This window comes from Pedobacter hartonius, from assembly GCF_900107535.1.
Classification (GTDB): domain Bacteria; phylum Bacteroidota; class Bacteroidia; order Sphingobacteriales; family Sphingobacteriaceae; genus Pedobacter; species Pedobacter hartonius.
This window is the reverse complement of the sequence record NZ_FNRA01000014.1, coordinates 1-115,343: the sequence shown is the minus strand read 5'-3', so window position 1 is coordinate 115,343 and position 115,343 is coordinate 1. Positions and strand designations below refer to the sequence as shown.

Here is a 115,343-nt window from a genome sequence, read left to right as displayed (position 1 = left end):
CAGTGGATATATATAAACTTGAAATCCACTGTTGTTCATCCGATTTGAGATGTGCCGCGGCGGCGAGCCTGTGATGGCCATCGGCCAGGTACACATTCTTAAGGGAGGCAAAAGACCGCTGAAAAGCTGCTATCGATGAGGCTTCATTGACTTTCCACAGCAAGTGGGCAGTTTCCGCCTGAACTATCCTTTCCGGCTGCTGCGAACTGACTACGCTTTCCATCAGGTTGTTGATTTCCTGCTGCGGGTAATAGGTGAGCAGTACAGGCTCGCCCTCCAGGCCGATATATTCCCGGTAGGCTTTGATTTTATCTTCATGTTCCGGCAGGGTCTGTTCATGGAGGACGATCATTCCGTCTGTGCTGTCCTGAACATTGGTCAGCGCCCAGACGCCCCTTTGTATTCCGCTGCTGCTGTGATTTTCATACACATAGATTGCGGGTCCTTCTTCTTTCAGGTAAAAGCCGTCTTTCAGTAAACGCTTAAATGTCAGTAAATAGGGTTTAAGATCTCCTCCGTAGTTCAGGCCCGGTTCCAGCCAGGCCTGAAGGTCTCTTTCAACAGAACTGTCATCTGTACGCTGTCTGATTGCTCTGAACGCTTTAATGTTGGCCATACTACGAGCCAGCAATTTGTGTGCCCATAGAATAAACCATTGTCTTCTCTTTTTCAAAATGCTGCATCACCTGCACTAAAAATTCTACGCTTGACAGGGGCAGTGCGTTGTAAAGGGAAGCCCTGAAACCACCTACAGTACGGTAACCTTTAATTCCTACCACTCCATGTCCCGCGGCGAACCTTAAAAATTCGGCTTCCATGGACGGGTCATGCATTTTGAAGGTGATATTCATTTTTGAGCGGTGTGCCGGCATTGCTGTACCATAAAAAAGTGGATTACGGTCTATTTCTTCATATAGTAATTCAGATTTTTTATGGTTTTTCAGCTGAATGCCTGTTACACCTCCCTGTTCCCTGAGCCATAACAGGTTTAACATAGACACATAGATGGAGAACACAGGCGGCGTATTGAACATACTTTGGTTATCGCGGTACACCCTGTAGTCTGACATGGAGGGCAAGGCGTGTTTTACACTGTTCAGGAATTCGTTTTTGGCGATCACGAGGGTCATACCTGCCGGACCCATGTTCTTTTGTGCACCTGCATAGATCAGGTCGAAATCCCTGACATTGATGGTTCTGGAAAATATATCGGACGACATATCACAGATCAGCGGGGCGCTGGTTTCCGGGAAGCTGAACATTTCTGTCCCTTCAATCGTATTGTTTGATGTGCAATGTAAAAATGCTGCATCGGAAGGCGTTTCAAAATGGTCGGGAATATAACTGTAGTCCTTGTCTTCCGATGAGGCAACAATGGCTACTTTTCCAAACAGTTTCGCTTCCTTAATCGCTTTCTGCGCAAAATAGCCGGTGTCAAGATATGCTCCGCAGGCTCTGCCCTGCAGGAAATTCATGGCTACCATAGAGAACTGCGTACTTGCACCTCCCTGTAAGAAAAGCACTTCATAGCTCTGTGGAACATTCAGTAATTCCCTGATCAGTAATTGTGTTTTGAGTACTACGCTCTCAAATTCCGGAGAGCGGTGCGAGACCTCGAGGATGGAGAGGCCGCTGTCATTCCAGTTCACTACGGCATTTGCGGCCTGTTGCAGCACAGAGCCGGGCAGGATACAAGGGCCTGCACCAAAGTTGTGTTTTTTGAGTACTTGCATTTCTATTTGGTTTTGCTGCAAAATTCAGCGCTTTAATCAGGATTGTCTCATGATTGCCGAAGATTGGGAAAAAAACCTGTTTTGACGGGAAAAGTATTGGAATGATTCTGTTTCGGATTTTCAATCCTGAGCTGTTCGGAATTTAATTTTTCCGGCGGTGCAGATTGACTGCCATTAATGTAGTTTTTACACTATGACTGTTGATGATGAATCGGCATTTATTTTCGATTATCGTTTTAATGAGATTAATTCGGTAAAATTTGATTTGCGTGGCCCCGTATTCCTAAAAGATATGAAAGTATAAAAAGTACACTAAGGTAAAGGCGTTTATCAGAACTCCGTATAATCAGTGATGTATTCATTTGCGCTCTCAATGGCATGCATGACAGCGTCTTTGTAGAGAATGAAGTTTCGCTGCTGGGTTTCATCAGCAAAGTCTTCTTTAACGGCCCTCTTGTGGCTCCTGATTTCAGCCAGGTCATAGTTATAGAGGTTTGCAAACACATTTGGTTTCATTTTGAACAGGACGCGGATGATCTTCGCATATTCTACGAAACCATCATTAAGGACCAGCAGGCTTACCTGGTTAAATAGTTGAATAGCTGCAAGTGAAGCCGATATTTTTTGAAGTTTTACTTTTTCTTTACTGAAAATCATAGCGGCACCTAATATAGCTATTTGGAGTGATAAATATACTGGCCATATCAACAAACGGGATGAAAAATAGAATTTCCGGCTGACGTGCAGCTTTCAGACGTAAAACGCTGAATTCAGATCTGAAGGGTCAATATTTTTATTCTTATATTTTTTAGCCCTCATTGCCTTCAATTCTTCGAGGTCTTTTGTAAGGCCAGTGATGAGGTCGCTCAGCAGCTGTACATTGTGATCATCGTGGTTCAGCAGCCGGAGTGACGCGGCTCCCGGCTGTTTAAATTGTCTTTTCAGTACAAGCGGAATCTTATTGCTGGATGCGGTGAAAACACAGGCATAAGCATAAAAAGCTTCTATACACTCTGAAAGTGCCCTTTCATAATATGCGGTTAACTTCTTGTAACTTTTGGACCTTTTGAAAATCAGTATTCTGGGCAGAAACCTGTAGGATTCAGATATGACTACTCTGGTGAGCAGGTCCTCCTGTTCATAAATTCCATATCTTACCACCAATTCCTGCTTGGCTGTGATGATTTTGAGTGCCGCACTAAAGCAATTCAGCACGAAGGTATCGTTGGTATCCCTGAAAAACTCCATATCTTCAATGTGCTGGTCCCACGCGTTTTTGAAATCTTTTACATGGGATTTCATTGCACGTTTAAAAGTGAGATAATACATATACTCATACAGATCTGAATGTACATACGTCATCATGACACCCAATCCCCTGACAGAGAGATTCAAATCAAAGGGATCATTTCTGGAAACCTTCATACGGCATTTATTTGGCTTTGAGTTGTTATTGTTAAATAAATATAGCGTTAAAAAATAAATAGTATCCAATATTCTAATGGAAATTATCAACTGGCATCACGCAGTAAAAAAAGAGCAGAATTTTTATTGTAACTTAGAACATCACATAGTTGTTAATATGAAAAATTCATTTTATGTAGTAGGCATCGGATTGTCTGCGGGTGGGTTTCAACCTTTGTGTGAAATATTTGATGGACTGCCCAATAAAATGAATGCTGCTTTTATCGTTGCACAGCATCTTTCGGCTAATTTTGTCAGCGCCGGACCGGAACTGCTGGCCAGGCATACGGGATTAATAGTAAAGCCTGCCGTTGACGGGGAGAGGATAAAAGTGAATACCGTTTACATGTTACCTGAGAAGGCGATGGTTACAGTAAAAGATGGCAAGATCATCATTCGGCAAAGAGGATCATCTGAGCTCATTAACAAGGCAATTGATATCTTATTTGAGTCTTTGTCCGAAAGTTTTGGAACAAGGGTGATCAGCATTGTGCTTTCAGGTGCAGATGGCGATGGGGCTAAGGGCAGCCGGCAGATTTTCAGCAATGGAGGAATCACTTTCGCGCAGAGCCCCCATTCGGCTGCATTCCCTTCTATGCCGGAAACTGCAATCGATATGGGAACCATTAATTTTATCCTTTCGCCATTTGAAATTGCTAAATTGCTGAGTGAGATGATAAAGGGGGAGGTATCACAAGCCGATATTCCATAGTATAAAACCAAAAGCAATATTCTTTGTTAATGTTCAAACCTTAAAACATAAGGCTTACATATCCCATCGTCAATTGGAAAATAAAAAACGTATTGCCATTCTTGGAGGAGGTCCAAGTGGTCTGTTCATGTATAAGAGACTCGTAGATGCCGATCGCGGTGATCTCATTGTTGATATATTTGAAAGGAAAAAAAGTCTTGGTTCGGGAATGCCCTATAGCGCCGAAGGAGCAAATGAAGAGCATATCACCAATGTTTCTGGTAATGAAATTCCTGAGCTGGTTACGCCCATCGCTGAATGGATACAAACTGTACCCCAAAAAACACTTGAACGGTTTCATCTTGATAAAGGTAAGTTTAATGATTATAAGGTATTGCCGAGGTTATTATTCGGACAGTATTTGTCGGCACAGTTTGAGCTGCTGCAGCAAAAGGCCGAAAAAACGGGTATGGCCACCAACATACATTTTAACAGCTGTGTAACCGATATTACCGATCATCCTGAACGGGGGACAGTAATGATTGAAGCAGGAGGGATAGATGTTTTTGAATATGACCATGTGATTATCTGTACGGGGCATAACTGGCCTGTTAAATATGAGGGGAAAGTGCCCGGTTATTATGATTCTCCATATCCACCGGCAAAACTGAAAATCAGGGTTAACCACCCTGTAGCCATCAAGGGATCGTCATTAACGGCTATTGATGCCATCAGGACCCTGGCCAGGCATAACGGTACTTTCAGTACAGATACTCAGGGTAAACTTTCCTATCAGCTGGCCGATGACAGCCCGGATTTCAAGCTGCTTATGCATTCGCGGAACGGCATGTTACCTGCCATCAGGTTTCACCTGGAAGACTCACACCTGATGAAAGATGCAGTACTGAGTGAAGAGGAAGTGAACAGCAACAGGGCAGAGAACAGCGGTTTCCTTTCACTGGATTATGTTTTTGAGAAGAACTTCAAAGAGATGTTCCAGGAGAAAGACCCTGAGTTTTACAGCCTGATCGAAGATATGGATATAGAGACCTTTGTGGCATCGATGATGGACTTGAGGGAACGCGTACCGGCTTTTGTGTTATTTAAAGCTGAATACATTGAAGCTGCCAGGTCTATCAGGCGGAAGGAGTCGGTTTATTGGAAGGAAATGTTGGGCGTGCTCAGCTTTGCCATGAATTATCCTGCCAAATACCTGTCTGCTGAAGATATGCAGCGTTTGCAAAAAGTATTGATGCCATTGATTTCCATTGTGATTGCATTTGTTCCGCAAAGTTCTGTTGAGGAGATGCTTGCCCTCTATGATGCCGGTGTGCTTGATATTCTATCCGTTGGAGATGACAGCCGTATTGAAGTAGACAATAAGAAGGGGGTCATCTATCATTATACTGACGAAGACGGCCACGCTCAGTCTGAGCATTTTAAAACCTTTATAGATTGCGTGGGGCAGCCGCATATGTCGTTCCATGAGCTACCTTATAAAAGTCTGCGCTCCCGGAAAACGGTTACCCCTGCCAGGCTGATGTTTAACGATAGTTGTACCGGGGCCGGAGAAATTGAAAATGAGAATGTTGAAACAGATGGTAAGGGCAATTATTACCTGAAAGTTCCGGGAATCACGATCAATGACAGCTTCCAGGCCATCGATGAAAACAATGCGCCGAATGAACGGGTTTATATTATGGCTGTTCCCTATATTGGAGGGTATAACCCCGATTATTCAGGACTTGATTTCTGTGAGGCTGCATCAGCTGCAATTGTGAAGTCCATTCTGTAATTCTTATATTTGGTGCATGGATACGTCTGATCTGAAATTATATATGCTGTTACTTGGTTCAAAAGCACCTCAAAGAAATGTAGAGCAGCACGATTATTTTTTTGCTGCAGCAAGCTCACTGAAAGAGCTTATACCGGAAATCATAGCCTTCTGGCCGGAGGCAGGTAGCAGTATCCATATAGACGGATGGCGCGAGGTAAATATGGTTGACGGTTACCAGGTCCGCGTGCTTTTAAAAGCGGATCCCGCGGTGCCTTCAGTCAAAAGCCTGTTCTTTATCAATTTGGGCGGTTACCAGGAAAATAAACTGGAAGAACAGCATTATGTTGTTTTAACTGTGCAGGACGACCGTGTACAGGCAGTACAGGCGGCCAAGAAAACGGTGTTTTTCGAAACCAATTCGATTATGGGAGCCAATTCCCATATTGACGAAAAATATGGGATTGATGTAGATGATATCTATAGGATCGATGAAATACTGAGTTCTATACAGAAGGAAAAATACAAGATTATGATTACTCCAGCTGCAGATCTGCCTGCAGACCAGGTTCAGCTTGGATATTTTAAATTAGATAAGTTATAGAATGAAGTTCAGGTTTACACTTCGGCGGTAATAAATTAAGCGCGAAAGTACCTGATCGGTTACTTCATTTGCTGTAATGAGTATAGTAGCTGTATTATCGTATTCATCTTTTAATGGCTGAAATACATAATTAAAGTAGATTTCCCTCTTTGCCTGTCTATGAGAGCATATCGCCAGGGATTCATTGCCATAATAGGCTTCGCCAGTAGTAAATACATGATCAAATGTTTTTAAAACAGACTCATTTCCGGTATTCAGCACTACACTGCCCATAGGTGTGCTAATCACACTATGATCTTTGTTCCAGATCTCAAGCATCATATCATTGATCAAGTTTGCGGCCTGTGATATCGATACAGGAGGCAATGAAACCGGCAAATGACTGGTCGGAACGGAAACGTGGCGGAGCTGTGGCCAGCTGCTCATTTATTTCCTGTTCTTTAAGATATAATTGTTCCTGCACCTGCGTCTTCAGCAGGGCTTCACGGTTAATGATCTGTTCTGTTACATCTATTGCAGTATGTAGTAGACAGATGGTCTTTACCTTCTGCATCTTAATTGCGCGGTATTCAAAGTTAAAATAGAATGTTTTTATCAGTCCGTCCACTTCCAGATCCGCCGCGGTATCAGAACCTGATAAAGTTAAGCCTTCACGCCAAACCCTGGCAAACATTTCAATAAAATATTCATGCCAAAGTTTAAAGAACCTGAATATTTTGGAAAACAAACCTGTGTGTTGTGCAGAAAGCCAAAAACTCATTGCCCGTAATTATTTTCGATAATAAGCGGGGTATTATTTATCTTTTTTATATAATGTATAGTGCTAAGACTGGCGTTTCGTTTCCATCGGGATAACCCAGGTATCACATTCGCAAATTACACATGATTGTTCTCCTGCTGGCACTGAGCAGAGACGGCCGCAATTGTAGCAGGCCACAGTACTGTTATCAGTTAATTGGCTTTCCAGCATATGTGGGAAAATGGTCAGCCCGGGTCTTACCTTCTCTTCTGAAAAATATAGCACACTGAACTCACCCGATGTTTCGATCAGCACAGTTTGCACCTGCCCCAGATGTTCTACGTTCAATAAGCGAAGTTCTGCAAAAAAATCATCTCTCGATAGGGAAGAATTTTTAAAGGCATCAAGGATGATTTCCCCGTCACGGAGAAGATAAGTAGCCTTACCCTCCAGAAGCCGTTCAAGCCAGGTAAACTTATCAGTTAGTTTGGTAATACCGATATAGAGCAGAATAATAACAAGAAACACAGTAATTGCTGACAGTAAACCTACATCCTCATAGAACATGGGATCTCCAGCAGCCGAACCCAGGCCGATGATCAATACCAGTTCAAAGATGGAAAGTTGTTTGATGCCGCGTTTGCCGGATGCACGCAGGGTAATCAGGATGATGATAAACATGATAACCAGGTGATATTTGGATTGCCCGGCGATTCGTCGGCAGTGCTGAACTGTTTCTATGAATACATATTGCCTGCAATCGAAAAACTCAACAATTATAAAGCTGTATTGAAAAATAAAGTGTCCTGAAAAAACTGGTAGCTATTGCCACCAGTTTTTCTTAACCAAGCTGTTTGTTGTTTTCCTGGATGCAATCTTCAATAAATTTTGCGATCAGACTGAGCATGTTCAGTACCTGCTCTACACTTGTCACCTGGTAAAGATTAATGACAACGTCTGAAAAATCTTCCTTGAATTTATTGAACATCCCTTTAATCAGTTTCTCGCTGTCCCTCCCGGAAATGTTTAATCTACGCTGTAAACCCTCATGGTTTGCTATCCAGGCGAGGGTGAGCAGCTGTTGCCTGATGTTGTCAGCATTGAAGGTTTGGTCTGCCGGGTCTTCCAGCCAAACCATGATGGTACTGAAAGCAGACCTGTTCAGTTTCTTCACTTTTACTTTGTAATTATCCATAAAATTTAGCCAATAAAAACTCTCTTTATCCTTGGTTTAGCCAATTAAAATTATGGATTTTTATCCTTAAAAAACAAAGGTTATTTTTACCGTATCGTGTCCGTGCAGCCTGCTGAGCAGATAAATTTCACTTTTTATTGCTCTAAACCTATTTAGCATTATGATAAATTTTTTTATTTTTTTTCATACCAGCAGTAAGGTTTTTGAAAAATGAACAAACTGAATTCAAAATATGGATAACGATCCATATAAGGCATCAAAAAAAATATCTTCTTTAGGATCAATGAAGGAAGGTAGTAAAAAGAGGCGTAACGAAAAGGGTATCACTGCTCTGGGGAACAATATAAGAAAATACAGAAAGCTAAGGGGCTTAACAATCAGCCAGCTGGCGAATCAGATGGATGTGGATTATAGTCAGATCAGCAGGATGGAACTGGGAACAGTAAATACAAATATCTCCATGATATTTGCCGTTGCAGATGTGCTGGAAATTAAAGCCGCTCAGCTTTTGGAAGATGATGATACAAGCTGGCCGTTTTCTCTGTTATAATTTTTGCCAGTTTGCACACCATCAACGCTCGCTTAATTGTCTATAATAGATATTTTATCTGAAGAATCATCTACATAGGCAACTATCGTTTCCAGCATATAGGGCATTACAATTTTACTCATTCCATTTGATGCGTAAACCTTAAATTCTTTTTCAAATTTTTCACCCAGCGGGATGTCCCGGATGAAATAGGTGTGTTCCATGTTGTTCTTGTCCAGGTACTTAAATGCAAAGCAGGTGTAAATGTGTTTTAACCCGGCGCATTTGGATTTTATCTTATAGAAGATACTGTCCTTGTTCGTATAGGAATAACTGACATATATTTTTCCGCCGTTCATTTTGGTAACAGCGATTGGGGTTGTCCATGTTTTTTGCTGCTGCGCCGATGCGTTAATGCTTAATAGCAGCATGCCTGACAGCAGAAGGATTGAAAATGCGATTTTTTTTATCATTATCTATTATTTATATGATCAGAATGAACCCGGATAGGTTGATGATAAAATTAGGATGATCTGTCAGGCTCTGCAATACCCAATAGTGGTGAAAGCGTAAGTAGAAGCCATGAGGGGGAGGAGATGCACTCAGTGCCAACAAAAAGGGAGCATCCAGCGGATACTCCCAAATTGCTTTTCACAGATAGACTCTTTACCTAAACAGGAAGTGTGCCACAATTCCTAAATAAGATATGAATCTTCAATTTTACTTCTATAAATACTGCTTTTGACTATTTTTAGCACAGGTGGGCACCTAAATCCGGGTGCGGGTGTTCAGTCGCTATGTTTATGTTGTAGCTTTTTGAAGACGGGCAGTCAGACGATCAGCTTTGCAACTTTTTCGAGCAGGTCATCCATATCAAATGGTTTGGCCAGGAAATCATCGGCACCGCTTTCCAGTGCGGATTCCCTGATCTCCCTGCTGGCGGAGATCATCAGCACGGGGATGTTCAGGGTTGCCGGATCTGCCTTCAGTCTGCGGCAGATATCGCGGCCATCGAATCCGGACATCCATATATCCAGCAGGAGCAGGTCTGGCCTGTCGAGCAATGCTGTTTGTACGGTGGCGCCGTTAAGCGTATGCCTGACCTGGTAGCCTACCATTTCCAGCATCATTGACGTCGCATCTACGATAGCCTCGTCATCATCGGCGATAAATATTTTTTTACTTTCCATTTTTTGTTGCTTCATGATCATTGGAGGGGTAAGGCAAAACAAAATGTAGAACCTTTGCCTTCCACGGAATTTACCCAAATCCTTCCGTTTAAATGTTTTACGATCTCTGACGAGATGTACAGACCTAAGCCGAGGCCGGGAAAGGTGTGTTCCCTGGAACCGCTCACGCGGTAAAATTGTTCAAATATCCGGTCCTGCTGGTCTCTTCTGATACCTATCCCAAAATCCTGTACACACAGCTGTACTTCATTCTCATTTCGTTCTGTGTAAATGATAATTCTGCTAGCATCAGGCGAATATTTTATGGCATTGGTCAGCAGGTTGGTGATGACCTGGAAAATGCGCTCGCGGTCACCTGTGACTTCTCCTTCAAAGCGGAGTTCCTTTTGGATCTTATGTTTCAGTGAAGTACGCTGCACTTCTTCAATTACGTCTTCAACCATCTGGTTAAAGTTAAAGGGCGAAATGACGAACTGTAAGCGCCCGGTGTTGATCTTGGTTACTTCCAGCAGATCACCGATCAGGTTATTTAACCTGTTGATCTGGTTATCCATTTTCCCCAGCAGCTCCGCATTTTTTGTGTCGCCTGCGCGCCTGAACATCATTTCCATTACCTGTGCGTAGGCTTTTATACTGGTGACAGGTGTCTTTAATTCGTGACTGGCTACACCCAGGAAGTTATCCTTTTGCCGTTCCAGTTCTTTATGATCGGTAATGTCGATATTTGATCCATACCATTTGATGATATTGTCATTATCATCCTTCAACGCAATCGCACGCACCATCCACCAGCGATAATCTCCGTATTTATCAAGCATGCGGAACTCAATCCTGAAGGGATCGCTTGTTTTTAAACATTCGTGCCATGCTGCCCGGGTACGGGCAGCATCGTCAGGGTGCAGGATCTCTGTCCAGCCATCTCCAAGGGCCTTACTGATTGAAATAGGGCTTCGTTCATACCAGCGCTGGTTAATATAGTCGAACTGTCCCCGCGGGTTGCTTGTCCATACCACTACCGGAACGGAATTGGCCAGGAACTCTAATTCTCTGATGGCAATGTGAAGTTGTGTGTTTTTAAAGTCAATCACTTTGCCGGCCTTTAACTCGGGGCGCAGGTCCCGTGCAATACCCGCAATGGCGATAGGCGTATCGGTAATATCCTCGCGGATGATAAATAACTGTTTATGAATAGGGATGATCTCACCTGTCTGCTGATGTACAAGCTCCAAGGGACCAGACCATTTGCCTTTGCTGAGCAACTGCGGCATGATAACATCGCTGATGGCAATTACAGACGCCTCTGAATGATAATCATAGAGATTGCTGGAGCTCATCCTGCTTTTATCCATGCCGATGAGTTTAAGCCCTGCATCATTCAGGTAAATTGTATTTCCGCTGATGTCGCAATAATTGATAAAATCTTCGCTGATATCGACAATCATGCCCAAGCGCTGTAATTCGGCTTTTGCTTTTATCTCCGGGCGCAGGTCGCGTGCGGTAGCTCCTCTGCCGATGACCTTTCCTGTTTCCACATCCTTGATGAGGATATAGTTTACCTGGCATGGGATCTCTTCTTTGGTAATGCGGTTCATTAACCTGATCACGCCCTGCCATCCGGTGCGTTCATGGATTTGCCGAATCAGGTTTTCCTGTACCCTTTTAAGTTCAGAGGGTGTGTAGAAATCATTTGCACTGAGCGTAGTGATATCCATGTCAGGATCAATGCCCAGTATTTTCTTTCCGGCATCATTGATATAGATCAGGTTGCCTTCCATATCAGCTACTGACATATGGTCAACATTATGTTCTACCAGGCAGAGCAGCCGCTGCTCACGCGTGCGGGTTTTCACTTCCTCAGAAATGTCCTGTGCAGTACCTGCAAACCGGTAGGCTATTTTCTTCTCATTAAAATAGGCTTTGCCTTTGCAATGCAGCCAGCGTATTTGCTGATGATCCTGGCTGACCGTCCGGTAGCGGATATCGTAATGTCCTTCGTTTCCCGGCGTGATCGCTTTTTCCACTGCTTTTCTTACAAAAGACTCATCATCAGGGTGTATACAGTTCAGCACCTCCTGGTAAGTCACATTGCCGTCTTTGGCGAAACCAAACAGTTCACGGCAGCGGGCATCCCATTTTATGGTATTGTTGAGCGGGGCCAGGTCCCAGGTGCCGATCCCGGCGGAAGAAAGTGCAAAGGCGAGATGTTCTTCTGTCTCCGCAATCTTTTGCCGCGCCAGCACCAGTTCTGTAATGTCAGTCTGGGTATGTATAATCCCTGTTGGAACCCCAGCCCCGTTTTTTATCGCTTTAATGGTAATACTGAAGTAAAAAGACCGGATTTGATGATCTATGAGTAAATCTGTCTTTTCCTCCCGGGCATGGTAAGTGGTCCCGCTTGTGTATACCTGCCGTACCAGTTCAACCAAATGTTGTGATGAGGGGACGGGCAAGGCTTCAGCTATCGGTTTTCCAATAACTGAAGCATCTTTTCCCCAAAAGTTCAGCATAAGATCGTTAGCCGCACTGATCTCAATGTCTGCTCCGACATAAATTGCGGCAGGCGTAGGAGAGGCCTCAACCAGCGACTTAAAAAGTTCATGCTCTGAATTTGAGATTGTCATAGATATCTTATGAGAGTACTAAGATATAATTTTTGTTAAGGTTTAGAAAATTTCTACTTCGATGTGATTAATTATATGGTTTCTAATGCCTGTTTAAAATCCTGCAGCAGATCTTCCTCGTCTTCTATGCCTACTGATAACCGTACCATAGAGTCCGGAATACCCATTTCAGCGCGTCTTTCTGCACCCAGTTCAAAAAATATGGTATGGGCAACAGGAATGGCTAAGGTCCTGGTATCCCCAAGATTACTGGATTTAATCACAAGTTTCAACCGGTTAAGGAAGGCAAAGCAGTCAACGCCGTCGTTGAGCGCAAAACTCATCAGGCCGCCGAAGCGGTGGAAAATTGTAGCAGCCAACTGATGCTCCGGGTGGCTTTCCAGACCAGGGTAGTATACTTTGCTCACCATAGGGTGCGCCTCCAGCAAACGGGCCAGTGCGAGTGCATTATTACATGCTCTTTCCAAGCGGAGCGCAATTGTTTCTGAGCCTACGGAAATGCTGTGTGCTGCTTCCGGAGAAAGGGTACCGCCGGCATCACGCAGACCTCTTTTCCTGATCTGGGTAATACCCAGCATTTCGGGACGGATCTGTTCGCGAAGTATCGCGGCAATATTTGGGAATTTGTCCCAGTTATATAAACCAGTATCCGTTACACTTCCGCCCAGCGCATTCCCGTGGCCTCCAATATATTTGGTGAGTGAATTGATCACCAGGCTGGCTTTTACAGTAACGGGACGGAAGATATAAGGGGAGGTCATGGTGTTGTCTACCACATATATAATTCCCTTTTCTTCGCAGAAATCGCCAATAGGGCCAAGATCTGCCACCTGTGTTGCAGGATTGGCTATGGTTTCTACAAATACCATTTTCGTATTTTCCTGATAAGCATTCCTGAACTCCTGTACGGAGGTAGCATCTACATAAGTGACATTGAGGCCCATATCTGTATAGGTTTGCAGTACACTGCGGGTATTTCCAAAAAGGTAGGAACTGGCAATAATATGATCACCTGCTTTCAGCAAAGCAAGCAGGGTAGCAGAAATTGCGGCCATACCGGTTGAAAAAGCAACTGTAGCCATTCCATGCTCCATTTGTGTAACCTTATGTTCCAGTGCGGTTACCGTTGGATTTCCCTGACGGGAATAGGCGTAACCTTTGGCCTTATTTTGAAATACGTTAACCAGTCCCTGTACATCGTCATAACCCCAGGTCACAGCGGTATGTATTGGCTGGTGTAAAGCACCAAATTCAGGTTTTAGAAGACGATCAGAGTGTAATATAGTAGTTGTAAATCCTTTTTTGTCGTTCATTTCTTTTCATTTTAACAGCGAAGGCAAACTTGCGGCTTTTATTTGAAAATAAAAAACCGTTTAAACTGATCAATTACAGTATTTACTATATTTTTTGATTTGGTTGGCGGGGGTACTCAGGTCGGATTGCATAGATAAATTGACAACCGAAAACAATTTATGGGAGGTATTGGATTTAATTGTTATCTTATCAACAGTTATATATGTTTTAGTATAAAGTAAAACGTTTAAGTAAAACCCTTTTTCAGGATTTTCAGTATATATAGCTATTATTAAGCTAACCAAATATTCAAAACGCCCGATAATTCCTTGAATTATGTTTGAAAAAGGATTTGAAGATTTAAGTGTGATTGACCGGTTTTTGGATCTTAAGGTCAATCACCAGGAAGAGATGCAGGAAATTGTCCAGCTGGCATCTGAACTTTGCGATGCACCGATTGCGCTGATTACGCTGATGAATAAAAACATTCAGTATATCAAATTTAAGGTGGGTACTACGCTGGAGCAGCTGGCCAGTAATGAAACATTTTGTCAGTATTTCAGGGAGGGAGAGGAAGTAATGATCGTTGAGGATGCACTGCAGGATGACCGGTTTTCAAATAATAAACTTGTTGTTGAATCAATGGTGAGGTTTTATGCAGGTGCTCCGTTGAGGACCCATGACGGGCTTTATGTGGGAAGCCTTTGCGTCGCCGGAACGGAGCCCAGAAATTTATCGCCCGCTCAGAAGCACCTTTTGAAGGTACTTGCCAAGCGTGTGATCCAGATCATGGAACTGGGGCTGAGCCTGGACATCTTAAAGAAACAATTTCTGCAGGCTAAAAACTCGGAGATCAAACTGCGTTCTTTTTTTGAAAGTGCCGGGAGCTGTCATTTACTGATCGGTAAAAATCTGGAGGTGATAGCCTTTAATAAAAATATGGCCTATTTTATTGATAAGCTGTTCCAGGTGAAAGTTTTTGCAGGCCAGTCTGTAAAGCACATTCTGAAGGGGGATATGCTGAAAAATTTCATTTCTGAATATCATAAAGCGTTGAGGGGTGATTCGGTAAATTATGAACGGGAAGTGACCTTTAACGAAGATATTATGTGGTGGTCAGTTACTTTAGACCCAGGTTATAACTCTGAAGGGCAGATCATCGGTATTTCCTATACTGCAACCAATATCACGGAGAAAAAGGTCCACCAGCAGCAGATTCTTGAGCAAAACGAGTGCCTGATGCAGATCGCACATATACAGTCGCACGAACTCCGTAGACCCGTAGCCTCCATCCTTGGACTCGTTGAGTTATTTAAGGCGAATAACTACACTTCTGATCCGCATGAGCTGATCATGCTTGGCAGGGCCGCGAAAGAACTGGATGAGAAGATACGGGCTATCGTCGCTTTAACAGAATAGGGTAAGCTGGCTTCATAATTTATTCTGTTTTTTGTCGTTGAATTAATAGGTAACCCTCATCAAAAATAATTTATTATTAAGCTATGACATGGTCTCCATATTTGTCTGTCTTTTTCGCCGGTACGTTTTTTGCCAATTTGGTTCCTCACTTTGTAAACGGGATCTCCGGAAATAAGTTTCCTACCCCTTTTCCAAACCACGGGGAGTAGGGCTTTCCTCATCAACCACCAATGTGCTGTGGGCCCTGTTTAATGTTTTTATAGGCCTGGTATTGTTAAAATCGTTAAGCCTGCTTGAATCGCTTTATTTACAGGGGTTCTTTTTTGCAGGGGCAGCGTTCATGAGTATATTCCTGAGCGTCCATTTCAGAAGTAAGCACAAAGAGTAGCCTGTTCTGTTTGCACATTTCATAAAATTAGCATTTTGATTTGGGAATTCATTCAGTACTTTTAGCGTTCTGAACTGAAAATATGAAACAACCTATCTTATGTATTGCGCTCTGTGGCTTGTTGCTGTCTTTGAACAGCTCTGCTCAAAACAAGCCCTTAACCGGCATCTATCAGCCTTCCGAAGCTTTTTCACCCAATTTCTACACCCAGCGGGGTGATGAGTTCCGCACTGCCGAAGGAAGGCCAGGTCCTAAATACTGGCAAAATCATGCCGATTACCAGATCAGCGCCACGATAGACACCCTTGCGAATACACTGACTGCAACAGAAAATATAACCTATACCAACAATAGCCCGAATGTGCTGAGCTCCCTGTGGCTGCAGGTTGACCAGCAAATCTATAAAAAAGATGCACGATCAAAATTTACCGCGGGATCATATAGTTTTGACGGTACAACTGACGGAAACCACTTCAAATCCGTACAGATCATGGTCAACGGGAAAAAACAGGCGGCAGACTATGTCATCACTGATACCAGGATGCAGATCCGCTTACCGGAGGCTCTGGCAGCAGCCGGAGGCAAAATCAACGTGTTGATTGTATACGCATATACCGTACCGGGCGCTTTTGGCAACCGTACAGATTTTGCAGGAACAAAAAACGGAAAGATCTTTGAAATTGCCCAGTGGTATCCAAGAATGTGTGTGTACGATGATTCGCGTGGATGGGATACACTGCCCTTTTTAGGAGCTGGCGAATTTTATCTTGAATATGGAGACTTTGACTATAAGATCACTGTGCCCTGGGATATGATCGTTGCCGGATCCGGCGAGCTACAAAATCCTAAGGAAGTACTAACCGCATTGCAGAACAAACGACTGGAAGCTGCACGCAACAGCGATAAAACGATCATGATCAGGACCGCCGCAGAGCTGAACGACCCAACGTCAAGACCTGTTCAAAAAGGTCAGCTCACCTGGCACTTCGTGATGAAGAATACGCGTGATGTGGCCTTTGGTGCGTCCAGAGCTTATATCTGGGATGCCGCGAGGATTAACCTTCCAGAAGGAAAAAAATCCCTGGCGATGTCTGTTTACCCGATAGAAAGCGCTGGGGATGCTGCCTGGGGTAGGTCAACTGAATACCTGAAAGGATCTATAGAACATTTCTCCGCTAAATGGTTCAGTTATCCTTATCCAGTAGCCGTCAATGAAGCCGGTGTTGCTGGAGGGATGGAATACCCGGGAATACTTTTTGACGGGATCAATGACAAAGGAAAGGAACTGTTCTGGGTGACGGCACACGAAATTGGCCATAACTGGTTCCCGATGATCGTTGGATCAGACGAGCGCAGGTATCCCTGGATGGATGAAGGGTTTAATACCTTTATTGATGTATACGCTTCTGATGAGTTTAACAAAGGCGAATATGCGCCAAAAAGGGATAGCGAATATGCAGAAAAACAGGGAAACCCTGCCGATGAGATCATTCCTTTTATCACAGATCCCGAAGCGCCGGTGATCATGACCGCCGCAGACGCTATCTCTGAAAAATACAGGCACGCCTATGCCTATTTTAAACCCGCTTTTGGAATGATCCTGCTGCGGGAACAGATCCTTGGCCCGGAGCGTTTTGACTACGCCTTCCGCCAGTATATTGCAGACTGGTCTTACAAACATCCAACGCCGTACGATTTTTTCCATGCGATGGAAAACGGGGCTGGTGATGATCTTTCCTGGTTCTGGAAAGGCTGGTTCTATCACAACTGGAAGCTTGACCAGGCAGTCCTTGATGTAAGTTATACCGGCAACGGAGACAAAAGAACGGTACAGGTAAAGGTGGCTAATCTGGAGAAAATGGTCATGCCGGTAAAGGTGGAAGTTACTTTTGCTGATGACAGCAAATATACGCAGGTGCTGCCTGTAGAAACCTGGCTGATCAATAAGACCTATACCCTGAAAATCGCATCCGGGAAAAAAGTGAAATCAGTTGTCTTGGACCCTGAGCAAAAACTGCCGGATGTGAACCGTAAGAATAACGTGTTTAAGCCAGTTTAGGTAGTCTGAAAACAGGGGCGGGGATGGTAAAGAAAAAAGTACATCCCTGCCCTTTAATACTGTCAACCCAGATTTTCCCGCCATGATCACTAATGATCTTGGAACAGATAAAAAGGCCCATTCCGAGGCCGTTGAATGCTTTTGTTACGTCCTGTACGCGGTAGAACTTCTCAAATACTTTTAGCAATTCTTCTTCAGACATACCTATTCCTTCATCCCTAACAGAGATCAGCAGGTCTCCATTGCTGAGGAACCTTGTATTTAGCCAGATGTATTGTCCGCCCGGTGAGTATTTCGCTGCATTTCCTACAATATTCATAAAAACCTGCTCCATCCTTAGCTTATCTATGTTCACGGGGCGGCTGTCGTCCAGTGAGATGATCAGCTCATGAGACGGAACCAACTGCCGGATGAGGTCAGCCATGTCATTGAGATACATATTAAAATCTACCAGTTCAATATTGTAGTCTGCTATTCCTTTTTCTATTCTTGAGATATCAAGCAGTTGCAGGATCATCGTTTGAAGCTTTAACGACTGTGCATCTACTTTTTTAAGATGTGCCAGGGTTTCAGGGCTGCATTCAGATCTTAATGCCATTTGGGTATAGGCCCTTAGAATGGTCAGGGGTGTTTTTAATTCATGGCCGGCAACGGAGAGAAATTCATTTTTCTGCTCATTTAAATACTCTGCCTGCCTTAAGGCCATTTCAGATTGCTCATTGATCTGGAACAGCTTGACGTTGTGTTGCCTCACTTCCTCATAGGGCGTATTGGGTTCAACAAGTTCAAAATAGCTTTTAATAGCGATCAATTTTTCTTTACTGATCTTTGAGGAGCGGGGTATATTCAGCTTCAGTTCTATTAAGCCCCTCGAATTTGATATGGAATGGTTAAATACAGGGACAAGCTTTTTTGCGTATTGCAGTCCCTCCCTGAGGGAATCAATGCCTTCGCTTTCCCTGTAGGTGATCACTGCTGCGAGATCATAGCGGTCTGCACTTCCCTGAACTTCTATTTTTACCAGTCCTTCATGGGTTTTGTCAATGATATCCCTGCAGACTTCTGATACGGCAGTTGCAAATGCTGTCTGGGTAGACATGGAAAGGCCAAGCAATTCTGCTGCCTTGATGGACTTTTTATAGGCCAGCGTAAGGTCCATCTCATTTTCAAGTGCTACCTGTACAATCTCCATTATCTTAAATTTATTTTCGCCATGACTACAGACATATCATCTGTCTGCCTGGCAAATTCCTTGTAAATAGCGGCAGCCTGTATACTGAGGTCGCAGCGGTTAATGCCGGCAAATTTGCTCCATTCCCAGCGGGCTTTGATGCCATCAGAACATAGTGTTACCTGGTGATAGCTATCGATGGATACTTCCTGATCGTTGATCGTATTTGGAATATTCAGCCCGATGATCCCATTGTGTGACATCAGGTTCTTGATATCCAGAAAGTTGGACATCCTTGTGGTGATATTCCCTACGCCGGCTACTCTCCATGCTTTCTTTTCAAAGTCGTACACTACTACCGTGCCCACCATCCCGCGTGTTCCGCGGATAGACTGGTGGATATATTTTATCATATCTGACGGGGAGTGGTAGGGGCAGGAGCGAAACGCATGAACGGCTTCATTCACAGCATGGTTAGCTTCCTCGCCGTGTCCCAGGCCGTCAGCCACAAGAAGTTTAAAATATTGTTCTGTGATTTTGTAATAAGAACCGTCACCGCTTTTCTTTTGTCCGGGCATGGCTATCACCAGCGGTCGGACGTCCAGTCTTGCGGCAGCTTCAGATTTGGTGGCGATATTATTTTTATAAATGCGGCTCAGTACAACGGTACCCCATTCTTTCATGGAATAAATATCAAATTTGTCGGACAGCCTTTTTATACTGCCCAAGCCCATTCCAAGGGTATTACTGGTGGATACGCCATCTTCCATCATTTTCTGTGGAGATACCATTCCGGGACCATTGTCTATACTGATCAGCTCGATATAATGGTTATCTCCGTCTCTGAATGAGCCGGCCAGTATCTCGCCGTCCACGGCATACTTATGCAGATTGGAAGTCATTTCTGAAACCACCAGATCCAGATCAGCCAGCCGTTTTTTATCAAAGCCGGCTTCTTCCGCTTTTCGGCGGATTTCTTTTTTTATAATAGAAAAATAGCTTCTGTCGTTCGCTGTAAAACGAGTATGTGTTGCATCAACCATTTGCCCATTTAATTATGGTAATTGTAGTACCTGTACCAGGAATACTTTTAATATCAAATTCATTAACGAGCCTTTTAGTCCCGGGCAAGCCAAGTCCAAGGCTTTTTCCTGTCGAGAATCCGTCCTGCATTGCCTGTGGGATATCCGCGATTCCGGGACCTTCATCCTTAAAAGTGACGCGCACGCCACTCTGTGGTCCTCTGGAAACAATTTCTATGATTGTGAGTCCGCCGTTTGCGTATTTGAGCATGTTTCTGACCATTTCGCTGGCCGCAGTGATCAGTTTGGTTTGATTGACCAATCCCATCTTTATCCTTTCCGCATACTCCTTTACCTCGTTCCTGAAGGGAACCACGTCCTGGTCTTTAAACACCATCATGGTGCCTCTAGTCAAAGGAATGATCTCCATCTTCTTGCTGGGTTCCATTGAAATCCATCATTGATTTTAACAGGTACATGCCTTTTTCCATATTCAGCGCTGTATAAACTCCGTTTAGCGGTAAGCCAAGTTCAACCAGCGTGATGGCCACTGCCGGCTGCATGCCTACCACAACGGTTTGCGCATCCAGTAACCTGGACATGCTTGCGATATTCCCCAGGATCCTGCCCATAAAGGAATCTACAATGCTCAGTGCTGAAATATCAATTAAAACACCCTTTGAAGCAGTTTTTTCAACCATCTTCACCAAGTCTTCCTCCAGGTTTAATGCCAGGCGGTCATACAAGTCTATCTGTATAGTCACCAGAAGGAACGGCCCCATTTTTAAAATAGGAATTCTCTCCATTAAATTATTGATTAGTTACCCCCGCTGCCTCTAAAGCTGTTTTTCTGACTTCGAGGCGTAATGATTTAAATGCATATTGTAAGGCACTCGCTAAAGTTGCCTTTGTGATCACCTGTGACAGGTCTATTCCAAGATGTACAATCGTTTGTGCAATCTCGGGTCTGATACCGCTGATGATACAATCGGCTCCCATTAAGCGGGTTGCGCTCACTGCTTTGAGCAGATTCTGTGCAACCAGCGAATCTACTGTTGGTACGCCGGAAATATCAAGTATGGCAATACCGCTACCTGTTTTTACGATTTCCTGCAGCAGGTTTTCCATCACTACCTGGGTACGTGCGCTGTCGAGCGTACCGATGATCGGAAGAGCCAGGATACCATCCCATACTTTAATTACGGGAGTGGAGATATCAGTGATCTCGTCTGTCTGGCGCATGATCAGCTCTTCGCGGCCTTTGATGAAAGTCTCAAAAGTCAGGATAGTAAAGTTGTCCAGCAGGCGGCTTAGTTTTAAGCTCTCTTCAAAAACTTCATTTACATTTGAATTTTCCTTTTTTAGGATTTCCAGTAAAGCTTCTTTCAGGCTCAAGATGAAAGACCCGGTTTCGCGGGGGCTAAATCCTTGTCGTGCCCTCGAAATAGAGATGCCGCCAAGCAATTCGGTCAACTGGTCAAAATCAGGTGACTGACTATCGTTGATACTGTTTTCGTTGAGGTTATTCACCAATGCATTAACGAGTTCTTCTGATTGTTTTCTTAACTCCTGATTGGTCATCAGATCTTCGGTGATCACTGAAGATGCCAGTTGGTTTTTCATCCATAATTCAAGGATCTCACCTTTATTACTTTTGAGCGTTTTGATAATGTTTTCAAACATCGTAAAATATTTTTATTATAATGTAATGATAGCTATAAAAACGCGTTAAATCCCATATTTGACCGTTTATATTTTGTTTTTAATAAATAATGGCTGCGTTAAATTTAATCGTTATGAATTTTAGATTAAATATACCCGCCCAAACCTACCAGTGCTATGACCAGTTTACGGGTAGGGCGTGCTGAGCAAAAGGCGAGTGAATTCAATGCCGGGCTTAGCGCCAGCGTGCCTAAACCATAGGATAAGGTTTTAAGGAAGGCTCTTCTGTGATACGGATTGTTGGTTTTCATAAGAGTTATATTTGGTGATATCTTGATATAAAGATAAAAATTGATAAATTATAATTATCGGACTTATTAATGTATAAACCTTAATAAGGTCATTATTTAAACTGATTAACCTCCGTTGTAATGTCAGATTATTGTTGTAATTATAAATTTGGATGTTTAGGTTAAATTGTTAAATTTGATTTTACCAAATATTCCCTTATTATGCCTAAACGTCTGCCAGACTTAGCTGACCTGATCAGTCGTATCACCTTATACGATAGTGAAAGCGCATATCAGCAATTGTTTAAATTTCTTTTCCCTTCATTATACAGATTTTGCTATTGTTTATTAAGGTCCAGAGAGCTTGCGGAAGAAACCGCCAATGATGTCATGATCACCCTCTGGAGAAACAGGCAAAGACTGATGGACATTCAGAATATTAGCGTATACGCTTTTGTGATTGCGCGTAATTTGTCGCTGAATACCTTAAACAGGCATTCCAGACGGGAACTGGTATCCCTGGATGATATTCATGTGGATATCGCGCTGGACACACTGGATCCCGAACAGATCCTGATCAATGAAGAACTTAAGAGGAAACTCGAACAAGCCACAGCAACATTACCGAACCGTTGTAAACTGGTTTTTAAGCTGATCAAAGAAGATGGGTTGAGCTACCGGGAAACGGCAGATATCCTGAATATATCTGTTAAAACGGTTGATGCCCACCTCGTAACGGCGGTTAAACGGTTAACTGCCATTCTAAAAGCCGAGTTTAAACTAATGTAAGTTTTTATTTTTCAAAAAGGACTAGGGAGTTTTCCGCTAAATGTTGTCCTACACTTACAAACCAATATAAACTTTAGTACGGCTGTGATGGATAGCAATAAAATCATAGAATTATTAGCCCGTAAGATGGCTGGTGAAGCTACTGCAACTGAACTGGAACAGTTGAACGAGCTGATGGCCGGGTATCCTGATACGGTCTATTATGAAGAAATCCTGAAGGAGATCTGGCAAACATCCGCGCAGAACAACGAGCAATTGCCGCTGGATGAACTTTACCTGCGCCATCAGTTTAGATATTATGTTGATTTTGCTGCTCCTGCTGAAAGACCTGTCAGCAAGACCTATGATCCTTTCGAAAAGCTGCTGGCAGGTGCCGCGGGAATCCTCGTCATTTTACTGATCTGCTTTGCCTGGTGGTATATCACTGACGGGGATGGTGTGAAAACCAGGATCGTTGCGGGAAAAGGCATCCGTAAAAAACTTATGTTGCCGGATGGTACCCTTGTTTGGCTGAATGCCGGGAGCCAGCTTTCCTATTCATCCGATTTAAATAAAAAGAAGATCCGCAGGGTATACCTTACCGGTGAGGCTTTTTTTGATGTGTCGCACCGTTCCAACCGGCCTTTCATTGTACGTACTGACAAAATCTCCGTAAAAGTGCTTGGAACAGCGTTTAATATTCAGGCTTATCCCAGGGAGCACACTGCTGAGGCTACCCTGCTGCGCGGTTCAATAGAGCTTTCTGTCAATGACAGGTCCGGACAAAAAGTGATTCTAAGTCCTTCAGAGAAATTTGCTTTTACAACAGGCCGGCACAGTCGCTCCGGGAAAAAAGACTACGTAAGGAATCCCAGGGACATCAGGATGATGATCGATCATGTGGTTCCTGTAAAGATAGGGCAGAAAGAGTATATTGAAGAAACCTCCTGGAAAGATGACAGGCTGGTTTTTAAAAATGAATCGCTTGAAGAATTAAAACCCAGGCTTGAACGCTGGTTCAACGTGCAGATCCACCTGGAATCTGATTTGCCATCAAAATACAGGTTTACCGGTGTATTTACGAAAGAGAGTATTACAGAAGCTTTGACAGCGATGCAGTTAATTAAACCATTCACCTTTAAACTAAAAGCACATGACGTGATCATCTACTAAAAAAGGGGAGAATGCGACCAACATTCTTCCCCTTTTAACCTTCAAACGGCAGTAAAACTGCCACAATCAGATTTCTAAACTTTGAAAAGAACAAATCTATGAAAAAAACGGGACTGTACAATAATGTTCTATGCGTCCGATTTTCCAAAAAAAAAATACTTTTAATGTTAAACTGGATCTTCGTGTTGTCATTTATCGGTTGTCTTCAGGTTACTGCGGCCAGCTATTCCCAATCCAGGAAAGTTAATCTTGAATTCCGGCAGGTAAGTTTGAAGAACGCCCTGATGATCCTGGAGAGTAAGGGTAAATTTCGTTTGTTATATAGTGAAGAAGATGTTCCGGTATATAAGAGTATTACCTTAATCAACAATGATATACTTGTTTCTGATGCATTAGATCTGCTGCTGATGGATACAGGGCTGAAGTTTCTGTCGCTCGAAGGTGATCTGGTCGTGATCAGGCCGGCAAATATACCCGCAGATGATATGCTGAAAGGACAGGTTACCGACGCCAAAGGGCAGCCGCTTCCTGGAGTAAGTGTTAAACTGAAGAACACGCCCATTGCAACCAGTACTGATGCAGGCGGCCGGTTCAAACTGAAGGTTCCTGAGAACGGCACGCTGGTATTCTCCTTCCTGGGATATGTAACACAGGAGATCACAGTGGGCGGACAGGCAGTGATCAATGTAAGGCTGGTGGAAAACAGCCAGGCGCTCTCAGAGATTGTGGTAGTGGGTTACGGAACCCAGAAGAAGGCTGTGGTTTCAGGAGCAGTGACCTCTGTTAAAGGGACGGATCTGGCTAAAACACCTACCGCTAACCTTTCCAACTCGCTGGCGGGCAGACTGCCCGGCGTTACTGCCGTGCAGACCAGTGGAGAGCCCGGTGCTGACGGCTCTACGATCCGGATCAGGGGAGTGAACTCGCTGGGGAATAACAATGCGCTGATCGTTATTGATGGAGTGCCAAACCGCGCCGGCGGACTGGAAAGGATCAACCCGAATGATGTGGAAAGCGTATCAGTGCTGAAAGATGCTTCTGCTGCAATATATGGGTCACGTGCTGCTAATGGAGTGATCCTCATTACCACCAAGCAGGGCAAATTCGGCAAGCCACAGCTTTCCTATGAATTCAGTTATGGCCTGCAGCAACCTACAAGGACACCAAAGCTGGCCAGCTCCCCGCAATATGCAGAGATCCTGAATGAACTGAATATATTTGGGGCAGACCTGCCTACCAATCAATGGGCAGCAGCATGGCAAGCCTTTAATACTAATGGTTCTTATACGAGGCCCGATAACGGCAATGTCCTTTCGGCTGCTTACCGCCCGGATGAGCTGCAGAAATTCCGGGACGGATCAGACCCCCTGCGTTACCCCAACACGGACTGGTTTGGAACAACACTTAAAACCTGGTCGCCACAGAAAAAGCATAATCTGCAGATCAATGGCGGTGCTGAAAGTATCAAATACCTGATATCGCTGGGCTATCTGGATCAGGATGGTTATTACGAACACTCCGCCACGGGTTATCAGCAGTACGACCTCCGGATCAACCTGGAAACCAACATCAATAAATATGTAACGGCGACGCTGGGCATTACCGGCAGGGAAGAGGTGCGTAACTATCCAACGGTGGCAGCGGCAGATATCTTCAGGATGCTGACGCGGGGGAAACCTACGGAGCCTGAGGTATGGCCCAACGGACTCCCCGGCCCCGATATAGAATATGGGTTTAATCCGTATGTGATCACAACAGACCTGACTGGGTATAACCGTGACAGGAGGGACTATTTCCAGTCAACCGGCAAGATAGAGATCAAAGTACCCGGTGTGGATGGGCTGAAGTTAACCGGTACAGCTGCAGTGGATAAGTTTTCCGGCAGACAGAAGATCTGGCAAACGCCATGGACGCTGTACTACTGGGATAAAAAAAGTTTTGAAGCCGATGGCGTAACGCCGGTGCTTACCGGATCTGTACGTTCACAGCGTACAGATGCCAGTTTATCTGAAACGGCAGGGGAGCAGCTGGCCGTAAACTTAACAGGCTTAATTAATTATGACAGAAAGATCGGGGAGCATAACCTTGCGCTGATGGCCGGTGTGACACGTGAAAAGGTAGATAACGATGCCTTCGCCGCTTCAAGGAGATATTTTCTTTCCACTGCCCTGCAGGAGCTGCTGGCCGGAAGCGATAAGGAACAAACGATCACCAATCCGGCAACGGAACCGTACAGCCTGTTTAGAAGGGCTCGCCTAAGCTACTTTGGCAGAGCGGGATATAACTATAAGGAAAAGTACCTGGCAGAGTTCCTCTGGCGGGTTGACGGATCTTATATTTTTCCGGAGAATAAGCGTTTTGGATTTTTCCCAGGTGTATCAGCCGGCTGGCGAATCTCTGAAGAACCATTCTTTAAAGCGCATGTCAGTTTTGTAGATAATTTAAAACTAAGGGCCTCCTGGGGACAGCTGGGGGCGGAGGCCTACTTCGGCGATGCCCTTGCAGAGTATCAATACCTCAGTACGATAGGTTTTGGGAATTATGTGACCAACAATCAGCAAACCCAGACCTTACATGAGAACAGAGTGCCCAATCTGTCTTTTGGCTGGGAAGTAGCCAATAACTCGAACGTTGGTCTGGACGCCTCTTTCCTCGGCAACCGGCTGAACCTGGAGTTTGATTATTTCTATAATAAACGGACCAAGATCCTGATCAGTCGTGCGAATTCTATTCCGGGAAGTTCAGGTATAACCGATAAGCTCCCGCCGGTGAATCTTGGAAAAGTGAACAACAAGGGTTTTGAGTTTAAAGTAGGATATAGTGATAAGGTGGGTGGACTGAACTATAGCGTAAGCGTGAATGGTGGATATGCGAAAAACAAGATCATCTTCTGGGACGAAACTCCGGGGGCTCCTGAATGGCAGCGCTCTACGGGAATGCCTACGGGCACACAACTGGTGTATGAGTACGCAGGTGTGTTCCGGGACCAGGCAGAGATTGATGCGAATACGATTGACTATAGTGCTTTTGCGGCAAGGCTGCTGCCCGGAGATATGAAATTCAGGGATGTAAACGGCGATGGCAAGATCAACGGAGATGACCAGGTAAGGCTGGACAGAACAAATACACCCACATTTACAGGTGGCTTTAACTTGAGCCTGCAGTATAAGAATTTCGACTTCTCTGCCCTGATACAGGGTGCAACAGGAGGGGTACAGAGTGTAGGGCTGACAGAATCAGGTGATATCGGCAACTTTCTGGAGTGGTCTTACAAAAACAGGTGGACCATTGACAAGCCAAGCTCGGAATTTCCCCGCCTGTCCAATCGCGGACAAACCTATTTTACCGATCTGAACATTGCCGGGAACAATACCTACTGGATAAGGAGTAACAACTACGTGCGCGTGAAGAATGTGGAACTTGGTTATACACTGCCGGGCGATATCTGTAAAAAGATAGGTTTATCGGCCCTGAGGGTATATGTAAATGGGCTGAACCTGTTCACCTTTGATAAGATCAAGATCTGGGACCCTGAGTCTACCAATTCAAGTGCGCAGTATTATCCTCAGTCAAGAGTTCTCAACTCTGGCATTAAAGCTACTTTTTAATCATGTATTCCATCTCACAACTGACATTAATAAACAAACAGATGAAACAGATCATTCACTATAAATTCCTGCTTACCTTTACCTTAACGCTCCTGGTTGTTTCGGGATGCAAGAAAGATTTCCTGGCGGTACAGCCGCCTGATCAGATCAATGGCGAGCTGGTATGGCAGAACCCGGCACTTGCCCAGGCCTTCGTAACAGATATTTACAATGGGCTCAGTCTTGGAGGTTTTCCCGAGCAGATGCTTTCTTCAGTATCGGATGAGTCCCTTTTTACTCACCCTAACAGGGGGATAGACCTGGTGAACGCGAGTACTATTAATCCAACCACGCTGGGATGGGTGGATGACAGCTGGAGCTATAACCTGATGTATAACAGGATCAGGGCTTGTAACATCACCATAGAAATGCTTTCCGGTACGGATAATACGATCAGCAACCAGTCGCTCAAAGATCAGCTGCTCGGCGAAGCACATTTCCTGAGGGCTTATTTTTACCAGCAGCTGCTGAGGTACCACGGAGGTGTTCCCCTGGTTACCAAAAGTTATGCCCTGGATGATGATTTTGCGATCAAACGTTCTACATATGAAGAATGTATTAACCTGATCGTAAAGGATTGCGATGACGCCATTGTCCTGCTTACAGGGAAAACACTGCCCTCGGGGCGGACATCTTCACTGGCTGCCAAAGCACTGAAGTCGCGGGTGCTGTTGTATGCAGCGAGCGACCTGCATGACATCCCGACGGCCAAATCAAAGTCGGCCCTGATCTCCGGGTATGCCAATCCGGAATTGCTGGGTTACCTGACGGGCGACCGTACCGCGCGCTGGAAAGCAGCGCAGGATGCCGCTAAAGCTGTAATTGATGCAGGAACTGGTTATAAGCTGAACCTCAGTGCAAAAGTGAATGCCGATGAAGGGCGTGTAAACTATAAGAGCATCGCTATGGGCGGGGGCAGCAAGGCTCCGGGAATAGATGCCTCAGCTGCTTCGGAGCTCATCCTGGGCAGGTATTTTATTGACCTTAGTGATCTGCGTTACGGCCGGGCGAACGGGCCAAACGGATACCATAATTGGGCAGGCAATACACCCGTCGGCTTATTGGTGGATGATTACGAGATGGCCGATGGAACGGCGTTCAGTTGGACGAACCCTGCACAGAAGTCCGCTCCCTATCAAAACCGTGACCCCCGTTTATACGCCACTGTGTTGTATGATGGAGCAGGCTGGAAACCACGTGATAAAGTATCCGGAAATGTAGACCCTGCCAACCAGATCCAGACCGGAGAGTATGACCTGCTGGAAGGAAGTAACGCAATCACCTTCAAAGGACTGGATACCAGAGGTAGCTCTATCGAAAACTGGAACGGAAGCTGGACAGGTTATTATACGCAGAAATTTATAGATCCGGACCCTAATATTGTAGATGCAAACCAGCCTCAGTTTGTACCCTGGCCATTTTTCAGGTATACCGAGGCCGTACTGAACTATGTAGAAGCAAGTATTGAGCTGAATCAGCTGCCTGATGCCCTGCTTTGGTTAAACCGCGTCCGTTTCCGGGCAGGTATGCCGGCTGTAACATTGAGCTCCCAGACCGCACTGCGCGATTTGTACCGCCATGAACGACGTATAGAAATGGCCTATGAGGAGCAGCGTTACCATGATACCCGCCGTTGGATGATCGCAGCGGAAACATTGGGACGGAAAACTACCTATATCAAGATCACCGGGAAGTTTAAGCCGGGAAAAACAATGTCTGCCCCGTACCATTACGATCCGGCAGTATATGATTACAGCTATACGCCTACCGTTGAAACAGCACAGGAAAACAGGAGATGGGATGATAAGATCTATTTCCGGCCCTTCAGCCGTGACGAAATCAACAGGAATAAAGAACTCCGGCAAAATCCTGGCTACTAAATGTATGATGAGCAGATGCCGATGTTGGTATTGCTGAGCACCAGGGGCCTGTTCCTACGTCTGGCAAAACAAAGGTGATTTAACAGACTATACTTTGTTGGGGCGCTCATGTTGAATTGAAGGCATTTTATCGGTTGACAATTCCATTATTTAATTATATTTAACTTATTATCTGATTAATATAACCAGATACTCTACAAAAAGTTTAATCAAAATTAAGCTATGAACAGAACGGAATTTCTTAAAAACAGCCTGCTTGCTACCGGTACTCTGGTGGCAGGTTCTTCCATCAATGCACTGGCGGTGAAAGCTTCGGAATCTGCCGGTAACGCTATCCTGGCCGGTAAACCTTTTAATCTTGATTATGCGCCCCATGAGGGTACGTTCGCCGGTCATGCCGGTAAGGTTTTTACTGACCAGATCCGGTTTATGCACAACCAGGGTTTCCGTTCCATTGAAGACAATGGATATTTAGCCAGGCCTGTTGCCGAGCAAACCCAGATCGGTAACCTGCTGGAGAAACTTGGGATGAGAATGGGTGTTTTTGTGGTAGACGGCGGCGATAACTGGAAGACCTCCCTTACTACCGGGAAAAAGGAATTTAAAGATCATTTTGTGGATACCTGCAAGCGATCATTAGAAGCGGTCAAACGCTGTGATGCGAAGTGGCTGACGGTAGTTCCCGGATTTAATGAAAGAAAATTGCCATATGGCATTCAAATGGCCAATGTGATGGATGCCATGCGGGCAGGAGCGGAAGTGTTTGAACCACATGGACTGGTGATGGTACTGGAAACGCTGAGTGATACGCCGGAATTGTTCCTTCAGCAAACCCACGAAACCTATAGCCTCTGTAAAGCAGTAAACAGCCCCTCATGTAAAATCCTGTTTGATATCTATCATATGCAGCGTACTGAAGGAAACCTCCTCATCAACATAGACCGTTGCTGGGATGAGATTGCTTATATCCAGATCGGTGATAACCCAGGAAGAAAAGAACCTACTACCGGGGAGATCAATTATAAGAACATATTTAAACACCTGTATGAGAAAGGTTATAAAGGTGTAATGGGGATGGAGCATGGCAATTCTCAAAAAGGTAAGGAAGGAGAGGCCAGGGTGATTCAGGCTTACAGGGAATCAGATAACTTTATCGATTAAAAGTAGATTTAACGTTTATTTTTTGATGGCAGGTTGTTTTCTTTGTGTAAGAAGTAGTCATCTGCCCGGATTAGCGTAATCTTAGAAGTAATTCTTCTAAAAAAGCTTTTTGTTTTTCATTGATCATTATACAGGCATCAGCGTAATTAAACCAATTTCCTTGGTCTATTTCAGGGAAACTTTTCCTTTTGCCTGACCGTGGAGGCCATTCGATTTCAAATGTATTGCTTTGTATGGATGCAGGTTCCAGATCTCCTTCAGCAGCCCAGCAAAGCACCGCTTTACCTCCTTTCTGGCGGATAGGTTCCAGAAGGATGAAATCTCCTGAAGGCCGGTATCCCGTTTCTTCTTCAAATTCCCTCACAGCAGCGGTGAGTGGCTCCTCATCATCCAGAAGTTCTCCTTTTGGGACGGTCCACCACCCTTCATTTTTTTTCGTAAAGAAAGGCCCTCCCGGGTGAACCAGAAAAAATTCAGTTTCATTACCCGGTTTTCTGAATAGAAGAATTCCTGCGCTTTGTTTCATCGTCAAATATAATTTTCTGGCGCTAATTATTTCTGGTAATTATCCAGGGGTAAGAAAGCTTTTTTATTAATTTTTGTTATAGTTTTTTCACTGAAAAATTTATTTAAGCAGATATGAATGAGCGTTATTTTAACTAAAGAGATATAATAAATAGTTTTAATTCAAATAAAAATATATTTGCAATGAAGATCACTTTTAAAATCATTCGTTATTAAAATTGGTAAATATCGAGAAGAAACGTATAGCCGCAATGGGCAAGATACGGGCAGATAAATTTAACCGCAGATTTGTTGACATGCTGAAGGGGAGAATCTTGAGATGTTAAGGTTTCTGCCCGGTAATTACCATGAACTAAACGGGGACAGGAAAAACCAGTAGGCATGTGATTTAGATCAACCATACAGACTGATATTCATTCCTCATAAAAATCTGGTTTTAAAAGATCTTCACGATGGATCTGCCTGTCTGATAGCACAGGGGGGTAGAAGTATTATTTTGATCAGCAGTTAAAGGCCTCGTTTAAAATTTCACTTGCCAAAACAAAAGAACCCTAATCGATTTCGGCATGGCTACGCCAGGGAGACCAAGACGCCACAACTTAAGAAGTAAAACCATACGTTGAAAAAAGTTTTAAAGAAGTAATTCAGGTATTAAAAGAGCTGGTTGTTAAAACCCTGCGGACGTCTTTGAAGAATTACAGCGGATGTGTTTGGCTGCAGGCGTAAAGCTCGTCATCACACAGCGCCTGCCGAAGACTTCAATCAGTGGCTGCACCGCTGGCTGAATTATACCTCTCATTCAGCTGGCTGACGATCTGATCAACCACAATGATTTTTGGTTTACGTTTTTTCATGAGGCAGGGCATATTTTGTTACATGGTAAAAAAGATATATTCCTCGAAAAGACGGTATACGACGACAGCGATGAACAAAATGAAAAGGAAGCGGATGATTTTGCAGCAAAATGTCTTCGTTCATCCAGATTAAACAAGAATCAGTGACGGACTATGCCAGAGGAAATTAACAGGCACTGCAATGGTCTCTTAATATAAAGTTAACGCATTGACAGCAAACATACGGGCTGTTAAATTGTCTTATATCAGTTCATACATTTAAATTATTATGCTAACAAGAGAAGACATCTTCAATTATACTCCAGATTTAAAATATACTACATCCGTTGCTTACTTCTCTATGGAGTTTGCCATTGACCAGGCACTTAAAATATACAGCGGAGGACTTGGGTTCCTCGCCGGGTCTCATTTCAGAAGCGCTTATCAGTTAAAGCAAAACCTGCTTGGGATCGGCATCTTGTGGAAATACGGATACTACGATCAGTCAAGAGACAAAGAAGGGTTGATGACTCCTTCGTTTGTACAAAAAGATTATTTCTTTCTGGAGGATACCTGTATAGTGTTTACCGTTCCCGTACATGATACCCCGGTGTATGTCAAAGCTTACCTGCTGAAGCCGGACACCTTTGGATCAGCACCGCTGTTCCTGCTGAGTACTGATATTCCGGAAAATGATGAGATCTCACGTACCATCACTCACAGGTTATATGACCCGAATGAGGCTACGCGCATTGCGCAGAGTATTATCCTTGGAATTGGCGGTGCCATGCTGCTGGATCTTTTAAAGATGGAACCTGATGTTTATCATATGAACGAGGGACATTCGGTATCACTCAACTTTTATTTGTACGCAAAGTTCAGGAACTTGGAAGAAGTGAAAAAACGTGTGGTCTTTACTACGCACACACCTGAAATGGCCGGGAACGAAGAACACAGTTACCGCCTGCTCAAAGAGATGTCTTTTTTCTATCACCTGCAGGAACATGAGGTCAAATATATCCTGGGCATGGAAGGGGACAATTTCAGCTATACGCTGGCGGCACTTAAGTTCTCAGGCAAGGCCAATGGAGTATCAAAACTGCATGGTGAAGTAGCGAAAGAGATGTGGGGAGGCAATCCAGGGATCTGCGAGATCACATCGATCACCAATGCGCAGAACGGAGCTTACTGGAAAGACCAGGAAATTGCACGGGCTATTCTTGACCGTAACGATCAGGTGATTGTTGATAGAAAGAAAGGATTGAAAAAAATATTGTTTAAAACGGTAGCCGACCAGTGCGGAAAACTGTTTGATGAAAATGTGATCACCATCGTCTGGTCCAGACGTTTTGCCGGTTACAAGCGGGCTGACCTGGTGATGTACGACTGGAACCGGTTTTTAAACCTGATAGGTAATACTCAATTTCCTGTACAATTCATCTGGGCAGGCAAGCCCTACCCTGAAGATCTGGGAGCAAACAGTTTATTTAATGAGATCCTGACGCGTGTGAGGCCGTTTGCTAACTGCGCCGTACTCACGGGTTATGAGCTGGGGCTTTCGGCATTGCTGAAAAAAGGATCGGATGTGTGGCTGAATAACCCTAAAATGTACAGGGAAGCTTCGGGAACCAGTGGAATGACAGCTGCCATGAACGGATGCATCAATCTTTCTCTACCCGACGGCTGGGTACCGGAATTTGCCAAAGATAAAGAGAACTGCTTTCTGATTAGTGCGGCAACCGACAGACAGTCAGATGCCGCAATTGATGCTGCAGAAAATAAAAGTCTGCTGGATACCCTTGAACAGGTGGTGATACCTATGTATTATGAGCACCATGCAGACTGGCTGACAATCCTTAAAAAAGCGGCTGCCAATGTTGAGCCTGCTTTTGAATCGGGTAGAATGGCCGATGAGTACTACCTGAAAATGTACAGGCGTTAACAAACGTTTTATTTATACTTTAGGTAAACTGTATCCATTGTGATAAGGAGCGAGCAAATATTTATCATTGATATGCTGATCTGTAAATTCATGTTTAGCATCATCCCAAGATAATTTTTGTCCGCTTCTGAACGCTAGGTTTCCCATTTGTGCCACAGTAGCCACATGTGCGGCGGCCTGGATGTCACAATTCAGTTCTTTCTTTTTCCTGGATCTTACTACACCGAAGAAATTTTCCATATGCATGTTGATTCCAACATCTGAGACCTTAACAAAAGGCTTGCTGACCTTATTTCCGCTTTGTTTTTCTTCGATCACCTCCCAGCCCTGCCTGTTCAGGATCAGTGTGCCGTTATTACCAATATAGGCAATACCATGATCGCGGTTATAGGAGCCGTTGTCTATTCCCATCGCTGAGTCCCAGACCATGTTAAAGTTTTCAAATTCATAAAGAGTGGTGAGTGTATCGGGCGTTTCTTGATACAGATCCGGGTAGGCAAATCGCCCCCCTAAAGCAGATATTGTTTTAGGTACAGGAGAATTCATCCCTAGAAGGCCATAATCCAATAAGTGTACGCCCCAATCCGTCATTAATCCGCCTGCATAGTCCCAGAACCAACGAAAATTAAAATGATACCTGCTTGCATTGAATGGCCTTTTTTGTGCCGGGCCAAGCCACATGGCATAATCAACCCCGGCAGGAGGTAAGGCGTCAGGTACAATAGGGGCCGGTTTCATCCATCCCTGGTAACACCATACTTTAACGGTTCTGATATTGCCAAGCTGTCCGCTTTTAACAAAATCCACGGCATCCTTGAAGTGCTGCTGGCTGCGCTGCCATTGTCCGGCCTGTACCACTTTATTATATTTCTTCTGGGCGGCTACCATTGTCCTGCACTCAATAATAGAATTCCCGACCGGCTTTTCTACATATACATCTTTACCCGCCTGAAGCGCGTGGATCATCATCAGGGCATGCCAGTGGTCAGGTGTTCCGATGATTACCACATCAATATCTTTATTGTCCAGCAAAGCGCGGTAATCTTTGTATCTTTTGACTTTTGCTGCATCTACATTTAAGGATTTTAATTCGGCCATTCTTGCATCAAGTACATTGGCATCGCTGTCACAAAGTGCTGCCAGATTTACGCCCGCTACCTTTAAGGCAGCTTTCAGATCAGACCAGCCCATGCCTTTGATACCAATTACCCCGATATTGATCTGGTCATTTGCGCCTATAGTTTTGTTAAATAAAGCATAGGCGGGGTTGTCAAGCGCAGCTAAAAGGACGGATGTTCCGAGCGCAGTGGCGGTGCGCCCGATAAAGTTTCTACGGTTCAACATTTGGTTTTCAGGTTCATACTGCAAGTAAAATACAAATTAATCTTTTAACCATTGGCAGTAGTATTGGAATACTATTTAGATTGTTACAAATGTTCGTCGAGATATAACTATACACGGGGAGTTATAGAATTTATAGAAATATAAGACTGAAAGATTACAAGAATAGCATCAATTTTATTTGCATAGCATATAACAATCGGTATATTTGCCTTATGAAATTTGTTCCAAGATCAGAAACCACGAGAAATCTTATTATTGAAGCTACTGCAGAGCTGTTTAATAAAAAGGGTTATGCAGGTACTTCTATTGCAGATATGGAAAAGGCTACCAAGCTGACTAAGGGTAGCATCTATGGCAATTTTGAAAACAAAGAGCAGGTTGCGCTTGCGGCGTTTGATTATAACCTGGAGGCAATCCGTAAAAAGATCAGAACTGTTGTGGATGCTGCCCCCAGCTATAAAGGCAAGATCCTTGCGTATCTTGACGCGTACAACAATGGGCATGTAGTAAATAGCGGCGGCTGTCCCTTACAAAATACGGCAGTAGAGGCAGATGATACGCATGAAGAGCTGAGAAAAAGGGCTGCTGATGGCTTACTGGCATTTAAGGGAAGCATTGTGGAGCTGATTAATAAGGGTATAGGAGCGAGGGAGTTTAGGGAGGATGTGAACGCAGAAATAGCTGCACTTACGTTTGTTGCTTTAGTAGAAGGTGCTATCTTGATCAGCCGCGCAACCAAAGACCGGTCTGCTTTGAAAACTATACTGGAATCCGCAAGGAAAAATATCGAAGAGATCTGTATCAGGTAATATTTTTTTTATCCGTATATATACTAATTGTTATATCATTGAATTGGCAAATGACAATGACAAGGCTTTTAATATGAACTTAAATATACTGATCGTTATTTGGGAGATGTCGCATGCAGTGACTAATTACACACAACTTATAAATAATTCATGAGCCCCTTAAAAAGACAAATATTGATCGTTACCGTAATTGCCGCTGCCGTTATGGAATTGATTGATACCTCGATTGTAAACGTTGCATTAAATTATATGAGCGGTAATCTCGGTGCTACCCTCGAAGACATATCCTGGGTAATTACGATGAACACCTATACCCGGTATTTTCAGCAAAAGGGCATTAGTTTGCTTGATGCAAAAATCAGGGCACTGAAGTTGATTGATGTAATCGTGGTAAAGCAATCTGCACTATTGAGCTACGAAGACGCATTTTTCCTGGTGGGAATCTTTTTTGTGATCACCCTGCCATTGTTATTGTTTGTGGTGGGGCAGGCAAAAAGGAAAGGGGGAAACGTAATCATTTCTGACCATTAAGGTTTATAATGCTGCTACGGTTTGTTCCCATCCGCTGTCTTTCAGGAAAGCCTGGTAATCCTGTATGTTCAGCATCTCTTTAATCGCCTTGTTTTTGTCGGCCGCCCGGTCATAATAAGCCTTGCAGATCTGATAACCTACCCAGTATCCCTGGTCTGCGGGGTTGTCTGGACTGGAGCGCTGTGAGTTTGCCAGCCAATTATTATACCGGTTGTAATACATATCGGCCGTAAATTTAGTCCATATGGCCTTTTGTTTACCGGATGCCCATTGATGCAGCTTAATGTTTGCGTTAACGCCACTTATTTTCTCACCTATGAAATCAGCCATGCCTTCTGTTATGGCATAACTTAGGGTTGTGGTGTCTTGTTTCATGCCCTGCTGCTGAAAATGTATAAGCTCATGAGGAACCAGGCCTGGAAACAATTCTTTACTGACCAGCATTCTTTTTATTTTAGGGTTCAATTCTTCTTTAGGAACACTTTGATCATCACAGAATTGGTTGATGCCTATCAGCAGCCCATGATCTGATACCGTACCCGCACTGGTGAAAGCTCCTATGATAAAATAGATATCAGGAAACTGAGCCCCGGGATATATTGATTTCAGCTGATCAAATGACTTTACCAGATTAGTTTTTGTTCTTGAGGGGGCGTAGGTATTTTCCCTGATAGCCTTATAAAATTCGGGCAGTGCTCTCACATGGTAGATAAAAGCATCGATGTTCCTTACCTTCATGCCCATATAGTCCTCCATGCCGGCACTTGCCTTGTCGAAATAATAAGTTTTGAAGATGGATTTAAAATGGGCGGTGTCTGCGATGGCTTTATCATATGCCGTCCAGAAATTATCAATATCCGAGACAATTATACCGGCTTTTTCAGGATCTGCATTTATCTTTCTCTTGCTTTCTTTTATACTTGCAACAGTTTCAGCCCAGCGCTTGTCGCTGCGGATGGCATGAAGGTCAATGTCTTCCATCACATTCTTTTTATTGTTATAGCCGGCGGCAATAGATTTTATGAGATAAAAAAAGGCAGAATCCTTTTGATCCAATAGGCTGTAACAGCAGGCGGCCTGGTAGTACAACCTGTTTTTCTTAATTTTAAAATCGGCATGTCCGGCTAGGTCAATAAATCCTTTTACGGCCTGTTTATAGTTTTTATTTCGGTATAAGCTATCTGTTTTTCGATCGGTATTTGCCGGTTCAGGGCCTTTTTGTGCCATAACGCAACGAGTTGTACAGGCTAGAGAAAGCAGTAATAAAGTTTTGGATATCATTTTGTTGTCAAGCTTGATTTTATTTAGCAGATGAACAATAATACAATATAAAATTTAGTATTTTTATATGGAATTGATAAATGGGTATTTGGGTATCTATTTTAAGATCAATTACAAATTACTATTTGGTATGACATTTCTAAGACAATCAATGTGATTGAGTTGTTATAACTATTACATTAGCTATACATAATTTAGATTTTATGCCATCCAGAACCCTCATTACACTTTCACTATTAATATTTACAGTTGTATTGATGAGTGCATTTATGCCCCAGGCGCCAAATAAGGCCAATAACTTGAAGATACTTCCCAAAGATATCAGTCATGAAGAATTGGATAAGATCATGGACGGATTTAAGGTAGCTCTTGGAGTAAAGTGCAGTTTCTGCCATTCCGCAGATAAAGACGACCCTAAACATATGGACTTTGCCAGTGATACCAAACTTGAAAAAGAAATGGCCAGGGATATGATGCGCATGACCATTAATATCAATAAGAAATACTTTCATATTAAGGATGCTGGTGATACCAAAGCAGTTCTTGCTGTAAGCTGTTTTACCTGCCATAACGGAAACGCACATCCCGATAACAAATAGGTACGAAGAAAATTACTGATCATCTAGGTGTGACGAAAAGTAAATCGGCACTTTTGCACAGTGAGAACCGCATGTCTTTACATATTGATCGTTGTACATTTATCTACAAATAATACCCTGGCAGAGCTGTTGAAGATGCCCTTTTCAGGTGAGCATTCATAGCACATCAGGAGCGTAACCCGCGTATCAGTAATGCAATTCCTGTCCATGCACTACTGGTGTAAGGATATCAATGATAAGGACGGGAAAGAAGACATGAAACTTCCTTTCAAGAAACTGCAGTTACACTCGCAGCACCTGTTATTCCAAACCCCGGTAAGATCTTTTCAGCATCAGAAGGATATCCGTTATATGAACCCCATGGTAATTCACCGGGAGGGCTTCATCAGGAATCTCTATCTGGTAAAGCTCTATCGTCTTCCTCAATTGATGTTTTCTAAATCTTCTTAGTATACTCAATTGCCCACGGCCCGTTCATTAGGCGGGGCGAGCTTTATCCCTCAACATTCGTTAGTATCTGATCGGGGCAGCAGCCTGGATCACCTGGCTTGCCATTTATTTTATTCAGACACCTCATGCGCTTCCAAATATCTATACGCTGGGCGTTTTAGTGGTGGTGGTTGTAGTCAAAGAATCAGTGTTCCGCTATGTGATGAAGGTTGGGAAGCGGCTAAACAGCAAGGCTGTAAAAGCCGATGCCTATCATCACAGGAGATCATGGACGGTGCTCCGGCTGACGAACTGATCGCAGCGATAACGGCAATAGCTTCGGTCCATACAGAAGTGAAATGGGTGGAGAAGTGTTTTTTACGAAAAATAGAGCTGCAGTATTATGTGGACATACACATTGAAGTTGACGGAACGATTATGTATTTGACGCGCATCAGGTTAAAGCTGAGCTTCTGCAGTCAAATCTGAATATCAAGGACATTCTCATACATGTTGAGCCCTTTTTAAAATAAAATTATGAGGGAAAAGATTGGATCTTGTTCAGGATGATCAGCGGCGACAGGAAAGATTAATGTGGCGGGCAATAGCGTTTATTTAAGTTAATGCCGTTATTTAAAGCTACCTTGATAAAATATTGGCAATCCGCCAGTATTTTACCGGTATCCCAATTGGAAAAGATATTTAATGCGCTCATTGATAGTTTTATTGATAACAAAGTAGGCATAGCTGAAAATTTTTTAAATGAGGCATTAGCTGCGCATTTAAAAGAAAACCTAACCGGTTTATTTCATGAAAAGATGATGCGTTCTGCAGGAACAGGGAATGATACTCTGGTTGTGCATAATAAACTGGTGAGGAGCGATATGATCTACTGGCTGGACCGCAGCAATAACAACCCCTATGAAAATGATTTTTTTGACCTGATGGATAGCTTTGTCAGCTATTTAAACAGCAGCTGTTATACAGGAATTACCGGATATGAGTTTCATTATTCGCTTTACGAGAAAGGTAGTTTTTACAAAAAACATCTTGACCAGTTCGGGAATAATCTGAGCAGGCAGTATTCCATGATCATGTATTTAAATTCCGACTGGCAGGAAGATGACGGAGGTGAGTTACGGATTCATCATCCGGACCACCTGCAAAATATTGCCCCGGTTAACGGAAAGAGCGTCTTTTTCAAAAGCAGCGAACTGGAACACGAAGTGATGCTCACCAACAGACCGAGGATGAGCATCACAGGGTGGCTGAAGATCAACTGACCTGAAACAGAACATACAAGGAGACCAGCCGGGCTACCAATCATTTGCCTGGCAAAACTACATTTTCATTGAGCAGTTCAGCAATATAACTGGCACTGAGCTGGTAAGCATCATACTTTTTCAATTCATCGCTCAACTGGCTGACATGGCTTTTATAGGTATAATTTGACAGAATTTCCTGTACAGCATCCCTTATGGCTTCTGATGCAGGAATTTCAACATTGAGGTTAATGCCGCAATTGAAATATGCCACGCGGGTACCTACTTCATTTTTGCCACCATGGATTCCGGATGTTATGATCGGAAGTTTATGTGTAATGCTTAATAATGTTGTCATGTAACCTCCGTTGGTGATACATAATGAGGCATAGGGCATGACCTCGTCAAATGGGATATAACTTTCTATGATCAGATTGCTGGACTTGTACTTCTCCCTGAGTGCCAGTGTCCCATTTCCACCTGTAGTAACAATTACCAGTGTATCGGTGTCTTTTAAGGCTTCCAGCGTTGGCTCCAGGATATTTTTCAGGTCGCTTTCGGCCGTTCCCTGTGTAACCAGTACGGTCTTGTCGTATTTTAAAACTCGCTCATCAAACCAGGTTCTGTTCTCTTTCTTGTTTGAATAAGGCATCATTGTTCCTACAAACCTGATATTATCTCCAAGATCACTCCGTTTGTATTCAAAACCTGGTACGCCGATCTGGAGATACAGATCTGATTGTCTGATCAGGAGGTCAAATAGGATTGCACGTTCAATTTCAATATCGTTTTCCCTAAGGATGGCCTCGTAGACGTCTATTGAACGTTTGAATAATACAGTTGAAACAAAGTCGCGCAGCCTTGCGTATTCAGCATGCTGGCTGGCCGTGGCAGCAGGTGTCAGCGCCATTCCATATGAAGCCAGGTCTACAGAATCTGTAGCCAGCGGAACCATACCTACCGATACCACAGGGATATTCATTTTAGCTTTTACAAACGGAATTGCCGAGAACATGCTGTCACAGATCATCAGGTCAAACGGGAAGGTACCATAAATCGTTTTGATGTCTGCATAGTATTCGGATGAACGTTTTGCAAAGATATTAATCAGGTCAAAGTTAAGTTTTTCAGGCTGGTCAGTTATATATTCTCTTTCAGGAAAGATATATTCCAGATTGATAGGGTTGATATCCAGCGCCTTTGTGAAAATGTAAAGCGGAATTGATAGTCTTTTCAATTTCTCTTCAAATATCCTGGAGGTATACCAGCGTACATCACAGCCGGCTTCCTTTAAATATTTTGCTAAACCTGTAAGCGGATTAATGTGTCCGTCGCTGGGTACAGTAGCAAATAAAATCTTTTTTCCATACAGGGCTTCATTCATAATTGTTAGATTAATGCAACTTAATTGAGGTGTCTTGTTCTAATTATTAAATAATAATTAACTTAACAAAGTTGAAAATCTGGTAAAGAAATACATATCCCCAAATAAGGTGCTTTGCTAACTCGGAAACATAACACTTTGAGGGATATCAGCTGGATTTAGCCGATGTGTGTTTGCTAAGGTGTTGATAGTAAGTGTAGTAAAACAGCAAGAGCGAATATCGATTCAAATAAGACAAATATATATTAAGATGAAAACAACTATTGGAATTACAGAAGAAAACAGGGCGGCTGTCAGCGGTCAGCTTGCTAAACTACTGGCAGATGAATTTGTATTATACACTAAAACCCTGAATGCACACTGGAACGTTGAAGGCAAGGATTTTCACAGTATGCATGTCTTTTTAGAAGAGCAGTATAACCAGTTACAGGAGCTTTCAGATAGCATTGCTGAACGGATCAGGTCGCTCGGACATTATGCTCCTGCTACATTAAAAAGCTTTCTGGAGCTTACGCATCTGACGGAATACAGTGAGCGGAAAAATGACAGCATTGGTTTCATCACTGAGTTGCTGGAAGACCATAATATTATCATCGAATTTATCAGGGGTAACATTACACCCTTTGCCGAAGATTTTAAAGATGCCGGAACCAGCGATTTTATTACCGGATTAATGGAAGGGCATGAGAAAATGGCCTGGATGTTACGTGCGCATTTAAAATAATACTGCTGAGCTGACCCTCAGGACAGGTGTCCGGTTCATTTAGAATTCCCTATGCGGGCAAGCTAACCGGTACAGGGAATTCATCTATGACCATTTGTAAATAAAGGCTAAAGGCATGTAGCATATTTGTAATGACAGGCGTTTAGCCCGTTATTACCGTTCATACCAGCTTATCATTATTACTACCTGATTATTCCATGAAAGAAAAACTTAGCCTGATACTGCTCACTTTAATCACATTATTATCAAGTTGTATACAAGATAAGCATACATCTTCTCTTGAAGGAGAGTGGGAGCTGAGGACTGAAATTGACAGACAAACCAGCGCGACGACAAATTATTTGCCCGGAAATGGTACAATTTTGAAATTTACCGGGACAGATTATGAAATATATTCCCATGAAAAATTTGTGAAAAGTGGGAAATATACAGTAGAAGGCTGTAAAACCATTTATAGAAAAGACTCCGCTGAAAGAATTGTGTATGACGACCAACTGGATTCCTTGTCTTTCAATAGTTGTTTTAAGATCGACGGTAACAATCTAAGCATTTATGTGGGCGCCGGCAACAGGCCTTCAGTTATCTATACCAGGATAAAATCTTAATTACCATCCTTATATTTCTTATTTCTTCACAGGCTGAAGAAATACGCTGGCAAATAATGTAATAACTCTTGCATTAATTAAAATTTATTTTTTCTTAAAAATAATTGCATACCCTGTGCAACAATCCGCAATGTCAACCGTCATATGTACTATCCGGTCATATACCGGTTTAATACCTAACTATTATTTACTGCAACTCATCAATTCACGTGAAGAAAATTTTACTGTTCGTTTTATGTCTTTCTACCTATTTGTGTACTGCACAAACCAAAGATTCATTCACCCTCAAAGGGGTCGTGCTCGACTCTGCAAAAAATGAGCCCCTAGAATATGTGACCCTTAGTTTGCAGTACGCTGCAACGGGCGAACAGTTGAAGACCACCCTGACAAAAGAAGATGGCTCATTTGAACTGGCTGTAAGCAAACCCGGTGCATATAAGTTAGTGCTGGCATCAATCGGTTATAAAACTAAAACCATTCAGCCCGTACAGGCCATCACAAATGTGCATAAGGTACTTTTGGTGTCTACCTCCAATCAGCTGACTGAAGTTGCTGTAACAGCTACCAGACCGGTGATTAAACAGGAAGTTGACCGCATCAGTTACGATGTACAGAGTGATGCGGAGAGTAAAGTCCTCACCGTGCTGGACATGCTGCGCAAGGTTCCGATGGTTTCTGTAGACGCAACTGACAACATAAAACTCAAGGGAACCGGAAATTATAAGATACTGATCAATGGGAAGGAATCTTCTCTGATCGCCAAAAACCCTTCAGACGTATTTAAATCTATGCCGGCGAGCAATATCCTCAAGATAGAAGTCATTACTACGCCGCCTGCAAAGTACGATGCGGAAGGACTCTCCGGTATCATTAACATCATTACAAAAAAGAATATCGACCAGGGCTACAGCGGTGGTGTAAATGCCCGGTACAATACTGTAAATGGCCCGGGCATCAACCTAAACGGAACTGTAAAACAGGGAAAATTTGGTGTAAACGGATATGTGGGAAGATACAGCCAGGGTAAACGCAGTACCGCCTATGGCAGCTCAAATGAGATCACCAATCCCGTAAGGTCAAGTTTGCTGCAGAACGGAACTAATATTGAAGACTGGAACAACATCTATGGAAATGCGGAAATCAGCTATGAGATCGACACGCTTAATCTGCTGACAGGTAACTTCCAGGGATACAATAATAAAAACACCAATGAAACTGATCTTTTTTCTATGGATTACAACGGGGACAATTCCCTTTACAGATCGTATAACCTGCTCAATAATGCCGTGGGCACGAACAAAGGGAATGACGTTGGGCTTAACTATCAGCTCAGTTTCAAAGATAAAAAAGACCAGATTCTGACAGCCTCCTATAAATACAGCGTGTCCACAAACCGGCAGGATAACGATGCCAATTACCTTCAGGACCAGAATTTCAGGTATCCGGGCGCAATAGCCAGCAATTACAGGCAGTTTAACCGTTCCGGGACTAACTCCCATACGGTGCAGCTGGACTATGTGCATCCCATTAAGGCGTTAACAATAGAGGCAGGCACAAAAGGCATCCTGCGCCATAATTACAGTGACTTTGAGAATTACAACCAGAATGCCGCTTCGAACGAATATATGCTGGACCCCTCACAATCCAATCATCTGAATTACGACCAGAACGTCTTCAGCGTGTACAATACCTATCAACTAAAGCTTAAAAGCTGGGTAATGAAAACCGGGCTGCGTGTAGAGCGTACTACAGTTGACGCAAATTTCGAAGGCATTCCATTGGATCAGCGTTATACAAATTTTGTTCCCTCAGTCTCTGTACAGCGTAAAATTGACAGTACCAATAATATCACCTTTGGTTTTACCGATCGTTTACAGCGGCCGGGTGTATGGCAGTTAAATCCATTTATTGACAGGTCGAACCCTAAATATATCAATACCGGAAATCCCGAATTAAGGCCCGTAACCAGCCATACTTTTGAGTTGAATTACAGTAATTTCAAAAAGGGATCTATAAATATCGGCTTAAACTATGCTTTTGCGAATAACACGGTGGAGAGCGTGGTTAACGTAAGTCCTGATACGGTTACGACCACCACGTATGCAAACGTGGGGAAAAACAGGAAACTGGGGACTGACATTAATGCTAATATTCCGCTTACAAAAAAGCTAAATGTGAACTTGAATCTAGAAATTTTAAGAGTTTGGCTGTCTGGTACTTATGACGGTGAATTTTACAACCAGAAAGGTTACCAGGGACATGCTTTTAGCTATACCAGCTATAAGTTTGAGAAAGGTTATACCGCAGGTGTCAATATTGGATATGACAGCCGTTATGTGATGCTGCAGGGGCGTGACAATGAGTTCTTTTTCTACTCGGGCAGCGTATCCAAAGAATTTCTGGATAAAAAGGCCAGCATTTCACTCAGTGCCAATATGCCCTTCAGAAAGTATAAAAGAATTGATTTTTATAATGAAACACCAGACTTTAGTCAAAGCAGCTACAGGGATATTTATTCAAGAAGGTTTAACCTCAGTTTCAACTACAAATTCGGCAGGCTGAAAGGGGAGATCAAAAAGAATAGCAGGGGAATAAATAATGATGATGTGAGCGCTGGAGGACGTCAATAACAGACATTAGGCCATGATCGTTTAAAAATAGCAGGAAACTGTAGTAAATATTAATAAAAATATTTATTTTGATCACCTAACTGTGTTTTGTTTACCAGCTCAGTTAAACTGATAACTATTATTTTGAACTGCTGAACAAGATGGATGAAGAGAATGATTTGGAGTTTGTGAATATCTTAAAAGATCAATTTCTGGAATATAAGCAGCTCAATGAGTTTTTTATGCTCTCGGGTGACTTGCTTTGTATTGCAGGCTTTGATGGCTATTTTAAGAAGATTAACCCTGCAGTTTCAAAATTATTGGGTTATACAGAGCAGGAATTGTTCGCAAAACCAATTAACGAATTTGTATATTCTGACGATAAAACTGTAACTACAGCTTCCAGAAAGCAGGTATACACCGGAAAGGCATTACGTAATTTTGAAAACCGGTATGTAACAAAAGACGGCGGAATCGTATGGCTTTCCTGGACATCCATGCCTTTACCGGACCAGCAACTGGTTCTCGCCATCGCAAAAAATGTTACCGAAAAAAAATTGCAGGAAGAGGAAAGGAACATTTTCATCGATAACCTGACCAAAATTAACCAGGATCTTAAGCAATTCACGCGAATGACTTCACATGATATGAGGTCGCCGGTAAGTAATCTGCTTGCTATATTTAATCTCCTGGATCTTTCAAAGATCGCTGATAATGATACGGTAGAACTTGTAAAGTTATTGAAAACGACCAGTGAACGCCTGCATGAAACGATGAATAACTTTGTTGACGTAATGATCAAAGGTGATAAATTGAACGTTCCTATCGAAAAATTGAATTTTGAATTTTCGCTTGATACGGTTAAAAGTTCGGTCAGCTCTCTGATTAAGGATTCAGGGGCTGCAATAACGGAGGATTTCTCTGCCTGTAAGGACATATTTTTTAATAAAATATACCTGGAGAGTATTCTTCTGAATTTAATTACCAATGCTATTAAATATGCACGGCCTGGTCAGGTACCCCTGATTAGTATATACACCAGGATTGCAGATGAAACAGAACAGTTGATCATCTCTGATAATGGAATTGGTTTCGACCTGGAAGAAGTGAAGGATAAGATCTTTGGCTTGTACCAGGTATTTCATGACCGCCCGGATAGTAAGGGAATTGGGCTGCATCTGGTATATACCCATGTGACGGCCCTTGGAGGAATGATCAGTGTGGAGAGTAAGGTGAATGAAGGCACTATATTTACAATTTCATTTAAAAGATAGGGTCTCTGATGACGGGTGTAAAAGGCAGATCATGATGACCTGCCTTTTTTTATTGATCAATATGCAGCCCGCTGCTAAGATTGGATAAATGCCAGCAGATCTGCATTGATGGTTGCAGCTTCCGTAGTTGGCATACCATGCGGAAAGCCAGGATATGAAATCAGTTTTCCATTTTTTAATAGTTTAACAGCTTTTGCTCCTGAAATAGGGAAGGGAACTACCTGGTCATCTTCACCATGCAGCACCAGTACAGGAATGTTTACACTTTTCAGATCTGCTGTAAAATCCGTTTCTGAAAATGCTTTGATACCGTCATAATGTGCTTTGATTCCACCCATCATTCCCTGGCGCCACCAGTTGTCCCTGATACCCTGTGATATTTTTGCTCCATCACGGTTATATCCGTAAAACGGAAGCGTGAAATCTAGGAAAAACTGGGGTCTTTGAGTTGCCGTATTCAGCCGTATTTCATCCAGAACAGCTATCGGAACACCGTCCGGATTACTATCGCTCTGTACCATAATCGGTGTAACCGCACTGATCAGTACCGCCTTGGCAACACGGTCTTTACCGTATTTTGCCGCATAGCGGATTACTTCTCCACCGCCTGTAGAATGACCAATATGTATTGCATCTCTCAGGTCAAGCGCTGCGGTAAGTTCGGCTACGTCAGCAGCATAAGTATCCATATCATGCCCTGTTGAACCCTGGGTGGATCTGCCATGGCCTCTGCGGTCATGCGCTATCACACGATATCCTTTTTCCACGAAAAACATCATTTGCGCGTCCCAGTCGTCGCTTGACAGGGGCCAGCCATGATGAAACACTATAGGCTGTCCTGTGCCCCAATCTTTGTAATAAATTTCGGTACCGTCTTTTACTGTAATTTTCATGTTCTTGCCAGTTATATCAGTTATAGTTGAAAAATTGATTAATGATTAAACAAAATGCTGCATTTGACCGTATCAAATGTGCTTGCTATAAATATGCCAATAGTTAAGAGTTTAAAATTCAATTATTTAATAATATATATCTGTCTTACGATATGTCGTTTATTTAAAATTACAGTTTCTGCTCGGTCAGGCCCTGAACCGACTACTATAAAAATAGGCACTAATAAATTGAAATTGCCGAAATTGGGGAAATTATTGCTCACCATATAACAGATATTCATTTTTACCTTTACGATATAATATTAATCAATTTGATTGCTTTACGGGCTGTAAAACCAGTTTAAAATCTATTTGTGTAGTACATATTTTGCCTTTATATTCCAAATTAATTGTCCGAACGGGGTGCTATACAACTGAGAGTGATAATATGATCAAAAAAAAGATATATTAAAATAAAAATTATTATTACTTTAGAATTGCGGTTGTATAACTAAATATATATATATCTGCGAACTATTTTTTATTGAAAAGACATTTATTTATCTGAATATGGCAGATTCAACAACCGCCCTTCCAGCTATCAAACGAGTAGTGTGGATAGATTACGCGAAATTTATTGGAATAGTACTTGTTATCTGTGCCCATCAAACATTAAATGATGGCTGGTTCGATTTTATATCTGCCTTTGATATCCCTTTATTCTTTTTTCTGTCCGGGTATTTATTCTCTTTCAAAAAATTTGACGGTTATAAAAAGTTCCTGCATGCTAGGGTACGGCAGCTGCTGATACCGTATTTCTTATTGAACTTTGTCACCTATGCAATATGGTTGTTTTTCTTCAGATATTTTGATCATACCTTCAACACAAGTTCTCATTTTTACAAACCTTTTGTCGGAATATTCTATGGAAACGGATTTGACGACTGGCTGATTCACTGTATTCCCTCCTGGTTCATTATCTGTCTCTTCACTTTAGAGAACATTTACTTCCTGGTATTCCGGAAGCTGAAAGGAGCCTACAAATACATAGCCTTAGGCGGATTTTTGGTGCTGTGCTGGGTTGATCATACTTATGATCATCACAGGTGGCCATGGGGATTAAATGTAGCCATCATCGGGCTGATCTTCTACGGGACGGCAAACCTTTTTAAAGAAAAGATCAGTACAATTACACAGTTATCCTTACTGAAATTGTTTGTCATCTGCGTATGCTCATTCGCCGTGTTATTATATGTATCATCCATCAACCACTCCGATATGAATGAAAATGCTTATCAGAGCTTAAAGCTGTTTTTCATCGGCGCATTTGCGGGAATTGCATTTGCTTTAACCTTAAGCCGTATTTTAGACCTCCTGCTGGGGCATGTGAAATTGTTCCAGTATATCGCACTCAATACGCTGTTCATCATGGCGTTTCACCTGATGGTAATGAGTACTGCTACCAAAATTGTTCTGGCAGCCTTTAATATCACCCTTGAAGAGTCTATGACCAATGCTTATATCGGTGCCATCGTTGTGCCGATGACGGTATTGTTCCTCTTACCCCTGATCTACCTTTGTAATCAATATTTTCCCTATTTGGTCGGAAAACCTGGCAGGGCGGAAAAAGTCATTAAGGCGCAGGAGCCGGTCATTATTCAACCGAAATCATCTGATGTGGCTTATGACGTAAAATGACATCAATAACACATGTTTTAATTTTGCCGATAATAAATTGGAATAAGCGCTATAATTAGTGATAATTAGTCATGATAATGTCATTATACATAATCAATCAAAGGATCATCTAAAGTAAATTACTTCTTATTGTATGTTTGTGATTTAAAATCATTCTAAATAGACATGCAGAAAAATTACAGAAGTTATTTTATCACTATCATAGCCATATTTATGAGTATGATGTCCTTTGCGCAAAACAAATCGGGTACTATTACCGGGACAGTTCGTACTTCCGATGGAATTTCAGCAGATGCTGTTGAAATTTCGATTAAAGGGATAGCAAATACGACAGTAGATCGCAAAGGAAATTATACATTGAAGAATGTTCCGGCAGGGCAGTATACCGTTACTGCGAGATTGATAGGCTTAAAGCCCACATCATCCGACGTGAACGTTATTGCCGGCAGTACCGTAATGGTTGACCTTACGCTGGAGGCTTCGAATCAGCAATTGCAGGAGGTAGAGATCAGTCATGGCAAGAAGAACAAATATTTTGCCAGGGAAAGCGACTTTGTTTCCAAAATGCCGCTGAAGAACCTGGAGAATCCTCAGGTTTACTCAGTAATCACAAAAGAATTGCTGGCCGATCAGGTGGTAACCAACTTTGATGATGCATTGAAAAATGCACCTGGTCTTGACAAATTATGGTCAGCATCAGGAAGGGCAGGTGATGGAGCGGGTTATTTCACCCTGAGGGGCTTTGCTGTTCAGCCGAAACTTGTAAACGGCTTGCCTGGTTTAACCAATGGAAGTCTTGATGTGTCTAATGTTGAGCGTATTGAGGTGCTTAAAGGACCATCAGGAACCTTATTCGGTAGTAGCCTGGTTTCTTATGGCGGTTTGATTAACACCGTGACAAAACAGCCTTTTGATCAAACAGCTGTGGAAACAAATTACACGGCAGGCAGTTACGGACTGAACCGTGTTACCGTGGATCTAAACACTCCATTGGATGCGGAACATAAAGTGCTGTTCAGGCTGAATGCCGCTTATCATGACGAGAACAGTTTTCAGGATGCAGGTTTCAGGAAATCGAGATTTTTTGCGCCTTCATTGTCCTATCAATTGAATGACAGGGTTTCCTTCCTCTTTAATGCGCAGTTTTTATCATCCGAAGGAACCAACCCGACCCAACTGTTCTTTAACAGGAGTCTTCCGCTGAAATCAACGAATTTAGCTGCGCTGGGTTACAATAACAGAAGGTCGTACACAACGAACGAACTGAGCATAAAGAACCCGGTAACTACCCTTCAGGCACAAATGAATTATAAAATTTCAGACCAGTGGCGCTCGCAGACTATCGTTTCCCGCGGGACAGCAAAATCTGATGGTTATTACAGCTATCTGTTTGAAGGTGAGGCAACTGTTCCCGGTCCGGGTGATACCCGTGTGGGGGTATCCGGAAATGGTATTTTTGACAGATGGATCACCGATCAGAACTCAACTACAGAGACTACTGATATCCAGCAGAACTTTGTTGGCGACTTTAACATTGGCGGTATCCGTAACCGTATAGTGGCAGGTTTGGATTATTATAATTCTACCTCAATCAACAACAGTTCTAACTATGCGCACGTTGGTTCAGTAAATCCATTGGTGGATGCAGCGGAAAATCTTTCAAAACAAAGAATAGATACAGCGATAGCCGCTGCAGGTTATGGTGGAAGCACAAGAACCACGCAGGAAGTTTACAGCGCCTATGTTTCCGATGTAATTAACATTACCCCGGCATTCTCGGCGATGGCAAGTTTACGTGCTGACCGTTTTCAGAATGGTGGTTTAAGCACTCCGCAGGCATCAAAGTTTGGCCAAACTGCTTTTTCCCCAAAATTTGGATTGGTTTATCAGGTGATTAAAGATCAGCTGTCTGTATTTGGTAACTACATGAACGGATTTACAAATGTAGCACCTGTTAACCAGCAGATTAATGGAGCGAATGTGATCACCATATTTGATCCCGAACATGCTAACCAGACAGAGGGTGGCATTAAAGCCGACCTGTTTGACGGTAAATTATCAGGTTCATTGAGTTATTACGATATTAAGGTTTCCAATATTGTGCTCATTACAGGCCCTAACACGTCCTCACAAGGTGGCGAACAGTACAGCAAAGGTTTTGAAGCGCAGATTACGGCCAACCCGGTTGACGGATTGAACATCATTGCCGGTTATACTAAAAATAAAAGTAAATTGACCAATGCCGATCCAAGTACTGAGGGTAGAAGGCCACTGGGTGCTGGTCCTGAAGACCTGGCTAACTTATGGATAGGTTACAAAATCGCCACAGGATCTGTGAAAGGATTGGGCTTTGGTTTCGGTGGTAATTATTCCGGCAAAAACATGATTGTAAATGATGCTACGGTAGGTGTGTTCACCTTGCCATCATACACGATCCTGAATGCTGCGGCCTCTTACGGAACCGGTCAGTTCACCTTTGGACTGAAAGTGGATAACTTAACTGATAAAGAATATTATAAAGGATGGTCTACGCTTGAGCCAATGCGGCCACGTACCTTCGCTGGAAGTGTTACTTTCAGGTTTTAAAAGGAAAGCTATCTGTTTGAAGGGCTGCATGATCGAAAGATATGCAGCCTTTTAAGCAGAAGGATTAACCGGTATTACAATGGCTAATTTTTATAGTTCTGCCAATCTGCTAAATGTTGTTTCATAAATCTCGTAATATAATACACCATTAGTGCTGCGCTCTTCACCCTTCAGAAAAGTATCATCTCGGTTGCAGTTAACTTTTTGATTTCCCAAATTTCTATTGTGCCAGAAGCCGTATTGCTGAGCGTAAGTGCGGATCCGTTTTCAGTTCTGTAGCTGTCGATTATCACTTTAGGTTCCGTAATAATAGTATTTGGTACTACTTTAAATGCCAAAGGCTCTTTAAAATTGACAGACTTTATTTTGAGCTGGTAAGTACCTTCAGGAATTACCGGAATGATCCCGGCATACTGATCCTGATTTGTTTTAAACATCGGCATCGTTGTTCCATTCAGATTCACATGAACAGAATCATTTAAAGTTACAGCAGCATCAAAAGTTAATACCAGCGTTTGAACGGGAGTGAGATCAGATGAATTGATGGTAAAATTATTTGCCGGTGCAGTTACTACATCAGAGTCGATTTTTTTTGTCTTTTTTACAGGTAAGAGATAGTAGAAAGAATAACGGAAGGAGGCTGAGATAAATAAATTTTGAGCGAAAATTCATGATTTTCTTTCAAAATTATTTAATAAAACTTCCTCGATCAATACCTACAGATAAGGATTTCTTGTTGGTAATTGATCAGGAAAAGGGTGGATTCGGAAATCGTATAGAGAGTGTTTATTTGACAGGATATACAATAATTTTTGATTCTGTTTTTAGGCCGTCAGAAGTTACTGCAGAAATAACTGCCGTCCCAACAGTTAATGCAATAATATCGCCAGTGGGGCTAACGTTTAAAACCGCACTGTCACTTGACCGCCATCTATAGGCAGGTACAGCTGATTTTGCGGGATTGTGATCAATTATAAGAGTAAACTCATCTCCAACAATGACTGACATCCCATCGATTTTGAATTTAATTGAGCTAACCTTCTGTCCATTTACTGCTTCGTCCTTTGAGCAGCCTAAAAAAAATAAAGGTAAAATAAATAATAAGAGGCAATTTTTCATAAATGGTTTTTTATACAAAATAAAAACATTTCTTTATACTTCAAATTTTATTATAGGTATTTTTAAATAAAATAAGATTTAAGAACAGAGAACACGATTATAAATAATCTTTTCTGATAATAATACCAATCAACAGGTAGCTTAAAATATCATCTATGTCAGAAAGGAATTGTACATAAAAAATTGTCTGAATTTCTTGTCATATTTGCAAAAACTATAGTAACCATTGGTGCCATTGGACGCTTTAAATGACGCGTTATCGGGACTTTTTGATGGGCCTGGGGTCAATCTTAAAGCATACCAGTTAAATCGGTCGGTTTGCTTAGGATCCAGGCTATCCGCAACGATGCGACTGTTGGTATCGATCAGTGCTGTGATCCCTTCCCAGCCCCAATGTTCACAGGTGACTTAGGATCATAGGATGAGCCGTCAGCGGAAGACCTTTTACCATGATGAATTACTTCTGCCAGGCCGTTTAAAAACGGACGGGCCTCATTGAAAGATGCTGACCGGGTCACAGCATAATCATGAGAAAGAATAAAAATTCATTACAGAAAGATATTGTAATTCCGTTAACACACCGTGCCCGAAAGTAAAAACCCGTCGCTAAAAATATAATAATTATTTGTAAGGTTAAGCAGTTAATTAAGTGATATATTAGTGCAACGCTTAATCTAAATTGTTTTAGGCGTTATAATACCGCATACAGACCTCCTCATTATATCAATAAATAATATAAAAGTTTTCAAATTATCCAGATGTATAAAACAAAAAAGAAGGATATGTCCAGTGTTCCCACCGAGGAACTTGCTTTTCAGCATGAGGAAAAAGAAAACCGTGCTGCTGAACTCGTTATTGCCAATAAGGAGTTAGCTTTTCAAAATGGAGAGAAAAAAGACCGTGCTGCTGAGCTGATCATAGCCAATAAAGAACTGGCCTTCCAGAAGGAAGAGAAAAAGAAACGTGCGGACGAACTGGTTATTGCCAACAAGGAGCTGGCCTTCCAAAATGAAGAAAAGGGAAACCGTGCTGCTGAGCTGGTTATTGCCAATAAAGAACTGGCTTTCCAAACTGAAGAGAAAGAAGACAGGGCTGCTGAACTGGTCATTGCCAATAAAGAACTGGCTTTCCAAACTGAGGAGAAAGAAGACCGTGCTGCTGAACTGATCATTGCCAATAAGGAGCTTATTTTTCAAAACGAGGAAAAAGAGAACAGGGCAGCCGAGCTGGTCATCGCCAACAAAGAACTCGCCTTCCAAAATGAAGAAAAGGAAAACAGGGCTGCTGAACTGATCATCGCTAATAAGGAACTGGCCTTTCAGAATGAAGAAAAAGAAAACAGAGCTGCCGAACTCATTATTGCTAACAAAGAACTGGCCTTCCAGAATGAAGAAAAGGAAAACAGGGCGGCTGAACTGATCATTGCCAATAAAGAACTGGCTTTTCAGAATGAAGAAAAAGAAAACAGAGCTGCCGAACTCATTATTGCCAATGAGCATTTAAAAAAGGCAGAATATCAAATTGCAGAATTAAACATCGGTTTAGAACAGAAAATCAAAGAACGTACGGCGCAGCTGGAAGCTGTCAATAACGAGATGGAATCTTTCTCCTACTCTGTATCACACGATTTAAGAGCCCCGCTTCGCGCTATTAATGGTTTTACCCAAATTCTGGTAGAAGATTACCAGGACCAGCTGGATCCTGATGCACTAGATGTTCTCAATGAAATTGTGGGCAACTCTAATAGAATGGGGCAACTGATTGACAACCTGCTGGAATTTGCACGTTTTGGAAAGCAGAACCTTTCTATGGTGAATATCAATATTACAGAAATGGTAGAATCCATTGTTACAGGACTGCAAAAAGAGAACTCCGACAGGCAGGTGAGCATCACTATCCATCCCCTGGAAAATATTACCGGAGATAAAAACATGCTCAAACAAGTGTTCATCAACCTGATTTCAAATGCCTTTAAATATACCGGTAAAACAGAAGAAGCGGTTATCGAAATTGGCTCCTACAAGAAAGATAAACAGTCCGTGTACTATGTAAAAGATAATGGAGCAGGTTTTGATATGAAATATTACGATAAACTATACGGCGTTTTTCAACGTCTCCACAGCTCAAACGAATTTGAAGGAACTGGTGTTGGCCTGGCCATCATTAAGCGTATCATTAACAAGCACAGCGGATCTGCATGGGCAGAGGGTATAGTGGATCAGGGGGCATGCTTTTATATTTCTTTACCAACATTGATTAAAATTTAAACATGCAAGAAGTAGAAATGTCCCATACAGAAATTCAGATTCTTCTGATAGAAGACAATAAATCAGACGCGATGCTCACCATCAGGGCATTAAAAAAACATAACCTGGCTAATAACCTGGTTCATTTAATCGACGGTGCACAGGCGCTGGATTTCATCTTCGGAAAAGGAGAATTTGAAGGAAGAGATATGGATAATAAACCAAAAGTAATATTCCTGGATATAAAAATGCCAAAAGTAAGCGGACTGGAAGTTCTCCGTATAATTAAGAGTGATGAAAGAACTAAACTGATCCCCGTGGTGATGATGACCTCCTCCAAGCAGGAAAAAGATATCCTGGAAAGTCATCAGCTGGGGGCAAATAGTTACGTAGTAAAACCGGTGGGATTTGAGAACTTCTCCAAAACTATTGCAGATCTGGGATTTTACTGGCTTGCAATTAACAATTCACCGGAATTCTAATTTGAGGGGATGAATACTAAATTGAGAATCTTACATCTTGAAGATCTGCGCAGTGATGCCGAACTGGTGAACAGGACTTTGAAAAAAGCAAAGTTCGACTTTGAGAGACTGGTAGTAGACAACAGAGAAAACTTTATCAAAGCTTTAACTGAATTTGTTCCGGACATCATTCTCTCTGACCATTCTCTACCTTCGTTTAATTCTCACGAAGCCCTATCTATCTTTAAGACAATGGGGTTAAACATACCATTTATCCTGATCACTGCCACAATTTCTGAAGAGTTTGCTGTTGATGTGATTAAAAGGGGAGCGGACGATTATATTTTAAAAGACAGACTGGAGAGATTACCCACTGCGTTAGCTAATGCTTTAGAAAAATTTCAGCTCCTGAAGGATCATCAAAGTATCCAGGATGACCTGGTCAAAAATGAAACGCTATTTCGCGCTTTGATAGAGAATAGTGACGATGCTATTATTGTTATCAATGAACAGGTGGAATTTACCTATCAAAGTCCGGCCGTTGAGAGGCTTACAGGATTCGATTTTACGGATTTAATGGGTAAAAAGTTATTAGATTTTATACACCCGGATGATTTGGAAGATTATCACCTGTTTTTTGAACAGGTGCTGCAGTTACCAGGAATTGCCATCCCCAATAAATTCAGGTTCCTTCAAAAAAACCTCGGTTATATTTATACCGACGGAACCATTATCAACCTCTTACATGATAAAAATGTAAATGCCCTGGTGATCAATTACAGAGACAATACTAAAAAGATAAAAGCCGAAGAGGAAAAAAAAGCACTGGAAGTTTTATTGGATAAAGCAAATAGTCTTGCCCGCATTGGGAGTTATGAGCTCGATCTGGAAAACGATAAACTTTTTTGGTCTAATATCACCAGGCAAATTCATGAGGTGGAGGACAGCTACCGGCCAACTGTTGAATCAGCCACCAGTTTTTACAAGGAGGGACTCAATAGAGAAACGATAAACAATCAACTGAATATAACGATTACGACTGGAAAGACGCTGGATCTGGAACTTCAGATCATTACAGCCAAAGGCAATGAATGCTGGGTACGGATCATCAGTGAGCCCGATATCATCAATGGTAAATGTGTTAAAGTAAGAGGGAGTTTCCAGGATATAGACATTCGAAAACGGGCTGAGCTCGAACTGCTGAAAGTAGCTGAAGAGAAAAATATGATCCTCGAAAGTATTGGTGATGGTTTTTTCACGCTTGATGTAAATTGGATGATTACTTACTGGAACAAAGAAGCGGAGAACATTCTTCAGAAGAGAAGAGAAGAAGTGATTGGCAGGAATATTTGGGATCTATATCATGAGGCCGTAGATACCTTAAGCTACCTGAATATGCTTGAGGCAGCTAAGGAAAGCAAAGTACAAAATTTTGAGTGGTTTGTGGAAAGCCTGAAGTGCTGGCTTGATGTTACCATATATCCATCAGTTAAAGGTTTGTCAATTTTTTTTAAAGATATCACAGAGCGCAAGTTTGGTGAGATGGAACGGGCAAAAATGGTGTCTGATATATTAAAGCGTAACAATGATCTGGAACAATTTTCATATATCATATCGCATAATCTCAGGGCTCCCGTCGCGAATATCATTGGTCTGGCCGAGGAATTAAGACGAAACCTGGCTGTTAAAGGAGAAAACAACCTGACAATGGATTACCTGATAGCCTCTACAAAAAAGTTGGATACCGTCATCATAGATTTGCATAGTATTCTCCAGGTTAAACACGAATTTATAGAAAATAAGGAGAGCGTCATTCTGTCCAGATTGCTGGAAGAGGTTTTAACCTACATGCCAAACCTGATCAGAGAACAGAAAGTTAAGTTTATCATCGACTTTAGTGCCGGGGACGAACTTTGGATTTTAAAAAGTTTCATGCACAATATATTTTATAACCTGATTTCAAACAGCATAAAATACCGTCAGCCTGCTCTTGATCCGATCATTGAAATTAAAAGTGAAAGATCAGGAGACAAATTCATCCTGATCTTTACAGACAATGGCATTGGTATTGACCTGGTGAAGAACAAAGGCCAGGTATTTGGATTGTATAAGCGATTCCATAGCCATGTGGAAGGTAAGGGCATGGGACTATTTATGGTAAAAACACAGATAGAAACACTAGGTGGAACAATATCGGTAGATAGCAAAGTAGACCATGGCACGCAGTTCAGACTGGAATTGAAACTGGATCTTCCAGCGAATACATAAGGAATTACTTTTATTTATGGTTTAAATGGTCATCAAGTAATTTGATGGCATAACCACCCACAACGCTCCTTGCCTGGAAGCCCACCTGTTTACCATCAGTAGTCTCATGCCAGTCGCTCAATGGAACGCGTGTTGGGCTTTCCACAGCAAATTTGTAAATAGGGGCAATAAACTGCTCAAAGTCTGCTTGGTTATCGGCCAGCGTAGCGGTCCACATGATCCAGTCAGATTTTGTATAAGTTTTACGGCTGTCCAGTGGCAATCCGAAGGTATTCTGTTTTTTCAGGTAATAATTAATCTCTTTCTTATAAACCGCTTCAGGGAAAATTCCGAGTTTAAGTACTTTGTCCCACACCAGGTTATATTTTTGGCTCCAGGTGCCTTTACTATCGAAGGTAAGTGTATAGTGGTCTCCATCATCAGCCATGACCATCCATTTTTGCGCCATTTCCCTCGCCATACTTTTATATTTGGCAGCTACATCAGGCTTTCCTGTATCCTCCGCCAGCATAGCATAAGCGCCTAGCGCAACAATAGCTTTTACGGATAAATTGGCATTACGTGCCAGATGGCCAGCAAAGTCATCCGTACACAACTGGTTTGCCGGGTCAAAACCTTCTTTACTCAGGTATTCTGCCCAGGTGGTTAACGTAGCCCAGTGTTTTTTTGCATAATCAGCATTGCCTTCCGCTTTAGCGATTGCAGCAGTAAGGATAATCATATTTCCGGATTCCTCTACCGGCATATCTTCTCCATAGGTCTGTCCGTTAGCTAAAGGATAAGTACCTAAATCATGTGCTGCAAATGGTTTTTTCCATCTGCCACTTTCACTGTAATAGAAGATACCGTTCAGCATTCCTTTTAAGAGGTCAGGATTGTAAACCAGGAACAGTGGTGCGGAAGGATAAGTAACGTCAACTGTGTTGATAGATCCATTGCTAAAGTTCTCTTTTGACAGGAAGAGCAGTTCGCCTTCAGGACTTTTTACCAGTTTATGGGCCGATATCGCCTGGCGGTAAGATAAGTCGGACAGTTTAGCATATTTTTCTCCGCCTGCCTTTAAATTTGCTGCATAGTAAGCCTGGTTAAAAGCCGCACATTTGGCCAGTACATCTGTATATTCAGTTTCTGCCAGCACCAATTGTTTTTCGATGGTCTGATCGTTTTTATTGTTCCACCATGGACGAAGGTCTTTACCAAAATACTGAACCGAATATACGTCGTCATAACCGATCATCAGGTGTTGTTCTACGCTGGCACCAGCGCTCAGGTTAAAAGGCATAACCGTTGATAAGATCAATTTTTTACCTGTTGTAACCGGAGATTTTTCAGGCTTACCGGATACAAATGAACTTAAAGCAGTAGCTGCTGAACTGACATACTGATGTGCTCCTGTTTTTTGAGGAGCTGCAATATAGATATAACCCCAGTCGATACGGACGTCATCGCCCTTCTTTTTCAGTAAAGGCTGTTCCGTGGTCCCTGCTTTTAAAATAGACAGGCCTCCATGCTGCTCAGCACTGGCTTTAACTTCCTGAAAGGGGGTATTAACGGCCAGGGCTGTAGAAGCGCCAAAATATACCTCTGCTACATGTGGTTTACCGTCCTTAGCTTTCAGTTTAAAGGAAACATAAGAAACCGGGCGGGCCAGCAGATCAAGATTGTTCATTAACAGGGGAGAGGTAAAGGAGACATCCAGGTTCACATTGCCGCAATCAAAACTGTAGTTCGTTTGTGTGGCATTCAGTTTTACGTCTGACTGTTTTGCGCTCAGTACATTTTGTGTTGCCGTAACCGGCTTTTCGTAAATCAAACCTGCATCCAGCCATTGGCCGCCCACGTTATTTTTTACGTGTATGGCCAGTATGTTCTGCCCCTTGCGCAGGATCTTATTGTCTACTGGCACATTGATGAATTTACCGTTAAAACAGGTACAGGAGTAGATCTTTTCACCATTCAGATAAACTTCAGTATCATCGTCATGCATGATCTTCAGTTTCAGGTTATTAAAGTCCGTTGTGGTTAGGTTAAAGGTTCTCCTGGTCCATAAGTCGCTGGTTTTCCATTGTGTGGCAGCCTGTCCGTCGCCAAATGGTGCTGTCCCGCTCTTCCATGCGGCATCAGCAAAACCAGCTTTTTCCCAGCCTGCTGCAGGTGCATTAGTAGTATATTTTACAGTATATGCTTTTTCATCTGAGGCAGGCAGCACGGTACCGAAATTTTCTTCCAGGTTGCCCAGAAAACGGTATATCTTGCCATCTACTTTAAGCAGGCCCGACAAAGACTGGTTAGCACCCGTCCAATGCCTGGTAGGAGAGGCATTTAAATCGTCGCTAAATGACCAGACGCTAAAATAGGGATCGTGCGTAATCAAAGGGTAGGCTGGGGCTTTGCGTTCCTGAGCAGATGCGTTAAGTACTAACACAGCCAGGCTTAGGGACAGGAATAATCGTTTCATTTGATGTAGTTAAAGTAAATGTATTGCGTACTGAACTGATTGATATTGATCTTGCGAAACTGCCATTTAAGCATGCAGCATACCGTGCCGACAATTTTAAATGGCAGTTTTCACTATAAAGTTATCTTTTGCAGTGGTGAAAAGATCATATCTTCAACCCCGGCTATCTTTAAACCTATCCTGACGAAAACATAATTTTGCGTTGGCGTAATGGCAGGAACAGTAGCACTCAGGTTGATCATTGCGGGATTGGTGATTGCAGCTGCTGCAATCTCTGCCGCTGCGATATTATCAGCTGCGGATACAAACTGGGTTTTGTTGATATACAGGTTAATTCTTTCTATAGTTTTGGCACTGGCATCGGTAATGATCTGATCGGCCCTGAAAGTTGCTGATACTGATCTTGCGTTAACCGTGTATACGGCATTCCTGATCAGGAAATAAGGCACGGCTTCCAGATCGAGCGTCTGGTTGCCCTTTACTGTTACTGACAGTGTATCCCTGCCACCGGCCGCATTCTGCCTCCATTGAAAAGGGCCCTGGCCGTTAGGAATAATCAGCTTGTAGTTACCGTCAAACAGTAAGGTGGAATAGGCACCATCCTGGGCAAAGGTTCCTGCAATGGCACCTACCTTTCCAAATCCCGGCTGGTACAGTTCAACCGGAACCTGGTTATATTCCAGGCCGATCTCTTCACCCTTGTAAACGATGTGTCCGTTAAGGGTAGAGGAGGGTGCTTCATAATTGTCTTTCTTACAGGCCGACACACCGGTAAGGAGTGCCAGCAGGAATATATAGTGAATCTTGAGCTTGTTCATGATTGCTGATTTAGAGATAACTTATTGATTGGGTTGTTTTACAATTTTCGGATTGGCAGATAATACTTCGTTATTGATCGTAGAATAATAGTTTCCGAACTGGAACCTGCTGGCACCCGTTACGGCAGCTGGTAATACTTCTTTGAACAGCCATTTGCCATTATCCGGACTGGCAGGATTGTAGTATTTATAAGGCCATAAACCGAAAGGCTGTGTATTGCGTTTGGTGGCAGAGCCGATATTGGTTTGCAGCTGGCTAACTGTCATTGATGCGCCATCCCATACCAAATGCGCCAGGCGCCATCTTTTCATATCGTACAGGGTATGCCCTTCAAAAACAAGTTCTACTCTTCTCTCATGTACAATCCTGTCAAAAGTCAGCACCGTCAGCGGTGTGGTTAAACCTGCGCGCGCACGTACCTGGTTGATATAACCGAGTGCAGTACCGGTTCTTCCCAATTCAAAGGCAGCCTCAGCGGCATTTAATAAAACTTCAGCATAGCGGTAACGGATAAAAGCAACATCACTCTGGCGTCCCCTTCTGCCGGAGCCTACCGCCGGATCCAAATATTTGCGGATATAGAAACCACTTTGTGTCCTGAATTCCTGGCCATTTATCGGTCCGTCTTTACCTACCACCTGCACATCTACATTTGTACCCGGCAATGGCTTTAGCCTGCTGGCATCATCACTGGTAAGGATGCTGCCGTCGGCAAGCTGGTATCCGGCCCAGATATCCACATGTTTGCCTTTAAACAATCCGTTCGGCAGCAATACTGTTCCGGCTAAACGCGCATCCCTTCCTGCAAAGATATCCAGCTGGTCGGCATAATAGATCGGGTTGCCTGCGCCGTCTTTTGTAGCAATAGGTGCATAGGTATTATCCAGTTTCTCAAATGATTCTACAAGGTTGAGCGATGGATTTAAACGTCCGGCGTCCAGACCTTCATCCGAGATAGAGAAAGGCTGGTTGTTTGTGGTAAAGCCATGTACTTTGCCGCTGTTCACCTTAAAATCTTCTACGAAGATAGATTCCTGGTTCACACTGCTTTTATCAAGGAATATTGAAGCAAAATTATCTGCAAGGTCTGGCAGTATTTTATATAGCTGATAACCTCCGGCACTGCCATTGATGATTTCTTCAGCCGCAGTTAAAGCTTTGGTATAATAAGCCGGGGCCATTCCTGAGGGAATTCCCACTTCATTACCCGGTAAAGCCACCTGCGGTGTACTTGCCCCATATTTTGCGATAGAACCTGCGTACAATGCTGCGCGCGCTTCCATGGCCAGTGCAGCCCCTTTTGTAGCGCGTGATTTCTGGCTGGCATCAGCAGGCAGCATCCCCTTTACGGCTTCAGCCTCAGCAATCACGAAATCATAAATTTCCGATTCCTTAGACCGTGCTACCTGTAAATTGGTGACATTACCACTATAGTCATATTGTTGTGAATTGGTAATCAGCGGTACGCCGCCCATTCTTTTTACCAGTTCAAAATAGTAGTTGGCGCGCAGAAAACGTGCTTCGGCTATAAACCTTGTTTTATCGGCATCCAGCAATTTTGTTGCTGCAGTGGCACGCTCAATAAACAAATTCAGGTCACGGATATAACCGTAATTCCAGATTGCCCATTCTCCGTAGCCCCATCCGCTCCGCTGTACGATAAAATAACTGCCGGCTTCAGAAGGAAAGGCCTCATTGAAATCGGCAAAAGTGCGCCATCCAGGTTCTGCAGGGGTAATATAGGGTTTTTCTTCTTCCAAACCGTCAAGGCTGGAGAAATCACGCTGCCTGTTGTACAGGTCGCCCAGTACAGAAAGTACCAGTGCAGGGTCTGAAAACGCCACCTCTTCAGGTATTACCTGTTTGGGTGGAACATCTAAAAAATCACTGTCTTTTTTGCATGATCCTGTCACCAGCAGGGCGGCAAACAGGGTAAGTATATATAATTTATTCATCGGATTTAGGATTGGTGCCTTAGTTAAAATGTTAAATTAAGACCTACGTTAATTACTTTGTTTTGCGGAAACTGCAGACCATTATCGTCTGTAACTTCCGGATCAAGGTTGTATTGTTTCAGGTTATCAATAGAGAAGAGGTTATATCCGTTCAGGTAAACCCTCGCTTTTTTCACTTTGATCCTGCTCAGCATGGCTGTAGGCAGTGAATACCCAACCTCAATGGTCCTTGCACGCAGATATTTTACGCTATGCAGCCAGAATGTGGAGTTCCCCTGTCCGTTGAGCGAGTAATCACTGTGGCTGGTTCCCGGATTGTTCCGGTTGGCCGGATATTTACCGGGGATCCATTCGCTGTTCACGTCATATGGGTCTGCATGGTGCCAGCGGTCTTCAAAAATAGTGTTCAGGTTACCGTTGTTCTGGAAGGCCCAGCGTGTTTCATAGTTCTGTGACCAGGTATAACCTGCGCCACCCGAAAAGTCGGCATGAAAGTCAAAGGATTTATAAGAAGCCCCCAGCGTAAATCCATAGTTGATGTTTGGTTGTTTGCCATAACCGAAACCTACCGGGCGTTCATCATACTGGTCGATCTTTCCATCGCCGTTCTGGTCCTTATACATCAAATCTCCGGGCAGAAGGGAACGGTTTCCCTTGCCGTCATTGTTGATCGTATAGTTGTTGATCTGCTCCTGCGAACTGAACTGTCCGATCACCTCGTATCCCCAGTCGATATTCGTATACCTGTTATCGGTAGCGTTACGGTACTGGTCCCATGAGTTAAAGAACAAAGGATTGTATGATTTGAGGTTTTTAGCGCGGGTATAAGAGAAATTTCCTCCCACATTAAAGCTTACTTCGCCAATTTTATTGGCATAATTCAGGGAGATCTCCTGTCCGTACTGGGCATCACTGTTTACATTTTCCTGTGGCAAAGTATAGCCGATCTCTATCGGTACAATAAGATCTGTCCGCTGCCCCAGCAGACCGGTGCGTTTTCTGTAGAAATAGTCGACTGTACCGGTCAGCCTGTTGTTCAGCATACTAAAGTCGGCCCCGATATCTGTGGTTTTGCTTTTCAGCCAGGAGATCCTGTCAATAGGCACTCCCTTATCCCTTGATACCACCACAGGGTTTCCATCCAATATCGCTGTACCCTGGTTGTAATTATATCCCGGCAGGTAGGCATAAGCTGCAACGATAGACTTGGTAGGGTCATTCGGGTCCCTGTCGTCACCCAGTACACCATATGATGCCCTGAATTTCAGGTCGTTCAGGATCTTGCTGTCACCGAGCAGGTTTTTCATCCAGCTTTCTTCTGTAATTCTCCATCCCACTGACACGCCAGGAAAGTAACCCACCCGGTTGTCTGGTGCAAATAAGTAGGAGGCATCCCTTCTTGCCGAAAGCTCCAGATAATATTTGCTGGAATAATTGTAGTTGATCCTGCTGATATAACCGATCCGCGTTTCCGTATCATCGGTGTCGTTATAGGTATCCACCGTAGGGAAATAGATCAGCGGGAGGTTGTTAGAGATGGGAGAGGAATGCACATAATTTCTCAGGTGCTGCAGTTTAATTCTTTCTGCAACTAAAGTGGCGGTCAGATTATGTTTGCCAAAAGTATTGGTATAATTTAACTGCGCCTGGGAGGTTGTAGAAAACTCTTTTCGCTGCTCACGCTCACGGTAAGGGTTATTACTGCCACCTGTAATATCATAAGTTCCTGTTGCCGGGCGGTAGGTATAGGTATTATAAGTATACTCATGGTTATTGAGCAGATAATCTGCATAATAATAGGAATACACTCCTTTTAAGCTCAGTCCTTTTACACCTGGAATCTGGTACTCTGCGTTGAAATTGGTTTGTAATACGCGCCAGTCGCTGTGGTATACTCCGGAAAGTTTCTCATTCAAAAAGGCATAGTTGGATTCCGTATGGCCGATATCATTCAGGTATAACGGATTATCATTTGCATATGGCCTTTCCACCGGGGTATTTCTCAGCACGGCATAACGTGCAAGAAAATAATCATCCGTTCCTGGCACACCCGGATTTTCACGGGTTTCAATCCGCCCGTTGATATTAACGCCTACTTTCAGCCCGTTGGCTACTGTGGCGCTCACATTGGATTGAATGTTACTGCGTTTGAATTCGTATTCTTTACCCAATACAGAATTCTGGTACAGGTTGGTGGCCGATACATAATAACTCATTTTATCGGTACCACCCGTAAAGTTTACGTTTACAGAATTCTGAGGGGCGTTGTTGTTGCTTTTCAGGACATAGTCGCGCCAGTTGAAACTGCGGTAGGCAGGATCGGTACCGGCCTGGTATTTAGCCAGTTCGGCGGGTGTGATACTCGTACTTCCGTTACTGTTGATTTCGGCTTCCGCTTTATAACGCATATAATCGTATGAACTGGTAAGCACGTCGGGAAACCTGGTCCAGTTCTGGAAACCCAGGTAAGCATCGACATTGACCACACTGACACCTTCCTTGCCTTTTTTGGTAGTGACCACGACCACACCATTGGCTGCCCGTACCCCGTAAATTGCGGCCGAAGCGTCCTTGAGCACGCTGATACTTTCTATATCATTCGGAGAGATATTATTGAACTGCATGGCATCCTGTTGGATCCCGTCAATCACATACAGGGGGCTGCCCATGTTACGGATCTGGATGTTAGCGCTTGCCCCGGGCCTGCCGTCAGACATCCTGAAGGTTACTCCCGGCAGTTTTCCTGCCAGTGCAGTACTTACGGTAGCACCGCCATGTACCCGTTCGATATCCTTACTGGTCACAGATGCAATTGAACCCGTAATCGATTCGCGTTTCTGCGATCCATAGCCGGTCACTACAACTTCCTGCAGGTTTTCATTTCCCTCATTCAGCTGCACCGTCACTGAGGAGCGGCCCGCAAGGGCTACTTCCTGGGTGTTAAAGCCCACATAAATAAACTGCAGTGTTACATTTTTGTCGGGTACATTGAGCGTAAACTTACATTGGCATCTGTAGTTACACCCAGCTGGGTATTTTTTACTTTTACGCTAACGCCAATCAGTGTAACACCTTTGCCATCGGTAACGGTACCTTTGATCGTGTTCTGCTGTGCATAACCTGCGGCGGATAAAAAGAGAAAAAAGAAGAGTAAATAGAGACGGGCTTTGATGCTGTTATCTCTAAACGTACACTCCCTGTCAATTGGAGGTAAATGTCTTTTCATAGGAATTAATATTTGGTTAACATCTCTGTTGAACGCCTTACAAACTGCAGGCGGCAAAAGTCAAATATGAGACATTTTAAATTTTCAGGTGCGCTAATTTGTATCATTATTTCCTCAATTTGTCTCTATTTACGAAAGAACATTCCCGCCTTAATTTCCCTTTTAAAAATTACTTTACCGATTTAGCAGCTTATTTCGTTATATTTGAGTCAGCATTTTCTAACCAAATTGAAAAAACTAACTGTTATTATTCTTTTGTTGTTTGCAGCACACTATTTACGTGCACAACCTCACTACTTTAGGCATTACCAGGTAGAGAACGGACTATCCAATAACACTGTATTCTGCAGTGTACAGGATAGCAGAGGATTGATGTGGTTTGGAACCAAGGATGGGTTGAACCGCTTTGACGGCTATTCATTTAAAACATACCGCTACTCCCTGTCAAAACCGAAAAGCCTGGGGAACGATCTGATTTTTGCATTGCATACCGATAAAAACAACACGCTCTGGGTGGGCACCAATAATGGTGTTTACCAGTATGATCCTGTGAACGAAAGTTTTACGCATATTAAAGCCACCAGGGGAATGCGCATTAATGATATCTGCAGTGATACACAGGGAAATCTCTGGATCATTTCCCTGTTCAGGGTTTTTATGTATAATAAGGCAGCGCATACCTTTTATAAATTCGAAAACAAAGCTCCTTTTGATGCGACGGCACTGAGTACAGTTGCTGATGGCAGCGTATGGGTATGCACTATGCAGGGCACCGTTGAGCGGTACCATCCTGACAGCCGGCAGTTTGAGTCGCACCAGGTGCTGAGTCAGCACAGCGATGGACAGAGCTGTATAGCCAAAATGGTTGAGACACCGGACGGCAGGATGGTCATCGGAACCACTAACTATGGAATTAAACTATATGATCCGCGCACAAAAAAACTACAGGAACTGATCACCTTAAACAAGGACCATACCCCGATTTTTGTGAGGGATATGAAGCATTTTTCTGCTGAAGAAGTGTGGATTGCAACAGAATCCGGCGTATATATTTACCATACCCGTTCCGGTAAAGTTACCCAGCTGCAAAAACAATACAGCAACCCTTACTCCCTGTCAGACAATGCTGTTTATACCTTATGCCGTGATAACGAAGGCGGCATCTGGGCAGGCACTTATTTTGGAGGGATCAATTACTATTCTGCACGTTACTCCATATTCACCAAATACTTCCCTCAAAAAGAAACCAATTCGATCAGCGGCAATGATGTCCGTGAAATCAGCAAAGACAACGACGGTAATTTCTGGATAGGTACCGAGGATTCAGGATTAAATAAATTTAATCCAAAAACAGGGCGTTTTACCAATTTCTTTCCTGACGGCGGTAAACAAAGTATTGCCTATTCCAACATCCATGGCTTACTGGTAGACGGCAACCGGTTATGGATCGGCACTTTTGAACATGGGCTGGATATCATGGACATCCCTACAGGAAAGATCATCAAACATTATACTGCAGGTAAAGGAAACGCACTGCGGACAAATTTTGTGGTTGCCTTCTGTAAAACGCGATCAGGAGAAATTCTGGTGGCCACCATCGCGGGAATCTATCGCTACAACCGTAAAAACGATGATTTTGACGCTATTCCTGACTTACCTGTGCTCTTTTACTGTACACTCAGGGAAGACAGCAGCGGCAATATCTGGCTCGGGAGCTTTAATGACGGGGTCTTCCGCTTCCGTTTAAATGAGAAAGGTTTTACGAATTTCAGGTATAAGGAAAAGGATCCGCAGAGCTTAAGCCATAACACGGTGAACAACATCTTTGAGGACAGCCGGAAGCAAATCTGGATAGCTACCGATGGTGGCGGGCTCTGCAAATACGAACAGAAAACCGCCACCTTTAAGCGCTACACTGTCCACAATGGTTTGCCAGGTAATTTTATCTTCAGGATGGAGGAGGACAGTGATCATCAATTATGGATCAGCAGTACAAAGGGCCTGATCCGTTTTAACCCGTCCAATGATAATATTACCATATATTCCAGGTCCAATGGATTATTGACCGATCAGTTTAATTACAATTCTTCGTATAAAGACACTGACGGCCGTTTATACTTTGGCAGTGTAAAGGGGCTGATCAGTTTCCAGCCTTCACAGCTTTATACCAGCACCTATGCCGCTCCCATGAGTATCACAGGATTTGAGCTCGACAACAATGAAAACCCACCGGACAGGGACAGCCAGGTTTTAAAAAGGTCTGTACTTTATACAGATACCATTATCCTGAAGCATAACCAGTCTTCCTTCAGCCTGAGTTTTGCAGCGCTGAGTTATTTCTCGCCCGAAATGACTGCCTATGCCTACCGGATGAAGGGATTGTACAGGGATTGGGAATATCTTAAAACCAACCGCAAGGTATATTTTACAAAACTTGCACCCGGAGACTACGTATTCGAAGTTAAAGCGCTGATCAATGGCAGCAATAAATGGAGCCAGAAAAATGTAAAACTTTTCATCCGCGTGCTTCCTCCATTCTGGAGAAGTGTATTCGCTTATATCCTGTACTCGCTCCTGATAGCCGGAGTGATCAGTTACTTCTTTATCCGTTACCATAAACTTCTGGAACGCAAAAACCAGCGCCGGATGGAGCTATTTGAAAATGAGAAAGAAAAGGAGATCTATCAGGCCAAAATAGAGTTCTTTACCAACGTGGCCCATGAAATCCGTACACCGCTTACGCTGATCAAAGGCCCGATGGAAAAACTGGTCAAACAGGCAAAGGAAATTCCTGCGATAGAAAAGAACCTTAAAATAATGGACCGGAATACGGAGCGCCTTTTTACGCTCACCAACCAGCTGCTCGATTTTAGAAAAACTGAGATCAGCGGCTTCTCCCTGAATTTCGTAAAAGCAAATATTACAGAGATACTCAGGGAAATTGCACTCAACTTTCAGGATGCAGCAGAGCGAAAAAATATTAGCTGCCACATGCATTTGCCCCGGGAGCCTCTTTACGCCTATGTTGATGCTGAAGCCTTTCACAAGATCATCAGCAACCTGATGGACAATGCTTTTAAATATGGAAAAACAACAGTAACTGTTACGCTTTCTGCGGCTGCAGACACAGATAAATTTGCAGATGATACATTTACTGTACGGGTAATGAGTGATGGAAAGCGGATCCCTGAAGAGCTTTCAGAAAAAATATTCGAACCCTTTTACAGGGTAAAGGAGGCAGAAATAAGGCTCGGTACAGGAATTGGCCTGTCAATCTCGAGGTCACTGTCAGAACTGCACCGGGGAAGCTTGCGTATGGAAAAGCATCAGGGCAGCCTGAATATTTTTATACTTCAGCTTCCTGTACACCAACTGATAGAGTTTAACTTAAATGGAAATGGAAAAAAATATGAACCTGGAAAATCCTTTAAAGACCAGCGAAGATCTTAAACCTGTAATTCTGCTGGTAGACGATCAGGAGGACATCCTGGAATTTATTGCCGATGACTTGTCAGATACATACCAGGTCCTGGTGGCCAGAAATGGTATAGAGGCCCTCGAACACCTGCGGCAGGAAAATATACAACTGGTGGTCAGCGATGTAATCATGCCGGAGATGAATGGGTTTGAACTTTGCGAAAAGATCAAATCAGACCTGGAGTTCAGCCATATCCCCGTGATTTTGCTGATTGCGAAAAACAGCCTGCAATCCAAAATAGAGGGACTGGAACTTGGTGCTGATGTGTATGTAGAGAAACCATTCTCACCTGAATTTCTGCAGGTGCAGATCTCCTCGCTGATCAAAAACAGGAACAAGATCAGGGCATATTTTGGCAGTTCACCGCTGATCCATATCAAGAGTATGGGCTACTCTAAAGCGGATGAATTGTTTTTAGGGAAGCTGCAGGAAACTATCCACAGACATCTGGATAACCCGGATCTGGATGTAGAACACCTGGCAGAAAACATGAACATCAGCAGGCCTACGCTTTACCGGAAGATCAAATCCATTTCAGACCTCAGCCCTAATGATTTTATCAATCTGGCCAGGCTGAAAAAAGGAGCCCAACTGCTCAATGATGGCATTTTAAAGATCTACGAAATCTCGGAAATGATAGGTTACAGATCACCAACAAATTTTGGAAGAAACTTTTTCAGGCAGTTCGGGATGTCGCCCTCAGACTACGTCAACAGCAAACAGGCAGAAAAAAGAAACCTGGCCTGAGATCATTCCTTATCTATGAAGGTAAATGAAGATATAAGGTACAGCTTTAACATATTATTAGGACGGATAACCCTGCGCGGAAACTTTCCCAGATTCTGCGAGATATTTATTTAAATATCAGTTGTATGTTGCTTTTCTCCGCAAATATTTTATAGTACATTTCTACTATTCCGCGATGATAACCATGCCCTGATGACAATTCAAAATTATCGATATACATCTTTTCCACATCCCGGACGAGTACGATATCACCATGTATCTGGGCTTCAATGTATCCTTCAGGTGTCCTGCTCGCTGAATAACTTCCATCAGAGACCTCATAAAGCTTTTTTAACTTGTCCACATCCAGGTGTAAGATTAGGCGTTGTAAATTATGATAGTTCGCTACATGGTTTTGGGGGTATTCCTGCTGGTCTGAAACGTCAAAGGAGTCCCTGTCGGTATACGTGCAATTGTGTTTGACATGCTGTTTCATAACCAAATACGAATTGCCGTAACGCTTTGCTGGCCCATCTATTTGTTTGGCGTAGTTAAGTGCTGCATACTTTGGTCTTATGGAAGGTTCAAAAGATAGATTATTGCCGTCGTTGAAGCTGCCAAAATGATTAATCCGGTTAGTTACACCTCGTGGGTACCGTATTCCATGTTGCGTTGGAATACTTAAAAAGACGTTCTTCAATATCCTCTCTGTCTTCTATATAATCCTCATTATTATTGAGATTTACTTCGTAAACATTTCTCCAGCTGTTCGTTAGCAGGTGTTTCCAAAAATAATCGCTTCCGAAGTTTATCGTGAGGTCTGAATTCTGCAGTGTTTTGATCATTCGATCAAGTACACTTTCTGCATTGTGCGGCGAAATACTCAATTCATTAACGAGTCTCATGGCTGCTCTACCATGTTCTATCGTCTCATAAGGTTTATTATTGAGATCGCTCATCGAAACGATGTCGCCAGATGCCAATCTGCTAAGTACTTTTTGTCGTTCTTGATATTCTTCTGGTGTCATAAAATAAAATTATAAAAACCTAGTTTAAAGTCCTTTATAAGGAACGTTATTTAAAATCCACAAATTTGGGGTAATCTGATTAACCTGTGAGGATGGAAATAAAGATTTACTATATGCCTGATCCTGTTGCTAAACAGATGATCATGTCCTTTATCCTTTTTTGGTCCTATTTTTTTGTTTTGATCTCCTGTAATGAATAAGAAGCTGTGGCAAATTTCTCTGGTTCTGCGGAATACTTATGTAAATATCAGTTGTATGTTGCTTTTCTCCGCAAATATTTTATAATACATTTCTACTATTCCGTGATGATAATCCTCCCCTGATCGTAGCTCAAAATAATCGATACACATCTTTTCTACATCTCGGATAACTACTACGTCACCATGGATCTGCGCTTCAATATATCCATCAGGTATACCGCTCGCCGAATAATTTCCATGCGAGACCTCATCAAGTTTTTTTAATTTGTCACTGCTCATATGTATGATTAAGCGATGTAAGTTATGATAGTTAGCTACATGGTTTTCGGGATGCCCTTGCTCATCTGTAACGTGGAAGGAGTCCCTGTCGGTAAATGTGCAATTGTGTTTTACATGCTCTTTCAGAACGAAATATGAGTTGCCGTAATGATTTGCTGGTCCATATCTATCTTTAGCGTAGTTAAGTGCTGCATACTTTGGCCTTATAGAAGGTGTAAAAGACAGATTATTTCCGGAATCTAAGCTGCCAAATGATCTAATCCTGTCAGTTACTCCTTGTGGTATTAAGTCCATTCCTGCGCTGGAGTAATTAAAAAGGCGTTCTTCAGCGTTGTCTCTACTTACTATATAAGAATCCTCAATAGTAAGGGGATTTACCTGGTAATAATTTCTCCAGCTGTTCGTAAGCAGGTGTCTCCAATATACATCGCTTTCGAAGTTTAGAGTGAGCTCTGCATCCCGGAGCGTTTTAATCATACGTCTAAGTTTTGGTACTCCATCGTCCGACGAAATGTCAAAAACAGTATTGACTCGTACGATTGCTTGAACTAGTTCGTCCTCATTCGTTTGTCCGCTATTGAGATAGTTGATTGAAACTATGTCAGAAGATGCTAATCTGCTCAATATTCTTTGTCTTTCTTCTGGTGTCATAAATAAAATTAACTTATTAAAATTAATGTAAAGGTCATTATTACAAAATTCAACTAAAATCCCCTAAATAGGGGTAATCCAACTTATCCGTCAGGATGGACATAAAACTTTACTTGACGCCTGATCCTGTTGCTAAAGAGACCACCATTTCTTTTATCCCTGGTCTTATTTTCCCTGTTTTGATCTCTTGAAATAATTCAGTTGCCGCAGCAAATGTCCCGGGTTTCTGCGGAATATTTATTGAAATATCACTTCTATTCTTTCTGCTAGTATCCTAAATACATTTCTGAGACGTTGGGATCAGTACCGGGCTGTAATGTTAATTCAAAACGATTAATCCTGTCAGTTACACTTTGTGATGTTGCCAGCCCACCGGAGGCAGAGTACTTAAAAACACGTTCTTCAGCATTATCTATGTCATCTATATAATTGAGATCATAATCGGAATTTATCTCGAAAATATTCTTCCAGTGGTCCGTTCGCAGGTGTTCCAGGAACTCAGAGCTTTCGAAGTTGATATTGAAGTCTCCCTCCCGCAATGTCTTAATCATTTTTTAGGTTTATCTTTTACCTCCTTCGGCAAAATATCCAATTTAGTATAGAGCCTTAGGGATGCCATATCCAGTTCATCCATCGCCTCGCCGCTGTTATTGAGATCATTTATCGAAAGGATGTCGCTGGATGCCAATCTGCTCAACACTTCCTGTTTTCCTTTTTCTGCTTCTTCTGGAGTCATAAAATAGTATTAAAACATCGTTAAAGTTATTTACTGGGAACATCTTCTAAAATCCCCTATTTAGGGTAATTTCATTTACCTGTCAGCCTGGTATTTAGGAAACCAAGCAGTCCTGATCTGGTTGGTAAAACACAGGCCAAAATACCGGCATGTTGTATAAGTGTATTTCAATAATTTCTATAAAAGATAAATAACCGGTATTGGTGATATGTATATGTATAATTAATAGTCATTTTTGTATAAACGATATTAACTTATAAAGTTATATCTTATTGACGACATCAATATTTTATGAGTTAAAACAAGATTATTTTTTTCGACGAAATGAATAAATTAAGTGTAAAAGAACGCAGGGAACAATTTATTTTCCTGCTTGGAATATTCCTTCTTACCATTGGGTTACTGGGCTATGGTCTTTTTCATGATTTTGATGATGCACAAAGTGTTTCTAAAGAGGAACTGACCGAACAATTGTCTCAGGATGCGGAGTTTGAAGCATTGGTTAATGAACAGAGAGCTACTATAGATTCCACTTATAAACATATTATGGAATTTGATCCTGGTGTGCAGGCAGATTTCCTGGAAAATGATATACGGAATTCCTTAGGCTCTATTCAATCAAATTATAACCGACGGGCTTTTGATCTGCGTTATAAGACCTTTCTTCAGACTGCTCAGTTGTATAATGATCTTTTCTATAACAGGAGGGAACTCAAAGGCAACCTTAGTGATTTGGAGAAGCTGAATAAATCTTTGGAAGATTGTAAGCTTTCTACCAGGCAATTGAGAGAAACTTTAGGCAGCCAAACCAGATAATCAATTAAAAGAAACATCACACATATGCCAGACGTGACCAACAATAATAAATCTGTAACCGGTAATCAGCAGCAGTTTATCTTTTTATATATTCTTACTGCCATTCTGATCCTTACGACAATTATCTTTCTCTTTAAAAGTTCCCTGTTTGACAAACGGGTTACTGATACCAGGATACTGAAAAATGAACTTTATCTGAATGAAAAACTGGTTTATGCCGACAATACGAAAAATGCAACAAAATGGTTATGGCAGTTTGGTGACGGCTCCAGGTCTACGTTGCAAAACGGTAGCTATCACTACCCGAAATCCGGTTCTTATATTGTCAGGTTAATTGTAGATGGTACCCTTCAGGTTCAATTTCCTGTAACGGTAAAAGATACGGTTAAAGCCATCTCTGATACAGCCGTAGCGATCAACGGACCAACCTCAGGAGTAGTCAACGAAGAAGTACGTCTGGAAGCAGAGGGAACAGGCAATCAATTTGAATGGTCATTCGGAGAAACCGGCCGCGTAGATGTAAGGGGCAGGACTGCTTTATATACCTTTCATAAAGCAGGGAGGTTTTTAGTGAAGCTAAACAGTGATAAAAGCCGCCCCGTTACACATCTGATCTATATCACTGATCCCAGCCTGGATACTGTCCTGGTGATTCCCGGCGAAGGGGAACGCAAGATTGTTGATGATATAAGAACCCATTTACAGGCTATTGCAGATGGCGCTGAATTTAACCCTAATTATTATTACCTCATCAATCAATACCTGTGCAAAAATGAAAAAGTTACGGTGGCTATCGAACAGGATAGCGTAAAGAAGAACAGCGACTTTTATTCCTACTGCATGGGATTAACCTTCGGCGGAGAAATATTTGTAGATCAGGCGCAATTGACTATCAGCCCTAACTCAAACTGTGCCACCCTGTTAAATATTAAACAACATTCTGCTAAAGCAGTGAAAAAATAATTACTGATTTTTATGAAAAAAGTATTTTCAATTTTCATTCTTTCCCTTCAGGTAGTCATGGTAATGGCTCAGGTACCGTTGCCCTTTCAGAAAAGAGTAAGGCCCATGCCTGAATCTTATGAAAAACCTTCCGAAAATACCGACCAGGGTAAAGATGGCAGAAAAACTATTTCTCCCTGGATCGTTTTTTCTGACAGGGATGAAAATTTCACCACCACCGCGCCGGGAGGAAGCCTGTTGATGAAAAAACTAAATTTTATGGAACCTTTTTATGTAGGCGAAGAAAAGGATGGTTATTTGAAACTGATCAGGTACGGGACGGGGCTGCTTAACGGAAGAAAGATAAACGATAAAAAAAATGCAGTAAGTTACGGATGGATAGACCGCTCCAAATTACTGATGTGGCACCGTTCTTTTATGAACGTAAAAACGGGTTACCCGGAAAAATCTATCGCTGTCATTAGTGGAAAACTACCGCTTACAGCCCCGCAGTTTTATTATGACCGTACAGATTCCGCTTTTGTGTACAGCTCTCCGGAATTGAAAAAAGTGATTGCCAAAGTGAGGCTGCATGAGATTAACTATGTTTTTAAAAAATCTGCCGATGGTAGGAAATTTCTTATTGGAAATGAGGACCAATTGATTACAGATAGCGCCCGAAAAGTTATCTGTGGATGGGTTGCAGCTGATGCGGTACACCACTGGGGAGAAAGATTATATATTTCTCCTGCTCAGCTCAATTCCGGCGCAGAGGCAGACTCTGCTTCGGTATTGCTGAGCGGCTCGCACGCAGATCCGCTGCTGAATTTTGAAAACCTGGTTTTAACGAGTTTCCCGGTCATTAAAAGCGGCCTTGCCAATGGTGATGAGATAGGTATTGCTGCCGATGTATATGATAAATCTCACAATACACTTACCACAATTAACGGTTCAAAACTTAACTATCCTGACTACCTGGACCTGAGGAAAAACATACATCGTATCAATCTGATCTTTGTGATCGACGGCGGCAGTACGATGTCAAAATATTTTGCAGGGTTAACCAATACGATTCAATCCTTTGAAAATATTTTCACCGGGTACGGGCATAAATACCAGATGAGTTATGGTGCAGTTGTATACAGGGATGAGGAGAACTGTGTAGCCCATGGGGTGACGACTAACCCAATCAGCCCTGATTACCGCCAGTTGATGTCTTTCCTGGATCTGGAGGCTGAGAAAACCAAACAATGTAATGGTATTATCGGCTACCAGCCCATATATCAGGGGATAAGAGGAGCATTGGATATGATTAAACTGCATCCAAATGAAACGAATTTAGTAGTATTGATCGGTAGTACGGGGGCCTCAGCATTGATGCCTTTCGGTTTAAGTGCAGATTTTGGCAGTTTGGACGCGCGCCTGCTGGCTATCCAGATGTACAGCGATTACAATCAGCTGTTTAACAATTTTGTATTACAATCAAAAAAAATGGTGCTTGAATCGGCAGTGGTTTCAGCCCAAAGGAAAAAAGGATTGCTGATAAACGGGGAGGGCCTTACGGTTACTCAGTCCTATAATACCAGTCAGCTGGATTCTCTTCCTTTTTACCTGGATTACCCCAATAACAGTTTGATTCAAGGAGGTGTTGTTTTTCCTACTAAAGGCGCGGTGACCTCCAATAAATCTATGACGGTAGCCGTGAAACGTTTCCTTAAAGAAACTGATCTTGATATTCATAACCAGATCAGCTCCCTGGATAGTGCCTTCAGGCTGAGTGGTATCACGTCAAAAAATCTGTCTGCAGTAATCAAAACAAAGCTTGAGCAGCCTGTTGGAGCTGATGTGGCAGATAAAATGCCGCACAATGGTTTTAAGTATTTCATGACTTCGGCTATACCGGATAATGTGGTATCACAGCATAAGGACCTGCTCCAATATAGTATTGTATTGAACAGTATGGAATATAAACAGCTGAACGATATTCTTTCCCTGATGACTGGCCAGAACATTCAGCCAGACCTGTCGTCATTCAGAAAGAAATTGGTTAAAAATTACAAAGGCATTCCGCGCAAGCAACTGAATATTAAAATATCAGGAAACACAATCAGGTCTATGACACTGGCTAAATACCTGTACACTGTAACTGGTTTGCCACTGGAAAATCAAATGCTGGATCATTTTACAGTGAATGACCTGAAAAGCTACAGCAGGATGCCGCGTGCCGATTTCGAAAAATACCTGCAATTTCTGACCCGTTCCGGCGAACATATTAAAACAGGTACACAGCTTAACCAGCAGTTTATCTCTAACGGCAAAACATATTATTATATCACGCAGAAGAATTTTGATTGTAAACCCGAAAAATAAAGCCTTTGATTATGAGTGTCAGGAATATTAGTGAATCAGTAAAATTAGCGGTTAAGATTGCTCAGTCTCTGGCTAAGGAATACTATAATGCATCGTTCACTGCAGCTCACCTTTTAAGGGCACTTTTGCATAAGGATGTAGGAATAAGCAACTTTTTACTGTCCATTGGCCAGGATGCGGCATATATTGCTGACTGGGCAGATGTAAGAATTGAAGAGCTGGGCAAAACTGCAGAAATGCAGGATGAAATTAAAGGCGGCCCGGAGATTGCCGGCGTGTTCGAAGAAGCAGACGCTATCAGGATCAGATTAGGGCTGGATCTGATCACTCCGATTTGTGTACTCGCTGCGTTATGTAAACCAACTGTTGGATTTAGCCCCGGACAGCTGAAATCGTTTCCCTTGAAAGAAAAAGAACTGTTGGATCTCTATCTCAATGATGAAGAAATAAGCAGGGTGGTTTCAGCTGCAGCCCCGGCAGCAGCCGGGCAAAAAAGCACAGGCACAGAAAGTGCACTGCATAAGTTTTGCCTGGACAGGATTGCAATGGCCAGGGAAAATAAAACTGACCCCATCATTGGAAGGGATAAAGAAATGAGGATGATGATGGAGACACTCTGCCGGAGGACTAAGCCCAATGTAATCATTACAGGAGATGCAGGGGTGGGGAAGACTGCCCTGATAGATGGATTTGCACAGGATGTGATAGCCGGTAACGTACCTGGCCTGCTGAAAGATGTCCGACTGTTTGAACTTGACCTTGGATCTTTAATAGCGGGCGCTGCTTACAAGGGAGAAATTGAAGACCGTTTAAAAAATATCATAAAAGAAATCAAACAGTTTGGCAAAGCAATATTATTTATTGATGAGATCCATACCCTGCTTGATAGTAAAGGCCCGATAGGTGCCGGGGCAGGTAATTTACTGAAGCCCGAACTGGCAAGGGGAGAAATTACTGTCATCGGCGCTACTACAACTGATGAATACCGGAAGTTAATAGAACCTGAGCAGGCTTTTAGCCGCAGATTTGAAGTGTTGCAGATCAATGAACCCAGCGAAGCTTTTGCCATAAAAATGCTGGAAAAGCTCAGTGTTAAATACGCGGAACATCACGGGCTTAACATACATCCGGAAGCGATCCATGAATGTGTCCGGCTGGCTAAGCGGTATATGAAAGACCGCCGCCTCCCGGATTCCGCCTTTGATCTGCTGGACCGTACCCTGGCCGCCACAAAACTCATGAATGATACTTCAGAAAAAGTACTCAGCGATCTCAGCATTAGCTTAAATGACCTAATGGTATTTGATGATGACGGCCTGCGTGAAAACAAATCTGATGATTATCAATGGTTATACCATCAGCTTCAGGATAAAGTGAGTCCTGTGCTGCTTGGCCAGCTCAATGATGAAACGCAACAGGAGGCGCTGGAAACTGCTGAAGATTATCAGGATTACCTGCTGCGCAACCTGCGTGCCTTACAATTGCTCTCCCTTCAAAAATCAGATGAAGTGAGTAAACATGATATTGCCGCTATCGTTTCCTATAAAACCGGTATTCCAATGGGAAAAATACAGGCGCAGGAAAAAGAAAAGCTGCTGAATATGGTGCCATTTCTTAAAAAGAGAGTGGTTGGCCAGGATCAGGCGCTGAAAGCTGTTGCCGATGCTATTCTGGAGTCCCGGAGCGGATTGAACAAAAAAGGGCAGCCTGTAGGTTCATTTTTTCTGCTGGGGCCTACCGGCACAGGAAAAACGGAGCTGGCCAAATCAATCGCAGAATTCCTGTTCAATGATGAGAAAGCGATGATCCGTTTTGATATGTCAGAATTTAAAGAAGAACATTCTGCAGCCTTACTGTATGGCGCGCCTCCGGGATATATCGGGTACCAGGAAGGAGGGTTACTCGTGAATAAAATCAGGCAGCAACCCTATTCAGTTTTGCTTTTCGATGAAATAGAAAAAGCGCATCCTTCAGTATTTGATACTTTTTTGCAGATCCTGGATGAAGGGCATATGCATGACAGATTGGGAAAGGAGGGCGATTTTTCCAATTCCTTAATCCTGTTTACCTCCAATATAGGCAGTGAGTGGATTGCTGAACAGTTACGCAAGGGAGAACTGCCTAAATCCAATCAGCTGATGGATATCATGTCGTTGCATTTCAGGCCCGAGTTTTTAGCCAGGTTATCAGAAATCGTTCCCTTTGCACCGGTCAGCGAAGAAAACGTGGTCAGGATCTTTGAAATCCAGCTGAAAAGTCTCGTTGATGTACTCTATAAACAGGGAATAGGATTTGTAATTGAACCTGAAGCTATAAAAATGCTCGCGTTGAATGGTTTTGACCCCAAATACGGCGCAAGGCAATTGTCTGGAGTGATCCGCAACGAATTAAGACGTCCGATTTCCAGATTTATCATTTCAGGTGAATTGAAAAAGGGCCAGGCCATCCTGATCAAAAAGGTAGAAAATAACCTGAAATGGGAAATTATCGAAGATGAAATATTTATAAACCTTTAAATATCAATACTATGTTTAATTATGAAATAGGTGGTAACGAACGAAAAATAGACACTTCGGAAGCCTTCGGAGATATTGCCCACAATAAAACACTTTTCGTTCAGCAGTTTACTGATGATGAACCGGTTAAACCCGAGAAAGTTGAAGGACTGAAAACAGTTCAGGATGTATTTAACCACTACAAGCCGAAGGTGAAAGTAGAATTTGAAAAATATGATGGTTCACAGGCGGTGGAGACGCTGCAATTCGGAAACCTGGGTGATTTCTCCGTGAAAAAGATGATCAGCCAGAGCCAGCACCTCCGGAATGTCAGCATTGAAAAGGAGATGTCTTTAAGTGTAATCAAGCAGCTGAAATCAAATAAAACGCTGAAGACTACGCTTGATAATGAAGAAACAAAACATGCGTTCATCAGTGCGCTCAAAAGTTTTGTAATGGAATTAGAAGAACATAATTAGGCATCTGCCTTATTAAAAACTAAACAATTAAAGTATGGCAACTCCAGAAGAACAACAGGCAGTAAATAACGAATCGGCTGCAGCTGGTTTCAAACCCGCCGAAAAAGATACAAAGGAAAAACTTTCTCTCCGGGATAGCCTGGATAAATTGTTGAAAGTAGGAGGAATCGACCTGCTGGAATCAACAATCGACGGATTACAAAACTTAAATCCGGAACGAAAAGCCAGGAAACAGATCTTTCTTACCGGCGATGAGAAAGAAAGCGAAAGAGAAGAGCTCAAAAGAAAAATCCAGTTATGGATTGATATCTTGGAAAACTCGGATTCAGTTGCAGCCATGGTAGACAGAAGCACAGAGAAATTAAAGGCAGCGGAAGACAACATTGTTAAGAATATAGCCGGGGCGCTTAAAACAACCAGGGCGCTGGAACAATCATACCGGTCTGTCAATTTATTTTACCAGAATACCGAGGAAGACAAGCTGAAGAACGTCATCCTGATGAATGCTTCGCCAGAGCAGGTTAAAGACCTGGATAATCCAAGATTCATTGAATATGTAAGTGATGAGCTGAAACAGAACTACGACAGACTTGACCTGCGGCAGAATTATTCCCTGCTGGTTATTCCAGGGTATATGGGCTCGAATAAAGTAGTAGAAAAATGGGGCGCCATAGCTTACAGGAATAAGGTCATGCTGATCACTGATTTTGCTGACCTGGACCACCCTGATGATGTGATCGATCTCTTCACTGAAGCAAATTTAACCGGCGGTGATGCCTTCAGGTCAAATGTGATCATGACTTGCAATTGGCTGATTGGCCGCGGAAAAGTAGCCGAAGCCGGAGAAGAAGACGACCTTACCATTCCTGGATCTTCGGCATTGGCCGGCAAAATGTATTATACATTGATGTCGCAGGTTACAGCAGGAAAGAAACATGGATCAATGAACGATGTTGACGGCGTTAAGTTTGACCTGAAGAAAAGTGAGATTTCCCATCTTGAACGGATAGGGTTGGTCCCGATGGTAAATGAATATGGAAAAGTAATGGCTTTTTCTGCCAAGACACTATTCAATGGTGATAACATTGGTCTGCAAACCTATTCGGTAGTCCGTGTATTTGACTATATCACCAAAGTACTGTTTGACTTTTTAAACAGGCGTGCTTTTGAAAACTGGACCTCCAGAACAGAGAAAGACCTTCGCGGACAAATTGTAAAGTTCCTGGATAAAATTCAGGGCCCCGACCGTTTGATTGAACGTTTCAAGATCATGCGTTTTGAAAGGGATGATGTCCAAAAGGATATGATCCATCTGGATATTCACATCACACCTTATTTCCCGGCAAAAAGTTTTGTAGTCAGGCTGGACGGACAAAAAGGAGAAGATGAAGAAACTACCTGGAGCTCTGAATATGCACAGGCTTAAAATTTAAATAATTATTTAGTACAAACCTTTAAATAAAAAATTATGGCTTTTAAAGCACAATTGACCATTGCAGGTAAGAATTTTGATATAATTTCAGTTGGCTATCAATTTAAACGGAGTGTTGACCCTAAGGGCATGCCTTCTTCCGCTGTTTATGGCGGTGTCATCAACGTGGGCATAGAAGCGAATGAAGATACCTCTGTTATAGAAAGTATGGTAAATAATCAACATAAGGCAGTTAGCGGAAGTATAACTATTAAAAAGCAGGATGAAGATGCTAAAATGAAGGAAATAGAATTTACAGATGCTTATGTTGTTGGTTTTTCGGAAACTTTGAGTGCCTTTACTGCAGAACCAATGACCACACGTTTTAGACTATCGGCACGGAAAATTACAATAGGTACTGCCATTCATGAAAATGATTGGCAGGAAAAGTAATAGAAATAGATGGTCAAATAACCTGCTGCTATAGATAGCACAGGGATTATTATTAATTAGTGAAATAAACCTTAAATTAAAAGACTATGGCTTTTAAAGCAACATTAACCTTATCAGCTAACGAATATGACGTATTATATTGTTCCTATGATTTTAATCGTGACGTAGATCCTAAAGGTAGACCTGCTTCCGGTATATACGGCGGTAAAATAGAAGTGCATATAGAAGCTAACGCGGATACATCGGCTCTTGAAAGTATGGTGAACAATCAATATAAAGCAATTGAAGGCAGTTTAGAAATTAAGAAGCAGGATGAAGATGCTAAAATGAAGGAGATAAAATTTTCAAATGCTTATGTTATTGAACTCACAGAAGAATTGCATGTTTTTACTTCCCAGCCGATGCTTACAAAAATTGTAATCTCTGCCAAGACGATAACAATAGGCAACGCCACTCATGAAAATGAATGGCCGAAATAAGAGAAGAAGGCATTAACAGGCCAAAATAGATGAAATGATAAACCTGCCAGCTTTCTGGCAGGTTTATCATTCATAACCTCTATCATATCCACCGGCGTTATGTACCAGAATTCCTTCTTCCGTAACAAAATAATTTTCATTATCGGCCACTGAGAAATTATAAACTAATACACTTTTCCCCAGCATGCCAATATTTCTGATGAGTATCATTTCGCCGGTAATATTTTCCAGCTGATCGGCTGTTTCAAGATTCTGTATTTCTTTCCATTCACCTCCGGACCTTACGCGGTGATCTGGCGTGATTTCAAAAAGAATTCCGTTTTCCAGTTCAACTGCCATCAGATTCAGGGTACTGCGGCGGTGTGTTTTTTTTACTGGTTTCAGCTCCCGCTGTCCGTTTTTCTCATTAACTGTCCATAACAACGTACCTTCCTGTATTTCTTCAACAGGTAAAAGGCCACTGCTGGTATGTACCAGTGTTCCTGCCGGGAAGCAGGTCAGCGAAGCGCCCTTTGCAGAGAAAATTGCAATTGTCAGTTCATGTCCGCTGGCAAGCAGTTTATTGCTGTTATTTCTTTCGTCCAGACCTGACAGGTCGTTTTGGCCTGCCGGGCCAAATAAGCTGAACCCGCTGGCAGCCCTAGACATCAGGCTCATTCCGCCAAATAGCGATGAAGGCTCATAAGCGTGTGCCGGCGTATGCCGGGCAGTCATTGTACCCAATCCGCGCCCGGCCATCAGTCCAAAGGCAAAATTGGCGATATGGCCGATTTTGTTTAAACCGACGTTCATCATGGCCATCCAAAAGGTTTCAATAGTTTGTACCATCACTCCCTCTGAGGGGCACATCAGCATACTCTTTCCAACCACCAGGCCTTCATTGCGGTTGATAATCAGGTTAGGAGAGGAGCCGATCCATTTTCTTGATGCGGAACTTAAACTGCATTTGGCAGTACCCAGGCTGCTTGCTATCAATAATATTTGCGGAGGTATGCCAATTCTTGGCAGAGCCATTACAGGAACCGCAAGTAAGGCCAGTGCTTTAGTTTGCAAGACGGAAACCGGCGGTGCAGCAGCGGCCAGCATACCCATACACATAAACGGATTGCCAATCATCGTGTCTGCTGTAGTTGCTGCAAGATGACCGCTAAAAGAAACCATCCGCTGGCTCATGACTTTCATTTGCTTAAACATTACTCCCTTAGGGCAGACCAGGTAATGTTTTTCTGTTAACCATTGTGATTCTTTCTCCATAGGTCAGTTACTTTCAAGGTGCAGGTACAGGTCTGATTTATAATCATTGTTTAACTGTTCAAAAATTGTCATTTCAGCGGATAGTAAATCTCGATTTTCACTATAATTAAAACTGGCCTGTGTATAATGTTTTATATCCAGGTTCTTTTCCCCTGTTACGCTGATAATCAAATTTTTATCAATTTTTCCATCTTCATTTAACAAAGCCTCTGCGTATACTGTATAACCGCTACCGGTTTTTTCGGTAGTAAAAATCTGATTAACCGGAATTGAAAATCCTATTCCCATGCGGTCCCGAACCAGCCGCTGCTGCTGTTCAGTTATACTACCCAGTTGACCGGTAAATACATATAAAAACAGGTGCATAAAATGTGCATTGCTCAGGTTATCTATCACTTCAGCGGGGTTTGCCAGTTCCCGGTCTTTATGACGGATAATTTCAAAAGCAGCAATGGGATTTACCTGCATCAGCTCCTTTTTTAACTTATCCCATTTTGATTTTATTTCGGGCATATTTAACAGGCCCTTAATTGCTCCGCGTTCATTGATGCAGATGTGCTGCCTGTTATAGATTCTGGCAAGTTTGTTTACATATTCAATCAACTGGTAGGTATTGGGATCAAAGTATTCCGTCAATTTTAGCTCTTTCTCTTCCAGTACATATTCCTGTAAATCCGGTTTGATGGCATTTTGCCCTCTTTCAGATAAGGTGTAGCTGCCTGCCGTGGCAAAGCTATCCATCATGGTCAGCATTTTTACATTTCCTTTTACCACCAGCTGATAATTTTTTTCGGTATACGGGTTCATCTGTTTAAGAATTAATTTTTACCGGAGTCCCGTCAATACTGGTTTTGCCGCCCGCAATGCGTACGTCTTTTCCGTTTAACTTTGCGGTAGATTCTCCGACAAGTGAAAGCTCATTTTTTGAAAAGATCTGTAACTGATCTTCAAACTCTAAACTTCCATTTTTACTCGGTGCGCCGTCGCCTGTCAGTTTGAAATCGTCAGCGGCCCGGATCTCTATATTTTTGGCCTGTATAATGATCTGGTCTTTTTCTTTATCCATAATGATCATTACTTTACCCGTTTGCAGGGTGATATTGTTATCCGTGTTGATCGTAATGGCATTTTTACCGTCAATAGCAATAAAATTCAGGTCGGTTTTATCTTTTACCAATATACCGCCATTATCATCCAGGCTGACAGTATGCCCGCTTTTAGAGGTCAAACTTTTACGGTCGTTATTATTGCCTCCGCCTATGCCGTTCTTACCATGAAATACACTTCCCATTACTATCGGACGGTTAATGTTTCCGTCTTCAAAACCAATGATCACCTGGTCTCCCTTTTCAGGTATAAATACGAAACCCCTGTTTTTAGTCACTTTGCTGCTGTTGCCGGCATCAGGGGTCATGACTCTCAGCCATTCTGTAGGATCATTGTTTTCACATATCCATTTGAATTTCACCCTTATCCGGCCCTGTCCCAGCGGGTCAGCATTGTCAAATACCTCGGCCAGCACCATATCCGGCTGCGGGCGCAGATAATCTTTGACATGGATACGTTCGGTAGCAGCGGATATCCCTTCAAACGTATTAAAATAACGTCCGGCGCTATCTATATGGTGTATTACCGAGGTAATTAAAAATTCACCAAGGCTTTGAATTTCAAACCCGGATCCCTGGTCAACACTCATACTGATATCTGCAATCGTCCCTATGCCTGTTTCAGGATTATCGCCACTTCCGCTAATCTTAAGCAGCTGACCGTTAATGGCTTTTTCTTCACTTTCAGTAAGGTTCTGAACATCACTTTTGTTCTCTACCCTGATCAGTGAGAGCTGATTGTATGTTTTACTATAGATGGAACCTGAGGTATTCATGGCATGGGCATGGTCAGGCCTTCCGTCTGAATGCCCCTTACTTTTTCCCTGCAACATTTCATCCTGCTTTGGATCATAAGCGAACCTTGTATTTCTTTTAGGGGTTATTTCGATACCATATTGCAGACTTTGAATGTCTCGTCCGTAGATTAAACTCACTTCTGCCGGTTTATCGGGTTTACCGAAATGCAGATTTTCACCATCATAAAAAAACCATTCATAATACTCTGCACTTAAACGGTTCAGGAAGTTGAAATCACTTTCATTGTATTGAATGAGATAATCGACCGGCTTTTTACGGTCTGGATGGGTATTCATCATCAAGTCATTAGCCGGAGTGTCACGCGTAGCCAGTTTAACAATTTCTTCAAGGGTCTTGTTAAAATAGGAGCCCAGGTCTGCCCCGCGATCGATTAATATAGTTGGACTGTAACCGCTGGCAACGATCACACTATGATAGCCATGACTTTGAGCTGACTCTATTTTAGTGACGATTCCGGCAAATTTTTGCTGTTTGCCTGATAAAGAACCAAATGATGCGGTAAGAGTTTTACCTACCAGATGCCTGCTTTTATCCAGCTGGATTAAGTCGGGTGCAATTATATGATTATGTTTAAATTTCAGTTCAAAATAATGATGCGCATTAAATTGCTGTTGAAGATGAAACGACGTGACATAAACAATAGTCTCTGTGCCGATGCAGATATCTTTAATGAACTGTATATTCATAAATTAATTTACATGCCTGTTGATGATTTGGCATAAAATCCTTTCTATGCCCTGTTAGGTTTGTGCTGATCTGTCTGATTACGCTTAAAGACAGATCAAAAATACCATTGAAGGGGCTTTTTTACAATCCCCACTATCGGTGATTTGTTCAACGGATCGAAAAAAAAGGCCGCCCCGGTTATTGGAGCGGCCAGGATAATAACTAACTGATGATTTAATCCAGCAGCGTCCAGGTTCTTTTTACCTGAACCTGCTGTACTATTTGCTGCTCGGCAACAACAATGTTTTCTTTACGCTGACCAACGTAATCGAGCATGCTCAGTTTACTCCAGAGGGCTGCAATAACCTTTAAAAACTCCTCAATCAGCAACATGGACGCATAAATGTCCTGGTGGTTATAAATCAGTTCAATATTGCGCGCCAATAATTCTTCAAAATTGCCGGGTGTAACGTCTTTCCATTCATAAAAATATTTTAGCATTTCTTCTCTTTCTCTGGATTCAACAAGTTTAACACCGGTAAAGAATACATGGGCCAGATTAGAAAAATAACCAGCCAGTTGAATGGGCGGTTGCTGGTAACCCAGGTTCCGGTAGTTGAAGAAAACCTGTGCGAGGCAGTCCAGTAATTTTTCTGAAATCAAACGGATATTTTTACCCAGTGGGGACAAAGCTTCTTTAGCAGCTGTTTTATCAATAATTTTAAAAGCCGACAGCTGTATATCATTCATCAGTGTGCTGAACAATTCGTAATAATGAATTAAATTTGGATGGCTTCCAATCGTACTGCTTGGAGGGATATAATTCTTGTTAATTAAGATCCGGCTGTTTTCCAGGATGAGCTGTGCGATGGTCAGGTGGGAGGTGTCTGTTGCATGAGGTGCCTTTTCAGCCACAGGAAGCAAAGAAATGCTGTATCCCCTGGATATATCCGGATATCTTGGCGGGTGATCCTGTGGATCGGGGTTACCTGCAGGTACTCTTTCAAAAGGGTTTACGAGTAAGAGAACATTGTAAACGATTTGCCTTGAATCAGAATTCTCGTTAAAGTAATGACTGTAAGTAAGGTGGTTAGTATAGTCAGTTGAACCATCAATATCAATCCGGCATCCTTCGGCAGTAACGGCGTTACAATGCCGTATTTTTATCTCTACCTGATTGGTGGCCTTTTCCGTTATCTCAATATCATGTGAACTGCGTTGTCCTGAAAAGGGAGGCAGCAGGCCATAATTGTAGCTGCTGAGCGCTAATGACCGCGCATCCCTGACAAAATCCTGGTTATATTGATCTGTAGCTACGAAATGGGCACTGGAGAGCTTCATTCCATCTATCCAGTTGACAGGTTTGTATTTTAGTGGGGAAATCATAGGCTTTTAAAATGATTAAATAAATATGGAATCGTCACCTTTTATTTCTGGTGCAGCATCGTCAGCTACTCTTTTCGCATAGATAGTTACTTTATCAGTAATGCCGTTTTGCAGGATATCCAACTCCGGATCAATAAAAATATTCCGCTTAAAAAAAGAAGTTTTAATGAAGAATATCCACTTAAACGATTCATTTCTTTCATTCGTATATTTTACGTTGCTTTTCGGAAATTTCAGGTTGTAATCTTCTATGAATTTATAGAACCAGCTACCAAATTCCATGTTCTCCGGTGCCTTTGCTTTCACCCTGACAGGCTCGGCATCATCGCTGTTTTTATACAACTCCAGTTCCAGCACCAGCATCCTGTCAAAATCAAGATGATCGATATCAAAATCTATGGGGATTACCGGGTATTGCCATATCTTATAAATTTCTGAAGGTATGCTGATCAATGCCGCATAACACCACCAGAATAATAATGGGATCATAAAATTAAAAATGCTGGTTGCAGCCCAGGCGCCGATCCGGATAGTACTTAGCCAGTTGAACGCCAGCTGATAGAGGTAAAATCCAAGCAGGCAGCTGATCAGTAAAGCAATGATGATAAATACCTTTCTGGTCAGGACCCCGTTTGAATAGTACCTGGTCATCAAATATACAAAAACGCAGCCCAGGATGAGATAAAAGAGCTGACAAATGACATATCCCCAGGGCATAAAATTTAAGCCAAGAAAACCAAGCAGGCCCGGAATAGCCAACGAAAGGCTTAGAGACAATATCCCGGTGATCAGTTTTTTGTTACTCACAAACTGATTTTTTTTATTCACTATAACAAGTATTGTTGCAGAAACAATTACAATTACCGGCAGCAGCAAATATCTGAGAAAAAAAGATTGCACATTCATTGAAAAATATTAACACATTATTTAATCAAACGCAAATATACTATCTTAGTGTTGTAAAAATAAGCCGCTAAAGTTATTATAGTAATTTTACTACAAATAATAACGCAATAAAATTATCAACATGCGGCTGGTTGGGGTATTGTTGCCTTTACATGACAGCAGCAACCTGCAGATTTTAACTATCAAAAACGAGTGCTAAACACAATACTCATGAAAACGGACTTGAATTTTCTTAACGGGTTTGACACAGATTTTAAAGCAATTGTAAAAGTTGCAGAATTAATGGAAAACGAGGATTACCATACCGATCAGGTAGTTGTTCTTCCTATAGGTGCTAAACAAAGTGCTTATGCAAAAGATATTATTGGCGTATCGTCCTATTATTCGGAAAGCAAACTTATGGATTGTTTTATAGTAGAAGTTAACCGGGAGGGTTTGTATGACATGCTTCCCGAAGGACTTTTTCACTATCCTCCGGTAAGAAGTTCCGGTCTTTCCGAACAGCAAATGATCAATGATGTAGAGCTGAAAAGAAGTGAAGAAAAAGTGGCCAGAAGATTTTTCATGCCTTTTGAAGCAGAGCTCAATCATATGAGGACATTGCTGGCATGGTATGAAAACAGATTGGACAAGAAAACGGATTACAATGATCTTTCCATGCTTTTTGGCGTTGAATGGAAAGAATTTCAATTTCTTGACAGAGAGCAAAGTATTATATGGATGCATCTTCTGCCCCTTATTCAGCGAAAACGCAACGACATGTTTTTTTTAGGTCAATTGCTTGCAGTCCTATTTAACATTCCCGTACAAGCGGTATTGAATTCTTCAGCTGTCATTGCCACGCCAATTGAGGAAAACATGCAATTTAAAATGGGAAATGGTGCATTGGGAATTGATACCATAATAGGTGTCGCTTTTGATGATATTGAGGAAGAAATGTGTGTCCATATTGGCCCTGCAGGCGCAGAAAAGCTGGTTAATTTTATGCCGGGTACTCCTTATTCCCGCTTATTGGATATTGTTGTCTCTTATCTTGTGCCTGCTGAGACATCAGTAAAGACTGAATTGATCACGAGCCGGGAGCACAGGGCTGGTGCTTTAGGGGCAGAGAGCGCTAATTCTTTTCTTGGCTACACGGTATATCTTTAAGCCAGAAACAAACGGTAATGAATATTCATCGTACTTCTGATTTCAAGCTTCGACCTCGTCAGCTCCAGGATTGACTTCCATTCCTCCGCATTTAACCCATTAAACTGTGCTGGCGTAACCACAATGTCAGTAGTTTTGATGAAGCCTTCTTTAGGGTTTTGCGCTTTGCTGAGACCTTTCCTGATCTCTACGCCAGTAATCATATTACCCAGCTCAAAAGAGCAGAAACCCAAAATATCTGCATGTGTAACTATCCTGTTACCTGTAGTAAGCCCATATTTATAAGCCTGTACTCTATTTTCAGCATTTAATCTGGACCTGCCACCGATTGAATTGCTTAAGAAGTACAAACTTTCAGGAAAGGCTTTATGGTGTTCAAAAGCCCTTAAACTGCTTCCGCGTTTTACCTGGTTGCCCAGTTCTGCTTTGGTACTCCAGAATTCCATAAACATAATGTCTGCATCGTTCAGCGGCTTAACCACCAGATAATTGATTAATTCCTTTCTGTTCAGCAATTGTCCCGCGGTTTTTTGCACCAGCAAGGAAATATTTTGTTCCAGCTCTTTTAAAGAGGTATTCAGGAAATCAGAACCATAGGCAGAAAATGCAGCTTTTTCATCTCTTAACAGTTCAAACAGGTGATCCAGTACTTCTTTGGCATTTCTGTCGTCAAAACGCTCAGCCCCCCCGTAACGGATAGAAAAAAGGCCCGAGCTTCTTTCCTCATCATAGCCCTGAGGAATTTCGGTATAGTGATTGCCAAAATTATCTTTTAAGGTATCTACACCCAGAAACTGATCATCTGCTGAAAGTTTTAAGGGAATAATATCACTCATCATCTTTAACCGGTGTTTTAAATCATGCATCTTTTTATTGACCACCGGAAATGCATTAATGGACACAGAAAGTTCATTAAGCAGTGGCTGACCAATGGCGACCGGAAAGATTACTTTGATCCAAAGCAATGGTTTTTTGAAGTTTTGAAGACTGCTGTCACGAAAAACAGGTTCAAAGTCTGATGGATACAATTGTAAATCGGGGATATGTTGAACAGTACTCCCGTCAATAGTTAAAAATCTATGTGCATAAAAACCATGTATGTCTGCTGTCAGCACGTTTAGCATATCATGGTTACTAAATGGCGATTGCCGCTGTTTTTTTGAAGACTGAAAATATCTGCCGGAAGATACTTTTACGGGATGCCCATCCATAAACCATGCAGACAATTTCAGCAAATCATAAATGTTGTTTTCGATGGCATAATCAGGCCAGTCAAAATAAAAGCTAAGACCGTCATAGGAACTTAAAGCTGATGGCATGCTCAGCCCGATATAAAAAGCGTTATTCTCCAATCTGTAGGTTGCTGTACTCTGACTGATCAGTGATTTGTTTTGTTGCTCATCAATCCGGAACAGGAAGGTGCCGGTAGCTATATAACTTACTGCAGCATTAAATACCTTCACAGACCGTAACGGACTAAAAAATAAATCAAGCTGTACCTCCTTATTGTTGTTTCCGTCGCTTATTTTTTTACTGAAAATGAACTGGTCTTTTTCGTCAATCACATCAGTATCTTCATAAGGGCGGGCATGCAGGATAGCATGAGCCGGGATGGCTGAAATTAGAGTATCAGAAGCCAGGACCTTTGATATCTTATCTAAGATTCTGTTTTCCAGGTCATTTACTTCATTGGATATATTAAAAAGCTCGGTACACAATGCTTCGATCAGTAATTTGACCATCGGATCGAAATCATTTGTATTTTTTACATCCCAGAAATCCCGGGCATTTTTCAGCATCCTGTTCCTGATCTCATCTTTTGAAGAGTAAAATATTCCTTTCATGCAATCTCAAATAATATTAGCTACATAACGGGCTTAAATAAAGCGTGGTATTGAAAAGATATTTTTCACCGGTTAGATTTACCCTCCCGCTAATATAGATTTCAACCTTTTTTTTAACTTCAGCGATTTTAATTCCTGAGAATATTTTTTCTACCTCCGTCATTTTGATTTCCAATCCTACCTGATATAACCTTGGTTCGTAAGTGGTAATTGATTTAAGCAATGACTGTCTGAATTTTTCCTCCCAGATCCTTTCACTAATCACCAATTCGAAATCAAGGTCCCATATTTCACATCCAAAATCCGGGTTATGCCTGTGTTCTCCATATCTTGTAAAGATAATCAGTTCAAGGTTTTGGGATATAGACTCACCCAGATTCGAGGTGTCCAGATCGTGATTTGAGAAAATACTTTTTAATTTAAATGGCTTGCTGTACAATAAGTTTGACATTTTAATTATTTTATTATGATTAATTTAAATTAATTAATACAATTATGTTTAGTATTATTAAATTCAAAATGATTATTTTATTTAATGTAGTTTTTTGGTTAAAAAAAAATATGATGATACATGTCTGATTAAATTCTTTAAGGATAATTGATCATATATTTTAACGTTTAAATAGCGGATAATAATATTAACCTAATACCTTTTTTATGAAACCTATCAATGCTAAAGAATTAAATAAATCATACCGGGTATTTTCCCTGAATTTTTTAGCGCTCGCGGCGTTTTCTATTCTATGCGTTTATTTCTTTTTTGCATCTACGCAATATGATTATGATCTCCTGTCGGATAATATGAAAAAAAGCCGGCAGTTGCTGGCCAGGAGGAGGGAGATCAATACCCAGTTTGATCTGATCCTATTAAGGTTTAAGCAGTTATCCAGATTTACTTCTACCAATTCTGAAGAAATGAATAACCAATCTGTTATGATTGATGAGATACAGAATGCAAATTTTAAAATTAAGGAGACCATCAAACAGCAGCAGTCTACCGCAGGTAGTTTTCTCCTGTATAAAAAAATGACCGATGATGTGGCACAAATGGCAGGAATACAGGATTCCCTTTTTACCACAAGATTCCGGATAGAAAGTACCAAAACGCAATTGGAATCATGCTTACAGGTAAATCATTCTGCTTCAGCTGCATTAAGTGGCCAGTTGTTTAAGAGATAGTTCGCTGCACCCAAATGAGACATACTGCTCGATTATACAAGGATGGGCATGGGGGGAATCCTGAAAGTGCAAAAACCAGGGATTTACTACATATACTGTTAATAATTACGTAACATGTAATACATACCTTTGCCAAATACGCAAGTCACCTCTAATTCGGTGAAAGATTTATGCAGGCAAAAGTTCAAACAGACGAGGAACTATGGATACTTATCAAACAGCATGACAGTTCTGCATTCGCAAAACTATACCTGCGCTATCTAAATCCTGTTTTTACTGAAATCCACAAAAGAATTCGCGACCGTGATCAGGCAGAAGATTTAACCCAGGAAGTTTTTTTGTCTCTTTGGGAAAAGCGGATGACCAGCAATCCCATCGGTAGTTTGTATCCATATGTCTACGGCATGGCAGTGAATAAAGTATTCAATTATTTTCGCTCCAGCAAAATTCCTGCAAACTTCATCGATGCCTGGGAAAGTCTTCCTGAAGATATCGCCCAGCTTACAGCATTGCCTGATGCATTCAAAGCTGCTGAAATTATCGAAATGGAAGCTTTGCTGAAACAGGAACACGAAAGTCTTCCTGAAAAGATGCGCCGTGTCTACGAACTGCGGTATGAAAAACAGCTCAGCATTGCTGAGATCGCCGAAGGCCTGTCCATCTCTCCGAATACTGTGCACAACCAATTGAAGGAAGTGCGCAGGCGGTTCAAAGCTGCCCTGAGGAAATCCAGTTTTCTTTGGTAAGCTAATCAGTCCCTGTTGTAACCATATTGCTCTTCTAAATGCGGTTTTCCTGCCGTTCCAGGTTAAGGAATTAATTGCAATATTAATAAATCATTAATTCGCATTTTCCGTATAGCCGAAATTTCATTTCCGGTTACTTTATCAATAGAGACCCTGATATCAGGTGTCTGTTGATCACATTGATATGCCAACACAACAAGAATTAGAGCAGCTCCTCTACAAATATACTTCAGGCACCAGCACAGCTGAAGAAAACAGATTGCTGGAGGCCTGGTTCCAGCGCATTGGACAGGGGCAGAAAGCTGAGGATTTGAGCGATGCCGACAAATACCGGATGCTGGAAGCTTTTAAAAAACTTCCCGGGTTTGCAAAGGATCAATGGGGCATCGCACCGGTGGTTGTGTCGCGGGAACCTGTGGCAGCTCAGCCAGTGCCAAAAATCCGGCAACTTCTCAATTCCAGAGTGATTGCCGTTGCAGCATGTTTACTGGTGCTGGGATCTGTCTGGATCATCACATTGACCCTTCGTGATAACACACCCCTGAATCATAAAACTGTCTTGTCTGCGGAAAATCAGATTGTTCAGACAGGAACAGGACAGATTAAAAAAATAAGGCTGAAGGATGGCAGTACTTTACATTTAAACGCCAACTCCAGGGTTCAGATCCCCGGGACTTATGCAAGCACAAACCGGATTATACAGCTTGAGGAAGGAGAGGCCTATTTCGAGGTGGTAAAAGATAAAAAACATCCTTTTATCGTAATAACTCAAGCGCTCCGGGTCCGGGTGCTGGGAACAGCTTTTAACGTCAGTTCTTACCGTGAGTCGAAGTCTTCAGACGTACGGGTTAATCATGGTAAAGTAGAAGTGAGCGACAATAAAAAATCTGTACTGGCAGTATTGAAAAAGAACCAGGCCATTACCTATGACAGGCGGACAGGTAAAGCTGAGATCTTGACGACAGATGGTTTTTATGCCAACTTATGGATCAGCGGTTCCGTTCTGCTCACGCAAGCCAGCTTCAGCGATGTAGCGCTACAATTGAAAAACCTATATGGGGTCAAACTGATCAGCAGCCAAAATAAAATCAAGGGCTACAGTTTTAACCTGACCATTAAAAAAGAACGTTCACTGGAAGCAACACTGGATGTGATATGCGGAATTCACCAAAATAAATACAGGAGGAAGGGAAATGTAATCGAAATCTACTAAACTAAAACAGGCACCATAGTGGTACCTGTCTAATTGTCAACTGTCACGACCAGCTTGAGACCCTGTCGTGGTGGTTATTTAATAACCCTTGATGAACAAGAATTCAAAAATATGAAGAAAAGAACACTTCTTTACCAAAATTATATTAAAGCTTATATTTTAATTGTTACCCTGGTACTATCTTTTCCACAGATGTTACTGGCCAATTCAACAGAAGACCAGGTACTGGCACGCAGAATTTCGATAACTTTTGACAATACAAATCTCCGCAAGGCCTTCAGTCAGCTGCAGCAGGTCCGCAATGTTGATATGGCATATGATGATAAGCTATTGCAGTTAGATACGAAGAATATCAAAGCAAAGAAATTTGACAACGAACAAATCTCTGCAATTCTTAATTATCTGCTGAGCGGAACAGATATTACCTACTCGCTGAGCGGAAAAACTATTTTAATCCTAAAAAGGCCACCCACGCAGCAGCAGGGAATATCCGGGAGGGTAGTTGATTCGGCCGGTAAAACATTTCCGGGTGCAAGCCTGAAAGTAATGGAGACTAACCGTACCTACACGACCAATGCTGAAGGTTTTTACACGATCGCTTTACCCTCAGGCAGCTATACCATTGAAGCCGCCTTTATTTCGTTTGAAACACAAAGAAAGACAGTAAAAGTGGAGAACGGAACGGGCGCAACTGTTGATTTTGTTCTTCAAACCTCCGAAAAGTTGTTAGATCAGGTCGTAATTGTTGGTTATGGAAGCCAATCCAGGCGCTCACTGTCCACCGCGATCAGCAGTTATGACGGCAAAAAAATGGAAGGTGCTCCGGTGAACTCTATCGGCGATAACTTAAAAGGCAAGCTGGCAGGAGTGAGGGTGGCAACTACCGATGCGCAGCCAGGCGCCAACCCCCAATTTCTTATTCGGGGCGGATCTTCAATCAATCAGTCAAATGAGCCTATCATCATGGTGGATGGTGTGCAGCGTGACATCACGGGATTGAACCCAAATGATATTGAATCGATAGAAGTATTGAAAGATGCGGCCTCGGCAGGTATATACGGCGCAAGGGCATCAAACGGGGTGATACTGATCACCACTAAAAAAGGCGGACGGCAGGATCCTCAGATTATTTTTCAGTCGGAGGCAGGAATACAGCAACCGGAAACCAAATTCAATCTCGTGAGCGCAGCAGATTACCTGAGAATCTTACGGCCTGCGCTGGCCACGAGTCTGTTCCCAGGTGTACTTAGCGGTGCCGAATCTGCGGGAACCGGTAATACAGAAACTTCGATCTGGACTACCAGATATCTGAATCCGGGAGAGGCTGTCCCCTCCGGCTGGGAGTCCATCGCTGATCCTGTAGAGCCCTCCAAAACATTGGTTTTTCAAAACAACGACCAGCAAAAGCAATGGTTTGGAAATGCGGCCTGGCAGTCGCACTATATAGGCGTAAATGGTGGGCAGGATAAAGTAAGGTATGCCGCATCGGCCGGATACAATAAAGATTCCGGTATCGGTGTAAACACAGGCTTTTCGGCACTGACCTTTCACGGCAATACCTCTTTCGACCTCAGCAAAAAACTGACAGCAACCACAATATTTGATTACGCGCAGACGGACCTTCAGGACCTGCCTGAAAATAAAAGGGCCAGCGTGACCAGGGGTTTATCTATTCCCTTTACCCATAGAGATTACCTGGCAAATGGTACACCGGCACTGGGACCTAATAATACGACCCTTCCTGCTGCATTTTATAAACAATATTATGACCGCGGTAATATCCAGAAGCGCAGCACTGCTACTTTTAAATTGAACTACACTATTCTGGATGGATTAAACGCTGTGGCGCAGTTTACTAACCACAACCGGAATACCCGCAGCAATTCATTTACCAAAGGTAATGCGATCAGCACATTGCGGGAAACTTATGAGGGTTTTTCGGAATTGAACAGGATCAATTTCCAGGGATATATGAATTATAAGAAGACCATCAGCAATGCTCATCAAATCGACCTTCTTGGTGGTTATGAATATTATAATGATAAGATCAATACTTTAAATGCAGGGGTGACCGGCGCAACATCTGATAAAGTTCCGACACTCAATTCAGGAACCCAGGCAATAGCCGGTTATCCGAACAGTGCCCGTACAGAAGAGGCGATCATCTCATATTTTGGAAGGGCAAACTACAGTTATCTAAACAGATACCTGTTTTCATTAACCATGCGTGCAGATGCATCATCGAAATTCTCAAAAGAAAACAGATGGGGATACTTCCCGGCAGGTTCAGCAGCATGGATCGTGTCTGACGAGAACTTTTGGGGGCACAAAAATACAGTCAATTTCCTGAAGCTGCGGACGAGTTACGGATTGACAGGAAATAATGGTATCGGTCTTTTTGATACTTACGGCAGCTACATCAACGGCGTTAAGTATAATGGAAATTCCACTATTCAACTGGGCACCATGCCGAACCTTGGCTTAAAATGGGAAACTACCGCTCAATTTGATGCAGGTGTGGATATGGGCCTGTTCAATAATAAGTTACAGTTAAGTGCTGACTTCTACAACAAGGTAACCAGGGACCTGCTCTTTAATATTTCATTACCTGATATTACCGGTTATAATTCTGGTATTGCCAACGTCGGAAAAGTAAAATTTTACGGGTTTGATTTTGAATTGAATTCAACGAATATCAAAAAGCAGCACTTCGAGTGGTCCAGCAGTTTCACTTATAGTTATAATATGAATAAGGTATTGAAACTAAATAATAATGGGATCGCACAAAACCGTATAAATGGGATCATTATGGGCAATGGCACCCAATATGGCGGTATTGCTGAAGGGGAACGGCTGGGTGGAATATTTGGGTATAAAGTTGATCATATCATTCAAAACCAGGCTCAGGCGGATGCGGCATTATACGATGCACTGTCAAGAGGCTTTCGCGTGGCTGATGGAAAAAATTCTGCCTCCAATCCTGCACTGGCCGGCCGGAAAGACATTGGCGATTATGAGTGGGTAAACCGTCCCGGTTCTACTAAAGGGGTCAATGGCAATGAAATTATCAACGCAGAGGACCAGTTTCTGCTGGGTAACGTAAGCCCGCATTCAACAGGTGGGTTAACCAATACTTTTAAATACAAAAACTATTCACTGGGCATTACTCTTGATTTTGCTTTGGGTCATACCATTTATAATGCGCTTCAGGCGCGCTATTTTATGGCAACCTTTGGAAATGCGAATTATAACCTGGTATACGATGTTCAGGAAACCTGGAAACAACCTGGCGATGATACAAAATATGCGAAATTTACTGTAAACGACCCGGATTGGGGTAACAGTAATTTCTCCCGTACCTCCAACATTTTTGCCCAGAAGGGAGATTACCTGTGTATAAGGGACGTGGTATTTACTTATGACCTGCCAAAGGCATGCATTTCAAAGCTCGGCGTAAAGGGTTTAGCGCTTTCAGTAAGAGGAAATACCCTTTATTATTTCACTGCTGTCAAAGGTGTATCACCAGAGGCGGTTACCTCCGGGGGCTTATATACCTACGCAGATACCTATGACTCCAATTATAATCCTTATCCGCCCGCAAGGAAAATCCTCCTGGGTGTTAAAGCATCATTTTAATCAGAATTGACTTAATTATCAAGCTAAATGAAACTTAAAAATACAATTTGCCTGCTCGTATTCTTCTTGGGTAGTATTATTTTACCAGGTTGTAAAGACGATTTAAATATTATTCAGGACAGCAGAATATCCTCTGCCAACATGTGGCAGGATGAAGGGGATATCAGATCTGCCGTTTTCGGCATGTACGATTACCTGCGCAGCAGCTTCAAAAACAATTTGTTATACTGGGGGGAGTACCGTAACGGATTATGGGGGCCGGGAACTAACAATGTCCTGCACAGCAGCGATATGTCGGCCGTATTGTCCGGAACTATGAATTCCACCAACGCATATGCGAACTGGTCCAGTCTGTATACAACGATTAATCAGGCCAATTTAATCATAAAATATACAAACCAGGTTACGATGAGTCAGGAAGGTAAAGATTTTGCCTTAGCCAATGCGTATTACACCCGCGCATTTTGCTATTTCTGGATAGCCAGGATATGGGGGGATGCCCCGCTTGCAACCAAAGGATTTGAAGATGCAGGTGATGACCTGTACCTCGCAAAGTCGCCCCAGAATGACTTATACAAACAGGTAGAAGCCGATATCAGGTCGGCCGAATTGTCAATGAAACCCAGCTTTACCACCAGGACAACGGCTAATCCGGCGGCATTGGCCATGTTAAAGGCCGATTTCGGTTTATGGATGTACGCTGTCCCCAAGGCCGGAGATAGCTATTTGACTATGGCTGAAACTGCAATACAGTCGATGGCTTTATCCGCTGACCGTCTGGAGACAGATTATGCCAATATCTTCAGCGCTGCGAACCAGTCGGGAAAAGAGGTTATTTTTTCTTTGTTTCAGGAAAATGGCGAATCAACAGGCGGCTTTGCAATAGAACACTTCTGGAACCGCGGTTACTTAAAACCTGAATTTATCAACACGGCAGTGCCTATATCCGAAAACCAGTGGTGGTCTTATAATTCCAGATATGTGAGCCTGATACGCAGTGATGCGAGCGACAAGCGGATCATCAGCACCTATGGGCATGGTGCATATGGCACAAATGGTAATGAAATCGGCTGGCCAAATAAGTATGCCGGTCAGATGGTTTCAGGCACGCGGGTATTTGATTCAGACATCATAATTTACAGGTATGCGCAGGCCTTCCTTTTTGATGCGGAAATTAAATACTACAGGAAGAACTATGCTGCTGCACTTGCCTCTTTAGGGATAATTACCAACAGGGCTTACGGAAAGCAAAACTATTATATAACGACCAGTGACGCCGGTATTTTAAATGCAATTGTCAATGAAAACCTGAAAGAGCTGGCTGCTGAAGGCAGCAGCTGGTGGATGCTTGTGCGGACCAATAAGATCTGGGAGTATAATGCGAGTCTTGCAAGCCAGATATCAAAGAAGAATATTCTTTTATGGCCAATCACCCAATCGGCATTAAACCGGAACAACAACCTGAAGCAGACCGAAGGCTGGCAATAATCATTTCATCTGAAGCATCCATTACTGCTGTAAGGGCGGTGGATGCTTTTTACAATCAATAGCTAATGAAAATAGTATATATAATCCTATTGACCTTGCCGGCTATAACCGCAAGTGCAATCCAAAAAGACAGCAGCACCGTTTCGTTTGCCGGAAATCTGGTGATAGATTCACTGCCGAGACCAAAAAAGGTGAATAATCATGTTGTTGCTCACCGGGGAGGATCCATGGAGACAGGTGTGCCGGACAACTCGCTGGAGGCATTGAATTATGCTATGGGGCTTAAATGTTATGCCTCAGAATGTGATATCTATATCACTAAGGATAATAAGGTTATTGTTGCACATGCAGATGGTAATGATAAAATCAATGGCTTACATCCCTGGGAGGCAACTTATGAAAAAATAGCTTCAGTCGCTAAACTCCCTAACGAGGAAACGATCCCGACACTGGAAGTTTATCTTGACAGGTTGCTTCAGGGCGGAAGTACAAAATTGTGGCTTGATGTAAAATCAATTTCCAGTATACAACGCAGCGAAGCTGATGAATTAACATCCCGCTGCTCGGAACGCGCTTCCGAGATCGTGCGGCAGAAGAAGGCCAACCACTTTGTTGAGTTTATTGTTGCCGGAAAGGATATTTACGACCGTACGCTCAAAGCTGCAAAAGGCGACTGGCCATGTGGGCTAATGGATACAGGACTTTCTCCGGAAGATTTTAAGAACAACGGATATAAATGGGCCAATTTCCAGGATACCAAAGTTTTTTATCACGATGGTCAATTGAAAGGTGCTTATTCCATCCGGGATTATACTGATGCCGGAATAGCTGTTAGTGTATACCATGTTGATACAGAACAGGATAAGGCCTGGTATGTTAAGAGAAACGATGTGTATGCATTAACCACCAATTATCCAAAAGCTTTGTTAAAAGCCCTGGCTGAAGAACGCTAATCTCCGGGACGTTATGGTCTGTAAACAAAAGGCTTTAAACATATATTTAAAGCCTTTTGTTTACTTTGATTATACACTAGTGCGAAACGTAATAGCTGAATATTTATTTTTCCAGATCCCTATAGGCTCAGAAATTATTTCTAATTTAGTATCAACCAAATAATTTCTAATGACAACGAACCGCCTGATTAACGAAAAAGATCTGCTGAGGCGCTTGCAAAGCGGGGACGAAGCAGCCTTTGAAAGGTTATACAGGAATTATGTGGATCCGGTCTTTCGTAAGACACATTACCTCACCAAATCCGCACAGATCGCTGAAGAACTTACGCAGGACGTTTTTTTAAAAATATGGGAGCGCAGGGCCTCCATCGATCCTGAAAAATCTTTTGGTGCCTTTGTGCACCGTATTGCGCAGAATCTGATCACAGACCTTTACCGCAGGCTGCTGCACGACCGGGCACTGCGCGAACATCTGGTTAACTCAGTTACTGAACTATATGACCCGATGGCTGCCGATACCGACCGGCAACTGATCTGGCAGGCGCTGGATTCTCTGCCGGCGCAGCGTAAAAAGGTGATGGCATTGGTGAAGATAGAAGGCCGGTCCTATCAGGAAGTGAGCAGTCTGTTAGGGATATCTCCATCAACGATACGCGACCATGTGGTGAAAGGCACTAAAAGTCTTAAGGCTTATTTCATGGATAATGAGCTGACACTGATACTTATAGCCGCATCCCTGACCATCGCGGCAGTAACGAAGTAAAAAATAAATTTATCCGGGCAGACCTGATCCCGTTTTTGTTCGTACTATGATGAAAACCTTACAAAATTGGCCGCAAAAGAAAACCTGGACGAACTTTACAAGCGATTTTTGCGCAATGAATGCAATCCTGCTGAAATCAGCAGGTTATCAGAGCTTTTTGATGCGGCCGACTACCAGGTGTTACAGGAAATGGTACGTCAGCAACTAGATGACCCATCCGCTACCATTCCATTCCGGAGCAGCAATCAATACCGGTACGACCGGATTTTCAGGAACCTTAAAGAACATACAAAACCATCCAGACCGGTCAGGAGCCTCTGGGCGAATATCTCCGCAGCAGCCGGGCTGATACTGCTGGTTGCGTCCGGCGGTTATTTCTGGTACCAGAAGGTTAGTCCAAAGCCAGTTCTTGCGCTGCATCAGGTGCACAAAGACGTTAAGCCCGGAGGCAACAGGGCCTACCTGACCTTATCTGACGGCAGAGAAATTAACCTCAGTGGCATGAAATCCGGACGTATCGGAAGTGATGGGGGAAACGATATTCTGCAGGCAGTAAACGGAGAGATATCCTATGTTGATGGTCAGGCAGTTACTGAACAGGGACCTGCAGCGTTAAACACTTTGCGCACTCCGAACGGGGGGCATTACCGGGTGATTTTGCCCGATGGTACAAAAGTCTGGCTCAATGCGGCCTCACAGCTCCGGTACCCGGCAAATTTCGAAGGTTTGCAGCAACGCAAAATCGATTTAACGGGAGAGGCCTATTTCGAAGTAGCCAAAGATCCTCATCATCCTTTTGTGGTGCAAACAGATGACCAGCAGATCAGGGTATTGGGCACTCACTTCAACGTAAACGCTTATCATGACAATGGCGGAAGCAAGACAACTTTGCTCGAGGGCAGTATTCATGCCCGTGGCAAACAGGCGGAAGTAACTCTCGTTCCCGGGCAGCAGGTGAGCACTGTGGCTAAGGGCAGGTTGAAAGTTGATCCGGCCGATCAGGAAATTGCTGTAGCATGGAAGAATGATCAGTTCATGTTCGAGAGCGAACCCATCAGCATCCTGATGAAAACATTGGCCCGATGGTACGATGTTGAGGTGGTTTACGGGAAAGATGTTCCGGATATCCGCTTCAACGGTGCAGTATCAAGATTTGAAAATATCTCTGAGGTCCTGAAGATACTGGAGTCTACCGGCAAAATCCATTTCCAGATCGACGGCCGTAAAGTGCGCGTCATTAAACAGTAGAATTTCTATAACCAAGTATAAATAACCATTTAAACCTATTCATATGGACAAATTATTACCCTAGCTCGGTCTGAGCGAAAAAGCAGGGCCCGATCAGATCGAACCCTGCATGCCGTTTGGCTCAATTTACTTTATTCAACTGTTTCACCGCAACTGCCTTCGCCTGGAAAGTAATGGCATGTTGCTTCACCAAACAAAACAAATGTATAGAATTTATACCAATCGAAAAGGTATAGCCAGAAGGCTATTGCCAAAAATATTGCGGATTATGAGACTGACGATCATTATCCTGATTGCCTCCCTAGTGCAGTTAAGCGCTAACACACTGGCGCAGCGGGTAACTATTTATAAAACTAATCAAAACATCATCAGTGTGCTGCGGGAGATCCGTAAGCAAACCGGCTATAACTTTGTGATCACTGACGACCAGGCAGAGCAAAGCAAACTCCTTACTTTGAATGTCTCAGATGAGGAATTGCCGAAAGTGCTGGATGAAGTCTTCAGGTCTCAGCCCTTTGACTATAAGATCGAAAACAAGACCATTATTGTTTCCGACAGGCGCGGAACTGCGGATCCTTCGCTGAAAGCCGGAGCGCAGGACCCTGTGGAGATACACGGCAGGGTAGCCGATGAAAAAAATGAACCGCTGCCCGGCGTGACCGTTAAACACAAAGAAAGCGGAACGGCGGTATCGACTAACGCAAAAGGGGAGTACCGGATCAGTATTGCCGGCACAAGGGGAACGCTGATGTTTTCTTCACTGGGTTATGAGACCCAGGAAATAGCCATCACTAACCGTACTCAGATTAATGTTACGCTGAATTCAAGCTCCAGTAGCCTGAACGAAGTGGTGGTGATCGGATATGGAACCGTAAAAAAGGAGGCTGACCTTACCGGATCGGTAGCGCATCTCAACGGAAGCAAGATACAAAACCGGCCGGTAACCGGTGCGCTTGATGGACTGCAGGGCCTGATTCCGGGCGTCAGCATCAGCCGCACAGGCGGACAGCCCGGTCAGCAGGGATTTGGCCTGACCATCCGGGGGGCTTCGTCCATCAACGGAAATGCTCCGCTGGTACTCATTGATAATATTCCTGGAGATCTGAACCTCATTAATCCGGAAGACATTCAGGACGTTACGGTGCTGAAGGACGCTACTGCTGCCATCTACGGTGCACGGGCTGCCGACGGCGTGATCCTCGTAACCACCAAAAGGGGAAAGCAGTCGGGAGCACCGATTGTGACCTATGGTTTCAACCTGGCGGTGAAGAAAGTTGGCCTAAGAAAAAAGGCAGCTACTACCGACCATTTTGTAAGGATGTTTAATGAAGCAAATAAAAATGACGGGGAGAAGCAGACATTTTCTGATGCCACCCTGGAGAAGATCGCAAACAACGACCCTGGTGTTGGTCCGGGCGAAAACAGGAGTGTCGAGTCATTCCCTATGTTCTATCAGAACCATGACTGGTATGGCAGACTGTTTAAGACCGCGTACCGTCCAACGCACAACCTCAGTGTATCCGGCGGCGGCGAAAATTCCTCTTACCTGGTTTCTTTCGGGGATATGCGCGATAATGGAAACATCTCTGAAGGAAAGAATCTTTCCGTAAGGGACAATCTCCGTATTGCGCTGCAAAGTAAGATTACCAATGAGCTGAGACTGGAACTCACAACGGCCTACGACTATCTCAATACCCAAACGCCTTCACAGTTGCACGATGCCATCAGCAATGGACTAAAAATCTTTTCTTATTTACCTGAAAAGACTCCCGGAGGCAACTATTACGGTTATCAGGGGTATGAGAACCCTGTACAGGAGCTCATAAAAGGTGGAAATGAGACCATGACCAATAACCGCTGGAGCAACAATGTCAAGCTGGATTACGAGCCGCTTAAAGGTTTAATATGGACAGGTCAGGTGGGTATCAACCTGGAACGCATAGACAACGATGCGAATTTTCAGACCAATACAGAATATAACTGGGATGACACGCCAAACCTGCTGATACGCAATAACCCGAACAGGGCAACGTTCAGAAATTCCAGTACGATTTATAAAAACTACAGCACCTATGTAAACTACTCGAAAACCATTGGCCGGCACGACATCAAAGTCATGGCAGGTGCATCACAAGAGAAGTTTAAGCAGGATTCAAAGTATATCCAGGGGCAGGACTTCTTTAGCAATGACATCTTCACACTGCCGCTCTCTGATAACACAAACCTGCGGGCGGGCGACGCAAGGGACTGGAACCGGGATCCCTGGGCACTGCAGTCCTATTTTGGCCGCGCCAGCTATTCCTTTGCAGGTAAATACTATTTAGATGGTACGCTGCGTAAAGACGGCAGTTCAAAGTTCGCTCCCGAGAAGCGATGGAGCGCAATCTATCCCAGTCTTTCTGCGGCATGGAAGATTTCGGAAGAGCCGTTTTTTAAACAGCTCTTCAGCGATAACAAGATTAATCTTTTCAAGCTGCGCGCCTCCTGGGGCAGAACCGGTAACCAGGATATTTCACAATTGGGCCTGTTTGATTATGTACAGTTGATCGATGTGTTCGGTCAGTATCCTGTAGACGGTACCTCGGCAGCCAGACTGGCAGCGCTTAAGGGGCTGTCTTCTCCACTGCGTACCTGGGAAACCATTGAAACAAAAAATCTGGGTGTAGACCTTTCATTATTTGCTTCTAAACTGTCTGTGTCATTTGACCTTTACCGAAAGACCAATAATAACATGTTGGTGAGTATCACCTATCCAACCACACTGGGGGCGGCAGCGCCAACATCAAACGCAGGAACACTTAAAGGCAAAGGCTGGGAATTCAACGGGCAATGGAATGATAAGATTGGCCAGGTCAGCTATAATGTCGGCGCGATCTTAAACTATAATTCCAATGTGGTTTCGGACCTGCAGGGGAATGATAACTATAACCTCGGGCTCACGCAAGCCAGGCAGGGCTATCCGCTGAATTCTTATTTTGGGTTTAAAGGCAAGCTGATCAGGAACCAGGCCGAACTGGATGCTTATGCTGCCAAATTTGGCGGCAAAGGCGTTGTACCTTCCGCACAACCCAATGGCTATGGCGGTTTAGGAATAGGTGATGTGATGTACGAGGATATTGATGGTGACGGACAAATCACTGTTTATGGTGATAAATCCAAGGGGCTTAGCGGAGATGCTGTTAATTTAGGTTCTCAGATCCCGAAGATTACGTATAGCTTAACCGGTGGCTTTGCTTATAAAGGATTTGATATGAATTTTATCCTGCAGGGTACCGGCAATAAGTATGTTTGGAGAGGTAATGGTAATTTCGGTGTGCCGCTGGCACATTTCTGGTTCCAGCCACTGGATTATTTCTATGGCAAAACTTTTACTGCCGAAAATCCATCAGCCCAGTATCCCCGTCTTTCTAACAATGAAACGGTGAAGAATAACAATTACCAATTCTCTTCAGCCTGGCTGGAGAATACCCGTTATCTGCGGATGAAGAACATTACCGTGGGTTATACATTCAGCAACATTCAGTTAGCGCGACTCAAATTACGCAGTATCAGGCTTTATCTGAGCGGTCAGGACCTGTTCGAGTTTGCCAGCGGAACACGGAATGGAAATTACGATCCGGAAGAAACCCGTGTGCCAACGATCAGCGATGACGCTGGAAATGTAGATTTTTATGAAAACAACTATCCCATGTACCGTACATTTTCGATGGGCGTAAATGTCAAATTTTAAAATCCTGAAGCAATGAAATTACTTAAAATATCAAGCATCATCCTTTTGATCATCGCCACTTCGGCCTGTAAAAAGGCTCTGGACCTGGAGCCACAATCAGATATTTCCGATTTCACCTACTGGAAATCTGCTAATGATTACCGGCTGGCGGCAAACTGGTTCTATAACTATTCCCTGGATGATCCGCATTATAGTGGATCCTACATGAATGATAACAATTCCGATATCGCTTTCGGCACGGAAGTGAATACCATCAGTTCCGGCAGGTATGTGCCGCCGGAGCAGGATCCGAACTGGGATGATAGCTATGCGGCAATCCGTAATGCCAATAAACTGGTTGCAGAGGGAACTGCTTCTTCGATTAAAAATGAAGTGAAGGCTTTTCTTGGCGAAGGATATTTCTTTCGTGCCTACAACTACTTTCGCCTTCTGGATCTTTACGGCGGGGTTCCGATCATAGATAAGGTTTTGCAGCCAGATGACCCGCTGGTGTTTAGCGAACGCGCCTCACGTGAAGCAGTTTTGGATTTTATACTGGGCGACCTCAATAATGCGATCGCTAATTTGCCTGTGAAGGCCAGCGTAGAGAAAGGCCGGATCTGTAAGGAGGCAGCACAAGCGCTGAAGGCACGTATCTGTCTCTTTGAGGGTACCTGGCGGAAGTTCCATGCTACAGGAGACGGAAATGCTTTACTGGATCAGGCTATCACAGAATCAAAAAACGTGATCAATAGCAATGCTTACGCACTCAACCAGCTGAGAGGTGATTCCAGTTACCGGATGATGTTTATCGACACCTACAGCATGGAAAACCCGGAGACGATTATTTCCAAGAAATACCGCACCAATATCAATGTTAATGGTTGGGCCTATGGAGTATCCTGGGGTAACCTTAATCCTACAAAAGCTGCTGCAGATCTGTATCTCTGCAGAGACGGATTGCCGATAGAGAAGTCTCCAGCCTTTAAAGGTTACGATTCCACCCGTACAGAGTTCCGCTTCCGCGATCCGCGGATGGCACAGTCGCTCATCGTGCCGGCAACAAAGATCGTTCGCCCCCAATATGATAAATATCGTCCGCAGTGGCCGGGGATTGACAATAACCGGAATGTGAATTCAGGATATATGCTCTATAAATTTATATCTCAAATGGCCACACCTGGTGATGGTGGCGGTGCGTTTGATTGGAATATCATCCGCTATGCGGAGGTTCTGGCTATCTTTGCAGAGGCAACATACGAACGTAACGGATCGATTTCAGACGCAGAACTAGACCTATCCATCAATCTACTGCGCGACCGCGTGAAAATGCCACATCTTACCAATACCCTTGTGACAGCTAACGGATTGAATATGCAGACAGAAATCCGGAGGGAGAGGACGGTTGAACTGGCTTTCGAGGGTTTCCGCTGGGATGACCTGCGAAGATGGAAAACTGCCGAGTCAGAACTCAGGAAATCTGTTTTGAGCGTAAAGGTGACTGGTTCAGAGTGGTCTAAACAAGTGATCAGCCTTGATGGTGAAAGCTACAACAGTTATTTTTATAATACTCCGGCCTCGCAGTTAGAGAACGGATATAAAGTGCTGCAGCCAGGGTCACAACGCGCGTTCGATGTGGCGAAGAACTATCTGCTGCCAATACCTACAAAACAGATTTCGCTGAATCCGGATAAGCTCAAACAAAACCCGGGCTGGTAATTCATAAAATTGTTAACTCAGTAAACAACGTCTTTGGACAAATAACGTTAATTAAATAATGGACAGACGATCATTCGTAAAAAATACATGTTTAACAGGCGCAGGACTTCTGGCAGGCGCGCAGCTGCTGAAAGGAATGCCAATCCGTATGCTGGAACCATCGCAGCTCATGGGCGGACGGTTTATCACCCTCTGCATTATGATCAGGACTACACCCTGGGAGGTTTCGCGGGACGTGAAACTTCACCCGCGTGATGAGGAAAAATGGCATACCCTTGAAGGGGTAAAAAACCTTCGTGATGCTTTTGGTTCCAATAATCCGAAAGGTCGCCTGACCTGGGGGTTTACACTGAATGCACTTGAAGATCGCCGGTCTAATTATGTTCAGATCCGCGAGTATGCTGCCTACTGTCAGGCTACATATGGTGATGAAGTAACGGTCTTTCCAGGTTACTTTCCAGCGATGTACCTGCCACCGGCGCGAATTAACAGCGAACTATCAGAGGCCTTAAGGATCATCACAGGATTTGTGGGCAAAGGTTATAAACCACAATCCGTCATCGGTGGTTTCCTGCCGGCAGAGTCTTTGAAATATCTCGCAGAGAAGGAACATATACATGTAGCACAGGCCGTGATCTGGAGTCAGCATAATATTGATGGGGGGGGAGCAGACGGTTCCCCATCCTATCCCTATTATCCCTCAACTGAGCATTTTTGCAAGCCGGGGCAGCACAAAAAGGATCTGATCGACTGCGTGAACCTCGATGGATGGTCTATGGATTTCATCTGTGCAAGGCAAAGCGGCCAAACGGGTCACGAGATCACAGGTTTTAACAGCAGGCGGGGAGTTGGCCCGATAGAAACTTATAAAGGATGGGGCCTGGATTTAGGACACAGGGAAGTGATGCATACCCAGTCGATTCATTTTGACAAGGGTGTTGAGCTAAATGGTTTTGGCTGGGTGCCCAATATCTGGGAAGCCCAGATGGTATATGAGTTTGGAATGGATTTTATCTGCAGCGCGATGAAGTTATGGGTAACTGACACCTTGAAACGCTGGCCCGATGCTCAATTTGTAAGTTTTGGCGAGTTTGGTGAAATATGGCGCAGCCACTATAAATCCAACGATGATTACAGCTATAAGTTTGTTGAACGGGGCTGCGGACTTGGAGATTCGTACAATAACCTTGAGATCCGCTGGTTCATGAATAAAGGTTTCAGGCTGGCGCTGCTTCGCGACTGGCATCACCGGACACCTGAAATGGTTATTGATTTTACACGATACGACCTTCCGGCGAAAGAACCAACAGGCGCCAGGCCGGATAAGCCAGTGAAGGACTGGAGCCTGATCAACCGTATTAATCAGAAAGGGCTGCGGGCTGAAGACAAGCCGGTGATGCTGAAAGATCTTACTGCCGGTGAGCAAGAATTGATCTACAGCTACTGTCCTGAACTTAAACCCCGGTAAACCTATTTTCTATGCAAACCAGTCACTACTATTTACTTTTAAATATGCCCAACTTCATCAATAAAATACATGGTATTTCCCTTGTCTTGCTTCTGCTTTTGTGCAATTTTCCGGCATTAGCCCAGAAAGCTGAGCTTCCAACACCATGGACCGAACAGGCCAAAAAGGAAGAAGTGCCGCTGAAAGAATATCCCCGCCCGCAAATGCAGCGTACCGAATGGCTCTGTTTAAACGGTAAATGGGATTATAGAGGAGGCAAGTCTGCACCCAATGCCCTAAATCCGCAGATTGAAGCATCATTTGAAGGCGTCAGCCAAAAGATCCTGGTGCCTTATTGCCCGGAATCGTATCTCTCCGGTGTGCAGAAGAAGCAGGAGATCAACTTGTGGTACCGCCGCACATTTGAAGTTCCGGTCTCCTGGAAAGGTAAGGATGTCTTGCTGAACTTTGACGGCGTAGACCATGATGCTACCGTTTTTGTAAATGGTAAAAAAATAGGCAGTCATTCCGGTGGTTACGACGCATTCAGCTTTAATATTAAACCCTATTTAATTAAAGGCCGAAATACGATTGTAGTTGCTGCATACGATCCTAACGATGGCAAGGCACCTTCCGGAAAGAATAGCTCGCGTGGCGATTATACTTTCAGCTCCGGCATTTGGCAAACCGTTTGGCTGGAGCCGGTTTCCAGTACGCACATTAAAAGTATTAAGCTTTTGCCTGATGTGAATGGCAAGCGCCTGAAAGTGCTGGTAAATACCATCGGTGCGGGCAATGTGACCGCTGTTGCGCTCAGCGGCAGAAAGGAAATAGCGCAATCTAAAGCTGCTGCGGGTACCTATTTCTATTTGCCGATTGAGAACCCTGAACTATGGTCGCCGGATCATCCCTTTTTATATGATCTGAAGATTACCTTACAGAATAGCAATGGCAGTATTGCAGATGAAGTAGTGAGCTACTTTGGTATGCGCGATATTAAGCTAGCCAGCCTGAATGGCGTTATGCGCCCCCTCATCAATGGGAAATTCGTCATGCAACTGGGATTGCTTGACCAGGGCTACTGGCCGGATGGGATATTAACTGCACCTACTGAAGAGGCTTTGAAGTCTGATATCGAATATACCAAAAACGCAGGTTTCAATCTGATCAGAAAACATATGAAGACCGAGCCACAGCGTTTTTATTACTGGGCCGACAAGTTGGGCTTACTGGTTTGGCAGGATATGCCAGCGATATGGTATCAAAATGAAGACACGACTGCTACCCGCCGTATGTTCCGCAAGGAGCTGAAAGCGATAGTTGATGACCACTATAATTCCCCGTCCATCATTACCTGGGTGCCATTTAACGAAAACTGGGGTGCATTTGATGTGAAAAACATTACCGCCTGGCTCAAACAATATGATCCTTCGCGCCTGGTAAACGGCAACTCTGGTTTCAATAACAATCCTCCATACCAGAAACCTTATGGCGACCCTGGCAACGGCGACTTCGTTGATACCCATATTTATGTTGGCCCGTATGGTGCATCGGTGCCTGATGATAAACGCGCAGCCTCATTAGGTGAATTTGGCGGTGTTGGCCTGTTCGTTCGCGATCATATGTGGCCGGTTGAGAATAATGCATATGAATTTGAGCCGACGCGCTCCGCGCTTACCGACAGATATGTTTTCCTGATGGAGCGCGTAGAACAATTGATGAAATACAAAGGGCTCAGCGTTGCCGTCTACACCCAGACTACCGATGTGGAACATGAAGTGAATGGTGTACTTACCTACGACCGTAAGGTTGAAAAAATGGAAAGCAAACGGATCAGGGAAGTGAATCAGGCCGTCATTCAGGCGGGGAATGATTTGAATAAGTAATGTCGCATACACCGGATCTTGTTGACGAAATGAAACTAAGGCAAATGAAGAAACACCTCATATTTCTGGTCATACTGTGCCAGTATACATTCTCTGTAACGCAAGCTCAGCAGCAAGCTGTCAGTAAAGAAAACGGACCAAAAATTATCAACATTGTCAATTTTATCAGAGACATTGAGCCCCGTGACTCCGCTGTTACAAAAGATGTCCTGTATCAGACTGTCCTGAAGCAAATCCAACTGATGAAGAAATATCATCTGGGAGGAACATTCCTGCTGCAATATGATGCGCTGATTGACAAACGTTATCAGGATTTGCTGAAAGCGTTACCTAAGAATGAGTTCGAAATCGGCGGCTGGTGGGAGTTGCCACAGCCGCTGATCGAAAAGGCGGGTATCAAATGGCGCGGCAAGTATGCATGGGACTGGCACTCCGATATCGGTTTTTCAGTAGGCTATACTCCAGCAGAACGGGAGAAAATCATTGATGTTTATTTTGCTGATTTCAAAGCGGTATTTGGCTATTATCCTAAATCGATCGCTGCCTGGGTAATTGATGCCCACTCCCTCAATTATATGTATGACAAGTACAAGATCGTGGCTTCAGCAAATTGCAAAGATCAAGTCGGCACAGATGGATTTACCCTCTGGGGAGGCTATTGGAACCAGGCCTACTATCCGAGTAAATTAAACGCCTATATGCCGGCACAGCAGCAGAAGCAACAAATTCCGGTTCCGGTTTTCCGCATGCTGGGCAGCGATCCGATCCGTCAATATGCAGATGGACGGACGGTAACCACTTTAGAGCCCGTCTATGCTCATGCCGGCGGAAATGAGCAATGGATCAACTGGTTTTTTCAAACCTTTGCCAACGATCCCGCACTAGGCTTCAATTATACACAGGCGGGTCAGGAAAATTCTTTCACCTGGGATGCGATGAAGAAAGGCCTGGAATGGCAAATGCCGATAATCGCAGATTTGAAAAAGCAAGGGAAGGTACGCGTCGAGACTTTGGCTCAGTCGGGAGAATGGTTCAAACAGAATTTTAAAGTTACCCCGGCAACTACCTTTACCGTAACTAAGGATCTTGGTAATAGTGATAAGAAAACCATGTGGTACAACAGTCGCTTTTACCGCATAAACCTGCTCTGGGAAAAAGGTTTGCTGCGCATTACCGATATCCATTTATTCAATGAACAAATCCCTGATAAATACCTGAAGGCGGTAACTACGACCAATCAGAGTTTCTTTTATACACTGCCGGTAGTGGATGGATTTCAGTGGGGCAAAGCCAATCAGCCTGAGGGCTTTCGCTTAATGATGAAAGAGGGCGGCAGGGAAGTTCCTGTACAGGGCGGTGACCCCGTCTTTACTAACGTGAACCAGACTACGGCCCGCGCCACCTGGCCGCTGGCAAAGGGTTCATTCGAATTTGAGATGGGCGAAAACGCAATTACGATTACAGCAAAGGGTCAACCTGCTTCAGATTGGTTTTTGGATCTCTATGTAGCCGATAAAGATAAAACTTCATTCAAAAAAATAATGGATAATAGTGCACGCTACGAGTTCCATGGTCATCCCTACCGGATAAGTCCAACGCAGGGAACTATGGAAGAAACAACCAATGGCAGTTTATACCGGATCCGTCCCAAGGGGGACCGTATTTTATTTAAATTAGCAGATAGTGAAGGAAAAGAATCTCGGTAAATGGAACTGTACCAATGAGTTTTGTCATTTTTTAACGAACAATCGGGCAAACCTTATTACATTTGCCTGTTCAACCCGAAGTAATATTATTCTTTACTCAGTTTTAGAAACATCAAACTAAGTGCTTTAAAACAACATGCCTACTGCGTCGTTTTTAACTAGTTATAATTGATGTAATGGATATATAGTCATACTGTAATCAGTATGGAGTCAAATAATTCAAACAAGCCGCAGCCTGCGGCAGCCTGAGCTTTTTTAGCATTTGAACAGAGAGAAACTTCTTCCGGAACCGCATAAAGCAGAATATCACTTTGGAATGGTAAATACAGAGCCTGGGGCACTTCAGAATTTGATAAATCGTGCGATTTTTGCTGTGGTCTACAAACGAAAAACGCCTTAAAAATAAGTTTAAAGCGTTTTAGTGTATTTTAATTATACATTGGCGGAGAGCGGGGGGCAGAACAAACCAATTTTAAATGCACTCCAGGCTATATATATTCTCTTTTTTGTTTGTAGTGCACTTGTTTGAGGCACCAACAAAACAACATGAAACGCATATACTTGTTGATTCTAATTTACGGATATAATTGTATTTAAGCGAATAATTTAAATTTAGAATGGCGATCCTAAATGCCAGTTTGACCAAAACAAATTAGAGAACATTTTTTTATTTCTATTTTCAGTAAATTTACTCTTATGAACATACAGGCAGAGAAACTTAATGTGTTACAGCAGATCATCAATTCTGATGATGTGAATCTTATCAAGGATATCAAGTCACTAATTAATAACAGGAAAATGGACTGGTTTGATCGCTTAAGTAAAAGTCAACAGAATAATGTTACAGAAGGGTTAAATCAACTTGACAGCGGAAATTTCTTCAGTCACAAAAAGGCAAAGAAAAGATTTGGGTATAAATAATGACAATTGTCTGGTCTCAAAAAGCAGGGGAAACTTTCAGTGGAATATTGATTCTCTTAAAGAGAATTGGTCTCAGACTGAGGTTGACAATTGTGAAAAAAGTTAATTAAATTTGTAACATGAAATTTGTATTAGATGTTAAAGAAAGTAAAGTAGCGATGTTAATGGCATTACTGAATGACTTGCCATATGTGAAAACTAAGCGACCAACATCTAATAAAGCAAAAGTTTTAAAGGATGTAAAAGAAGCTGTTGATGAATTAAATATGGTGCTGTCTGGTAAGCTGGAAGCGCGTAATGCGGACGATTTACTCAATGAGCTATGAGGTTCAGTTGTTTTTGATAAGAGTGAACATGAAAATATCCCAGATATAGAACTTAGAGAACTTCTCGAATTCATCGATTAAGTTACAATCTTAACAATTGTATGTGATGAGCAAAGACGTCGCTTTCCGTATAACCTTCTTTTTACTCGCAGTGACATTAATAATATTGATTGTTTTAGAAGCCTGCAACATACTAAGCCATTTATTAGACACAGAGATATAAAGCTTAAAGCTATCATAAAAAAATTGCAGAGACTTTTAGTATATTTTGTTCAGTAACGAATTATATTATTAATAATTTTATGGGAGTGTAAAGTGAACTGTGTCAACATCACTTCTTCCTAGGTGGAGGCTTCTTCAGCCTCCACCTAGGAAGAAGTCGCCGAAGGCTTTCAATC

Annotated in this window: 97 protein-coding genes (1 of these 97 running past the window's edge); 55 read left to right on the top strand and 42 right to left on the bottom strand. The window is 42.9% G+C overall.

What is annotated here, in order from left to right; all coding sequences use genetic code 11:
• The 4 genes from BLW16_RS20335 to BLW16_RS20320 all read right to left on the bottom strand — a co-directional run.
• Window positions 1-616 carry the 5' portion of a DUF1015 family protein gene (locus tag BLW16_RS20335; protein WP_090559717.1) on the bottom strand. Its footprint begins 524 nt before the window's first position, so 616 of the gene's 1,140 nt are visible here — the first part of the coding sequence; its start codon is at window positions 614-616; its stop codon lies beyond the left edge, outside the window.
• A gap of 1 nt (window position 617) precedes the next feature.
• Window positions 618-1,733: a 3-phosphoserine/phosphohydroxythreonine transaminase gene (gene serC, locus BLW16_RS20330; protein ID WP_090559716.1), complete on the bottom strand. Its 1,116-nt coding sequence runs from the start codon at window positions 1,731-1,733 to the stop codon at window positions 618-620.
• Window positions 1,734-2,063: 330 nt separating this feature from the next.
• On the bottom strand, window positions 2,064-2,390 hold the full coding sequence (locus BLW16_RS20325) for a hypothetical protein (RefSeq protein WP_090559715.1): 327 nt from the start codon (window positions 2,388-2,390) through the stop codon (window positions 2,064-2,066).
• A gap of 93 nt (window positions 2,391-2,483) precedes the next feature.
• Window positions 2,484-3,158: a hypothetical protein gene (locus BLW16_RS20320; protein WP_090559714.1), complete on the bottom strand. Its 675-nt coding sequence runs from the start codon at window positions 3,156-3,158 to the stop codon at window positions 2,484-2,486.
• Between the two features lie 157 nt (window positions 3,159-3,315).
• Between BLW16_RS20320 and BLW16_RS20315 the strand changes: the two genes are divergently transcribed.
• The 3 genes from BLW16_RS20315 (at window position 3,316) to BLW16_RS20305 (ending at window position 6,266) form a co-directional block, all read left to right on the top strand.
• Entirely contained in the window at window positions 3,316-3,909 is a 594-nt protein-coding gene (locus BLW16_RS20315; protein ID WP_175470658.1) for a chemotaxis protein CheB, read from the top strand.
• Between the two features lie 73 nt (window positions 3,910-3,982).
• On the top strand, window positions 3,983-5,683 hold the full coding sequence (locus BLW16_RS20310; protein ID WP_090559712.1) for an FAD/NAD(P)-binding protein: 1,701 nt from the start codon (window positions 3,983-3,985) through the stop codon (window positions 5,681-5,683).
• A gap of 16 nt (window positions 5,684-5,699) precedes the next feature.
• Window positions 5,700-6,266: a DUF1543 domain-containing protein gene (locus BLW16_RS20305; RefSeq protein ID WP_090559711.1), complete on the top strand. Its 567-nt coding sequence runs from the start codon at window positions 5,700-5,702 to the stop codon at window positions 6,264-6,266.
• On the opposite strand, the gene BLW16_RS20300 is transcribed toward BLW16_RS20305, so the two are convergent.
• From BLW16_RS20300 to BLW16_RS20285, 4 genes are all read right to left on the bottom strand, one after another.
• On the bottom strand, window positions 6,261-6,587 hold the full coding sequence (locus tag BLW16_RS20300) for a hypothetical protein (RefSeq protein WP_139298370.1): 327 nt from the start codon (window positions 6,585-6,587) through the stop codon (window positions 6,261-6,263). The genes BLW16_RS20305 and BLW16_RS20300 overlap by 6 nt on opposite strands.
• A 1-nt stretch (window position 6,588) precedes the next feature.
• Window positions 6,589-7,026, bottom strand: coding sequence for a hypothetical protein (locus BLW16_RS20295; RefSeq protein ID WP_090559709.1), 438 nt, complete (start codon window positions 7,024-7,026; stop codon window positions 6,589-6,591).
• A 63-nt stretch (window positions 7,027-7,089) separates the two neighbouring features.
• On the bottom strand, window positions 7,090-7,686 hold the full coding sequence (locus BLW16_RS20290; RefSeq protein WP_090559708.1) for a DUF421 domain-containing protein: 597 nt from the start codon (window positions 7,684-7,686) through the stop codon (window positions 7,090-7,092).
• Window positions 7,687-7,846: 160 nt separating this feature from the next.
• Window positions 7,847-8,200, bottom strand: a complete 354-nt coding sequence (locus BLW16_RS20285) for a hypothetical protein (protein WP_090559707.1) — start codon at window positions 8,198-8,200, stop codon at window positions 7,847-7,849.
• 232 nt (window positions 8,201-8,432) lie between these two features.
• Here BLW16_RS20285 and BLW16_RS20280 point away from each other — a divergent pair, with 232 nt between their 5' ends.
• Complete coding sequence (locus BLW16_RS20280) at window positions 8,433-8,750, top strand: helix-turn-helix domain-containing protein (protein WP_090559706.1); 318 nt, start codon at window positions 8,433-8,435, stop codon at window positions 8,748-8,750.
• Window positions 8,751-8,782: 32 nt separating this feature from the next.
• Here BLW16_RS20280 and BLW16_RS20275 read toward each other — a convergent pair whose 3' ends face one another.
• The 4 genes from BLW16_RS20275 to BLW16_RS20260 all read right to left on the bottom strand — a co-directional run bounded on the left by BLW16_RS20275 (window position 8,783) and on the right by BLW16_RS20260 (window position 13,853).
• A complete protein-coding gene (locus BLW16_RS20275; protein ID WP_139298369.1) occupies window positions 8,783-9,202 on the bottom strand; it encodes a hypothetical protein in 420 nt (139 codons plus the stop codon).
• Between the two features lie 357 nt (window positions 9,203-9,559).
• Complete coding sequence (locus BLW16_RS20270) at window positions 9,560-9,934, bottom strand: response regulator (protein ID WP_245735402.1); 375 nt, start codon at window positions 9,932-9,934, stop codon at window positions 9,560-9,562.
• Between the two features lie 2 nt (window positions 9,935-9,936).
• Window positions 9,937-12,540 (bottom strand): PAS domain S-box protein, encoded by a 2,604-nt coding sequence (locus BLW16_RS20265; RefSeq protein ID WP_090559704.1) that lies wholly within the window; start codon window positions 12,538-12,540, stop codon window positions 9,937-9,939.
• Window positions 12,541-12,611: 71 nt separating this feature from the next.
• Window positions 12,612-13,853, bottom strand: coding sequence for a cystathionine gamma-synthase family protein (locus tag BLW16_RS20260; RefSeq protein WP_090559703.1), 1,242 nt, complete (start codon window positions 13,851-13,853; stop codon window positions 12,612-12,614).
• A gap of 316 nt (window positions 13,854-14,169) precedes the next feature.
• On the opposite strand from BLW16_RS20260, the gene BLW16_RS20255 reads away from it, so the two are divergent.
• Both BLW16_RS20255 and BLW16_RS20245 read left to right on the top strand, forming a co-directional pair.
• Window positions 14,170-15,252 (top strand): GAF domain-containing protein, encoded by a 1,083-nt coding sequence (locus BLW16_RS20255; protein ID WP_090559702.1) that lies wholly within the window; start codon window positions 14,170-14,172, stop codon window positions 15,250-15,252.
• Window positions 15,253-15,722: 470 nt separating this feature from the next.
• Window positions 15,723-17,699, top strand: coding sequence for a M1 family metallopeptidase (locus BLW16_RS20245; protein ID WP_090559701.1), 1,977 nt, complete (start codon window positions 15,723-15,725; stop codon window positions 17,697-17,699).
• Here BLW16_RS20245 and BLW16_RS20240 read toward each other — a convergent pair.
• From BLW16_RS20240 to BLW16_RS23350, 6 genes are all read right to left on the bottom strand, one after another.
• Window positions 17,686-18,891 carry an ATP-binding protein gene (locus BLW16_RS20240; RefSeq protein ID WP_090559700.1) on the bottom strand — a complete coding sequence of 402 codons (1,206 nt, stop codon included), beginning with the start codon at window positions 18,889-18,891 and terminating at the stop codon, window positions 17,686-17,688. The genes BLW16_RS20245 and BLW16_RS20240 overlap by 14 nt on opposite strands.
• Window positions 18,891-19,913, bottom strand: a complete 1,023-nt coding sequence (locus tag BLW16_RS20235) for an ATP-binding SpoIIE family protein phosphatase (protein WP_090559699.1) — start codon at window positions 19,911-19,913, stop codon at window positions 18,891-18,893. The genes BLW16_RS20240 and BLW16_RS20235 overlap by 1 nt, the downstream gene beginning before the upstream one ends.
• Entirely contained in the window at window positions 19,906-20,340 is a 435-nt protein-coding gene (locus tag BLW16_RS20230; RefSeq protein ID WP_245735401.1) for an anti-sigma regulatory factor, read from the bottom strand. The genes BLW16_RS20235 and BLW16_RS20230 overlap by 8 nt, the downstream gene beginning before the upstream one ends.
• Window positions 20,300-20,698 (bottom strand): STAS domain-containing protein, encoded by a 399-nt coding sequence (locus BLW16_RS20225; protein WP_090559698.1) that lies wholly within the window; start codon window positions 20,696-20,698, stop codon window positions 20,300-20,302. The genes BLW16_RS20230 and BLW16_RS20225 overlap by 41 nt, the downstream gene beginning before the upstream one ends.
• Before the next feature lie 4 nt (window positions 20,699-20,702).
• Window positions 20,703-21,575, bottom strand: coding sequence for an STAS domain-containing protein (locus tag BLW16_RS20220; protein ID WP_090559697.1), 873 nt, complete (start codon window positions 21,573-21,575; stop codon window positions 20,703-20,705).
• 125 nt (window positions 21,576-21,700) lie between these two features.
• Entirely contained in the window at window positions 21,701-21,865 is a 165-nt protein-coding gene (locus BLW16_RS23350; RefSeq protein ID WP_175470657.1) for a hypothetical protein, read from the bottom strand.
• Between the two features lie 201 nt (window positions 21,866-22,066).
• On the opposite strand from BLW16_RS23350, the gene BLW16_RS20215 reads away from it, so the two are divergent.
• The 5 genes from BLW16_RS20215 (at window position 22,067) to BLW16_RS20195 (ending at window position 30,473) form a co-directional block, all read left to right on the top strand.
• A complete protein-coding gene (locus tag BLW16_RS20215) occupies window positions 22,067-22,633 on the top strand; it encodes an RNA polymerase sigma factor (protein ID WP_090559696.1) in 567 nt (188 codons plus the stop codon).
• 87 nt (window positions 22,634-22,720) lie between these two features.
• The gene (locus tag BLW16_RS20210; protein ID WP_090559695.1) at window positions 22,721-23,785 is read left to right on the top strand and encodes a FecR family protein; all 1,065 of its coding nucleotides are present in this window, start codon (window positions 22,721-22,723) and stop codon (window positions 23,783-23,785) included.
• Window positions 23,786-23,949: 164 nt separating this feature from the next.
• Entirely contained in the window at window positions 23,950-27,393 is a 3,444-nt protein-coding gene (locus tag BLW16_RS20205) for a SusC/RagA family TonB-linked outer membrane protein (protein WP_245735400.1), read from the top strand.
• Between the two features lie 41 nt (window positions 27,394-27,434).
• Window positions 27,435-29,312: a RagB/SusD family nutrient uptake outer membrane protein gene (locus BLW16_RS20200; protein WP_090559750.1), complete on the top strand. Its 1,878-nt coding sequence runs from the start codon at window positions 27,435-27,437 to the stop codon at window positions 29,310-29,312.
• Window positions 29,313-29,534: 222 nt separating this feature from the next.
• Window positions 29,535-30,473 (top strand): hydroxypyruvate isomerase family protein, encoded by a 939-nt coding sequence (locus BLW16_RS20195; RefSeq protein ID WP_090559694.1) that lies wholly within the window; start codon window positions 29,535-29,537, stop codon window positions 30,471-30,473.
• A 70-nt stretch (window positions 30,474-30,543) separates the two neighbouring features.
• On the opposite strand, the gene BLW16_RS20190 is transcribed toward BLW16_RS20195, so the two are convergent.
• Entirely contained in the window at window positions 30,544-30,999 is a 456-nt protein-coding gene (locus tag BLW16_RS20190) for an NUDIX hydrolase (RefSeq protein ID WP_090559693.1), read from the bottom strand.
• Between the two features lie 868 nt (window positions 31,000-31,867).
• Between BLW16_RS20190 and BLW16_RS24100 the strand changes: the two genes are divergently transcribed.
• On the top strand, window positions 31,868-31,999 hold the full coding sequence (locus tag BLW16_RS24100; protein ID WP_394332041.1) for a hypothetical protein: 132 nt from the start codon (window positions 31,868-31,870) through the stop codon (window positions 31,997-31,999).
• Window positions 32,000-32,120: 121 nt separating this feature from the next.
• The gene (gene glgP, locus BLW16_RS20180; protein WP_090559691.1) at window positions 32,121-33,773 is read left to right on the top strand and encodes an alpha-glucan family phosphorylase; all 1,653 of its coding nucleotides are present in this window, start codon (window positions 32,121-32,123) and stop codon (window positions 33,771-33,773) included.
• A gap of 12 nt (window positions 33,774-33,785) precedes the next feature.
• Here the strand turns inward: glgP and BLW16_RS20175 are convergent, their stop codons facing one another.
• Window positions 33,786-35,117 carry a Gfo/Idh/MocA family protein gene (locus BLW16_RS20175; RefSeq protein ID WP_090559690.1) on the bottom strand — a complete coding sequence of 444 codons (1,332 nt, stop codon included), beginning with the start codon at window positions 35,115-35,117 and terminating at the stop codon, window positions 33,786-33,788.
• A 212-nt stretch (window positions 35,118-35,329) separates the two neighbouring features.
• On the opposite strand from BLW16_RS20175, the gene BLW16_RS20170 reads away from it, so the two are divergent.
• Together BLW16_RS20170 and BLW16_RS23345 are read left to right on the top strand one after the other, a co-directional pair.
• Window positions 35,330-35,926 carry a TetR/AcrR family transcriptional regulator gene (locus BLW16_RS20170; protein ID WP_090559689.1) on the top strand — a complete coding sequence of 199 codons (597 nt, stop codon included), beginning with the start codon at window positions 35,330-35,332 and terminating at the stop codon, window positions 35,924-35,926.
• Between the two features lie 150 nt (window positions 35,927-36,076).
• A complete protein-coding gene (locus BLW16_RS23345) occupies window positions 36,077-36,457 on the top strand; it encodes a hypothetical protein (RefSeq protein ID WP_090559688.1) in 381 nt (126 codons plus the stop codon).
• Window positions 36,458-36,460: 3 nt separating this feature from the next.
• Here the strand turns inward: BLW16_RS23345 and BLW16_RS20160 are convergent, their stop codons facing one another.
• Window positions 36,461-37,684, bottom strand: a complete 1,224-nt coding sequence (locus tag BLW16_RS20160; protein WP_175470656.1) for a gliding motility protein GldB-related protein — start codon at window positions 37,682-37,684, stop codon at window positions 36,461-36,463.
• A gap of 257 nt (window positions 37,685-37,941) precedes the next feature.
• On the opposite strand from BLW16_RS20160, the gene BLW16_RS20155 reads away from it, so the two are divergent.
• The 5 genes from BLW16_RS20155 (at window position 37,942) to BLW16_RS20140 (ending at window position 40,049) form a co-directional block, all read left to right on the top strand.
• Window positions 37,942-38,337 (top strand): c-type cytochrome, encoded by a 396-nt coding sequence (locus tag BLW16_RS20155; RefSeq protein ID WP_090559686.1) that lies wholly within the window; start codon window positions 37,942-37,944, stop codon window positions 38,335-38,337.
• A 192-nt stretch (window positions 38,338-38,529) separates the two neighbouring features.
• Window positions 38,530-38,787 carry a hypothetical protein gene (locus tag BLW16_RS20150; RefSeq protein ID WP_090559685.1) on the top strand — a complete coding sequence of 86 codons (258 nt, stop codon included), beginning with the start codon at window positions 38,530-38,532 and terminating at the stop codon, window positions 38,785-38,787.
• 67 nt (window positions 38,788-38,854) lie between these two features.
• A complete protein-coding gene (locus tag BLW16_RS24095; protein WP_090559684.1) occupies window positions 38,855-39,082 on the top strand; it encodes a cation diffusion facilitator family transporter in 228 nt (75 codons plus the stop codon).
• Entirely contained in the window at window positions 39,055-39,255 is a 201-nt protein-coding gene (locus BLW16_RS23080) for a cation transporter dimerization domain-containing protein (RefSeq protein WP_139298368.1), read from the top strand. The genes BLW16_RS24095 and BLW16_RS23080 overlap by 28 nt, the downstream gene beginning before the upstream one ends.
• A gap of 200 nt (window positions 39,256-39,455) precedes the next feature.
• Window positions 39,456-40,049, top strand: a complete 594-nt coding sequence (locus tag BLW16_RS20140; RefSeq protein WP_245735399.1) for a 2OG-Fe(II) oxygenase — start codon at window positions 39,456-39,458, stop codon at window positions 40,047-40,049.
• Between the two features lie 40 nt (window positions 40,050-40,089).
• Here BLW16_RS20140 and BLW16_RS20135 read toward each other — a convergent pair whose 3' ends face one another.
• Window positions 40,090-41,412 carry a glycosyltransferase gene (locus BLW16_RS20135; RefSeq protein WP_090559682.1) on the bottom strand — a complete coding sequence of 441 codons (1,323 nt, stop codon included), beginning with the start codon at window positions 41,410-41,412 and terminating at the stop codon, window positions 40,090-40,092.
• Window positions 41,413-41,662: 250 nt separating this feature from the next.
• On the opposite strand from BLW16_RS20135, the gene BLW16_RS20130 reads away from it, so the two are divergent.
• From BLW16_RS20130 to BLW16_RS20115, 4 genes are all read left to right on the top strand, one after another.
• Complete coding sequence (locus BLW16_RS20130) at window positions 41,663-42,136, top strand: Dps family protein (protein ID WP_090559681.1); 474 nt, start codon at window positions 41,663-41,665, stop codon at window positions 42,134-42,136.
• A 197-nt stretch (window positions 42,137-42,333) separates the two neighbouring features.
• Window positions 42,334-42,741: a hypothetical protein gene (locus tag BLW16_RS20125; protein WP_090559680.1), complete on the top strand. Its 408-nt coding sequence runs from the start codon at window positions 42,334-42,336 to the stop codon at window positions 42,739-42,741.
• A gap of 209 nt (window positions 42,742-42,950) precedes the next feature.
• A complete protein-coding gene (locus BLW16_RS20120; protein WP_090559679.1) occupies window positions 42,951-45,371 on the top strand; it encodes an outer membrane beta-barrel family protein in 2,421 nt (806 codons plus the stop codon).
• A gap of 140 nt (window positions 45,372-45,511) precedes the next feature.
• Complete coding sequence (locus BLW16_RS20115) at window positions 45,512-46,624, top strand: PAS domain-containing sensor histidine kinase (protein WP_090559678.1); 1,113 nt, start codon at window positions 45,512-45,514, stop codon at window positions 46,622-46,624.
• A gap of 74 nt (window positions 46,625-46,698) precedes the next feature.
• On the opposite strand, the gene BLW16_RS20110 is transcribed toward BLW16_RS20115, so the two are convergent.
• The gene (locus BLW16_RS20110) at window positions 46,699-47,517 is read right to left on the bottom strand and encodes an alpha/beta fold hydrolase (RefSeq protein ID WP_090559677.1); all 819 of its coding nucleotides are present in this window, start codon (window positions 47,515-47,517) and stop codon (window positions 46,699-46,701) included.
• 549 nt (window positions 47,518-48,066) lie between these two features.
• Here BLW16_RS20110 and BLW16_RS20105 point away from each other — a divergent pair.
• Together BLW16_RS20105 and BLW16_RS20100 are read left to right on the top strand one after the other, a co-directional pair.
• The gene (locus tag BLW16_RS20105; protein WP_090559676.1) at window positions 48,067-49,194 is read left to right on the top strand and encodes an acyltransferase family protein; all 1,128 of its coding nucleotides are present in this window, start codon (window positions 48,067-48,069) and stop codon (window positions 49,192-49,194) included.
• A gap of 165 nt (window positions 49,195-49,359) precedes the next feature.
• A complete protein-coding gene (locus tag BLW16_RS20100; protein WP_090559675.1) occupies window positions 49,360-51,780 on the top strand; it encodes a TonB-dependent receptor in 2,421 nt (806 codons plus the stop codon).
• A 170-nt stretch (window positions 51,781-51,950) separates the two neighbouring features.
• Here BLW16_RS20100 and BLW16_RS20095 read toward each other — a convergent pair whose 3' ends face one another.
• Both BLW16_RS20095 and BLW16_RS20090 read right to left on the bottom strand, forming a co-directional pair.
• On the bottom strand, window positions 51,951-52,217 hold the full coding sequence (locus BLW16_RS20095) for a hypothetical protein (protein WP_139298367.1): 267 nt from the start codon (window positions 52,215-52,217) through the stop codon (window positions 51,951-51,953).
• A gap of 349 nt (window positions 52,218-52,566) precedes the next feature.
• Entirely contained in the window at window positions 52,567-52,899 is a 333-nt protein-coding gene (locus BLW16_RS20090) for an Ig-like domain-containing protein (RefSeq protein ID WP_090559673.1), read from the bottom strand.
• A 758-nt stretch (window positions 52,900-53,657) separates the two neighbouring features.
• Here BLW16_RS20090 and BLW16_RS20085 point away from each other — a divergent pair.
• From BLW16_RS20085 to BLW16_RS20075, 3 genes are read left to right on the top strand one after another with little or no spacing between them, the layout of a single operon-like run.
• The gene (locus BLW16_RS20085; protein ID WP_217631608.1) at window positions 53,658-55,166 is read left to right on the top strand and encodes a sensor histidine kinase; all 1,509 of its coding nucleotides are present in this window, start codon (window positions 53,658-53,660) and stop codon (window positions 55,164-55,166) included.
• A 2-nt stretch (window positions 55,167-55,168) separates the two neighbouring features.
• On the top strand, window positions 55,169-55,627 hold the full coding sequence (locus BLW16_RS20080; protein WP_217631607.1) for a response regulator: 459 nt from the start codon (window positions 55,169-55,171) through the stop codon (window positions 55,625-55,627).
• 9 nt (window positions 55,628-55,636) lie between these two features.
• Window positions 55,637-57,874, top strand: a complete 2,238-nt coding sequence (locus BLW16_RS20075; RefSeq protein WP_090559672.1) for a PAS domain S-box protein — start codon at window positions 55,637-55,639, stop codon at window positions 57,872-57,874.
• A 10-nt stretch (window positions 57,875-57,884) separates the two neighbouring features.
• Here the strand turns inward: BLW16_RS20075 and BLW16_RS20070 are convergent, their stop codons facing one another.
• The 5 genes from BLW16_RS20070 to BLW16_RS23555 form a co-directional block, all read right to left on the bottom strand.
• Window positions 57,885-60,332, bottom strand: a complete 2,448-nt coding sequence (locus BLW16_RS20070; RefSeq protein ID WP_090559671.1) for a glutaminase family protein — start codon at window positions 60,330-60,332, stop codon at window positions 57,885-57,887.
• Window positions 60,333-60,445: 113 nt separating this feature from the next.
• Window positions 60,446-61,150, bottom strand: a complete 705-nt coding sequence (locus tag BLW16_RS20065; protein WP_090559670.1) for a DUF3823 domain-containing protein — start codon at window positions 61,148-61,150, stop codon at window positions 60,446-60,448.
• Window positions 61,151-61,171: 21 nt separating this feature from the next.
• On the bottom strand, window positions 61,172-63,106 hold the full coding sequence (locus BLW16_RS20060; RefSeq protein WP_090559669.1) for a RagB/SusD family nutrient uptake outer membrane protein: 1,935 nt from the start codon (window positions 63,104-63,106) through the stop codon (window positions 61,172-61,174).
• Window positions 63,107-63,129: 23 nt separating this feature from the next.
• Entirely contained in the window at window positions 63,130-66,057 is a 2,928-nt protein-coding gene (locus BLW16_RS20055; protein ID WP_245735398.1) for a SusC/RagA family TonB-linked outer membrane protein, read from the bottom strand.
• Between the two features lie 17 nt (window positions 66,058-66,074).
• Entirely contained in the window at window positions 66,075-66,332 is a 258-nt protein-coding gene (locus BLW16_RS23555) for a carboxypeptidase-like regulatory domain-containing protein (RefSeq protein ID WP_217631606.1), read from the bottom strand.
• Between the two features lie 228 nt (window positions 66,333-66,560).
• Between BLW16_RS23555 and BLW16_RS20050 the strand changes: the two genes are divergently transcribed.
• Both BLW16_RS20050 and BLW16_RS20045 read left to right on the top strand, forming a co-directional pair.
• A complete protein-coding gene (locus BLW16_RS20050; RefSeq protein ID WP_139298366.1) occupies window positions 66,561-69,782 on the top strand; it encodes a ligand-binding sensor domain-containing protein in 3,222 nt (1,073 codons plus the stop codon).
• Window positions 69,730-70,557 (top strand): response regulator transcription factor, encoded by an 828-nt coding sequence (locus BLW16_RS20045; RefSeq protein ID WP_090559747.1) that lies wholly within the window; start codon window positions 69,730-69,732, stop codon window positions 70,555-70,557. The genes BLW16_RS20050 and BLW16_RS20045 overlap by 53 nt, the downstream gene beginning before the upstream one ends.
• 106 nt (window positions 70,558-70,663) lie before the next feature.
• Here the strand turns inward: BLW16_RS20045 and BLW16_RS23340 are convergent, their stop codons facing one another.
• The 5 genes from BLW16_RS23340 to BLW16_RS20025 all read right to left on the bottom strand — a co-directional run bounded on the left by BLW16_RS23340 (window position 70,664) and on the right by BLW16_RS20025 (window position 73,430).
• Entirely contained in the window at window positions 70,664-71,236 is a 573-nt protein-coding gene (locus BLW16_RS23340) for a DUF3626 domain-containing protein (protein ID WP_175470655.1), read from the bottom strand.
• Complete coding sequence (locus BLW16_RS23070) at window positions 71,172-71,519, bottom strand: hypothetical protein (protein ID WP_139298365.1); 348 nt, start codon at window positions 71,517-71,519, stop codon at window positions 71,172-71,174. The genes BLW16_RS23340 and BLW16_RS23070 overlap by 65 nt, the downstream gene beginning before the upstream one ends.
• Window positions 71,520-71,800: 281 nt before the next feature.
• A complete protein-coding gene (locus BLW16_RS20035) occupies window positions 71,801-72,520 on the bottom strand; it encodes a DUF3626 domain-containing protein (RefSeq protein ID WP_175470654.1) in 720 nt (239 codons plus the stop codon).
• 440 nt (window positions 72,521-72,960) lie between these two features.
• Window positions 72,961-73,245 carry a hypothetical protein gene (locus BLW16_RS20030; protein WP_090559665.1) on the bottom strand — a complete coding sequence of 95 codons (285 nt, stop codon included), beginning with the start codon at window positions 73,243-73,245 and terminating at the stop codon, window positions 72,961-72,963.
• Window positions 73,242-73,430, bottom strand: a complete 189-nt coding sequence (locus BLW16_RS20025; RefSeq protein WP_090559664.1) for a hypothetical protein — start codon at window positions 73,428-73,430, stop codon at window positions 73,242-73,244. The genes BLW16_RS20030 and BLW16_RS20025 overlap by 4 nt, the downstream gene beginning before the upstream one ends.
• Before the next feature lie 324 nt (window positions 73,431-73,754).
• Between BLW16_RS20025 and BLW16_RS20020 the strand changes: the two genes are divergently transcribed.
• From BLW16_RS20020 to tssD (BLW16_RS19985), 8 genes are all read left to right on the top strand, one after another.
• Window positions 73,755-74,246, top strand: a complete 492-nt coding sequence (locus BLW16_RS20020; protein WP_090559663.1) for a type VI secretion system transmembrane protein TssO — start codon at window positions 73,755-73,757, stop codon at window positions 74,244-74,246.
• A 24-nt stretch (window positions 74,247-74,270) separates the two neighbouring features.
• Window positions 74,271-75,209 (top strand): PKD domain-containing protein, encoded by a 939-nt coding sequence (locus tag BLW16_RS20015; RefSeq protein ID WP_090559662.1) that lies wholly within the window; start codon window positions 74,271-74,273, stop codon window positions 75,207-75,209.
• A 12-nt stretch (window positions 75,210-75,221) separates the two neighbouring features.
• Window positions 75,222-77,558: a type VI secretion system protein TssR domain-containing protein gene (tssR, locus tag BLW16_RS20010; protein ID WP_090559661.1), complete on the top strand. Its 2,337-nt coding sequence runs from the start codon at window positions 75,222-75,224 to the stop codon at window positions 77,556-77,558.
• Between the two features lie 11 nt (window positions 77,559-77,569).
• Window positions 77,570-80,074, top strand: coding sequence for an ATP-dependent Clp protease ATP-binding subunit (locus BLW16_RS20005; protein WP_090559660.1), 2,505 nt, complete (start codon window positions 77,570-77,572; stop codon window positions 80,072-80,074).
• A gap of 11 nt (window positions 80,075-80,085) precedes the next feature.
• The gene (locus tag BLW16_RS20000; RefSeq protein ID WP_090559659.1) at window positions 80,086-80,532 is read left to right on the top strand and encodes a hypothetical protein; all 447 of its coding nucleotides are present in this window, start codon (window positions 80,086-80,088) and stop codon (window positions 80,530-80,532) included.
• Window positions 80,533-80,566: 34 nt separating this feature from the next.
• Complete coding sequence (locus BLW16_RS19995; protein WP_090559658.1) at window positions 80,567-81,958, top strand: DUF5458 family protein; 1,392 nt, start codon at window positions 80,567-80,569, stop codon at window positions 81,956-81,958.
• Window positions 81,959-82,000: 42 nt separating this feature from the next.
• Window positions 82,001-82,396 carry a type VI secretion system tube protein TssD gene (tssD, locus tag BLW16_RS19990; protein ID WP_090559657.1) on the top strand — a complete coding sequence of 132 codons (396 nt, stop codon included), beginning with the start codon at window positions 82,001-82,003 and terminating at the stop codon, window positions 82,394-82,396.
• An 86-nt stretch (window positions 82,397-82,482) separates the two neighbouring features.
• Window positions 82,483-82,875: a type VI secretion system tube protein TssD gene (gene tssD / locus BLW16_RS19985; protein ID WP_090559656.1), complete on the top strand. Its 393-nt coding sequence runs from the start codon at window positions 82,483-82,485 to the stop codon at window positions 82,873-82,875.
• A 66-nt stretch (window positions 82,876-82,941) separates the two neighbouring features.
• On the opposite strand, the gene BLW16_RS19980 is transcribed toward tssD (BLW16_RS19985), so the two are convergent.
• From BLW16_RS19980 to BLW16_RS19960, 5 genes are all read right to left on the bottom strand, one after another.
• On the bottom strand, window positions 82,942-84,129 hold the full coding sequence (locus BLW16_RS19980; protein ID WP_090559655.1) for a Hint domain-containing protein: 1,188 nt from the start codon (window positions 84,127-84,129) through the stop codon (window positions 82,942-82,944).
• Between the two features lie 3 nt (window positions 84,130-84,132).
• Entirely contained in the window at window positions 84,133-84,936 is an 804-nt protein-coding gene (locus BLW16_RS19975) for a hypothetical protein (protein WP_090559654.1), read from the bottom strand.
• 4 nt (window positions 84,937-84,940) lie between these two features.
• Window positions 84,941-86,740: a type VI secretion system Vgr family protein gene (locus tag BLW16_RS19970; protein WP_090559653.1), complete on the bottom strand. Its 1,800-nt coding sequence runs from the start codon at window positions 86,738-86,740 to the stop codon at window positions 84,941-84,943.
• Between the two features lie 214 nt (window positions 86,741-86,954).
• Window positions 86,955-88,106 carry a hypothetical protein gene (locus BLW16_RS19965; protein WP_090559652.1) on the bottom strand — a complete coding sequence of 384 codons (1,152 nt, stop codon included), beginning with the start codon at window positions 88,104-88,106 and terminating at the stop codon, window positions 86,955-86,957.
• Between the two features lie 15 nt (window positions 88,107-88,121).
• Window positions 88,122-89,012, bottom strand: coding sequence for a TssN family type VI secretion system protein (locus tag BLW16_RS19960; protein ID WP_090559651.1), 891 nt, complete (start codon window positions 89,010-89,012; stop codon window positions 88,122-88,124).
• A gap of 210 nt (window positions 89,013-89,222) precedes the next feature.
• Between BLW16_RS19960 and BLW16_RS19955 the strand changes: the two genes are divergently transcribed.
• A complete protein-coding gene (locus tag BLW16_RS19955) occupies window positions 89,223-90,161 on the top strand; it encodes a type VI secretion system baseplate subunit TssG (protein ID WP_090559650.1) in 939 nt (312 codons plus the stop codon).
• On the opposite strand, the gene BLW16_RS19950 is transcribed toward BLW16_RS19955, so the two are convergent.
• Window positions 90,158-92,005, bottom strand: a complete 1,848-nt coding sequence (locus BLW16_RS19950) for a type VI secretion system baseplate subunit TssF (protein ID WP_090559649.1) — start codon at window positions 92,003-92,005, stop codon at window positions 90,158-90,160. The genes BLW16_RS19955 and BLW16_RS19950 overlap by 4 nt on opposite strands.
• 16 nt (window positions 92,006-92,021) lie before the next feature.
• A complete protein-coding gene (locus BLW16_RS19945) occupies window positions 92,022-92,456 on the bottom strand; it encodes a GPW/gp25 family protein (RefSeq protein WP_090559648.1) in 435 nt (144 codons plus the stop codon).
• A gap of 206 nt (window positions 92,457-92,662) precedes the next feature.
• Here BLW16_RS19945 and BLW16_RS19940 point away from each other — a divergent pair, with 206 nt between their 5' ends.
• The 15 genes from BLW16_RS19940 to BLW16_RS19870 all read left to right on the top strand — a co-directional run bounded on the left by BLW16_RS19940 (window position 92,663) and on the right by BLW16_RS19870 (window position 114,945).
• The gene (locus BLW16_RS19940) at window positions 92,663-93,184 is read left to right on the top strand and encodes a type VI secretion system TssO (RefSeq protein ID WP_090559647.1); all 522 of its coding nucleotides are present in this window, start codon (window positions 92,663-92,665) and stop codon (window positions 93,182-93,184) included.
• A 170-nt stretch (window positions 93,185-93,354) separates the two neighbouring features.
• Complete coding sequence (locus BLW16_RS19935) at window positions 93,355-93,930, top strand: RNA polymerase sigma factor (protein ID WP_090559646.1); 576 nt, start codon at window positions 93,355-93,357, stop codon at window positions 93,928-93,930.
• 184 nt (window positions 93,931-94,114) lie between these two features.
• Window positions 94,115-95,143: a FecR family protein gene (locus BLW16_RS19930; RefSeq protein ID WP_090559645.1), complete on the top strand. Its 1,029-nt coding sequence runs from the start codon at window positions 94,115-94,117 to the stop codon at window positions 95,141-95,143.
• A 111-nt stretch (window positions 95,144-95,254) separates the two neighbouring features.
• Window positions 95,255-98,779: a SusC/RagA family TonB-linked outer membrane protein gene (locus BLW16_RS19925; RefSeq protein ID WP_217631605.1), complete on the top strand. Its 3,525-nt coding sequence runs from the start codon at window positions 95,255-95,257 to the stop codon at window positions 98,777-98,779.
• Between the two features lie 27 nt (window positions 98,780-98,806).
• Window positions 98,807-100,267, top strand: coding sequence for a RagB/SusD family nutrient uptake outer membrane protein (locus BLW16_RS19920; RefSeq protein WP_090559644.1), 1,461 nt, complete (start codon window positions 98,807-98,809; stop codon window positions 100,265-100,267).
• 65 nt (window positions 100,268-100,332) lie between these two features.
• Window positions 100,333-101,220: a glycerophosphodiester phosphodiesterase gene (locus BLW16_RS19915; RefSeq protein ID WP_090559643.1), complete on the top strand. Its 888-nt coding sequence runs from the start codon at window positions 100,333-100,335 to the stop codon at window positions 101,218-101,220.
• Between the two features lie 169 nt (window positions 101,221-101,389).
• On the top strand, window positions 101,390-101,983 hold the full coding sequence (locus BLW16_RS19910) for an RNA polymerase sigma factor (RefSeq protein WP_090559642.1): 594 nt from the start codon (window positions 101,390-101,392) through the stop codon (window positions 101,981-101,983).
• A 66-nt stretch (window positions 101,984-102,049) separates the two neighbouring features.
• Entirely contained in the window at window positions 102,050-103,231 is a 1,182-nt protein-coding gene (locus BLW16_RS19905) for a FecR family protein (RefSeq protein WP_090559641.1), read from the top strand.
• Between the two features lie 268 nt (window positions 103,232-103,499).
• Entirely contained in the window at window positions 103,500-106,961 is a 3,462-nt protein-coding gene (locus BLW16_RS19900) for a SusC/RagA family TonB-linked outer membrane protein (RefSeq protein ID WP_175470653.1), read from the top strand.
• Between the two features lie 12 nt (window positions 106,962-106,973).
• On the top strand, window positions 106,974-108,659 hold the full coding sequence (locus BLW16_RS19895) for a RagB/SusD family nutrient uptake outer membrane protein (protein WP_090559639.1): 1,686 nt from the start codon (window positions 106,974-106,976) through the stop codon (window positions 108,657-108,659).
• Between the two features lie 58 nt (window positions 108,660-108,717).
• Window positions 108,718-110,127, top strand: a complete 1,410-nt coding sequence (locus BLW16_RS19890) for a DUF3863 domain-containing protein (protein ID WP_090559638.1) — start codon at window positions 108,718-108,720, stop codon at window positions 110,125-110,127.
• Between the two features lie 11 nt (window positions 110,128-110,138).
• Window positions 110,139-111,992: a glycoside hydrolase family 2 protein gene (locus BLW16_RS19885; protein WP_245735397.1), complete on the top strand. Its 1,854-nt coding sequence runs from the start codon at window positions 110,139-110,141 to the stop codon at window positions 111,990-111,992.
• Between the two features lie 44 nt (window positions 111,993-112,036).
• Window positions 112,037-113,698, top strand: coding sequence for a hypothetical protein (locus BLW16_RS19880; protein ID WP_139298364.1), 1,662 nt, complete (start codon window positions 112,037-112,039; stop codon window positions 113,696-113,698).
• A gap of 696 nt (window positions 113,699-114,394) precedes the next feature.
• Window positions 114,395-114,619: a hypothetical protein gene (locus BLW16_RS19875; protein WP_090559635.1), complete on the top strand. Its 225-nt coding sequence runs from the start codon at window positions 114,395-114,397 to the stop codon at window positions 114,617-114,619.
• A 119-nt stretch (window positions 114,620-114,738) separates the two neighbouring features.
• Window positions 114,739-114,945 carry a hypothetical protein gene (locus BLW16_RS19870; protein ID WP_090559634.1) on the top strand — a complete coding sequence of 69 codons (207 nt, stop codon included), beginning with the start codon at window positions 114,739-114,741 and terminating at the stop codon, window positions 114,943-114,945.
• Window positions 114,946-115,343 lie beyond the last annotated feature (398 nt).

Excerpts from the sequence above, each read along its gene's own strand:
- serC (WP_090559716.1), bottom strand. The coding sequence starts at position 1,733 with ATGCAAGTACTCAAAAAACACAACTTTGGTGCAGGCCCTTGTATCCTG.
- BLW16_RS20325 (WP_090559715.1), bottom strand. The coding sequence starts at position 2,390 with ATGATTTTCAGTAAAGAAAAAGTAAAACTTCAAAAAATATCGGCTTCA.
- BLW16_RS20320 (WP_090559714.1), bottom strand. The coding sequence starts at position 3,158 with ATGAAGGTTTCCAGAAATGATCCCTTTGATTTGAATCTCTCTGTCAGG.
- BLW16_RS20315 (WP_175470658.1), top strand. The coding sequence starts at position 3,316 with ATGAAAAATTCATTTTATGTAGTAGGCATCGGATTGTCTGCGGGTGGG.
- BLW16_RS20305 (WP_090559711.1), top strand. The coding sequence starts at position 5,700 with ATGGATACGTCTGATCTGAAATTATATATGCTGTTACTTGGTTCAAAA.
- BLW16_RS20300 (WP_139298370.1), bottom strand. The coding sequence starts at position 6,587 with ATGATGCTTGAGATCTGGAACAAAGATCATAGTGTGATTAGCACACCT.
- BLW16_RS20295 (WP_090559709.1), bottom strand. The coding sequence starts at position 7,026 with ATGAGTTTTTGGCTTTCTGCACAACACACAGGTTTGTTTTCCAAAATA.
- BLW16_RS20290 (WP_090559708.1), bottom strand. The coding sequence starts at position 7,686 with ATGTTTATCATCATCCTGATTACCCTGCGTGCATCCGGCAAACGCGGC.
- BLW16_RS20285 (WP_090559707.1), bottom strand. The coding sequence starts at position 8,200 with ATGGATAATTACAAAGTAAAAGTGAAGAAACTGAACAGGTCTGCTTTC.
- BLW16_RS20280 (WP_090559706.1), top strand. The coding sequence starts at position 8,433 with ATGGATAACGATCCATATAAGGCATCAAAAAAAATATCTTCTTTAGGA.
- BLW16_RS20275 (WP_139298369.1), bottom strand. The coding sequence starts at position 9,202 with ATGATAAAAAAAATCGCATTTTCAATCCTTCTGCTGTCAGGCATGCTG.
- BLW16_RS20270 (WP_245735402.1), bottom strand. The coding sequence starts at position 9,934 with ATGAAGCAACAAAAAATGGAAAGTAAAAAAATATTTATCGCCGATGAT.
- BLW16_RS20265 (WP_090559704.1), bottom strand. The coding sequence starts at position 12,540 with ATGACAATCTCAAATTCAGAGCATGAACTTTTTAAGTCGCTGGTTGAG.
- BLW16_RS20260 (WP_090559703.1), bottom strand. The coding sequence starts at position 13,853 with ATGAACGACAAAAAAGGATTTACAACTACTATATTACACTCTGATCGT.
- BLW16_RS20255 (WP_090559702.1), top strand. The coding sequence starts at position 14,170 with ATGTTTGAAAAAGGATTTGAAGATTTAAGTGTGATTGACCGGTTTTTG.
- BLW16_RS20245 (WP_090559701.1), top strand. The coding sequence starts at position 15,723 with ATGAAACAACCTATCTTATGTATTGCGCTCTGTGGCTTGTTGCTGTCT.
- BLW16_RS20240 (WP_090559700.1), bottom strand. The coding sequence starts at position 18,891 with ATGGAGATTGTACAGGTAGCACTTGAAAATGAGATGGACCTTACGCTG.
- BLW16_RS20235 (WP_090559699.1), bottom strand. The coding sequence starts at position 19,913 with ATGGTTGATGCAACACATACTCGTTTTACAGCGAACGACAGAAGCTAT.
- BLW16_RS20230 (WP_245735401.1), bottom strand. The coding sequence starts at position 20,340 with ATGGAACCCAGCAAGAAGATGGAGATCATTCCTTTGACTAGAGGCACC.
- BLW16_RS20225 (WP_090559698.1), bottom strand. The coding sequence starts at position 20,698 with ATGGAGAGAATTCCTATTTTAAAAATGGGGCCGTTCCTTCTGGTGACT.
- BLW16_RS20220 (WP_090559697.1), bottom strand. The coding sequence starts at position 21,575 with ATGTTTGAAAACATTATCAAAACGCTCAAAAGTAATAAAGGTGAGATC.
- BLW16_RS23350 (WP_175470657.1), bottom strand. The coding sequence starts at position 21,865 with ATGAAAACCAACAATCCGTATCACAGAAGAGCCTTCCTTAAAACCTTA.
- BLW16_RS20215 (WP_090559696.1), top strand. The coding sequence starts at position 22,067 with ATGCCTAAACGTCTGCCAGACTTAGCTGACCTGATCAGTCGTATCACC.
- BLW16_RS20210 (WP_090559695.1), top strand. The coding sequence starts at position 22,721 with ATGGATAGCAATAAAATCATAGAATTATTAGCCCGTAAGATGGCTGGT.
- BLW16_RS20205 (WP_245735400.1), top strand. The coding sequence starts at position 23,950 with ATGTTAAACTGGATCTTCGTGTTGTCATTTATCGGTTGTCTTCAGGTT.
- BLW16_RS20200 (WP_090559750.1), top strand. The coding sequence starts at position 27,435 with ATGAAACAGATCATTCACTATAAATTCCTGCTTACCTTTACCTTAACG.
- BLW16_RS20195 (WP_090559694.1), top strand. The coding sequence starts at position 29,535 with ATGAACAGAACGGAATTTCTTAAAAACAGCCTGCTTGCTACCGGTACT.
- BLW16_RS20190 (WP_090559693.1), bottom strand. The coding sequence starts at position 30,999 with ATGAAACAAAGCGCAGGAATTCTTCTATTCAGAAAACCGGGTAATGAA.
- glgP (WP_090559691.1), top strand. The coding sequence starts at position 32,121 with ATGCTAACAAGAGAAGACATCTTCAATTATACTCCAGATTTAAAATAT.
- BLW16_RS20175 (WP_090559690.1), bottom strand. The coding sequence starts at position 35,117 with ATGTTGAACCGTAGAAACTTTATCGGGCGCACCGCCACTGCGCTCGGA.
- BLW16_RS20170 (WP_090559689.1), top strand. The coding sequence starts at position 35,330 with ATGAAATTTGTTCCAAGATCAGAAACCACGAGAAATCTTATTATTGAA.
- BLW16_RS23345 (WP_090559688.1), top strand. The coding sequence starts at position 36,077 with ATGAGCCCCTTAAAAAGACAAATATTGATCGTTACCGTAATTGCCGCT.
- BLW16_RS20160 (WP_175470656.1), bottom strand. The coding sequence starts at position 37,684 with ATGGCACAAAAAGGCCCTGAACCGGCAAATACCGATCGAAAAACAGAT.
- BLW16_RS20155 (WP_090559686.1), top strand. The coding sequence starts at position 37,942 with ATGCCATCCAGAACCCTCATTACACTTTCACTATTAATATTTACAGTT.
- BLW16_RS20150 (WP_090559685.1), top strand. The coding sequence starts at position 38,530 with ATGCAATTCCTGTCCATGCACTACTGGTGTAAGGATATCAATGATAAG.
- BLW16_RS23080 (WP_139298368.1), top strand. The coding sequence starts at position 39,055 with ATGGACGGTGCTCCGGCTGACGAACTGATCGCAGCGATAACGGCAATA.
- BLW16_RS20135 (WP_090559682.1), bottom strand. The coding sequence starts at position 41,412 with ATGAATGAAGCCCTGTATGGAAAAAAGATTTTATTTGCTACTGTACCC.
- BLW16_RS20130 (WP_090559681.1), top strand. The coding sequence starts at position 41,663 with ATGAAAACAACTATTGGAATTACAGAAGAAAACAGGGCGGCTGTCAGC.
- BLW16_RS20125 (WP_090559680.1), top strand. The coding sequence starts at position 42,334 with ATGAAAGAAAAACTTAGCCTGATACTGCTCACTTTAATCACATTATTA.
- BLW16_RS20115 (WP_090559678.1), top strand. The coding sequence starts at position 45,512 with ATGGATGAAGAGAATGATTTGGAGTTTGTGAATATCTTAAAAGATCAA.
- BLW16_RS20110 (WP_090559677.1), bottom strand. The coding sequence starts at position 47,517 with ATGAAAATTACAGTAAAAGACGGTACCGAAATTTATTACAAAGATTGG.
- BLW16_RS20105 (WP_090559676.1), top strand. The coding sequence starts at position 48,067 with ATGGCAGATTCAACAACCGCCCTTCCAGCTATCAAACGAGTAGTGTGG.
- BLW16_RS20100 (WP_090559675.1), top strand. The coding sequence starts at position 49,360 with ATGCAGAAAAATTACAGAAGTTATTTTATCACTATCATAGCCATATTT.
- BLW16_RS20095 (WP_139298367.1), bottom strand. The coding sequence starts at position 52,217 with ATGTTTAAAACAAATCAGGATCAGTATGCCGGGATCATTCCGGTAATT.
- BLW16_RS20090 (WP_090559673.1), bottom strand. The coding sequence starts at position 52,899 with ATGAAAAATTGCCTCTTATTATTTATTTTACCTTTATTTTTTTTAGGC.
- BLW16_RS20085 (WP_217631608.1), top strand. The coding sequence starts at position 53,658 with ATGTATAAAACAAAAAAGAAGGATATGTCCAGTGTTCCCACCGAGGAA.
- BLW16_RS20080 (WP_217631607.1), top strand. The coding sequence starts at position 55,169 with ATGCAAGAAGTAGAAATGTCCCATACAGAAATTCAGATTCTTCTGATA.
- BLW16_RS20075 (WP_090559672.1), top strand. The coding sequence starts at position 55,637 with ATGAATACTAAATTGAGAATCTTACATCTTGAAGATCTGCGCAGTGAT.
- BLW16_RS20070 (WP_090559671.1), bottom strand. The coding sequence starts at position 60,332 with ATGAAACGATTATTCCTGTCCCTAAGCCTGGCTGTGTTAGTACTTAAC.
- BLW16_RS20065 (WP_090559670.1), bottom strand. The coding sequence starts at position 61,150 with ATGAACAAGCTCAAGATTCACTATATATTCCTGCTGGCACTCCTTACC.
- BLW16_RS20060 (WP_090559669.1), bottom strand. The coding sequence starts at position 63,106 with ATGAATAAATTATATATACTTACCCTGTTTGCCGCCCTGCTGGTGACA.
- BLW16_RS23555 (WP_217631606.1), bottom strand. The coding sequence starts at position 66,332 with ATGAAAAGACATTTACCTCCAATTGACAGGGAGTGTACGTTTAGAGAT.
- BLW16_RS20045 (WP_090559747.1), top strand. The coding sequence starts at position 69,730 with ATGGAAAAAAATATGAACCTGGAAAATCCTTTAAAGACCAGCGAAGAT.
- BLW16_RS20035 (WP_175470654.1), bottom strand. The coding sequence starts at position 72,520 with ATGATTAAAACGCTCCGGGATGCAGAGCTCACTCTAAACTTCGAAAGC.
- BLW16_RS20030 (WP_090559665.1), bottom strand. The coding sequence starts at position 73,245 with ATGATTAAGACATTGCGGGAGGGAGACTTCAATATCAACTTCGAAAGC.
- BLW16_RS20025 (WP_090559664.1), bottom strand. The coding sequence starts at position 73,430 with ATGACTCCAGAAGAAGCAGAAAAAGGAAAACAGGAAGTGTTGAGCAGA.
- BLW16_RS20020 (WP_090559663.1), top strand. The coding sequence starts at position 73,755 with ATGAATAAATTAAGTGTAAAAGAACGCAGGGAACAATTTATTTTCCTG.
- BLW16_RS20015 (WP_090559662.1), top strand. The coding sequence starts at position 74,271 with ATGCCAGACGTGACCAACAATAATAAATCTGTAACCGGTAATCAGCAG.
- tssR (WP_090559661.1), top strand. The coding sequence starts at position 75,222 with ATGAAAAAAGTATTTTCAATTTTCATTCTTTCCCTTCAGGTAGTCATG.
- BLW16_RS20005 (WP_090559660.1), top strand. The coding sequence starts at position 77,570 with ATGAGTGTCAGGAATATTAGTGAATCAGTAAAATTAGCGGTTAAGATT.
- BLW16_RS20000 (WP_090559659.1), top strand. The coding sequence starts at position 80,086 with ATGTTTAATTATGAAATAGGTGGTAACGAACGAAAAATAGACACTTCG.
- BLW16_RS19995 (WP_090559658.1), top strand. The coding sequence starts at position 80,567 with ATGGCAACTCCAGAAGAACAACAGGCAGTAAATAACGAATCGGCTGCA.
- tssD (WP_090559657.1), top strand. The coding sequence starts at position 82,001 with ATGGCTTTTAAAGCACAATTGACCATTGCAGGTAAGAATTTTGATATA.
- tssD (WP_090559656.1), top strand. The coding sequence starts at position 82,483 with ATGGCTTTTAAAGCAACATTAACCTTATCAGCTAACGAATATGACGTA.
- BLW16_RS19980 (WP_090559655.1), bottom strand. The coding sequence starts at position 84,129 with ATGGAGAAAGAATCACAATGGTTAACAGAAAAACATTACCTGGTCTGC.
- BLW16_RS19975 (WP_090559654.1), bottom strand. The coding sequence starts at position 84,936 with ATGAACCCGTATACCGAAAAAAATTATCAGCTGGTGGTAAAAGGAAAT.
- BLW16_RS19970 (WP_090559653.1), bottom strand. The coding sequence starts at position 86,740 with ATGAATATACAGTTCATTAAAGATATCTGCATCGGCACAGAGACTATT.
- BLW16_RS19965 (WP_090559652.1), bottom strand. The coding sequence starts at position 88,106 with ATGATTTCCCCACTAAAATACAAACCTGTCAACTGGATAGATGGAATG.
- BLW16_RS19960 (WP_090559651.1), bottom strand. The coding sequence starts at position 89,012 with ATGAATGTGCAATCTTTTTTTCTCAGATATTTGCTGCTGCCGGTAATT.
- BLW16_RS19955 (WP_090559650.1), top strand. The coding sequence starts at position 89,223 with ATGAAAACGGACTTGAATTTTCTTAACGGGTTTGACACAGATTTTAAA.
- BLW16_RS19950 (WP_090559649.1), bottom strand. The coding sequence starts at position 92,005 with ATGAAAGGAATATTTTACTCTTCAAAAGATGAGATCAGGAACAGGATG.
- BLW16_RS19945 (WP_090559648.1), bottom strand. The coding sequence starts at position 92,456 with ATGTCAAACTTATTGTACAGCAAGCCATTTAAATTAAAAAGTATTTTC.
- BLW16_RS19940 (WP_090559647.1), top strand. The coding sequence starts at position 92,663 with ATGAAACCTATCAATGCTAAAGAATTAAATAAATCATACCGGGTATTT.
- BLW16_RS19935 (WP_090559646.1), top strand. The coding sequence starts at position 93,355 with ATGCAGGCAAAAGTTCAAACAGACGAGGAACTATGGATACTTATCAAA.
- BLW16_RS19930 (WP_090559645.1), top strand. The coding sequence starts at position 94,115 with ATGCCAACACAACAAGAATTAGAGCAGCTCCTCTACAAATATACTTCA.
- BLW16_RS19925 (WP_217631605.1), top strand. The coding sequence starts at position 95,255 with ATGAAGAAAAGAACACTTCTTTACCAAAATTATATTAAAGCTTATATT.
- BLW16_RS19920 (WP_090559644.1), top strand. The coding sequence starts at position 98,807 with ATGAAACTTAAAAATACAATTTGCCTGCTCGTATTCTTCTTGGGTAGT.
- BLW16_RS19915 (WP_090559643.1), top strand. The coding sequence starts at position 100,333 with ATGAAAATAGTATATATAATCCTATTGACCTTGCCGGCTATAACCGCA.
- BLW16_RS19910 (WP_090559642.1), top strand. The coding sequence starts at position 101,390 with ATGACAACGAACCGCCTGATTAACGAAAAAGATCTGCTGAGGCGCTTG.
- BLW16_RS19900 (WP_175470653.1), top strand. The coding sequence starts at position 103,500 with ATGAGACTGACGATCATTATCCTGATTGCCTCCCTAGTGCAGTTAAGC.
- BLW16_RS19895 (WP_090559639.1), top strand. The coding sequence starts at position 106,974 with ATGAAATTACTTAAAATATCAAGCATCATCCTTTTGATCATCGCCACT.
- BLW16_RS19890 (WP_090559638.1), top strand. The coding sequence starts at position 108,718 with ATGGACAGACGATCATTCGTAAAAAATACATGTTTAACAGGCGCAGGA.
- BLW16_RS19885 (WP_245735397.1), top strand. The coding sequence starts at position 110,139 with ATGCAAACCAGTCACTACTATTTACTTTTAAATATGCCCAACTTCATC.
- BLW16_RS19880 (WP_139298364.1), top strand. The coding sequence starts at position 112,037 with ATGAAGAAACACCTCATATTTCTGGTCATACTGTGCCAGTATACATTC.
- BLW16_RS19875 (WP_090559635.1), top strand. The coding sequence starts at position 114,395 with ATGAACATACAGGCAGAGAAACTTAATGTGTTACAGCAGATCATCAAT.
- BLW16_RS19870 (WP_090559634.1), top strand. The coding sequence starts at position 114,739 with ATGAAATTTGTATTAGATGTTAAAGAAAGTAAAGTAGCGATGTTAATG.